The organism is Streptomyces xanthochromogenes, from assembly GCF_014650455.1.
Lineage (GTDB): Bacteria > Actinomycetota > Actinomycetes > Streptomycetales > Streptomycetaceae > Streptomyces > Streptomyces xanthochromogenes.
The window spans coordinates 112,283-225,550 of the sequence record NZ_BMUZ01000009.1; the positions used below are offsets into that span (position 1 = coordinate 112,283).

Genomic DNA, 113,268 nt, shown 5'->3' on the forward strand with positions numbered 1-113,268 from the left:
CATCCGGGCCCTGGTCGCGCGGGGCACCGCGTTGGTCTCGGTGCTGTGGGGCAGGGACGCCCGCAATCTGCGCCCGCTGCTCGGCGACCTCCCGGCGATCGAATCCGCCCACCCCTCCCCCATGTCGGCGGACCGCGGCTTCTTCGGCTCGCGGCCTTTCAGCCGTACGAACGAACTTCTGCGACGCCAGGGTGCCGAGCCGGTCGACTGGCGGCTGCCGTGACCGACCGCGGGGCGCCCTGGGTGCTCGGGGTCGACTCGGGAGGGTCCGGTGTGCGCTTCGCGCTGCGCCGGGCCGAGCCGGGCCCGCCGGCCGGTACGATCACCTCGAAGGAACCGGTACGGACCGGCCCCGCCGGCATCGACGCAGAGCACCTACTGGCCCAACTGCTCCCGGCAGCACAGGAGTTGATGCTGCGCACCGGCGCGGACCGGATCGCGGCCGTGGCGGTCGGCGCGGCCGGAATGGCCACGCTCGGGGACGCGTTGCGGGCCGAACTGCCGGGCGCCCTGGCCGATGCGCTCGGCGTACGGGGGCTCGCCCTGGCCGCCGACGCCGTCACCGCCTACGCGGGGGCGCTCGGGCAGCGGGCCGGGGCGGTGGTGGCCGCCGGGACCGGAATGATCGCGCTCGGCACGGATCTCGCCACGTGGCGACGGGCCGACGGCTGGGGGCATCTGCTCGGCGACAGCGGAGGCGGCGCCTGGATCGGCCGGGCCGGGCTCGATGCGGCCCTGCGCGCGTACGACGGGCGACCGGGCGGCTCCGCGGCGCTGCTGGCCCGCCTGGAGGCGGCGTTCGGCGCCCCCGGCGAACTGCCCGGGCTGCTGTATCCGCGCGGCGACCGGCCGGCCGTGCTCGCCTCGTTCGCGCCGGAGGTCGCCGCCTGTGCCACGGCCGATCCGGTCGCCGCGGGCATCCTGCGGGAGGCGGCCGGGCACATCGCCGCATCCGCTGCCGCCGTCTGCCCGCCGAGCGCCGGCGATCAGCCCCAAGTGGCGCTCACCGGCGGCCTGTTGAAGCTCGGCGAGCCCCTTCTGGCACCCCTGCGCGCGGAGTTCGCGCGTCTGCTGCCGTACGCGCGCGGGATCGAGGCGGCCGGGGATCCGCTCGACGGCTCGCTGCTCATCGCGACGGCGATCGCGGGCGGCGGACTGCGACTGCCGCACGATCCGCGGATGTTGTGGATCGCAAACGGCGTGACGGATCGCGACCGAGTGAGTGGCAAGACAGATCAGGACAGTTGATCTTTATGCCACTCTCCGGGAAAATCGGGGCAGATACCGCTCAGCTGTCCCCTCCCCGAACAGCCGCCCACGCAAAACCAGTAGCATGCGACGCCATGAGCACCCCCACTGGGCCAGCATCCGGCCTGCCCGTACGAATGCCGCGACCCCGCCAGTCCGGCCGGCACCGCCGCCCGGAACCGGTGGTTGCTCCGGAGGGCGCGCCCGCGCTCGTTCTCGCCGTTCCCGGCACTCCCGGCCCCGCTGTGCGCGGCCTGGCCGAAGAAGTCATCAGCATCGCCCGCTCCGAGCTGCCCGGCCTGCACGCCCGCATCGGCTACCTGGACAGCACCGAAGCCGAGGCCGCCGAGTACCCCACGCTTGAGGCCGTTCTCGCCCACACCGCCGCCGAGCGCACCGCGCGCGTCGAGCAGGCGCGCGCGGCGGGCCGCGAGGCCGCCGAGCCCGAGGGCCCGGCCGCCGTGGTGGTCCCGCTGCTCGCGGGCCCCGACAGCGCCCTGATCCGGCGGATACGGCAGGCCGTCACGGACAGCCGTGCCGCCGCCGAGCTGACCGATGTGCTCGGCCCGCACCCGCTGCTCGCCGAGGGCCTGCACGTGCGGCTCTCCGAGGCCGGTCTGGCCCGCGCCGACCGGGCGCGACTGTTCACGGTCGCGACCGCCGCCGACGGAATCATCCTGGCGACGGTCGGTGGCGAGGAGGCCGTGCAGGCAGCCGGGATCACCGGCATGCTGCTCGCCGCTCGGCTCGCCGTGCCGGTGATGGCCGCCGCGCTCGACCAGGAGGGTGCGATCGCGGCAATGGCCGCACAGCTGCGCGGCTCGGGCTCGGCCCAGCTGGCCGTCGCCCCGTACCTGATCGGCCCGGAGGTGGCCGACGGGCTGCTCGACGCGGCCGCCAAGGAAGCCGAGTGCTCGGTCGCCGAGGCGCTCGGCGCCTACCCGGCGATCGGCAAGCTGGTCCTGTCCCAGTACGCGGCCGCGCTCGGCATCACCGCGCAGCCGCAGGGCTCGCCGGTGCACTGACCGTACGTACGCAGCGAAGAGCGGGGCCCGCACCGGACATCCGGTGCGGGCCCCCTCGCGTCGCGGTCACCGTCAGGCGAAGACCAGGCAGGAGGCGGCGGGTGCGTCGAGGGAACCCGCCCGTGCCGGGACGCCGGTGGTCTCGTCGATGTCGAACCAGGTCACATCGCCGGAGCGCTCGTTGGAGGCGTACAGGCGGCGCCCGGAGGGGTCAAGGGTGAGATCGCGCGGCCAGTGTCCGCCGCAGTCCACGGTGGTGACGAGCCGGGCCTGTTCACCGCTCGCGTCGAGGGCGAGCACCGCGATCGAGTCGTGCCCGCGGTTGGCCGCCCACACGAAGCGCCCGTCGTGCGCGACGACGACCTCGGAGGGATACGTGTCCGCGCTCACGCCGTCCTCCACGACGCGTACCTCGTGGAGGGGCTCCAGGACGCCCGCCTCCGCGTCCCAGCGGCACACGGTGAGCGTCGGCGTCAGCTCGTTGAGGACGTAGGCGTGCCGCCCGCCGGGGTGGAAGGCGAGGTGGCGCGGGCCGCTGCCGGGCCGCAGCGCAGTCTCGGCGTGCAGGCGCAACGCGCCGGTGTCGGGGCCGAGTTCACAGACCCGTACCGAGTCGGTGCCGAGGTCGACGGTGACGACCCAGCGCCCGCCGGGAGCCGCCAGCACCTGATGCGCGTGCGGCCCGCGCTGCCGGTCGGGGTCGGGGCCCGACCCGTGGTGCGCGAGGACGGACGTGGCCGGGCCCAGGCCGCCGTCGGGGCGGACGGGCAGCACGGTGACGCTGCCGGAGGTGTAGTTGGCGGTGACCAGGTGTCCCGCGGCGAGGGTGAGATGCGTCGGGCCCGCCGCGCGCACGGGTACGGGATCGCCGAGCAGTCGGGGCGCGTCTCCCCCGATGTCGAAGGCGGCGGCCGTCCCGTCCGCGCTCTCGCCCACGGCGTAGAGCACGGCGCCGTTCTCGGAGACGGCGAGATACGACGGGTCGGCGACGGCGGACGAGGATCCGAGGGGGGTGAGCGCACCGGTTCGGGTGTCCACGGTGACCGCGGTCACCCCGTGTCCGCCCGCCGTGGTGAACGACCCGATGAACGCCCGCGCGGCCCTGTCCCTGGTCACCGTGCTACCCCTCTCCGCCTCAGTCCCCGACGACCCGGGGCCACCCCGCACACCGCTGTGCTGGGGCGACCGTAGCAGGGGGTCTGGACCAATCGGCGGGCCGAGTCGGCTCCGGGGTCAGGCCGCGGCCAGGGGCGCGCGCGGCGCGGACCGCAGCGGCGCCGCGAGTTCGCCCAGGGCGCGCTCCAGGCCGTGCAGATGGGTGAGCGCGGCCTCGGCGCCGGGGTGGTGGTGCGGGGCCGGCAGGGCGGCGAGCGCGGACCAGGCCTTGTGGCCGGGCTCCGGCGAGACCAGGGCCGCCACGGCGGCCTCCACGCGCTGGCAGGCCGCGGTGAGGCGGGCGTCGTGGGAGGCCGCCGGGTCGGCGGCCACCGCGGCCAGGCCCCGCACCTCGCGGGCGCACTCGTCGAGCAGGACCAGGACCTGGTGGGCACGGGCCCGGCGGGCCCGAAGCGGGCTGAGCGGGTGGACCAGCGGGGCGAGCGAGAGGCGCACCCGGATGAGCAGCAGCTCCAGTTCGGCGGCGCGGGGCGCCGGGTCGGCGCTCTCGTCCCCGGCGAGCCGGTGGGCGGCCGCCGCGGTGCACCGGCGGACGCAGTGCAGGGCCCGCTGGATCCACGCGTCGGTGGCGGTGTGCGTCGTGACCGGCAGCACGACGGCGACGCCGATGACCGCGCCGAGCGCACCCACCGCCGTCTCCTGGACGCGGAGCACGAGGAGCCCGGGGTGGAGCACACCGAGGAGCCCGTAGAGCAGGCCGGCCATGACGGTGACGAAGAACATCATCCAGCTGTAGCTCGGCGCGGCCGTGTAGAAGATCCCGAAGACGCACACCGCGACCAGCGCCGCGGTCGGGGCCGGCGCCCCGTGCAGCGGGATCGCGATGAGCAGTCCGGCCACGATGCCGACGACCGTGCCGAGGACCCGGCGGAACCCGCGGACCAGGGTCTCGCCGCGCGAGGCGGTGTTGACGAAGATCCACCAGGCGGCGCCGACGGCCCAGTACCAGCGGTCCTCGGAGAGCACCTGGCCCACACCGAGCGCGAAGCCGCAGGCCACGGTCGCCTGGAAGGCCTGCCGGGTGGTGTGGCGGGCAAGTCCGCGGCCGGCCAGCGGGGCCGGGGCCGCGGGCTGCGTGATGTGGCGCTCGATGCACCACAGACCGAACCTGACCGACGCCGAGGCGGCGATCGCCAGCGCGATGGCGCCGTACAGCTCGGGCAGTTGAGAGGTGACCGCGTGCAGGAACTGGGTCGCGAAGAACATCATGAAGGCGAAGATGCCGAGCGCATGTCCGCGCGGGCCCCAGCGCCTGGCGTACACCCCGGCGAAGATCACCACGAGCCAGGCGGCGTCGCGCGCCATCGGGGTGCCGTGCAGCGCGGCCGCGAGGGCGAGCACCGGGAAGCCGACGGCGGGCAGCAGCGCGGTGGTGGTGATCTGGGCGCGGACGGTGGCGTCGCCAACGGTGAACAGCGCGAGCAGCGCGGCGAGGCCGGCGGTGATCGACGCGGCGAGCGAGAGCCCGCACAGTTCGGCGGCGGTCACCGAGAGGCCCACGCCGAGCACGGCTCGCAGGGACACCCGCAGTCGCAGAAGCCCCGGGTCCGGAGCCACAAACATCCTCTTCACGGCGGTCGCCGCGCCCCCTTACGTGCAATCGGTCTCAGGCATGACAAAGGCGCCGCGGGGCCCGGACCGGCTTCGTCGCCGTCCCGCGCGCTGCGCGGCGCCATCTACCACCAGAGGAAAACACCCGGAGGGACAGTGGCTCAACCGAGCTCCGTGTCGCTGGGCCATTGGTACAGTCGATGGCCCAGTCGCAGGACCAGGAAGGAGCCAACGGGACATGACGGTGGACACACTCGACACCCGCATCCTGCGGTTGCTCATCGAGCAGCCGCGCACCAGCATCCGCGAGTACGCGCGCCTGCTGGGGATTGCCCGCGGCACGCTCCAGGCGCGGCTCGACCGGATGGAGCGGGACGGGGTGATCACCGGCACCGGCCCCATGCTCTCGCCCTCGGCCCTCGGCCACCCGGTGCTGGCCTTCGTCCACATCGAGGTGACCCAGGGGCATCTGGACGAGGTGGGTGACGCCCTCGCGGCGGTTCCCGAGATCATCGAGGCGTTCTCGATCACCGGCGGCGGCGATCTGCTGACCCGGGTCGCGGCCCGCGACAACGCCCATCTCGAAGACGTCATCCAACGCCTGATCCAGCTCCCGGGCGTCGTACGCACCCGGACCGAGGTGGCGCTGCGCGAGCGGGTGGCGCACCGGCTGCTGCCGCTCGTGGAGTCGGTGGGCCGGGCCGCCGCGAAGTGAGCGGCGCGGAACGCCGCCGACCCTTGGCATGCTGGGACACATGAGCACATCGCATAACACTTCGGTCATCTTCGATCTCGACGGCACCCTCGTGGACAGCGAGCCGAACTATTACGAAGCCGCGCGTCAGGTGCTCGCGCGCTACGGCCTGCCCGACTTCAGCTGGGAACAGCACGCCCGCTTCATCGGCATCGGCACCCGCGAGACCCTGGAGATCCTGGACCGGCAGCACACCCTGACCGGCCCGATCGAGGAGGTGCTGGCGGCCAAGAACGCCGCCTATCTGGAGCTGGCCCGGACCTCGACCGAGGTCTTCCCCGAAATGCGGGCCTTCGTGGAGCGGCTGCACGCCGACGGCGTCCGCATGGCGGTGGCCTCCGGCTCCTCGCGGTCCGCGATCGACGCGGTCCTGGCGGGGACCGGGCTCGCCTCCTTCATGGACCTCGTGGTGTCGGCGGAGGAGGTCGAGCACGGCAAGCCCGAGCCCGACGTCTTCCTGGAGGCCGCCCGGCGTCTGGGCGCCGCACCCGCCGACTGCGTGGTCCTGGAGGACGCCCCGCCCGGAGCGGCGGCCGCGCACGCCGCCGGGATGCGCTGCATCGCCGTGCCGTACCTGCCGCAGAGTTCCGGCGACCCGGCGTTCGCCACCGCCGGCCTCCTCTTCCCGGGAGGCCAGCGGGAGTTCAGCACCGAGCGGGCGTACGCGTGGATGGACGCGACCTCGACGGCCTGAGCCCATGAGCCGGATCCGGCTCAACTCCCGCTGTGCGCAAGGGACCTGATGAGCCCGCAGGTCCATGGCCTGGTGTCTCCGGCACGATTGACGGAAGGTCTGGACCAATCTACGGTGTGGGGCGCCACCCCCTCGTACCTCCTCAGGTCCCCCCACGGTCCAGGAGCCGCGCGGCCTCTTCGCGCCCGCTCCCGGAGGCAAGGAGCACAGCATGATCGGTCGTACGTTACGTCTGCTGGGAGCCGGGCTCGTCCTGGCGCTCGCCACCCAGGTCCCGGTGGCCGCGGCGCCGAGCGCACCCCAGGCGGACACCTGCGCGGTGAAGTCGAGGCCCTCGGGCAAGGTGCTCCAGGGGTACTGGGAGAACTGGGACGGCGCGTCCAACGGCGTCCATCCGCCACTGGGCTGGATTCCGATCACCGACGCGCGCATCGCCGCCCACGGCTACAACGTCATCAACGCGGCGTTCCCGGTGATCCGTTCGGACGGCACGGTGCTGTGGCAGGACGGCATGGACGCGACGGTGAAGGTCCCCACCCCCGCCGAGATGTGCCAGGCGAAGGCGTCCGGCCAGACCATTCTGATGTCGATCGGCGGGGCCGCCGCGGGCATCGACCTCAGTTCGAGCGCGGTGGCCGACCGGTTCGTGGCGTCGATCGTGCCGATCCTCAAGCAGTACAACTTCGACGGCATCGACATCGACATCGAGACCGGCCTGGTGGGCAGCGGGAACATCAACACGCTGTCGGCCTCGCAGGCCAACCTGATCCGCATCATCGACGGCGTGCTCGCCCAGATGCCGGCGGGCTTCGGCCTCACGATGGCCCCGGAGACGGCGTACGTCACCGGAGGCAGCGTGACGTACGGGTCGATCTGGGGCGCGTACCTGCCGATCGTGAAGAAGTACGCGGACAACGGCCGCCTGTGGTGGCTGAACATGCAGTACTACAACGGCAGCATGTACGGCTGCTCCGGCGACTCGTACGAGGCCGGTACGGTCGCCGGGTTCACGGCCCAGACCAACTGCCTCAACAAGGGCCTGGTCGTGCAGGGCACCACCATCAAGGTCCCCTACGACAAGCAGGTGCCCGGGCTGCCCGCTCAACCGGGCGCGGGCGGCGGCTACATGACGACAAGTCAGGTGGCGCAGGCGTGGAACACCTACGGGGGCGGGCTCAAGGGTCTGATGACGTGGTCCCTCAACTGGGACGGGTCGAAGAACTGGACGTTCGGCAACAACGTCAAGGCCCTGCAAGGGCGTTGACCGTCCGAGACGGCCACCGTCCGGGCCCCGTCCGCGCTCCAGCGGGCGGGGCTTCCGCCTGTCGGCGGCCCCCTGCGCACGCTCCGTTCATACCGCGCGCGGCCCGTGCGGCAGGAAACGCCCCACCGCCCGCCGCGCCGCGGGCAGGACACCCGGCCTCGGGCCGAGCGTGAGCACCGGCGGATCGGCGACGCGTTGCGGGGGGACGGCCGGGCGGTACCAAGTACAGGGCGCGGCCAGCGCGTTCGGCGGACTGAGCGCCTGCGCCTTCAGCGCCATGCTGACCAGCGTGAGCAGCAGATCCACGTCCGCGCCGCAGTCGAGCAGGACCGTCACCCAGGCCGAGCCGGGCTTCAGGCGGATGGCGGTGCTGTGCCGCAGCTCGGGGCGCAGCCGCTCTATCGCGGGGTGGGTGAGATGCAGGTCCGCCGCGAAGCCGGAGTGGAAGTGCACCACTTCGCACTCCGCGGCGAAGAGCGCTCGTCCGACAGCGCATCGGGGTGGTCCGGTTACCAGGTTCGGCCATGACTCCAACTGATCCATGGCGCGATGAGCCGCGGTCATGGCGCCATCCTCGCGCACACTTCACCGGCAGGACCACCCCCGTCCACCCCCGGGATGCGTCTCGTGGCCGATCCGTGCCCGGGGGTCGGCCGGGACCGTGGCCGACGTGCCCCACAGACAAGCGGAGGGACACCTTCCGAGAATCTGCACAGGGCGTGCGCGGACCCGTCACCGGGGCCGCGAGCCCGCTCCCGCGCCGCCGAAAGCGCGCGGCATTGGTGCGGGAGTGTCCCAGTTGCGAGAAGCGATTCCGGGGCCCGGGGAATTCGTCCCGTGAAGCTCGTGAAGGAAATGCCCCCGAATCATGAACGGGTCTGCACGGGACGGCAATTCAAGGCCGGAAGAAAGCCCTGTCCATCCCCCCGCCGATTGGCTGCCGCCGCCGTCGGCGTGTTTTGATCCTGGCCACTGCGGGAGCCCCGGCAAGGAGTTCCCGATAGGAAATGTCCCCATGAAAGGCAGTACTCACCATGAACAACGCTCCCCAGGTCCAGACCCTCGAGATCTCCGACGCCGACCTGGACAACGTGTCCGGCGGCCTCGTGGGCACCGCTCTCGGTAACGTGACCGGCACCGCCGACTCCGTTCTTCCGGTCTCCGGCATCGTCAACTCGGTCACCGGCCTGGTCGGTTCGACCACCGGTGTGAACACGGGTGCCGTCACGGGCCTGGCCACCGGTCTCGTCGCCGGTCTCTGAGATCGCGCACGAGCCCCGGAACCGCTCGGTTCCGGGGCTCCTTGCGAATGGTTCACGCTTTGCGGAAGTTTCGCGGGCAAGGAACGGGTAAGGAAAGAGTTCCGTGCAGTTTCGTCAGCAGGCCCTTTCCAAACTGCAGTCACCGGAGGAACTCGACCTGCCGGTGCGTTTCGCACGCCCGCAGGGACGACTCGTTCTCTTTGTCACCGTGGTCGTCATGGCCGCCGCCTCTTTCTGGGCCGTGACGGGCTCCGTTTCCTCCACGATCGACGCACCCGGCATCCTCACGCACGCCCAGGGCAGTTACGTCCTGCAGAGCCCGGTCGCGGGCCAGGTCACCGGCGTGCTCGCCAAGGAGGGCGAGAGCCTGGCCGCCGACGCCCCGCTCCTCAAGGTCCGCACCGCGCAGGGCGAGCGGATCGTCCGCGCGATCGCCGCGGGCCGCCTCACCAGCCTCGCCGCCACCATCGGCGCCGTCGTCGCCACCGGCTCGAACGTGGCGAGCGTCGAGCGGACGGGCGGCGCCGACGACCCGTTGACGGTCATGCTGTACGTGCCGGGCGACCGTGCCGCCAGCGTCCCCGTCGGCGCTCCGGTCGACCTCACCGTGCAGTCCGTGCCGGCCGACCGCTACGGAGTGCTGCGCGGCACGGTGGCCGCGGTCGGCAGAACGGCTCAGACCCCGCAGCAGATCGCCGCGTTCCTCGGTGACGGACAGCTCGCCGAGCAGTTCGCGCGGGACGGCAGGCCGGTGGGGGTCGCGGTCCGCCTGGACCGGGCGCCCGGCACGAAGTCCGGCTACCGATGGTCGTCGGCCGACGGCCCGCCCTACGCGGTCGACTCCATGACCCCGGCCACCGGCACCGTCCACCTTGCCGACCGGCGCCCCATCGATTGGCTGCTCCCGTGACCGCACCCCACGCCTCACCCCCCACCCCCCGGCTGCCGGCCGGGCACGGCCGGCGGCGCCCGGCCAACACCCCTTCGGGAGACCGCCGTTCGCGCGCGCGGCAGGCCCCGAAGGCCCGGCCAGCCAAGGTGGTGCGCAGCCCCACGGTCCTCCAGATGGAGGCCCTGGAGTGCGGCGCCGCCTCCCTCGCCATGGTGCTCGCCCACCACGGCCGCCATGTGCCCCTGGAGGAGCTGCGCATCGCCTGCGGCGTCTCGCGCGACGGCTCGCGGGCGAGCAACGTCCTGAAGGCGGCGCGCGGTTACGGGCTCACCGCCAAGGGCATGCAGATGGAGCCGGCCGCCCTCGCCGAAGTCCAGGCACCCGCCATCCTGTTCTGGGAGTTCAACCACTACGTCGTGTACGACGGCACGGGCCGTCGGCTGGGGCGGCGGGGCGTGTACGTCAACGACCCGGACAAGGGCCGCCGTTTCGTCGCGTCGGAGGACTTCGACACGAGCTTCACCGGCGTCGTCCTGGTTCTGGAACCCGGCCCGGACTTCCGGCCCGGCGGCAGGAAGCCCGGTGTCCTCGGTGCGCTGCCCGCCCGGCTGCGCGGCACCACGGGCACGATGCTGGCCGCACTGCTCGCCAGCCTGCTCCTGGTGGCCGTCGGCGCGACGCTCCCCGCGCTGAGCCGCACGTACATCGATATGTTCCTGATAGGTCATCAGACGTCCTTGCTGGGAGTCCTGTTCGCCGCGATGGGCCTGATGGTGGTGCTCACCGTGGTGCTGACCTGGCTCCAGCAGGCCAACCTGCTGCGCGGGCGGATCATCTCCTCCACGCTCACCAGCGCCCGCTTCTTCCGGCATCTGCTGCGGCTGCCGGTCACGTTCTTCGCACAGCGCAGCCCCGCCGACCTCGTGCAGCGGCTGCAGTCCAACGACGCGGTGGCCGAGACACTGGCCCGCGATCTGACGGCGGCGGCCGTGGACGGCGTCGTCGTGCTGCTCTACGCCGTCCTGCTGTGGACCTACGATCCCCAGCTCACCGTCGTCGGGGTGGGCATCGCGCTGCTCAACGTCGTCGCGATGCGCATCGTCGTACGGCTGCGGGCCACCGATACCCAGAAGCTGCGGGCCGACAGCGCCCGGCTCACCAACACCTCGTACACCGGGCTCCAGTTGATCGAGACCATGAAGGCCACCGGCGGCGAGAACGGGTACTTCCGGCGCTGGGCGGGCCAGCACGCGACCACCCTGGAGGTGCAGCAGCGGCTCGGGGTGCCGAGTGCCTGGCTCGGGGTGGTGGCGCCCGCGCTCGCCACCCTCAACAGTGCGCTGATTCTGTGGATCGGCGGGCTGCGGGCGGTGGAGGGGCACCTGTCGATCGGTCTGCTCGTCGCGTTCCAGGCCCTGGTGACGCGCTTCACCGCGCCGGTGACCCGGCTGAACGGGGTGGCAGGCCGGATCCAGGACTTCGCGGCCGATGTCGCCCGGCTCAAGGACGTCGAGAACTTCCCCGTGGACGCGCTGCACAGCCGCCCGGAGCCGCTCGCGAGCACCCGCCGCCTCAAGGGCCATGTGACGCTCGACGACATCACGTTCGGCTACAGCCCGCTCGACAAGCCCCTGCTCACCGGCTTCTCGCTGACCGTCGGGCCGGGTCAGCAGGTGGCTCTGGTCGGTGGCTCGGGAAGCGGCAAGTCGACGGTTTCCAGGCTGATTTCGGGCCTGTACTCCCCCTGGGAGGGCACCATCCGCATCGACGGCCGGCGCCTGGAGGACATCCCGCGCGGGGCGCTCGCCGCCTCCGTCTCCTTCGTCGACCAGGACGTCTTCCTCTTCGAGGGCACGGTGCGGGACAACGTGGCACTGTGGGACCCCTCGATCCCGGACGACGCCGTGGTCCTGGCGTTGCGGGACGCGGAGCTTTACGACGTGGTCGCGCGGCGGCCCGGCGGCATCCACAGCCGGGTCGAGCAGGACGGGCGCAACTTCTCCGGCGGCCAGCGCCAGCGCCTGGAGATCGCGCGGGCGCTGGTGCGCCGTCCCAGCATCCTGGTCCTCGACGAGGTCACCAGTGCCCTGGACGCGGAGACCGAGCACCTCATCATCGACAACCTGCGTCGCCGGGGCTGCGCCTGCGTCGTCATCGCGCACCGGCTGAGCACGGTCCGCGACAGCGACGAGATCGTGGTCCTCGACCACGGCACGGTCGTGGAGCGGGGCCGCCACGAGGATCTCGTCGGCGCAGCCGGGCCGTACGCCCGGCTCGTGAGGGAGCACTGAGATGAGCCCCGTACATCCCCTCGCCCAGCCGGGCACCGCCGGTCAGGACGCCGCGGTCGGCGCGCTCGGCGGCCTGGGGCAGGGCGTCGACTGCACCGGGCTGCGCGGCTTCTCCCTCGAAGGGCCGCAGGTGCTGTGGCTGGTGGTGAGCGGCGCCCTCGACCTGTTCGCGGTGGACGCGGCGGAGCAGGGCCACTGGCACTTCCTCGGCCGGCTCGAACCGGGCACCCTGCTGCTCGGCCCCGTCGAGGGCCCGCAGCACACCCTGGTCGGGCGCCCGCTGCGGGAGTGCGTGCTGCGCCGCATTCCGCTGCGCGAGCTGTACCGGCATCCGCAATCCGGCGGCCCCGAAGGCGGCCACGACGGCGGCCTCAGCCGGTACGACACCGGGGACGCGGCCCTCAGTCTCCTGGAGCACGCCTTCTCGCTCGGCGTCGGGCGGGGCCAACGGGTGTTGTTCGAAGCCCCGTTGGACGGTCGCACCCCGCTGGACGAGTCCGTGGCGGACGACGACATCCTGTGGCTTGCGGTGGCACCGGGCAGCGTGCAGTACGGGGCGGCCTTCAGCGCGGAGGCGGCCGGGGACCTGCTCGTCGACGGTGGCTTGTGGCAGGGCATGGTCAACCAGCAGTACCGGCTGCTCGCCGCGCTCGACCGCTGGATCGAGCGGGTGGAGCGTGCCCACGAGGACCGCGCGGCCGCCGGGATCAAGGCCGGTGAGGCGGTCCGCGAGGAGGCCGACCGGGCGCTGCTCAGCTCCATCGGCCGCCCCGGCAGGGCGAGTTCACGCGCGGCGGCGTCCGACGACTCGACGTACGCCGCCTGCCGCCTGGTCGCGGAGGCGGCCGGGATCACCCTCGGCGACCCGGCCCTCGGCGGCGCGGTCAGCGACCGGATCGACCCGGTCGAGCGGGTCGCCGTCGCCTCGCGCGTCCGCACCCGGCCGGTGCGGCTCGACGGCCGCTGGTGGCGCGAGGACGCCGGGCCGCTCGTCGGCCACCGCACGAGCGGCACCCCGGTCGCCCTGCTGTGGCGGCGCGGCGGCTACGAGGCGGTGCATCCGGTGTCCGGGCGGCGCACCCGGGTGGACGCGGGCAACGCCGAGGAGTTCGAGCGGCGGGCCGTGATGTTCTATCGGCCGCTGCCGGACCGCCCGCTGAGCCGGTGGGGGCTGCTCCGGTTCGGCCTGCGCGGCACCCGCCCCGACGTGCGCAGGCTGCTGCTCGCCGGTCTGGTGACGGTGGGGCTCGGCGCGCTCGTGCCGATCGCGACCGGTCAGGTGCTCGGGGTGTACGTGCCGCGGGCGCAGAACGGCCTCATCGTGCAGGTCTCGCTCGCCGTGATCGTCACCGGCGTGGTGTCGGCGGCGTTCACGCTGCTCCAGAACCTCACTGTGCTGCGCATGGAGGGCCGGATCGAGAGTACCCTTCAACCCGCCGTCTGGGACCGGCTGTTGAGGCTGCCGACCACGTTCTTCGCCGGGCGTTCCACCGGCGAGCTCGCGAGCGCCGCAATGGGCATGAGCGCGATCCGGCGGGTCCTTTCCGGGATCGGCCCGGTCGCGGTGCAGGCGGGCACGGTCGGCGCGATGAACCTGGCTCTGCTGCTGTGCTTCAGCGTGCCGCTGGCGTTGGTCGCGATCGCCCTTCTGGTCGTCATCGCCGCCGTGTTCCTCGCGCTCGGGATGTGGGAGCTGCGCTGGCAGCGCCGCCTCGTGGAGCTGGGCAACAGGCTCAACAACCAGGCGTTCCAGACCCTGCGCGGGCTGCCCAAGCTGCGGGTCGCCGCGGCCGAGAGCTTCGCGTACGGGGCGTGGGCCGGGGAGTTCGCGCGCAGCCGGGAGCTCCAGCAGCGGGCGGGCCGCATCAAGAACCTCACGGCCGTCGTCAACTCGGTCTATCTGCCGCTGTGTTCGCTGCTCCTGTTCGTCCTGCTCGCCGGTCCGGCCCGCGACTCGCTCTCGGCGAGCGCGTTCCTGACCTTCAACACGGCCGTGACGATGCTGCTCACCTCGGTCACCCAGCTGACCGGCGCGTTCATCTCGGCGGCCGCGGTGCTGCCCCTGTTCGAGCAGATCGAGCCGGTGCTCGACGAGGCCCCCGAGGTGCGCGGGACGAGCACCCAGCCCGGTGCGCTCACCGGCGAGATCGAGGCGCGGGACCTGTCGTTCCGCTACGGCGACGACGGGCCGCTCGTCCTGGACGGGGTGTCCCTGAAGGTGGCGCCCGGCGAGTTCGTGGCGATCGTCGGGCCGAGCGGCTGCGGCAAGTCGACCCTGCTGCGGCTGCTCATCGGCTTCGACGACCCGGTCTCGGGCAGCGTCCGCTACGACGGCCAGGACCTGTCGGCCCTGGACCGGGCGGCTGTGCGCCGCCAGTGCGGAGTGGTGCTGCAGAACGCCGCGCCGCTCAGCGGGTCGATCCTGGACTGCATCTGCGGGGCAGAGGTCTTCAGCCAGGAGGAAGTGTGGGAGGCCGCCGCGATGGCGGGCCTGGCCGAGGACATCAAGCGGATGCCGATGGGCCTGCACACGATGATCTCCGGGGGCGGGGCCGTCTCGGGCGGCCAGCGCCAGCGTCTGATGATCGCCCAGGCCCTGGTCCGGCGGCCCCGCGTCCTCTTCTTCGACGAGGCCACCAGCGCTCTCGACAACGAGACCCAGCGCATCGTCATCGAGAGCACCCGTACCCTCGCCGCGACCCGGGTCGTGATCGCCCACCGGCTCTCCACCGTCCTGGACGCGGACCGGGTGATCGTCATGTCGCAGGGCCGCGTGGTCCAGCAGGGCGCGCCCTGCGAACTGCTCGCCGACCCGCACGGGCGCCTGCACGAACTGGTCCGCCGGCAGCTGCGCTGAACGCCCCGCGCGGTGGCATGGTGGAGGGGGAGCACCACTTCACCGGTCCTGGAGAGCGCCATGATCAAGAAGAATGTGCCGTCCCGCCGCCGGCTCCCCGATCCGGCCGAGCGGGCCCGTACCGGCACGGGACGCGCCGCTCCGGGGAGGGTGTGAAAGCCGTGCACAGCCGCTTCGAGCCCGACCGGCAGCTGACCGTTCGCATGCTGGTCACGGTGTTCCTGCTCGGCCTCCTCTACGTGGCGTTCGTCGGGGCCCTGCTCGTCCTGCTCAAGTCGACGCTCGTGGTCGTCGTGGTGGCCGCGGCCGTGCTCGTGTCGCAGTACTGGTTCTCCGACCGGATCGCCCTGTACGCGATGCACGGCCGGGTGGTGACGCGTGAGCAGCAGCCCCAGCTGCACGGCATCGTCGACCGGCTGTGCGCCACCGCGGACATGCCGAGGCCGCAGATCGCCGTCTCGGACACGGACCTGCCCAACGCGTTCGCCACCGGCCGCAACGCCGACCACGCGGTCCTGTGCGTCACCACGGGCCTGATGCGCCGCCTGGAACCCGACGAGCTGGAAGGCGTCCTCGCGCACGAGCTGTCGCACGTGGCCCACCGCGACGTCGCGGTGATCACCGTCGCCTCGTTCCTCGGCGTCATCGCCGGGCTCATCGTCCGCTTCGCGTTCTACTCCCAGCTGTACGGGGGCCGCGGCCGGCGGGACCAGAACACCATGGCCGTGCTCGCGGCCGTCATCACGGTCTCGGCGGTGGTGTACTCGCTGAGCTTCCTCCTCATCCGGGCCCTGTCCCGGTACCGGGAACTGGCCGCCGACCGGGCCGGGGCGCTGCTCACCGGGCATCCGTCCGCCCTCGCCTCGGCCCTGACCAAGCTGGACGGCGACATCGCCCGCATCCCGAGCAAGGACCTGCGGACGGCGAGCGCGTTCAACGCCTTCTACTTCATCCCGGCGCTCGGCGACCACAGCCGCCTGGCCCGGCTCTTCTCCACCCACCCGAGCCTCGAACAGCGGCTCGACGGTTTGGCGAAGATCTCCGCCGAGCTGGGCCGCCCGGCCTGAGCACGTCCGCCGACCCCGACCGAGGACGGAGCGCATGGGCTTCCTGGACATCCTGCTCGGCCGCACCCGGCCCACCGCACCCGACCTGGACCGGCTGTTCGGGCTGCCGTCCGCCGCGGTCACCCTCCGGGCGGCCGCCGGGTTCACGCCGACGGGCCGGGGCTCGGTGTGCTTCACGTCGGTGGAGGGCTCCGCTTTCGCGGGGATGCGTCAGGACATGACGGACCTCCTGAACGCGGACACCGAACGGGCCGCGGATTCGGTGGAGTTCAGCCGTGACGGCTACGGCTATTCGTGGCTGCTGTCCCGGCGGGCCCCCGACGACCTGGCCTCGCTCGTCGGCGATCTGCACGCGGTGAACACGGCGCTGGAGGGCAGCGGCTTCGGGCCCCAACTCCTGTGCTCCCTGGCCGGGTTCGAGCACCCCGACGGTCAGTCGTTCGCCCTGGTGTACCTCTACAAGCGCGGCACCTTCTATCCGTTCGCGCCGCTGGCCGGGGAGAAGCGGGACAACGCGCTGGAGCTGCGCGTCCGGGCGGTCGTCGCGGACGACCTGCGCATCGAGGGCGACCTGTCGCGCTGGTTCCCGGTGTGGGGCGCGCCGGGCCTGTGAGACGGGCATGCCCGAAGGCCGCGATCGGGGGCGCGTTCCCGATGCGGCATGGCGACGCACCCAACAGCGCCTGGTGCGGCGGGAGTTGAACGCCGAGGCGCCGGTGCCCGTACTGGAGGGCGTTCCCGCTCCGCCCCTCCCGCACCCCGAAGGGCCTTCCGTGAGGCACGCACCGAAGCGGCGGGCGGCCCGCTGGGCCGTCTCGCTCGCGGCCGTGAGTACGGTCGTGACCACCGGCGCGGCGCTGCCCGCGAAGGGGCCAGAGCCGATCGTCGCCGCGGTGGACGACTGTGCGCGGGGCGGCGTGGACGTCACCGCGCGCAACGGGGGCGACGCCCCGTTCACCTTCCAACTGGCCGGTGTGTCGGCCTCCGTCGCGCCCGGCGGCTCGCGGACCGTCCTGGTGCCGGTCGCCGACCGGCAGAGCTACCGGTTCACCGTCCTCGGTCCCGGCGGCTTCCGCCAGGACGTCGCCGGGGTGCTGGACTGCGCCTCGCCCGCCCCGGCACCCACGGCCGGTGCGGGCCGGGCGGCGGGCGCCGATCGGGCGCCCGTCGTCCGGCCCGCCGCCCCCGCGCCCCGCGAGAGCGGCGCGGTGGCGGGCGGCCGGCGTCTCGCCTTCGCCGGGGTCACCGACCTGGACGCGCTGATCACGGGGACGGTCCTGGTGCTGCTCGGCGCGATGCTCCTCGTGGTGCGCCGGCTCGCGTGGTGAGCCGGCCCACCGGACAGCGGGGCCGCTGCGGATCAGAAGTCGGCCTGGGCCCTGACGTCGGCGCGCCCGACGGATTCCAGACCGTACATCGAGCAGTACAGCCTGCGGATGTACTCGATGTCGGGGTTGTGCCTGCGGGCCTCGCCGGCCGGATAGAGCACCGTCAGCTCGTAGGAGATCTCCTTGTTGATGCTGCCGGTCTTGTCCCGCCACTGTCCTCGGCCCTGCTGGATGGTCAGGCCGGAGGGGAAGCGCGGGGTGATCACGTCGGCGACGAACTTCATGAACTGATCGTCTGTTATGGGTGGCTCGCCGTTGTGGCGGCCTGTGCCGAAGTAGAGATGGGTCGCCAGGTAGGGGCTTCCCGTGGTGGTGGCGGCCCCTGACGTCTCCGCCTGCGTGACGGTCCTGCCGTAGGCGATCTCGGAGACCTGTCCTCCGGTGGTGAAGAGGAGAGCGACCGCCACGAGAGCGGCGGCCGCGGGCGTGGACACCCTGATGTGCAGCATGTGATCCCTGTCTGTCGGGTTCTGGTGGGGATGGTGAGGTGGTGCTGTCCTGCCGGCCCTAGCGGGCGGGGCAGTCCTGGCCGCCCGGGTGCGGGGGCACGGACTCCAGCAGGAAGGCCGCCGCGGCCCGCAGGTTCGCGGGCGCCTTCGCGCAGGTGCGCAGACGGACGGCGGTCCGGGCGAGGGTCTCGGTGGTCCGTACGGAACCGATGCTCCCGGCGCGCGGGGCGAGTTCCGCGATGAGCTCCTCGGCATCGCGCCAGGCACGGGCGCCGGTCAGCGCCGCGAGTAACTCCGCGGTGAACAGATGGCGGTAGGACGGCCCGGGGGCGGTGGCGGCCTCGTGGAGGAGCGGGATCGCCCGGTCCCAGTCGCCGAGGCGGGCCAGGACCCAGCCGTGATGGCCGATGAGCTCGGCCCGGTCTATCCACCACGCCCACGGCGGGTCCTGGGGCGAGGCGCCGTCGAGGAACCGGCTCCGGGCGCGCGCGATGAGGCGGTCCGCCTCCCGGGGCCGGTCCAGGAGGGCCTCCGCGTGCGCCCGGCGGACGAGGACGAGGGTGGCGACCAGCGTGGGCAGGGGGCGGGGCCCCGCTACGCGGGCCGCGGAGTCCAGGGCGGCCCGGGGGCGCCCGGCCCGGGTGTGCAGCATGCTGTCGTTCAGCAGCACCAAGCGGGCGGTGGCACGGTCGCCGGAGAGCTCCGCGAGGGCCAGGGCCCGGGTGTTCATGCGGTGGGCCGGGCCGTCCAGGCCCGCGTCGAAGAGGATCCAGCCGATCACTTCGCAGAGTTCGGCGAGCGCCGCGAGCGCCTCGGCGTCCCGGTCGTGCAGGGAGCCGGGGGCGGCCGCCAGTTCGGGGATGTTCCGCAGGAGGTCGCGCACGGCGGGCAGGGCCGCCGTCGCCCCGTGGGCCGCGTCCAGGGCCACCAGGTGCTCGACTGCCGTCAGGGCGAGGGGAGTCAGGGCGCCGGATGCCGTGGGGCGGGGACGGGGCGGCCCGGTCATGACGGGATTCTGTCGGGCGCGCGCACCGCCCGGCCCTGGGTGAGGGCGGTGAAGGCCGACGCCACCTGGGTCAGCCATTCCACCTCGTCACGGAAGTCGTCGTACGGCGGCCGGGCGGGGATCTCGGCGGCGTCGGCCTCTTCGTCCCGCTCGTCGGCCGGGCGGTTCAGGACGGCCCGCACTTGGAGTGCCTCGCCGAGCGGCGAGGTGGGGTCCTCGGGGAGGCCGAGCGAGCGGGCCACGCGGGAGAAGTCGGCGAGCGAGAGCGAGGTGCGCAGCATCAGTTGGCCGTCGCGTATCTCGATGACCCGCCGGTAGAGGCTGTAGTGCGGATCGCGCGGCGGGATCAGATCGCGCGCCCAGGAGCGGGGCGGGTCGAGCGCGATGTCCGGCGAGGCCTGGCAGAGCGCCCACCACAGCGGGCGCAGCCGGAGGTAGGAGCGGTAGCTGCGCAGCCAGCCCCCGGCGCGGGTGAGGTGAATGCCCCAGGACGGGATCGTCCAGCCGGTGATCTGGAGCAGGGCGCCGACGGTGCCGCACGACCACTGGATGGGGTCGAGCGCCGAGGCGTCGAAGTGCAGTTGGGTGCCGGCGATCTGGATGCTGCGGGTGACGCAGTAGACCAGGATCAGGCTGGCACCGACGGTGACCGTGCGCATGCCGACCTTGAGCCACTGCCGGTTGGCCATTTTGGTGAAGCGCAGCGACAGGCGGACCGTCTCGAACTGCCCGATGCCGCAGATGACGAGGTAGAACGACATGTACAGCGCGTACCGGGCGTCCTGGATGCTGAGCAGGATCGTGGAGGTGGCCGTCTTGGCGCTGGCGACCGGGCTGACGGCGAGGGAGGCCACGATCAGGACGCACAGCGCGGCCCCGAAGAAGAGCACCCGGCGCCGGGCCCGGCTGCGGGCCTCCTCGGGCGGGGACGACCAGTACACGAGCACGACCTGCTGGGCCGCGGTGAGGACGACGACGGCCACCTGGACGATCAGCGAGGTGATGTTGGGCAGCCCGAAGAGGTTGGAGATGTGCACCCGCAGGGCGTCCAGGTCGACCAGGAAGCTGATGCCGGAGCAGAGGAAGTAGACGCACAGCGCCCACAGCGCGACGTCGTGCTTCCGGCGCAGCAGGTCGGGCAGGCGGTAGCCGAAGGCCGCGATGCCGCCGAGCGCGCAGACCCAGGTGAGGACCCCGTTGACCGCGTTCACGACGGGTCCGCGTGGCCGACGCCGTTCTCGATGCGGGCGACGATCTCGGCTGCCTCTGCCGGGACGCCCCAAGCCGGCTCCAGCCAGCGCTTGGTGGCGCGGGCGAGGATCAGCGAGGCCATCGTCTCGGCCTCCTGCTCCTCGTCGTCGCTGTAGCGGGAACGCATCAACATGCTCTGCACCACCGCCGGTTCGACATCCGTGAACAACTGACTCGTATCACTGTGATCGAATTCCACGGAACCCCGGTGCGCGAAGGCGATATGGGAGAGTTCATGGGCGATGATGTGTTCTTTGTGTGACGCGGAGGCGGCCTTCTCGTAAGCGATGATGTCGAAATCGTCGAGTTTCAGCCACAGCCCGAAGAGATGTCGTTCCGGGAAGGGCATAGGAATCAGATGGATCGGCCGCCGGTTCTGTGCACTGAGATAGCCGTGCAGTTCATCAATGCCGCAGCCGTGCTCCATGCCCCAGTCCGCGAGCAGCGCCTCACAGGTTTGACGAACCTTTTTGAGACGGCGCCTGAGCCGACGGTCCTCCGGCGACGGTAACGCAGAGCCAGACACCTTCATCCTTAGCCTTCCACGCCTTCCACGCTGGAGAAGCAGGCTGTCGCAATGCCGATTCAACTGATTCCCGGGATTCGGGCCGGTGACCCCGGGCGGACAACGCGGCCATGATGCCACACCCTCAACTCACCCACTGTTGATGTGGCTTTCACGTACTCAGCCGAGAAAACTCAGCCGCACCTGACGGTTCGGATTGTCCTTGTTCGTGTCCACCAGGCACACCGACTGCCAGGTTCCGAGCGCGAGCCGGCCGTCGACGACGGGCAGCGTGGCGTGCGGCGGCACCAGCGCGGGCAGGACGTGGTCGCGACCGTGGCCGGGGCTGCCGTGCCGGTGCTGCCAGCGGTCGTCGGCGGGGAGCAGGGTGTGCAGGGCCGCGAGCAGGTCGTCGTCGCTGCCCGCGCCGGTCTCCAGGACGGCGATCCCCGCGGTGGCGTGCGGCACGAAGACGTGGAGCAGGCCCTCGCGGCCCGCGGCGCGCTGCCGCAGGAACTCCTCGCAGTCCCCGGTCAGATCGGTGACCGTCTCGCGGGAGCCGGTCGTGAGGTTCAGGACATGAGTGGTGAAGGTGTCGGACATGCCTCCCATCTTCCCGCCGACCCTCCGGGTACACGCGGCAGCCGCACCGATGAAGTGCCCAACGGGCAAGATCGGTCGTCCGAGGGGCGAGACGGCGTTGACCTCGTCCGGAACGGGTCGCTACGTTCACGCCATGTTGCGTACAGCACTGCTCACCACGCGCGGTCACATCGACCTGCTGCGGGTGGCGTCCGCCGCTTGTTGTTGTCGCGGCTGCTGACGTCCTCTTCCGCCCCTGCGGCGCCCGACGGCCCCTTCCCCGGCCGGTCGTGGTTCTGACGTCCTTCCCAGCACCCTCGTACGCCTCCTTCTCCGCCTGAGCCCCACTGGCCGCCCGCCGACGCGTGCGGCCGGCCGGCCGCGCCCCGCACCACCGCCCCGCACGGCCCCGCTTCGGCGTGGGCCCGCGCCGTGGTGCGGCGGCCGACGCCGCCCGGGGCCCCGGGTCCCCTCTTCTTCCGACCATGGAGCCCCCATGACCGTCGACCATGCCCCACCAGACATATCCGTCCCGTCCGAAAAAGCCGCGCCACCCGCCGGACCCGCCCTCGAACCGGTCCTTCCCGCCGCCTCCCGGCGCGGCCCGCTGCGCTCGGTGCCGCGCTGGCTGCGCCGCACCGTCGGACCGGTGACCCTGCTCGTGCTGTGGCAAGTCCTCAGCGCCACCGGGGTGTTGAGCCCCGACACGCTCGCCTCGCCCGGCACCGTGGCCCGCGCGGGAGCCGATCTGATCTCGGACGGCACCCTGCCGTCGGCGATGGCCATCTCGCTCCAGCGGGTCGCCGTCGGCCTGCTCATCGGCGGCGTGGCCGGAATCGCACTGGCCCTGGTGTCCGGGCTCTCCCGGCTCGGCGAGGACCTGATCGACGCAACCGTGCAGATGCTGCGCACCGTGCCGTGGGTCGGCCTCATCCCCCTGTTCATCATCTGGCTCGGCATCGGCGAGGCGCCGAAGGTCGCCCTGATCGCACTCGGCGTGGCCTTCCACCTCTACTTGAACGTGTACGCCGGCATCCGCGGCGTGGACGCCCAACTCGTCGAAGCAGGACAGGCGTTGGGGCTCGGCCGCTGGGGTCTGGTGCGCCACGTCGTCCTGCCGGGCGCGCTGCCCGGCGCGATGACGGGCCTGCGCTACTCGCTCGCCACCGCCTGGCTGGCCCTGGTGTTCGGTGAGTCGATCAACGCGGACGCCGGCATCGGATTCCTGATGAACCAGGCCCGCGAGTTCTTCCGCACCGATGTGATCGTCGTCTGCCTGGTGGTGTACGCCTTCCTCGGCCTGCTCGCCGACGCCGTCGTCCGCACTCTCGAAAGGCTGCTCCTGCAATGGCGACCGACCTTCACCGGCCAGTGACCACCGAGGCCACCGCCACCGAGGCCGTACGGGTCGCGGGCCTGACCCGCGCCTTCGACGGGCGCCCGGTCATCGACGGGCTCGATCTCACCCTGCGGGCAGGGGAGTTCACCGCGCTGCTCGGGCGCAGCGGCTGCGGCAAGTCCACCCTGCTCCGGGTGCTCGCCGGGCTCGACCGGGAGATCGAAGGCACGGTCCTCGTGCCCAAGCGGCGGGCCGTCGCCTTCCAGGCGCCCCGGCTGATGCCGTGGAAGCGGGTGTGGCGCAACGTCCTGCTCGGGCTGCCGGGCAAGCCCGAACGGGCCGTCGCGGAGAGCGCGTTGGAGGAGGTGGGGCTCGGCCATCGGTCGGGCGCCTGGCCCAAGACGCTGTCCGGCGGTGAGGCCCAGCGCGCCTCCCTCGCCCGGGCCCTGGTGCGCGAGCCCGATCTGCTGCTGCTCGACGAACCGTTCGGCGCCCTCGACGCGCTGACCCGGATCAAGGCACAGCACCTCGTCGCCGAGCTGTGGCAGCGGCGCGGCTGCGCGGTACTGCTCGTCACGCACGACGTGGACGAGGCGCTGCTGCTCGCCGACCGCGTGCTGGTCATGCGGGACGGCGCCATCGCCCACGACACGTCCGTCCCGCTGGACCGGCCCCGCTCGGTCGGCACTCCCGGCTTCGCGGCGCTGCGCTCCCGCCTCCTGGGCGAACTGGGCGTGGAGCAGCCCGCCGCCGCTCCTGCCTCTGCCTCTGCCTCTGCCTCTGCCTCCTGATCGCAGCACCGGAATCCACCCGCCGAACACCGGCGACCTCCGCACACGCCGCGCACACCGCACCCCTGCGAACACCGCGAAGGAAAGAACGTACTCATGCGACGCCACACCCTGCCCGTCCTGCTGCTCCTGCCGCTCACCGTGCTCCTGGCCGCGTGCGGCGGGAACTCGGCCGCCGACTCCAAGACCGGGTCCGGCTCGGGCTCCGGCTCGGTCACGCTCAACGTCGGTGACCAGAAAGGCGGTTCGGAGGCCATCTTGAAGGCGGCCGGTGAGCTCGACCACCTCGACTACAAGATCAAGTGGTCCACCTTCACCTCCGGTCCCCCGCTGCTCGAAGCGGTCAACGCCAAGGCCGTCGACATCGGCGCGGTCGGCAACACTCCCCCGGTGTTCGCCGCGGGCGCCAACTCCAAGATCAAGGTCGTGGCGGCAAGTCACGGCTCGTCCGCGGGCGAGGCGATCCTCGTTCCCTACGACTCGCCGCTGAAGAAGCCGTCCGATCTGCGCGGCAAGTCGATCGCCGTGGCCCAGGGCAGCTCCGCCCACTACCAGTTGCTCGCCTCGCTCAAGAACGCCGGGCTCGGCATCGGCGACGTCAAGCTCAACTACCTCCAGCCGGCCGACGCACTGGCCGCCTTCAACCGCGGCAAGGTCGACGCCTGGGCGGTGTGGGACCCCTACACCTCGCAGGTCCTCGGCTCGAAGAAGGGGCGCGTCCTGACCACCGGCGAGGGCCAGGTCAACGGCCTCAGCTTCCAGGTCGCCGCACCCGACGCGCTGGGCGACCCGGTCAAGGCGAAGGCGATCGGGGACTACCTCCAGCGCCTCAACCGCGCCCAGGACTGGGTGTTCAAGCACCCGGAGGCCTGGGCGAAGGTCTGGGCGAAGGAGACCGGGCTGCCCTATTCGGTGGCGCTCGACTCGGTGAAGCGCAGCAACGGCACCCGGGTCCCGGTCGCCGTGGACGCCGCCGCCATCACCTCCGAGCAGCAGATCGCCGACACCTTCGCCCAACTCAAGCTGATCCCGCGACGCTTCACGTTCAAGGACTACGTCGACACCCGCTTCAACGGCTCCCTGCCCGCCTCCACCACCGCACCCCGCTCGTACGGAAAGGCCTCCTCCTGATGACCGTCCATCTGCACTGGTTCCTGCCCACCGGCGGTGACGGCCGGACCCTGGTCGACCGGCACGCCTACACCGACGGCGGCATCAAGCGCTCGCGCATCACCCCGGTGACCGGGGTGCGGGCGCCCGACATCGAGTACCTGATCCAGATAGCCAAGGCAGCCGAGCAGTTGGGCTTCGAGGCGGTCCTCACGCCGACGGGCACCTGGTGCGAGGACGCCTGGCTGACGACGGTCGCGCTCGCCCAGCACACCGAGCGGCTGAAGTTCCTGGTCGCCTTCCGGCCCGGCGTCATCTCCCCCACGCTCGCGGCCCAGATGGCGGCGACGTACCAGCGCATCACCCGCGGCCGGCTGCTGCTCAACGTGGTGACCGGCGGCGACTCGACCGAGCAGCGGCGCTTCGGCGACCACCTCGACCACGACCGGCGCTACGCACGGACCTCGGAGTTCCTGTCCGTGGTCCGCGGAGTGTGGAGCGGGCTGCCGTACGACTTCCACGGCGAGCACTACCAGGTGGAGGGCGGTCTCACCGCGCTGCCGCCGGACCCGCGGCCGGAGATCTTCTTCGGCGGCTCCTCGCCCGCCGCCGGGCCGGTGGCCGCCGATCACGCCGATGTGTATCTGACCTGGGGCGAGCCGCCCGCCCAGGTGAAGCAGAAGATCGACTGGATCCGGGGCCTCGCGGAGGAGCGCGGGCGCACGGTGCGGTTCGGCATCCGGCTGCACACCATCTCCCGGGACTCCTCGCGCGAGGCGTGGGCCACGGCCGACCGGCTGCTCGGCGACCTCGACGCGGAGACGATCGCGGCGGCCCAGCAGGCGCTCGGCAAGAGCGAGTCGGTGGGCCAGCAGCGGATGCTCGCCCTGCACAACGGCTCGCGGGACGGCCTGGAGATCTCGCCGAACCTGTGGGCGGGCGTGGGTCTGGTGCGGGGCGGGGCGGGCACGGCACTCGTCGGCAGTCACGCGGAGGTGGCCGACCGGATCGAGGAGTACCACGACCTCGGGGTCGAGCACTTCGTCCTGTCCGGCTATCCGCACCTGGAGGAGGCGTACTGGTTCGGCGAGGGCGTGACGCCGGACCTCGCCGCGCGGGGACTGCTTCCGACCGTCCCGGCCTCCCCGCTGCTGGGGGTGCCCGCGGTCAACGGGCGGCCCGCTTCCGCGCCCGGCGGCGCCCCCCTGCTCGTGGGCGGCGGCCGCTGAGCGGACCCGGGAAGATCCCCGCACCCCGCATGGTTGGTAGAACCGTGAACGACTTCGGGGTGCGAGACGTGGACGTGGTGGTCATAGGCGCCGGGCAGGCGGGTCTGTCCGGCGCCTACCACCTGCGGCGGGCGGGCCTGGAGCCCGGCCGCGACTTCGTGGTGCTCGACCACGCGCCACGGCCGGGCGGCGCCTGGCAGTTCCGCTGGCCCTCGCTCACCTACGGCAAGGTGCACGGGATGCACGCCCTGCCGGGGATGGAACTGACGGGCGCCGACGCCGATCGCCCGTCCGCGGAGGTCATCGGCGCGTACTTCGCCGCGTACGAGGACGCCTTCGGCCTGCGGGTGCACCGGCCCGTCGACGTGCGTGCCGTACGGGAGGGCGATGCCGGCCGGCTGCTCGTCGAGACGTCGGAGGGCGACTACGCCACCCGCGCCCTGATCAACGCCACCGGCACCTGGGACCGGCCGTTCTGGCCGCGCTATCCGGGTCAAGAGACCTTCCGCGGGCGGCAGTTGCACACCGTGGACTATCCGGGCCCCGGGGAGTTCACCGGGCAGCGGGTGATCGTGGTGGGCGGCGGCGCCTCGGGCACCCAGCACCTGATGGAGATCGCCGAGGTCGCGGCGGACACGACCTGGGTGACGCGCCGGCCGCCGGTCTTCCGCGAGGGCCCCTTCGACGAGGACGCCGGGCGCGAGGCCGTCGCGATGGTCGAGGAGCGGGTGCGGCTCGGGCTGCCGCCGAGGAGCGTGGTCTCGGTGACGGGACTGCCGTTGAACGACGCGGTCCGGGCGGCGCGCGCCCGGGGCGTCCTGGACCGGCTGCCGATGTTCGACCGGATCACCGAGCGCGGGGTGGTCTGGAACGACGGGCGGAGCGTCGAGGCCGACGTCATCCTGTGGGCCACCGGGTTCCGCCCGGTCATCGATCACCTGGCCCCGCTGCGGCTGCGCGAGCCGGGCGGCGGCATCCGGATCGAGGGCACGCGGGCGGTGAAGGACGAGCGCGTCCACCTGGTCGGCTACGGCCCCTCGGCGTCGACGATCGGCGCGAACCGGGCCGGCCGGTCGGCGGTCCGGGAGATCGAGCGGCTGCTCGAACGCGGGGCGAGCCCCGAGCCGCGCCCCACGCTCAGCCCGCGCCGGCTGTCGACTTCTTCTGATTCTCGTTGAACTCCCTTACGTTCAAACGCTGTTGGGCATAGCTGTCGGTGAACCGGGTGTCTCCGGGGGCCACCGTCACGAAGTACAGCCAGTTGCCCGGGGTGGGGTTGATGGCTGCCTCGACGGCCTCCTGGCCGGGGTTGGCGATGGGGGTGGGCGGCAGGCCCTTGTGCTCGTAGGTGTTGTACGGGCTGTCGGTCCTGGTGTCGCCCGTGGTGGTGGCAAGGGTGGAGCGGTTGAGCGCGTAGTTGAGCGTCGAGTCCATCTGGAGCGGCATGCCGTGGGCCAGCCGGTTGCGGATGACCCGGGACACCTTGCCCATGTCGGCCGTGGTGTCCGCCTCGGCCTGCACGATTCCGGCGATGGTCACGATCTGATAGACCGTCAGCGCTCCGCGCCGGGCGCCCGCGGTGATCCGGTCCTGCCCGAAGCGCTTGTTGGCGGTCTCGACCATGTAGGCGAGCAGGCCGGCCGGAGTCGTGTCGTCCGTGACCGGATAGGTCGCCGGGAACAGATAGCCCTCGGGATTGCCCTTGGCCTCCGCCGGAAGCTTGAGGTCGGCGCCCGCCACGGCCTGCTTGGTGGTGCCGGGCGGCACTTCGAGGCGCTTGTCGACGGCCGCGTACACCTGGCTCGCCCGCCAGCCCTCGGGCACCAGGAGGGTGCGGGCCGGGGCGCCGGTCTCGCGCAGCACCAGGACGAGCACCACGGCGATCACCAGGAGCAGCGCGAACAGCAGCAGAAGCAGCCGACCGCGGCGGGTCGGTCGGGGGCGTCGTCGGTAAGCGGTCTCGCTCATGGCGGCACGCTACCCCCACAGATCGGACAAACAGGACATCCGACAGGCGCCGACACGCTCAGCCCCGCCCCTTGGGGAACACACGAACAGGGGATCGGGTGTTCGCCGGTACGCGTGATCGCCACCGGATTCGTTGCTCAACTCCCTTGTGGCGACGGATGCTTGTAGGGCGCAAGCGACGGGCTGCAGACCGGAGTTGCGCGGTTCCACAGCGGCGTTGTCCCGATGCCGCATCGCCTGTACAAGGAGAAAGCACCACCATGAACCTCATCACCGACCTGCTCGCCGGCGTCCTCCACTTCATCGGCTGGCTCGTCTGACGATCGTCACGCCCGGCGCCGTCGTTCCCCGTCCCACGGGAGCGGCGGCGTCGCCGTGTGTCCGAAGGCTCAGCTTCGGACGGGGGCGAGCTGGGCGTCCCTGCGGACCAGCGCCGCGTATCGGCCGTCCTGTTCGAGCAGTTCCTCGTGCGTGCCGCGCTCGGCGATCACTCCACCGTCGAGGACGACGATCTGGTCCGCGTCCCGCACGGTGGACAGGCGGTGGGCGATCGTGATGGTCGTGCGGCCTTCGGACAGCGCGTCGATGGCCTGCTGGACCGCCTGTTCGGTACGGGTGTCGAGCGCGCTGGTCGCCTCGTCGAGGATGAGGACCGGCGGGTCGCGCAGGATCGTCCGGGCGATGGCCAGGCGCTGCTTCTCGCCACCCGAGAACCGGTAGCCGCGCTCGCCGACGAGGGTGTCGTAGCCGTCCGGCAGCGAGGCGATGTGGTCGTGGATCTGGGCCGCGCGGGCGGCCGCCTCCAGCTCCTCGTCGGTGGCTTCGGGCTTGGCGAAGCGCAGGTTCTCGGCGACCGAGGCGTGGAAGAGGTACGTCTCCTGCGAGACCACGCCGACCGAGCGGGCGAGGCTGTCGAAGTCGAGCTCGCGCACATCGACGCCGTCCAGCGTCACGCGGCCGCCGGTCACGTCGTACAGACGCGGTACCAGATAGCTGAGCGTGGACTTGCCCGAGCCGGTGGGGCCGACGACCGCGAGGCTTCCGCCGGCGGGCACGGTCAGGTCGATGCCGGAGAGGGTGGGCCGCTCCTGCTTGTCGTCGTAGTGGAAGTCGACGCCCTCGAAGCGGACCGCGCCCCGCGCCTGGGGCAGGCGCACGGGCTCGGCGGGCTCGGTGATGTCCACCGGCAGGTCGAGGTACTCGAAGATCCGCTGGAAGAGGGCGAGCGAGGTCTGCATCTGGACGCCGGTGGACAGCAGGCTCACGGCGGGCCGGAACAGGCCCTGCTGCAGCGAGACGAAGGCGACCAGGGTGCCGATGGAGACGGAGGGGCCACCGGTCTGCAGGGCGAGCCCGGCCGCCCAGTAGATGACGGCGGGCATGGCGGCCATGACGATGCCGATGGTGGACATGCGCCAGCGCCCGGCCATGTTGGAGCGCACTTCGAGGTCCACCAGGCGCTCGGACTCGTCGGCGAAGTTCCGGGTCAGCGAGTCGGCGCGGCCCATGGTGCGGCCGAGCAGGATGCCGCTGACCGAGAGCGATTCGGTCACCTCGGCGGCCATCGCGGCCATCTGCTTCTGGCGCTGGGTGGTGATCTTCTTGCGTTCGCGGCCCACTCTTCGGCTGATCCACACGAAGACGGGGAGCAGGAGCAGCGAGACGCAGGTCAGGCGCCAGTCGAGCGCGAGCATCGCGACGACGGAGGCGACCACGGCGGTGAGGTTGGAGACCAGCGAGGTGGCGGTGGAGGTCACGGTCGCCTGCATGCCGCCGATGTCGTTGGCGATCCGGGACTGCACCTCACCGGTGCGCGTACGCGTGAAGAACGCGAGCGGCATCCGCTGGAGCTGGGCGTAGACGCCGGTGCGCAGGTCGTGCATGACGCGCTGGCCGACGGTGGTGCTGATGAGCGTCTGGAGCACGCCGAAGACGCTGTTGACGACCGCGGTGGCGATCATGCCGAGGGCGAGCAGGCTCAGCAGGCCCGTGCGGTTCTGCGGGATGGCCACGTCGAGGATCTCGCGCAGCAGGAACGGCGAGGCGACCGAGACGAGCGAGGAGGCGGCGACGAGCAGCCCGACCACGGCCAGCCTGCCGCGATAGGGGCGGAAGAGGCCGAGGATGCGGCGGATCTGCGCCGGCTCCTGCGGCTCGGAGCCGCGGGGCGGGGGTGTCCAGGTGGATTGTTCGGGGCGCATGGGCTCCTTCGACAGGTGTGAGGGCGTCCGCCCGGGGGCGGCGCGACGACGACTTCGAGAGCATAGCTCATTGTTACCTATACTCACAATGAACCAGGTCCTGTTATTGTTCCCGTATGCAGCCACACATTTCCCGGGCCCCCGACGCCGACGGCCTCCTGGCCGAGCAGTTGCTGCGGCTGACCCGCCGACTGCACCGGATCCAGAAGCAGCACCTGGAGCCGGTGGGCATCACGCCCGCGCAGTCCCGGCTGCTGCGCACCCTCGCGCACTGGAGCGAGCCGCCGCGCATGGCCGACCTGGCCGCGCGCCTGGAGGTCGTGCCGCGCGCCGTGACCACCCTGGTCGACGCCCTGGAGGAGAGCGGTGACGTGCGGCGGGTGCCCGATCCCACCAACCGCCGGGTCATCCGCATCGAGCTCACGGAGGCGGGGCGCGCCACGCTGCGCGCGCTGCGCAGCGCGCGCCGGGGCGCCGCGGAGGAGATCCTGGCTCCATTGGACGCCGACCAGCGCGAGGTGCTCGGCGGACTGCTGACGGCTCTGGTGGACGGATCGCCGGAGCGCCGCTGCTGACGGACCCGAGGAGGCCGTGGTCATGCCGCTGCTGGAGCCCGATCCGCGAAGCCTGCGCCCGACGGGGCGCCGCGCCCCCTCATCCGACCGGGTCCCCGACGCCCTCGCGGCCGGTACCCCGGAGCCGCTGCGCTCGGAGCTGATCGCGCTGCTCGGCGCGGACAAGGTGTGCTGGAAGGTCTCCGACCTGGTGCGCTACGCCTCGGACGCCAGCCCGTACCGCTTCGTGCCGCGGGCGGTCGTCGTCGCCGAGAACATCGACGACATCTCCGCGATCCTGTCGTACGCCCACGGCAAGGGCCGCGAGGTCGTCTTCCGGGCGGCGGGCACCAGCCTGAACGGACAGGCACAGGGCGAGGACATCCTGGTCGACGTGCGCCGGCACTGGGCGGGCATCGAGGTGCTCGACGACGGGCTGCGGGCCCGGGTGCTCCCGGGGACCACCGTCGTCCGCGCCAATGCCGCCCTCGCCCGGCACGGCCGCGTGCTCGGGCCCGACCCGGCCAGTGCCATCGCCTGCACGGTCGGCGGTGTCGTCGCCAACAACGCCTCGGGCATGACGGCCGGCACCACCCGCAACTCCTACCGCACGGTCTCCTCGCTCACCTTCGTCCTGCCGAGCGGCACGGTCGTCGACACCGGGGACCCGAGGGCCGACGAGGACCTCGCGCATGCCGAACCCCGGCTCTGCGCGGGCCTGTTGGAGCTCAAGGAGGAGATCGAGGCGGACCGGGAGCTGACCGCCCGTATCCGCGCCAAGTACACGATCAAGAACACCAACGGCTACCGTCTGGACGCCTTCCTCGACGGGGCGACGCCGGTCGAGATCCTGCGGGGGCTGATGGTCGGTTCCGAGGGCACCTTCGGCTTCATCTCGGAGGTCGTCTTCGACACGCTGCCGCTCGATCGCCTGGTCTCCACCGCGCTGCTCTTCTTCCCCTCGCTGCCCGCCGCGGCGGGGGCCGTGCCGCTGTTCAACGAGGCGGGCGCGATCGCCGTCGAGCTGATGGACGGCAATACGCTGCGGGCCTCCGTCAGCGTCAAGGGGGTGCCCGCCGACTGGGCCGACCTGCCCAAGGACACCACGGCGCTCCTGGTGGAGTTCCGGGCGCCGTCGGCGGCGGCCCAGGAGGCGTACGAGCGGGCCGCGGGCGAGGTGCTCTCGGGGCTCGAACTGGTCGCGCCCGTCGCCTCGGTGACCAATGCGTTCACCCGGGACCCGTGGACGATCGCCGGTTACTGGAAGGCCCGCAAGGCGTTCGTGACGGCGGTCGGCGGGACGCGCCCCTCCGGTACGACGCTGATCACCGAGGACTTCGCGGTGCCGCCGTCGAGCCTGTCCGAGGCGTGCGCGGCCCTGCTCGAACTCCAGGCGCGGCACGGCTTCGACGCCGCGGTCGCCGGTCACGCCGCGCACGGCAACCTGCACTTCCTGCTGGCCTTCGACGCCTCCCGGCCGTCCGACGTGGACCGCTACGCCGCGTTCATGGACGAGTTCTGCCGCCTCACCGTGGAGCGCTTCGACGGATCGCTCAAGGCCGAGCACGCCACGGGCCGCAACATCGCCCCGTTCCTGGAGCTGGAGTGGGGCCCGAAGGCGACCGGGCTGATGTGGCGCACCAAGCAGGTCATCGACCCGGACGGGGTGCTCGCGCCGCGCATCGTGCTGGACCGTGACCCGCGGGCCCACCTGCGCGGCCTGAAGACCATCCCGAAGGTGGAGCTGGTGGCCGACCCCTGCATCGAGTGCGGCTTCTGCGAGCCGACGTGCCCGAGCAAGGACCTGACCACCACTCCGCGCCAACGGATCGTGCTGCGCCGGGAGATGATGCGCCAGCCGGATGCCTCGCCCGTGGAGTCCGCGCTGCTCGACTCGTACGGCTACGACGCGGTCGACACCTGCGCCGGGGACTCGACGTGCGCCCTCGACTGCCCGGTCGGCATCGACACCGGCGCCCTGATGAAGGACTTCCGGCACCAGCGGCACAGCGCGCGCGAGGAACGCGCCGCGGCGCTCGCCGCCCGGAACTTCAAGGCCGTCGAGGTGTCCGCGCGGCTCGCGGTCGCGGCGGCCGACAAGATCGGCGACCGGCTCCTGGAGCGCGTCACCGGCCTCGCCCGCAAGGCCGTGCGCCCCGATCTCGTTCCGGAGTGGCTGCCGCAGATTCCCGGCGCGGCGAGCGCCACGCTCCCGCGCACCGCGCGGGTCGGCGCCGCGGCGGTCTACTTCCCGGCGTGCGTCAACCGCATCTTCGGCGAGCCCGACGGCTTTCGCGGGCCCTCGCTGCCCGAGGCCCTGGTGGCGGTCTCCGAACGGGCCGGGCGGCCGGTGTGGATCCCGGACGATGTGGCGGGCACCTGCTGCGCCACGATCTGGCACTCCAAGGGGTACACCGAGGGCAACGCGGTGATGGCCAACCGCATCGTCGAGGCCGCCTGGGGCTGGACCGCCGGCGGGCGGCTCCCGCTGGTGGTCGACGCCTCGTCGTGCACGCTCGGCATCGCGCACGAGGTGGTGCCCCATCTCAGCGACGACAACCGGGAGCTGCACCGCGAGCTGACGGTCCTCGACTCGGTCGTCTGGGCCGCCGAGGAACTCCTCCCCCGGCTCACCGTCCTGCGCACCGCGCGCTCGGCCGTCCTCCATCCCACCTGTTCCATGCGGCACTTGGGGGACGAGGCACAGCTGCGGGCCGTCGCGGCGGCCTGTGCGGACGAGGTCGTCGTTCCGGACGACGCGGGATGCTGCGCGTTCGCCGGAGACCGCGGGATGCTGCATCCGGAGCTGACGGCGTCGGCCACCGCCCGCGAGGCCACGGAGGTGCGGGCGCGGCCCTACGAGGCACATCTGTCGGCGAACCGGATGTGCGAAGTGGGTCTCGAACGCGGTACCGGCCGCCGGTACTACTCCGTGATCCTGGAGCTCGAACGGGCCACGCGCCCCGGGCCGGAGTACCTCCGCCGGAGCTGAGCACCGGCACACGGGACGGGCTCCGGCGGCGACACGCGCGCCCCCGTCCCCTGATGGAACGTCACCAAGCCTTCCTGGGCCGGTATCAAGAGACCGGCGGGGCTCTTGCGCACAGCCGGACCTTCCTTCAAGGTCGCTACCTAGGTTCGGCAAAGGTCGCGCAAATCTCCGCCCATGGAAATCCTGTCGATCACCAGGAGGCTCGATGAACGACGCAGTACCGGAGCACCAGGACGTCAGCCGGCGCTCCGTTCTGTGGACCGCGGGGGCGGCCGGCGCCGGGCTCGGGCTCGGGGCGTTCGGCGGCACCGCCGAGGCGGCGCAGCAGCCGGAGGAACGGGCGGCGGGGGGAACCGCCGCCAAGGAACCCCCGCGTCAGGGCAGAACCATGATCGGGGTGCCGTTCCAGCGGCGCTCGACCGTGCGGGTCGCGCTGATCGGCCTCGGCAATCGCGGGGCCGCGATGGCCGAGCTGTATCTCGCCGTGCCGGGCGTCCAGGTGGTGGCGCTCTGCGATCCCGTGAAGGCGAAGGCCGAGCGGGTGGCCGCCAAGGTGACCGCCGCCGGGCAGCCCGCGCCGGCCGTCTACGTCCACGGCGACCACGACTACGAGCAGCTCCTGCGGCGCGGCGACGTGGACTTCGCCCATGTGGCGACGCCTTGGGACTCGCACTTCGAGATCGCCAAGTCGGCCCTCCTGAACGGGGTTCACGTCGGCGTCGAGTGTCCGGCCGCGCTCCAGCTGGACCAGCTGTGGGCCCTGGTGGACCTCTCCGAGCGGACCCGCAGACACTGCATGCAGTTGGAGAACTGCTGCTACGGGCGCAACGAGATGCGGGTGCTGCGCATGGCGCACGCGGGCAAGTTCGGGGACCTGCTGCACGGCGCGGGCGCCTACAACCACGACCTGCGCTCGCTGATGTTCGACCCCGCCTACTACGAGGGCCCCTGGCGCAGGCTCTGGCACACCCGCCTGCGCGGCGACCTGTACCCCAACCACGGCTTCGGCCCGGTCGCCAACTACATGGACCTCAACCGGGGCGACCGCGCGGTGAGCATCGTCAGTGTCGGCTCCCCCTCGCTCGGCCTTTCCCGCTACCGGGAGGCGAACATGCCTGCCGGTGACCCGAGTTGGAAGGAGTCGTACATCGGGAGCGATCGCACCATCAGCCTGGTGCAGACCGCCAGGGGCCGGGTGATCCGGCTGGAGCACGATGTGTCGACGCCCCATCCCTACAGCCGGATCAACAGCCTCGGTGGCACCAAGGGCCTCTTCGAGGACTACCCGGAGCGGATCTACATCGAGCCGGACCACAAGAACGACGAGTGGGGTGACTTCTCGGCGTACGCGGAGTGGGACCACTGGCTCTGGAAGGAGCACGCCAACCCGCCCGGCGCGCACGGGGGAATGGACTACATGCTGGTGTTCCGCCTGATGCAGTGCATGCGCCTGGGCCTCGTGCCGGACTTCGACGTGTACGACGCGGCGACCTGGACCTCGCCGGTCCCGCTGAGCCATCTGTCGATCAAGCAGCGCGGACTGCCGCAGCAGATCCCGGACTTCACCCGGGGCGAGTGGCGCACGTCGCGTCCCGGCATGGACTCCGAGAAGCCCGCCGACGCGTGAGGGCCGGTGCTCCCGGCCTCGTGCGGCCGGGAGCACCGGGGGGGGTTCAACAGTGCCGGACGTCTTCGGTCAGGGTGCCCTGGACGGTCTTCAGGCTGCGGTCGTAGCAGCCGTCCGAGCCGTACAGGCGGTAGCGCTCGGCGGAGGTGCCGGTCGCGTGCCGCTGCTCGCGCGGCACGTTCATCGTCCAGGAAGCGTCGCCCCGGTAGGTGTCGTCGAGGTGCGAGAACGCGGTGGGCCGGGCGCCGCGCAGGGTGATCGAGTCCGCGCGGTCGCCGAGCGTGATGGCGGTGCGCAGCCGGCCGTCCGCGCCGATGGTCGTGGTGCCGTCCATCGTGTACGTACGGTTGTCGCGCGCCGTCACCGAGGGGCCGCGTCCGGACGTCGTCACGCTTTGGTCGTCGCGCCAACTCCCCTTCAGCGCATCGTTGTTCTCGCCCTCGGTCCAGCGGTGCACCGAGTCGGCCGACACGGAGCGGGTCACGGTGGTGGTGACGCGGCCGTGCGAGGTGTCGAGGTACCCGGCGGTCGTGAGGCGGTGCTCACTCCTGGCGTCGAGCCGCAGCTCGGGTGAACCCGGCTGGTACGTGGTGGAGTCGACCGGGGTCGACTCCTCGTGCCGGGTCAGCCCGCCGGTGACGACCTTGCTCCCCCGGTCCTGCCAGATGAGGAGATTGGTGGGCGTGGACCAGCCGTCCTGGCCCGCGGGCACCCCGGCGACGGCCACCTCGACCTGGTGCGGGCGGCCGTCGTTGAGCAACGCGGCGTACGGCGTCAGGTCGTACTCGACGGGCTTGACGTCGAAGGCGCGGGGCGCGGGCACGACGTACCAGAGAGACGGGTTAGCTGAAAGCATGGGAGCACGTATGACCTGCGGTTTCACAGTGACCTCTCGGGAAATCACCACACCTGGTGTGCCCGGAGTAGCCCCAGGTCACCCCGTGGGCTCCCCCATCTCGCGCACCGCCAGGTGCCCGGGAGTGCCCGGAATCCGACGGTGCGTCAGAACCAAGGGGGGCGCCCTCATACAGCCCTGATGCGACCTCGGCCCCCGGACGATGCGGGGCTGATCGACCTCGACAGCAGCCTTGGCGACAGCGGCGCCCACGGGGAGACGGAGGCGGACCGCCTGTTCCTTCACGTCCGCCCACTGCAACTCCCCTATGGCCGGGTGCACCCGGGTTGAGCGCGACGGGGAGCTCTCGCTCCCCGTCGAGGTACGCCATCGGGCGCGGAGCTCCGCGGCCATTGTGGATGCGGGCCCGGGACCATCTGCGCTCGATCCGAGCGTGGGCCAGCGGGGCCGGGCAGGATCCGGTCATGCCTCCAGAGTGCGGGCGCGGGCCCCTGGCCGCCGCGTACTCTCGACTCACGTAGTCCGGACCGGTCGAAACGGTACAGCACCGCTTGGGGCGCAAGGCGATCCTCGCAACCAGCGAACTGCCCGAGCGGCTGAAATCGGCCCAGCACGCGCTGCGTTGAGTCGGCCTCCAACAGGAAGGCAGACCGGGTGCCCCCCCTCCGCCCCTCATCGTGATCGATGTGCAGAACGGCTTCGTGATCGAGCACAGCCGGCACGTGGTACCCGTCATCGGCCGCCTCATCGAGCAGTGGGAGGCGGCCGGGGCGCCGGTGCTGTTCTCCCGCTACTTCAACCACCCCGGTTCAGACGAGCCTCATCCAGCGGGACGCCTGCGGGCCAACCGCCCTCTTCCCCAAGCCCCCACCACTACACGCCGACTGCAAGGCCATCTCGGGCAGCTGGACCTCCCGCTATGACCACCTCACGCTCACGAGCGCGGCACCGTGACGATTGCTCGCGCGCAGCTAGTGCTCTGACCGCATAGGTTCACCGGGTGGGGGCGTCTGCGGCTGGAGGGATCGAGTCGGGACTGTGTTACTGCGGGGTGTTCTCCACCGCCCACCCGCGGAAGAGGGTGAGTGCCTCAGTGAGGTTGCCTGGCCCGCATGCAGCATGGAAGGTCATGCCCGAGGTCCAGGCCAAGACCCAGTCGTCCTTGCTGCGTCGGAGGTCCTGGCGGAGGAAGTCGTGCCCTTCGAGGTCGGTGTCCTCCAAGTCAATGCGCACTTACCAGCCAGGGTTGTCGAGCGTGTCGATCTTGATACCCCACTCATGCTCCCAGTCCCCGTTGCACTGTGCGGAGTACCAACTCTGCAGCCGGTCCAAAACGTTCTCGGCTTCGCTCATGGCACGGGATGCTAGGTCAGCCGCGGGTCCAGACCGGACGCGGTTGGTTCAACGTGCCCTGGGAGTCGCGATGGCCGAGCCGGTGCGCGTGCGAAGACTGACCGATCAGGAGGGGCAGCGGCTGCAGCAGATCGTGCGGCGAGGCAGCACCAGTTCGGTGCGCTACCGGCGCGCGATGATGCTGCTGGCCTCGGCCGGCGGGAACCGGGTCCCAGTGATTGCCCAACTGGTGCGGGCCGACGAGGACACCGTCCGCGACGTAATCCACCGGTTCAACGAGATCGGACTGGCCTGCCTTAACCCTCGGTGGGCGGGAGGCCGTCCCCGCCTGCTCAGTCCTGACGACGAGGACTTCGTCGTCCAGACGGCCACCACCCGCCCGACCAAGCTCGGCCAGCCCTTTACCCGTTGGTCCCTCCGCAAACTCGCCGCCTACCTGCGCCGCGTCCACGGACGCGTGATCCGGATCGGCCGCGAGGCGTTACGGTGCCTGCTCGTCCGCCGCGGCGTCACTTTCCAGCGGACCAAGACCTGGAAGGAGTCGCCAGACCCCGCCCGCGACACGAAGCTGGACCGGATCGAGCACGTCCTGGAGCACTTCCCAAACCGCGTGTTCGCGTTCGACGAATTCGGCCCGCTCGGCATCCGGCCCACCCGCGGATCATGCTGGGCCGCGCAGGGCCGACCCGAGCGGCACCCCGCGACTTACCACCGCACCCACGGTGTTCGCTACTTCCACGGCTGCTACTCCGTCGGCGACGACACCCTGTGGGGTGTCAACCGCCGTAAAAAGGGCGCTTCGAACACTCTGGCCGCGCTCCGATCGATCCGCGCGGCTCGCCCGGACGGCGCCCCGATCTACGTCATCCTGGACAACGTGTCCGCCCACAAGGGCGAGATGATCCGGCAATGGGCGATAAAGAACCGCGTCGAACTGTGCTTCACCCCAACCTACGCCTCCTGGGCCAACCCGATCGAGGCCCATTTCGGGCCGCTGCGGCAGTTCACCGTCGCCAACTCGAACACCCCAACCACACCGTCCAGACACGCGAGCTGCACCGCTACCTGCGCTGGCGCAACGCCAACGCCCGCCATCGCGACGTCCTCGCCGCCGAACGCAAGGAACGCGCCCGCATCCGCAGCGAGAAAGGCATTCGGTGGGGCGGCCGCTCACTCGTCGACGCAGCCTGACCCCAAGCCGGTGAACCTATGCGGTCAGGGCACTAGCGGGGGTGAAGGTTGCGACAATGGGTTCGATGGCCGGGTACAACAGGGAGAAGTCCCCACACTGGGCCTCCCAGGGCGGCAGGTGCGACACCCGCGAGATCGTCCTTGGGCGTGACGGCACCGACGTGAAGAGGGAAGCATGCTCCCGGCAGCTCCTTCACACCCCCCGGGCGCGCCCGGGTCCCGGCCCCGGCGGACTGCGGGCACGGCCGCCGACGGGGACGGCTTCCCGTCACCCGCGGTGGGGCCGCCCACCGATGCGGAGCACCGGACGCTCCGAAAATGATCGCGGCTGCCAAACAGCCTGCGCCCCAGCTGAACTGACGGCCCACCATCACCCCGTTTCCAACGAGCTGATACCCCGAACCCCGGGCAATCCGCCCGGGAGTCCACCCAGCCAGCCGACAGATCCATGTGCATGGCGTGGTGCCGCGCCATCCCCGCGGACATCAAGCACCCCCATCGCAGCCTCCCGGGCGGGGCCAGCACGGGTGCGCAGCTTCGGGTCGCAGACGGTGCCACTTGCGTAGCCCGGCTTGCTCGTTCTCGACGCGCGGTCTGTCGGTCGGCGTGAAGTGCGCCGTCACTCGCAGCTGCAGCGCCGGTATTCAAGGCGCGCTTGCCCATTGATGGGCATGACGCGGCCCCGCCGCGGTGTAGACGTCCGGGCGGGGCCGTGGCACTGATTGGTGGATCTAGTTGTAGGGCCTGAGGATGGTGTTGGCTTCGTAGTGCCAATTGGCTGGGGTGTTGAACGTGTAGCCGGGGGCGGCGCCGTTGAGGGTGCCGTCGGGCTTGGTGGTCCAGGTGAACATGCGGCTGATGCCGTCGCTGTAGCCGTACATGGCGCCGACGTCGTCGCGGCCGTCGCCGTTGAAGTCGCCGGTGGTGATCATCATGTGGTTGTGGTCCCAGTTGCCGGGGGCGGACTTCCAGGCCTGGGTGGGGGTGTTGAACTTGCCGTCGCGGGTGCTGGTGGCGACCAGGGTGTGCATGGCGTCGCTGCCGTCGGAGTAGTCGTACCAGGTGATGATGTCGTCGATGCCGTCGCCGTTGAAGTCGCCGGCCTGGAGGTAGGTGCGGTTCCAGTCGCCCCAGGAGGTGATGGTGCTGCCCCAGGAGGTGAGGTCCGGCTGGAAGGCTCCGGTGGGGCCGGCGAGGAAGGTGTGCATCTTGAGGGTGCCGTCGTCGTATCCGTAGAGGGCGGCGATGTCGTCGCGGCCGTCGCCGTTGAAGTCTCCTGTGACGACCTTGCTGTGTTTCACGTCCCACCAGCCGGCGGGCAGTGCGGTGCCTTCGAAGGGCGGGTTGAAGCCGCCGCGGACGTCGGCGGTGAGGGTGAACAGGCGGTCGGATCCGTCGGCGTAGGAGTACCAGATGGCGAGGTCGTCGCGGCCGTCGCCGTTGAAGTCGCCCGACTGGAGGCTCATGCTCTCGGAGTACCAGCTGCCCTTGGCGGAGGTGTAGGAGACGACGGGGGCCTCGAAGCCACCGTCGGGCTTACCGAAGGCGGTGAAGACCCGCATCAGGCCGTCGCCGTAGTCGTAGGTCATCGCCGCGTCCCCGCGGCCGTCTCCGTTGTAGTCGCCGGTCGCGAACCGCATCTTGTTCACGTTCCAGCTGCCGATGCCCGAACTGTAGGAACCGAACGGGGCGTTGAAGGTGCCGTCCGAGTTCGTCAGGAACGACTGGAACGCGGCGTGCCCGTCACTGTAGGTGTACCAGGACGCCATGTCGCTGCGCCCGTCGCCGTTGTAGTCGTGGCGGATCGCGGTGCCGCTGGACCACAGGGCCTGGCCCTTGGCGTTGTCGATGATGAGGTTGCCGCGGTCCTGGAGCATGACGTAGCCGTCGGCCAGGTGCTCGGGCTTGCCGATGGTGGCCTGGTTGGTGCTCCACAGAGAGGTGGAGTCGTCGGCGGCCTTGTTGACGGTGATGTTGCCGTCGTTCTGGACGAGGGCGGTGGCGCCCGGGTTTCCGCCGGTGTTGGACGCCCAGATCACCGTGTTGGCGTTCGAGGTGATGACCAGGTTACCGTCGGCCTGCATGGTCAACTTCGCCGAGTTCGAGGCGACGGACTGGCCGGAGGTGAGGCGGGTACCGGGGGTGATGCGACGGCCGCCGATGGAGCCGTCGATGGTGAACGGCTGCCCGAAGCCGGTGAGAGCGTTGCCGGTGACCTGGCCGGGCCAGCCGGTCACGGTGTTGTCGGCCTTGCGGCCCCACAGATCGGCGATGCCGTCGCCATCGAAGTCGCCGGAGGAGCCGAGGGTCGGATAGGCAGCTTGCGGTAGTGCCAGGTTACCGATCTTCGTGCGGTGCCCGTCAACACCCCATGTCGCATAGTTCACGACGGCGTTGGGGTCGAGAGGATCGGCTTCGCCGTAGGCGCGGTAGAGCTCTCCGCTGCTGTTCTTGCGCATCAGCAGGTCGGGGCGGCCGTCTTTGTTGAGGTCGCCTGGTGCGACGAGGGTGTACTGGTCCCAGTCGTTTCCGCCAACAGGAATGGGGTGGGTGCGGACGGTGTCGAGGTTCTGGGTTCGGTTGCCGTAGTACACCCAGAGTTGCTTGCCCTGCTTGACGAGCAGGTCGGGCATGAGGTCCTTGTTGAAGTCACCGCTCAGGACCTGCTCGGCGTCCGACCAGTGGTCATCGCCTGTCCAGCCGGGAGTCTGGCGGCACTTGGGCGGGATCACGCCTGGTTTGGGGCAGGCGACCTTGAGGGTTCTGACGTCCTCGTCCTGGGGGTTGATGACCCCGCGGCCGTTGTTCGGGTACATCCGCAGGGTGTTCTTGCCGGACTCGCTGTTGCGCTCCAGGGCGATGAGGTCGTTCTTGTCGTCCTCGTTCCAGTCGTCGCTGGCGGTCACTTGCTGCCCGGGGAAAGCTCCGCCCCCGTTGGCGGCGACGGAGAATTCCTTGTTGCCGTGGCCGGCGTACGTCAGGAGGGTGCCGTTGGAGTCGACGCTCCAGATGTCCTTGAACGTGTCTCCGTTGAGGTCGCCGGGCTGGTCCCGCGCCTGGTTGCGGTCGGCGTAGTACAGGTAGCTGGCGGTGTCGGAGCGATTGCCCGCCTTGTCGACACTGAAGGCATAGACGAGGTGGGGCCCGGCATTCGGCGGTGAGGCCTCGGTGGTCCAGGCGCTGCCGACCTGGGCGACGTTGACACGAGGGTCGGTGTCGGTCCACCAGTGGTAGGCCACCACGTCCTTCACGCCGTTGGGGCCGAAGGTGAAGTGACCGTCGTCGTTCACATTGCCGTTGGGCTCGTCAGGCCAACCGGCGTCACCGTTGGGGAACACGGTCGAGGTGATCGTGGGGGGCTGGCTGGGGCGTTCTCGGTCCACGGAGAACTTGCAGGTTTTGGTCCAGTCCGAGGTCGCGTTGTCCTGGTCTCGGGTCTGCACCTTCCAGGTGTAGGTGCCACTGGGAACGGCCTCGCCGGGAAGGACCACGGAGGCGTAGCGGTTGTTGAGCGCAGGGATCTCGGTGTCGACCACCGCCTTCGTTACGCCCTGTTTGAAGACCTGGAAGTGCGCCTTGAGGTTGCCCTTGTCCTTGTCCTTGACCTGCGCGGACAGGCTGATGGGGGTGTTGCCAATGGTGCCACCTGCGTCGCAGCTGGTCGCCGGGCTGGTGGTGAGGTTGTAGGGCGTCTGGGGCGGGTTGTTGTACTGCACCTCCAGTACGGCTGTCTTCTGGTCGAATTTTTTCCACTGGTACTCGTCGGTCTCGCTCTCCGGGAACAGGCCCAAGGTGAGGCTTGTCTCGTTGGCTGCCGCACTGGCTCGCATCGCGGATGTGGCGTCGTACTCCAGGTTGCCTGCCGGGCACCGCGTGGAGTTCCAGCCCTTGGATTCCTTGGACCGGGACAGCTCACCGCCGATCTTCTTCGGCTCGTTGTTCCAGGTCGTAGCGGGCGAGATGTCTCCGGTACGGAACAACAGGGCCGGCGCGTCATCGCAGGACCAGGACCACACATTGCGCAGCCGGAAGGTGGCCTTCTGGATCTGCGCGCCGCTCACGTAGGTGGTGTCGACGCGGAAGTATGAGTGTGAGGTGCCGTTGGTGTCGCTCTCATGACCGACGCGCACGACTTCATTGGCGTTCCAGTACGAGGTGTTGGGGTAGCGGTCGTAGACGCGGGTCCAGCTCCACTTCTGCCGGTCTCCCCAGCCCCAGGTCGGGTCGATGTACACCGGGTAGGTGGTGTCGGATCCGGTGAGCAGCTTCTGGTCCGGCGTGATGTCCAGCTTGCCACCGCTGATCTCGGTACCCATCTGGGCGTCCTTGGCTCCGGCGCCGGGTTCGAAGCTGTCGGCGGGTGCGCTGGCGGCCTCCCCTGCGGCCAGCGCACGCTTGGCCAGCGGGGCCGCAGCGGGAGTCGGGGGGTTCTTCGGGGTGCTGGAGTCCCACATCAGCGGGGCGGGGCTCGTGAACACCGTCTGCCCGGACGGGTCCGTTGCGACCAGCGACTTGGTCTCGTCGTCCTTGGCGATGTCCAGGCCGACGGTGTTCGTGGCGAACTGCAGCTGGGCCAGTTCCGGGTTCTTCGCCGCCTCTGCCGTCTTGACCACCAGCAGCTGCGAGAATCCCTCGATGTCGGCCTTCAGTTGCAGGTCCACCCCGGCCAACACCTCCGGGTAGGTTGCCACGTTGCCGTTCAGGGTGGGCTTGGGCAGCGGCTTGGCCCAGGACAGCGTCAGCGTTCGGCCGTCCTTGGCGCCCGAGAGCATCGGCCCGGTGCCGCCACCGGAGAACTTCACCGCGACCGTCGAGGCCTTCGGCACCACGGATCCGTCCGACGCGAACACGAGCGTGGGGTCCGTCGCCACCCACGCCCCGTCCCGCCACACCCGCACCGCCTGGCCGTACTGGCGCACCATGAACGAACCATCGGGCTGGGCCCACGTGTCCGTGGCCTCGGTACGCGCCGACGTCAGCTCATAAGGCTGGCCGGACGACTTGGCCTGTTGCAGCGCGTACTCCTCCCTGGTCACAACACCACGTGCCACCGGATCCGGTTCTGCCGCTGCAAGGGGCGCGACCGTGTGCGGGGCCGCTGCTGCCGGCAGCGCCACCACAGCGGGGGCAACGACCGCCGCAGCGAGGAGCGCGGACGCGGCACGTATACGCGAGTGGTATCTCGGCCAGATTCTGGCTTGTCGCCTGTACACCTCATCCATCCTTTCCGAGGAGAGCAAATTGAAGGCGACTCTATAGGGCCGGAATCAACTGCCGAGACGGGCCACCAACTTCCGATCTCGCCACATTGCCTCCACATCAACAAACGCCCACACTTGTGACTGTTCACCTCAAATTGGACGCACAGGTATCTCTTAGGTTTCAAACCATCAACCCTCTTGACCTGCACCATCATCGAGATGTAAAGATGATGTAAGCGGGCGGGCATGGGCTCCAGCGGCGCTACCCTATTCTTTTTCCTCTGCCCGTAAAAACGGTAAGTTGACAGCTTATTTACACGGCTTGGTACGCTCCGGCGATCATTTTTAGGATGCGCAAGGGGTGGGACGTGAGCCGTTTCGGCATGCGCGCACTGGCCGTTTCTGCGGCCGCTGCAATCATGGTGGGGGTGCTGCCGACAATGTCGGTAGCACAAGGGAAGGATCCCGGTCTACCGGGGCTCAAACAGCCGAGAGCTGTGCCAGTGGAGAGGGCGCAGCCGGGCGGGATGAAGCGGAAGGACGCCGCGGCCACGCCGTGGAAGAAGCCCGAGGTGACCTGGCCGTCTGCTGGCACCGCCGAGGTTGATCTCGCCCCCGGGGGTGCGGATGCGAAGCGTGATCTCCGGTCTGCCGAACGGCCAACGGCCAAGAAGAGAGCAGGCTCTCTGCCGGTTTCCGTCACGACCGGTACGGGCAGCCAAGGCTTCAACCAGACAGACCCAGCCAAGGTGCAGGTCCGGATCGCAGACCGTGCGGCGGCGCAAAAGGCCGGTGTCAATGGGCTGCTTCTGTCCGTCAGCCGGACTGACAACAGCACCAGGCCCGGCTCGACGCAGGTCGAGGTGGACTACACGGCTTTCAAGGGCGCATACGGGGGCGACTGGGCGTCCCGCCTTCGCCTGGTCGAGCTCCCGGCCTGTGCTCTCACCACGCCCGACGAGGCCAAGTGCCGCGTCGGCACGCCGCTGGTGACGACTAACAACACCAAGGCCAACACACTCTCCGCCAACGTCGGTTTGGCAGGCGCCGCACCGATGTTCGCCCGCAGCGCGGCCAGCGGTGCGACAGTGCTCGCTGCCACCGCGGGCAGCTCTGGCGGCTCCGGCGACTACAAAGCCACTCCGCTGGCGGCTTCCGGGGCCTGGAGCGCCGGTGGGTCGGGCGGAGCCTTCAACTGGTCCTACCCGATCAGCGTGCCGTCGGTCCCTGGGAGCCTCCTGCCCGCACTGGGTCTGAACTACAGCTCCCAGGCCGTCGACGGTAAGACCGCCGCGTCAAACAGTCAGTCCGGCTGGCTCGGTGACGGCTGGTCGATGGAACCCGGCTTCATCGAGCGTCGCTACAAGCCGTGCGTCGATGACAAGACCGGCAGCACCAACACCAGCAAGGTCGGCGACCAGTGCTGGTACAACGACAACGCCACGCTGTCACTCAACGGCAAGAACACCGAGCTGGTCTACGACAAGACCACCGGCTGGCATCCCGCTGACGACTCGGGCGAGAAGGTCGAGAAGCTCACCGGCGCCGACAACGGCGACAAGGGCACGGCCGGAGCCAACGGCGAAGGAGGGGCGGGCGAGCACTGGAAGATCACCACGCCCGACGGCACCCAGTACTTCTTCGGCCTGAACAAGCTCCCCGGCTGGCGGGCTGACAATCCCGATACCAAGGACAAGGTCGACCCCGATCCGGTCACCAACTCCACCTGGACGGTGCCTGTCTTCGGCAACCAGTCCGGTGAACCCTGCTACAACGCTTCCTTCGCCTCCGCCTGGTGCCAGCAGGCATGGCGCTGGCAGCTCGACTACGTCGTCGACCTGCACGGCAATGCCATGTCCTACTACTGGAACACCGAGACCAACAACTACGGCCGCAACGTCACCGAGAGTACCGGCAAGGCCACGCGCACCTCGTACGTACGGGGCGGATGGCTCGACCACATCGACTACGGCCTGCGCTCCGACAGCGTCTACACGGCCAAAGCCATGGGCCAGGTCAAGTTTGATGTCGACGAACGCTGCCTCACCACATGCGGCTCCTTTGACGAGGCCAATCGGCTGAACTGGCCGGACGTCCCCTTCGACCTGTACTGCAAGGACGGTGCCACTGAGTGCGAGGGCCAGTTCTCGCCGACATTCTGGACACGTAAGCGGCTCACCAACATCACCACACGGGTTCTGAGCGGGGGCGCCTACAGCGATGTCGACTCCTGGGCCCTTGATCAGAACTTTGCCACTGATGCCGGAGACGGCATCTCGTATCCGATGTGGCTGAAGTCCATCAAACGAACGGGCAAGGCCGGCGGCAACACCACGCCTGTGCCGCCCGTGACCTTCATCGGTCAAGGCAAGCCCAACCGGGTCGACAAGACCGGTGACGGCCTGGCCCCGTACATCCGGCTGCGCATGTCGCAGATCACCACGGAGTCGGGTGCCACCATCGGCGTCGACTACCTCGACTCCGACTGCACCGCTGCCACTCTTCCGCCCGCAGACGGCACGAACACCACCCGCTGCTTCCCCGTGAAGTGGCACTTCGAAAACGAGAACGCCAAGCAGGACTGGTTCAACTCCTACGTCGTCCAGCGCGTCATCGAAGGCGACAACCTGGCGACCACCCCGGACACGGTGACCGAGTACAGCTATCTCGGTGGCGCCAAGTGGGCCAAGAGCACGGACGAGTTCACCAAACCGGAGGACCGCACGTTCTCGGTCGCCCGCGGCTACGAGCGGGTCCAGACCCGCAAGGGCGCCGGCAAGGAACAGCGGACGCTCACCGAGACCCGCTACTTCCGGGGTATCGACGGCGCCGCGGTGAAGGACTCCGCCGATGTCAGCGTGACCGACCGCGAGCAGTTCGCCGGCATGAAACGAGAGACCGCCACCTACAACGGCGACGGCGGGGACCTCGTCTCCGCCACCTCCTACACTCCCTGGCGCTCCGGCAGCACCACCAGCCGTACCCGCACCGGGCTGCCGGACCTGCAGGCTTTCCACACCGGGACCGAGAAGGAATCCACCCGCACCACCGTCAGTGACGGCACTCGCACGACGGAGCTGATCCGTCACTACGACAGCTACGGAATGCCGGACACCGTCTCCCAAAGCGGCGATACCGGGAAGTCGGGTGACGAGCAGTGCACCACCACGACCTACGTGCGCAACACCGCAATATGGCTGCTGGACACCGTCTCACAGACCAAGACGGTCGCTCTGCCGTGCGACAAGGCGGTCGGTGCAGCCAGCGACACCACCATCGACGACACCCGCACGTACTACGACAACCACACCGACGTGACCACAGCCCCAACCAAGGGCGACGTCAGCAAGACCGAAAAGATCAAGGGTAGCGGCCAGGGCTACGACACGGTCAGCTCCGTCCCCAGCACCTGCGGCCCGCTCAAGACCGCGCTCTGCTATGACCAGTACGGCAGGACACTGGCATCGTCGGACGCCTACGGGAAGATCACGACCACAGCCTTCACCCCGGCTGCCGGTGAACCCGCCACAAAGAAGTTGGACACCAACCCCCTGGGCCATACCGTGACCACTCTGCTGGATCCGCAGCGAGGGCAGCCGACGCAGGTCACCGACGCCAACGGCAAGGTCACCACCAACGCCTACGACGGCCTCGGCCGTGTCACCAAGACCTGGATCCCCACGCGTTCAGCGAGCGAGTACCGCAACTCGCCCAACTACACGTTCGACTACCTGATCCGCAACGACGCCCCCAACGTCGTCACCAGCACGAAGCTCACGCACGACGACGCACGAGAAACCACCTACACCTTCTACGACGGCCTCCTGCGCCCCCGGGAGACCCAGACAGAGTCCCCCGACCGCTCCGGCCGACTCATCACCGAGATGTTCTACAACACCCGTGGTGAGACCAACCGATCCTCCGGGACCTACTACGCGACGGGCAAGGCCGAACCCGTACTGGTGACCGGCGCCGAGTCCTCGGACTACCCGGCCTCCGCCGAGACCATCTTCGACGGCGCCGGCCGCACCGTGGCCTCGATCAGCAAGCGATTCGGCGACGAGATAACCCGCAGCACCACGCGCTATACGGGTGACACCACCACCATCGTCCCGCCCAGGGGCGGCACCACCACCACAACCGTCGTGGACGCTCTGGGCCGCACCATCGAGCAGAGGCAGTACACCGACGCGGACAGCAAGAACTTCCAGTCCACGCTGTATACGTACAACAGCCTCGGACGCCTGGAACAGCTCACCGACCCGTCCGGCGCCAAGTGGACCTACCGGTATGACACACGCGGCCGCCAGACACACGTCGTGGATCCCGACAAGGGCGCGTCCGACACCGTCTATGACCAGGGCGACCGTGCCACCGACGTCACCGACGCCCGCGGCATCACCCTGCACACCGACTACGACGCTCTCGGACGGCCCACCGCGCGGAAGAAGGACACGGCCACGCTGGCCACCTGGACCTACGACACCGCGGCCAAGGGCAAACCCGCGAAGACAACTCGGTACGACGGCACCAATGCCTTCACCTCCGAGGTCAAAAGCTACGACGACCTCTACAACCCCAATGACACCGCCGTGACGGTGCCTGCCAGCGAAGGCAAGCTGGCCGGCACCTACGAGTGGTACGCCCAGTACAACGCCAACAGCAACCAGCTCACCGATCTCTACCAGCCCGCCCTCGCCGACCTGCCTGAGGAGACCGTCAACACCAGCTACACGGCCGTTCACGGACTGCCCAACACGGCGCACGCCGGCAACGACCCGCTGCTCTCGGACGTCACCTACGACCACTACGGCCGCGCCACCCGCCTGGAGTACGGCGCCTTCGGCCAGCACGTATGGTCCACGACCGAGTACGACGACCACACGGGCCGCCCCAACCGCGTCATCACCGACAAGGACACCGCACCCAAGCGCGTCGACGACACCAAATACACCTACGACCCGGCCGGCAACATCACCTCGATAGCCACCGCCATCGGCCAGGACGCAGCCCGCACCACCGACACCCAGTGCTTCACCACCGATGCCCTCCAGCGCATCACAGAAGCCTGGACCAACACCGGCGAACAGTGCGCCAGCGCACCATCAGCCGCCGCGGTCGGCGGCCAGGACGCCTACTGGACCAGCTACAGCTACGACCCCGTAGGCAACCGCAAGACCGAGAGTCAACACGCGACTGCTTCAGGACCGTCCTCTGAGATCACGCGCACATACGCAACCTCCGACGTCGGGAAGCACAACCTGACCAAGGTCACGCAATCAGGCCCCAGGGCCCACGACGAGACCTTCACGTATGACGCAGACGGCAACACCACAACCCGCTCCATCGGGCCGGGCACGCAAACCCTGACCTGGGATGACGAAGGACACCTCAGGACCCTCACAGACGGCAGCAACACCAGCAGCTACCTGTACGACAGCGACGGACAGCGCCTCATCCGACGCGACTCCACTGGCGTCACCCTCTACCTCCCCGGCGGAAACGAACTCCACGCCGACCAAGGCGGCCGCGTCACGGGCACGCGCTACTACAGCGCCGCAGGAGAGACCGTCGCCATGCGCACCGGCGGCAAACTCACCTACCTCCTCGACGACCACCAAGGCACCGTCAACAGCCAGATCTCAGCCGACGCCGCCCAGAGCGTCACTCGCCGTAAAGCCACCATCTTCGGTGCAACCCGGGGCGACCAGCCCACGAACTGGACCGGAGACAAGGGATTCGTCGGGGGCACCAAGGACGCCGACAGTGGCCTCACCCATCTTGGCGCACGGGAGTACGACCCAATGACGGGTCGCTTCATCTCCGTCGACCCAGTCCTCGTACCGGAAAAACCGCAATCCCTAAACGGATACAACTACGCCGAGAACAATCCCGTAACCCAGAAGGACCCCACGGGCCTAAACGCAATGCGCAAGTGCTCCGACGACTGCGGAGCGCAAGACATATTCGAAGATGAATATGTGGCGCCGAACATTGTACAGGGAGAAACATGGAGCGGGAAATACGGGAAGAAGTGGCCGAAGGATAATAGACCCCCCAGGGGGGGAAGAAAGTCCATACTGGGCGAACTAGTGACGACCACACCAGTACGGCCCATATTCGGTGGAATTCTTGGAATCCTGAGCCAACTCGACAAGACTATTAATATCGATTGGTGGAAGTTTATAAACCTCAGCAAGCCTGACCGACTCTCCGAGGACGAATACAAGAACCTGGTAGCGAACTGCCAGTCGTCGTACGGCCTAGCAATCACTGACTGCGCTAACCTCCCGGTACTTATCGTGGACGGAAAAAGCACTCCAGAGATTGCCATCAATGACCAGTCGGCAATTGACGCCGGACACCCATTCATGCTCCATCGGAATAGGGGAGGTAAGGAGATCGACCGCAATCGCGAGTTGGCCGGTTGCATGGCCGCCTGGAAGTCACCCGGCAGCTGCGATGAGTACCCGTTCGCCAGTAGTATGGAAGGTGGGATCGGCGCCCAAACTAGAGGCGTACCCGAGTGGGAGCAGAGACAGCAAGGAACAGAACTCTCAGCCTTCCTCACCTCAAACAAGGTCAAGGCAGGGGATCCCTACCTTGTCGCCGTAATCAACGTTCGTCGAGTAAAGGGCGGCTACGCCGCACCGTAGAAGGAGACCCCTATGGGCAAGCTGGTATTGAAACGCCATCTTTCGACGCAGCACGGACTGGTGGCGTTCCAGGACTACGAAACCGAAGATAACCCCGTCGCCGAAACCGGCAACGAGGTGACCATTTCCCTTCCTGGCAAAATCTTTGTCGCAACACAGAATGACTCGGCTGGAGATGTCGAAGCGCGCGTCTATGTAGGCGAACCCAACATGCCGAACGGGCGACTCGTGCTAGAACATGCCATGGTTTTCCGCTCATCTTTTCTGTCGATCACCCGCATCGGGGATTTCGAAGAAGAGGATCTCTTCATGCCCCGCACAGGCAAGTGGAACGTGCGGGTTTTTGTGGAAGGTAAGCCTCATCCGCATACGGTAGCTCTTTGCCTCGACGAAGCGGAATGGCTTGCCGCAGGCGGAGAGATCAAAACAGTCTCCGTAGAGTAACTGCTCTTACATCGAACGGCCGCCGGTTTTTCTGGGCTGACCTCCGATCGGAAATAGAGTCGGCGTTCGAGTAGGGGGGCCACCGAGGCGGGTGGCCCCCCGTTACCTTCTTCGTGGCTCCGCAAATGGGGCTACGTGCCGGCTACCTTGAGTTGTCGTCACACCACGAGCTGGTTTCAGGTGGCGAGTGAGCCACGCAGAAAGCTCGGCCGGGTAATCCCAGCCGAGCCTTCTAATTGAGCGCCATTTGAATTATTGGGCGTTGTAAGATTCTGGGTGCCCACGCGCAGCGCCGACCAGTTAGAGGTCTCCCTCAGGTACTACCGGTGAGGATCAGTTTGTGCTCTTCCGGCGGTCATAGTCAGACGCGGGGCAGCGGATACGGTGCCGCCTCGTACTTCGGCGGCCGCGTATAGCCAAGAAGCCAGCCGAAGCGCGCAGACAGGTGCTCCTCGGCGAAACGGAAGACCGCGTAGTAGGCGAAGGAAGCCACGGGCGTGAGGACTCCGGTCACGGCCGTCTCATCGAGGTCGATGCCATGCCGTAGAGCCACGGCGATGAGCCAGCCGACTGCGACCGGCACCCCCGTGCGCAGCAGTGAGGCGTACACGTTCATGTGGTGGTGCTCCTTGTTCTGGGGGTGGGGTCAGCTGAAGAGTCGGCGCCAGGTTTCCGGGCCGGGGTAGCCGTCGGCGTCGGAGCCGGTCCAGCCCTGGGCGCGCTGGAAGTCCTCGGTGTTCTGGCGGTCGGCCTCACCCCAGTCCCGGGAGGGGCCGACCTTGTAGTGGCGGCCGTATCCCTTGCGTACGAGCTGCTGGCCGGGAAGAAGAATCGAGTCGTTGACCTTGCCGTTCCCGAACGCCGAGGCGCCGGGGAACGCAGGAAGGCTCGGGGTCGGCTTTCCGCCGGAGGAGCCGCCGTTGAGGTAGCGCGCGACGCGGGCGCGGAAGTCGTTCATGAAGAAGGAGGGGTCGGGCTTGCCCGGCTGCCATTCCTTGTGGCCGATCACGGACCGCTGACTCCAGCCACGCGCCCGGCACAGCGCGGCGGCCCAGCGCGCGGCCGCGTCCACCTGGGCCTCGGGCCACGTGTCCCTGCCGTCACCCGTGTTGATCAGCTCGGTGCCGTAGAAACGGCTGTTGCCGTCGGTGTTCACCTCGTTGTCGGCGGGCAGGGCCCGTTCGTCGATGACGGCCTGGAGGACGTCGTCGTCGCCAAGGCCGGCATGGTTCGCCCGGCCCCAGCCGACCATGTTGCAGGTGCCTGCCTTGTCGATCACGGTGTGGCACAGCGGGCCCGGCAGGCCGGAGTAGCCGGCGTAGCAGAGGTCGACCATCTGAGCCTGGCTGGAGTAGTCGCCGGTGTGATGGATCACGACACCGTTCATCGGACCCCAGGAGCCGTGGCCCGCTCGGGCTGACGACTCAGCCGACCCGCTTCGGCCCTGCAAGTATCACGTCGGCGGGCACCCGGTACGCCCATGTGCCCGAGCAGTGCCCGACTGCACGTGCTGCGAGCCTTTCACCTGCGGGAACTCGTCCCCAACCCCTGCCAGAGAAAGGGGTTGGACCAGCCGCCCGTCCATACGGTGGGGAACGGAGCCGCTAGCCCTGCGAGTTGGCCGTCCACCTTGATCCGCACCTCGCGGTTGGGCCCGGCCGCGGCCTTGCAGGAGTACGGGGCGGGTTCGGGCACGGCCAGGTACCAGAACTCCTCGCAGCCGCCGCCCGAGCCGGTCGCGTAGACCTCGGCCACGACGCGTTCCGTGTTGCGCGACGTGGTGACCTGCGCGGCATCCAGCGGGAGCACGGTGTCGGGGGTCGCGGCGGCGGGAGTGCGGCGGTCGGCGGCGTAGAAGGTGAGGGTCACCTTGACGTCGATGACGCCGGTGTAGGTGTCGTCGACGGTGTTGCCGATGAGCATCTCCACGGGCTGGGCGGAGCGGAGGACGGGGCTGTAGCGGGTGACGTCCTTCTCGACGTTCCAGGCAATGCCGTCCACCGAGGGCTCCGGCGTGGAGGTGCGCAGCACCTCGGTGCCGCCCACGTGGAGGTAGCCGAGCCGGTCGTACTGACGACCCTTGACCTTGCCGTCGAGGCGGAGCACCACCTTGCTCCAGCGGTCGCCGCAGCCCCTGGGCGGGGTGTAACTCCCCCGGTACGGCGTGAAGTCGCGGAACTGGGCCTCGGCCAGGGTGACTTGGCAGGACTTGGTGTGCGGCTTCGCCACCGGCGGCGCCGCGGTCAGCGGGTCGTGCCAGTCGGTGCCGAACTCGGCGGGCGGGGCGTCGGCCGCGTGGGCCGGGCCCGCGCCGAGCAGCAGTCCGGCGGCCAGCGTGAGGCCGCCGAGCATGGACATGATCCTTCGTCGTCTCATGGGTCAGGAGTGAAGCGCGAGCGCGGCCGGGGCGCCAGACCCGGAGCCCGGGCCATGGCGGGTTCCGGGCCCCAACGCGGAAAAATCGATTGAAATCAGCAACAGGAAAGAGCGAACCTTGCACGGCTTCCACCCCTCGATGCAAGGAACCCCGGGACGCCATGCAGATTCGCGATCTCCCCTACACGGATCCAGGCGAACCGGATGTCCGCTCGGGTCCCCGCTTCCTTTACTGGCTGGGCCGCAACCAGCTCGGCGGGCAGCTCAAGGCCCTCGGCTGGGGTCTGCTCCAGCAGTGCGGCATCGCCGGGCTGCCGCTGACCGTCGGCTTCGCCGTACAGGCCGCCATCGACCGCTCCGGCAACCGGCTGGCGCTCGCCGCGGGCCTGAACGTGCTGCTCGGCTGTGCCATCGCGCTCGGCGAGATGATGCTGCACCGCACGGCGGTCACCAACTGGATCACCGCGGCCGCCCGGGTGCAGCAGCTCCTCGCCCGCAAGACGGCCGAGCTCGGCTCGGTGCTCACGCGCCGGGTCGCGGCGGGCGAGGTGGTGGCCGTGTCGACCGGTGACGTGGAAAAGATCGGCTGGTTCGTGGAGGCGCTCTCGCGCTTCGCCGCGGCCGCCGCCGCACTGGTGATCATCTGTGTCGGGCTGCTGGTCTACGCGCCCGCGCTCGGCATCGTCGTCGCGATCGGCGTACCCGTACTCGCCCTGGCCGTCCTGCCGTTGCTGCCGCGCGCCACCAGACGCGCCGACGCCCAGCGCGAAAAGGCGGGCCGGGCAACGGAGTTGGCGTCCGACACGGTCGCCGGCCTGCGGGTCCTGCGCGGCATCGGCGGCGAGGAGCTGTTCCTCGGCCGCTATCGCGAGGCCTCGCAGGAGGTCCGCAGGGCAGCCGTGCGCAGCGCCCGCATGTGGTCGCTGATCTCGGCGGTCCAGGTGCTGCTGCCCGGACTGCTGCTCATCACGGTCGTCCTGTACGGCGCCCACCTGGCGCTCGCGGGACGGATCTCGGTGGGCGAACTGGTCACCGTGTACAGCGCGGTGACGCTGATGATGTACCCGCTGCAGCACTTCGAGGAGATCGCGATGGCGTACTCGTTCTCGCGCCCCTCCGCGAAGCGGGCCGCACGGGTGCTCGCGATCCAGCGGGTCACCGACCCGGCCGGGACGGACACGGGGGTGCCGTCCGGGCCGTCCGCGGTTCCGCCGTCGGGCGACCTGCACGACCCGGTGACCGGGCTGCTGGCACCCGAGGGCCGGCTCACGGCCGTGGTCTGCGGCGACCCGGACGCGGCCGGACGGCTCGCGGACCGGCTCGGCGGGCATCCCGCCGAATCGGCCGGGGAGTCCTCGGTGCTGCTCGGCGGGGTGGCCCTCGACGGGCTGCCGCTGGAGAGCGCCCGCACCGCGGTCCTCGTCCAGGACAAGGACCCGGTGCTGCTCTCGGGCACGCTCCGCGAGCTGCTCGACGTGCCGTCGTCCGGACAGGTCCAGGCGGCGGACGCGCTGGCGGCTGCGCAGTGCGGCGACGTACTGGAGGCCCTCGCGCAGGCGTCGGTGGACCCCGGGCAGGACCCGATGGCCACCCGGATCACCGAGCGCGGGCGCTCGCTCTCGGGCGGTCAGCGTCAACGCCTGGCGTTGGCACGGTCGTTGGTGACCGACCCGGAGGTCCTCGTCCTGGACGAGCCGACCTCGGCGGTCGACTCGCACACCGAGGCGCGGGTCGCGGCGGGCATCCGGCGGCTGCGGGCCGGGCGCACCACGGTCGTGTTCACGTCGTCGCCGCTCCTGCTCGACCTGGCCGAGCGGATCGTGTTCGTGCACGACGGCGAGGTCGCTTCGGTCGGTGTGCACCGCGAGCTGGTGCACACCGACGCCCGCTACCGGGCGGTGGTCACACGTGAGACGGACGAGGACGGGCCGAAGGCGATGCGGCGGCAGACCGCCCCGGCCATGGAGAAAGTGGAGGAGACGGCATGATCGGCGTGGCAGCACCGGAGTACGACCCGGCGGCCCCGCAGTCGGCCACCACCCTGCCGGTGGGCACCCCGGCGACGGTCCGCGCGTACGTGCGCGAACTCATGCGGCGCCACCGCAGGGCGTTCACGATCCTGGTCGCGGTCAACGCCGTCGCCGTCGTCGCGTCGATGGTCGGCCCCTACCTGCTCGGCGGCGTCGTGGAAGACCTGTCGAACGGGTCGCGCGACCTTCAACTGGGCCGAGTGGCGGCCCTGTTCGCGGCCGCGCTGATCATCCAGACGGTGTTCGTACGGATGGTGCGGCTGCGCGGCGGGATGCTGGGCGAGGAGATGCTGGCCGATCTGCGCGAGGACTTCCTGGTGCGGTCGGTGGGGCTGCCGCCGAGCGTCCTGGAACGGGCCGGTACGGGCGATCTGCTGTCCCGGATCACCACGGACATCGACCGCCTGGCCAACGCGATGCGCGAGGCCGTGCCGCAGCTCGCCATCGGCGTCGTGTGGGCGGCGCTGCTGCTCGGCGCGCTCGGCGTCACGGCTCCGCCCCTCGCACTCGCGGTACTGATCGCGCTGCCGGTGCTCGTGACCGGGTGCCGCTGGTACTTCCGGCGGGCCCCTGCGGCCTACCGCTCGGAGGCCGCAGGGTACGCGGCGGTCGCCTCCGCGCTGACCGAGACGGTGGACGCGGGGCGCACGGTCGAGGCGCACCGTCTGGGCGCGCGCCGGATCGCCCTGTCCGACCAGCGGGTCAAGGAGTGGACCGCGTGGGAGCGGTACACGCTGTGGCTGCGGTCGGTGCTCTTCCCCGTGGTCAGCATCACGCATATGACGATCATGGTGTCGGTGATCACGATCGGCGGGGTCTTCGTCCTCAAGGGCTGGATCACGGTCGGCCAGCTCACCACGGGCGCGCTGCTCGCCCAGATGCTGGTCGAGCCGGTCGGGCTCATCCTGCGCTGGTACGACGAGCTCCAGGTCGCCCAGGTGTCGATCGGGCGGCTGGTCGGCGTCCGGGACATCGAGCCGGACACGGGGGACGCGGGGGTGCGTCCCGAGGGACGCCACGTCGCGGCGGACGAGGTCCGCTTCGGCTACCGCGAGGGCGTGGACGTGCTGCACGAGGTGTCGCTCTCGGTGGCTCCGGGCACCCGGGTCGCCCTGGTGGGCCCCTCGGGCGCCGGCAAGTCGACCCTGGGGCGGCTCCTTGCGGGGATCTACTCACCGCGTGAGGGGCGGGTCACGCTGGGCGAGGCCGAGCTGTCGCGGATGCCGGCGGAGCGGGTGCGCGAGCACGTCGCCCTGGTCAACCAGGAGCACCACGTGTTCGTGGGCTCGCTGCGGGACAACCTCCTGCTCGCCCGCACGTGCGCGCAGGACGCCGAGCTGTGGGCGGCGCTCGGGGCGGTCGACGCGGACGGATGGGCGCGGGCCCTCGCCGACGGGCTCGCCACGGAGGTCGGCTCGGGCGGACTGTCCCTCACCCCGGCCCAGGCCCAGCAGATCGCGCTGGCCCGGCTGGTCCTCGCGGACCCGCACACGCTGGTCCTGGACGAGGCGACCTCGCTCCTGGACCCGCGCGCGGCCCGCCATCTGGAGCGCTCGCTGGCCCGCGTCCTGGACGGCCGCACGGTGGTGGCGATCGCGCACCGGCTGCACACCGCGCACGACGCGGACGTCATCGCGGTGGTGGAGGCCGGCCGGATCGTGGAGCTGGGGAGCCATGAGGAGTTGGTGGCGGCGGGTGGCGCGTATGCGGCGCTCTGGCGCTCCTGGCACGGATAGCCTGCGGCGCGCGGCAGGGGGCTCGGCACCCGGTACCGGGCCCCCTCCCCTCCCCGGCCCACCGGGGCTGGGCCCCGGGCCCCCGTTCGCTGTCCCTGGCGGACTTGTTCGCTATTCCTGGCGGACTTGTTCGCTATTCCTGGCGGACTTGTTCGCTGTCCCTGCGGACCGTGCGGGGCTGGTCGCGCAGTTCCCCGCGCCCCTCAAGGGGCACCTCATCGCCGGCGCCCGCACACCCAAGCCTCGCTTCACGCTCATTCCGCGGACCGCGCCGGGCTCGTCGCGCAGTTCCCCGCGCCCCTCAAAGGGCACCTCATCGCCGGCGCCCGCACACCCAAGCCCCGCTTCACGCTCATTCCGCGGACCGCGCCGGGCTCGTCGCGCAGTTCCCCGCGCCCCTCAAAGGGCACCTCATCGCCGGCGCCCGCACAACCGAAGACCCCTCCGCCCTTTTCCGCGCCCCTGGCGGGGCCCGGTGGGCCTTCAGGGGCGCGGGGAACTGCGCGAGCGGCCACGCACGGTCTGCTGTGGTCGGCGGCGCGCCACCCATGCCCCCGGAGGGTTTCGGGAAGGGGTGGGGCGGGGCGATCCCCGCCGGAGGCGGCCCTCGGAGGCGGCCCCCCGAGGCGGGCCCGGCCTCAGATGAAGTTCAGGGCCCCCGCCGCGCCCACCCCGCCCAGCACCATGAACGCCGGCATCAGAATCTTCAGCTCGACCCAGCTGCCCGCACGGAAGCGCATGGCCTTGGGCGGCCCGAGCGGCGCCCAGCGCTTGCGACCGAGCGGGATCGGCCACAGGATCGGGCAGCCCGAGACGGTCAGCGCGTCACCGATGTCGTGCACCAGGGCGCCGAGAATGATCGGCAGGCCCAGCCAGAGGTACTCCTGGCCGGGGCCGGTGAACAGCCAGTCCGAGCCGTTGCCGGGCTTGTCGAGGACGCCGGCCAGGATCCACGCGCTGGTCGCCCCGAGCAGCCACACCAGGACGTCGCTGGAGACGCGGGCGGCCCGCCACAGCAGGCCTTCCACCGCGAGGACCAGATGGACGAAGAGGATGGTCAGGACCGCCCAGCGCCCGCCGAACACCGCCGCCGCCGAGGCACCCGCCCCTATCAGGACGGCCCACAGCCAGGTGTGGGTCAGCGTGCGGTGACCGCCGTTGCGGCGCGGGTCGCCGGGGCCCCGGGTCGCCTTGTAGACCGCGTGCGAGAGGTCGTCGACGATGCCGCACAGCGCCTTGGACACCGGCCCGAAGGCGCGCGAGATCGTCGCCGACTTGTGGTCGAGGTCGGGCGCGAGCGCCGCCCCCGCCGTGATCAGGGCTCCCACGACCAGTACCGGCCACGGCATGGCGTACCCGGTGGCGGCCGCGGCCGCGCCCACCCCTAGCCAGGCCGCGGCCCCCGACAGTGAGTGCGCTGGTCCCATCATGGCCGTGCCCCGCCCCATTCCTCTTGCTCAGCAACCCAGTTGACGGCCCGTCCGCGGACGGGCCGAGCTGGCAGCCTACCTGCGATGATCTTCGCGCCGGTGGCCGGTTCCCGCTTCGGGCCCCGCGCCAGGCAAGATGGGGGCGTGACCCTTATCGATCAGCTGCCGCCGAGTGCCGACCCCGATGCCCTCTTCGAGGCTTTCTCCACCTGGGCCGAGGGCCAGGGCATCACCTTGTACCCGGCCCAGGAGGAGGCGCTGATCGAGGTCGTGTCCGGGGCCAACGTGATCCTCTCCACCCCCACGGGATCGGGAAAGAGCCTGGTCGCGGCGGGTGCGCACTTCGCGGCGCTGGCCCGGGACGAGGTCACCTTCTACACCGCGCCGATCAAGGCGCTGGTCTCGGAGAAGTTCTTCGACCTGTGCAAGCTCTTCGGCACCGAGAACGTCGGCATGCTGACCGGTGACGCCTCCGTCAACGCGGACGCCCCCGTCATCTGCTGTACCGCCGAGGTCCTCGCCTCGATCGCGCTGCGCGACGGCAAGCACGCCGACGTCGGCCAGGTCGTCATGGACGAGTTCCACTTCTATGCCGAGGGCGACCGCGGCTGGGCCTGGCAGATCCCGATCCTGGAACTCCCGCAGGCCCAGTTCGTCCTGATGTCCGCCACGCTCGGCGACGTCTCGATGTTCGAGAAGGACCTGACGCGCCGCACCGGCCGCGAGACCGCGGTCGTCCGCTCGGCCAGCCGGCCCGTGCCGCTCTCGTACGAGTACGTGACGACGCCCATCACCGAGACGCTGACCGAGTTGCTCGAAACCCGGCAGGCGCCGGTCTACATCGTGCACTTCACGCAGGCCCAGGCGGTCGAGCGAGCGCAGTCGCTGATGTCGATCAACATGTGTACGCGCGAGGAGAAGGACAAGATCGCCGATCTGATCGGCAACTTCCGCTTCACCACCAAGTTCGGCCAGAACCTGTCCCGTTACGTCCGGCACGGCATCGGCGTGCACCACGCGGGGATGCTGCCCAAGTACCGCCGTCTGGTCGAAAAGCTGGCGCAGGCAGGCCTGTTGAAGGTCATCTGCGGCACCGACACCCTCGGCGTCGGCGTCAACGTCCCCATCCGCACGGTGCTGTTCACGGCCCTGACGAAGTACGACGGCACCCGCGTACGCACCCTCCGGGCCCGCGAGTTCCACCAGATCGCGGGGCGCGCGGGCCGGGCCGGCTTCGACACCGCGGGCTATGTCGTGGCGCAGGCGCCCGAGCACGTCATCGAGAACGAGAAGGCGCTCGCCAAGGCCGGCGACGACCCGAAGAAGCGCCGCAAGGTGGTCCGCAAGAAGGCCCCCGAGGGCTTCGTGGGCTGGTCGGACACCACCTTCGAGAAGCTGATCGGCTCCGAGCCGGAACCGCTGACCTCCCGCTTCCGGGTCACCAACATCATGCTGCTCTCGGTGATCGCCCGGCCGGGCAACGCCTTCGAGGCGATGCGCCACCTCCTGGAGGACAACCACGAGCCGCGCAAGGCGCAGCTGCGGCACATCCGCCGGGCCATCGCGATCTACCGCTCGCTGCTCGACGGCGGCGTGGTGGAGCAGTTGGACACGCCGGACGCCGAGGGCCGCACGATCCGGCTCACCGTCGACCTCCAGCAGGACTTCGCGCTGAACCAGCCCCTGTCGACGTTCGCGCTCGCCGCCTTCGACCTCCTGGACCCCGAGTCGCCGTCGTACGCGCTCGACATGGTCTCGGTCGTCGAGTCGACCCTGGACGACCCGCGCCAGATCCTCGCCGCGATGCAGAACAAGGCGCGCGGCGAGGCCGTCGGACAGATGAAGGCGGACGGGGTCGAGTACGAGGAGCGCATGGAGCGGCTCCAGGACATCTCGTACCCGAAGCCGCTGGAGGAGCTCCTGTGGCACGCGTACAACGTCTACAAGAAGTCGCACCCGTGGGTCGGTGACCACCCGGTGTCGCCGAAGTCCGTCATCCGTGACATGTACGAACGGGCGCTCACCTTCACGGAGTTCACGTCCTGGTACGAGCTGGCGCGCACCGAGGGCATCGTCCTGCGCTATCTGGCGAGCGCGTACAAGGCGCTCGACCACACCATCCCGGACGATCTGAAGACCGAGGACCTGGAGGACCTGATCGCCTGGCTCGGCGAGATGGTCCGCCAGGTCGACTCCTCGCTCCTCGACGAGTGGGAGCAGCTCGCCAACCCCGAGGTGCAGACCGCCGAGGAGGCCCAGGAGAAGGCCGACGAGGTCAAGCCGGTCACGGCCAACGCCCGCGCCTTCCGGGTGCTCGTGCGCAACGCGATGTTCCGCCGGGTGGAGCTGGCGGCCCTGGACAACCTCACGGCGCTCGGCGAGCTGGACGCGGAGTCCGGCTGGGACGCGGACGCGTGGGGCGAGGCGATGGACAAGTACTGGGACGAGTACGACGACCTCGGTACCGGCCCCGACGCGCGCGGACCCAAGCTGCTCTCCATCGAGGAGGACGCGGCGCACGGGCTCTGGCGCGTCCGTCAGGCGTTCGCCGACCCGAACGGCGACCATGGCTGGGGCATCAGCGCGGAGGTCGATCTGGCGGCCTCCGACGAAGAGGGCCGTGCGGTGCTGCGCGTCACCGACGTCGGCGAACTGTGACCCACACCCCCTGTTCCGGAAGGACCGCGACGACATGACCAACCCGGCGGAGAGACTCGTCGATCTGCTCGACCTGGAGCAGATCGAGGTCAACATCTTCCGCGGCCGCAGCCCCGAGGAGTCCCTCCAGCGGGTCTTCGGCGGCCAGGTCGCGGGCCAGGCCCTCGTCGCGGCCGGGCGCACCACGGACGGCGAGCGCCCGGTGCACTCGCTGCACGCCTACTTCCTGCGTCCGGGCCGGCCGGGCGTGCCGATCGTCTACCAGGTGGAGCGGGTCCGCGACGGTCGCTCCTTCACCACGCGGCGGGTCACGGCGGTGCAGCAGGGCCGCACGATCTTCAATCTGACGGCCTCCTTCCACCGCCCGGAGCCCGGCAGCATCGAGCACCAGCTGCCGCCGCGTCTGGACTTCCCCGAGCCGGAGTCGCTGCCCACGGTCACCGAGGAGATCCGCGAGCACCTGGGCGCGCTGCCGGAGGCCCTGGAGCGGATGGCGCGCCGCCAGCCGTTCGACATCCGGTACGTGGACCGGCTGCGCTGGACGCCCGAGGAGATCAAGGGCGCCGATCCGCGCAGCGCGGTGTGGATGCGTGCGGTGGGCCCGCTCGGCGACGACCCGCTGGTGCACACCTGCGCGCTGACGTACGCGAGCGACATGACGCTCCTGGACGCGGTGCGCATCCCGGTCGAGCCGCTGTGGGGGCCGCGCGGCTTCGACATGGCCTCGCTCGACCACGCGATGTGGTTCCACCGCCCCTTCCGGGCCGACGAGTGGTTCCTGTACGACCAGGAGTCCCCGGTCTCCACGGGCGGCCGGGGCCTGGCCCGCGGCCGGATCTACGACCGCGAGGGCCACTTGCTCGTGTCGGTGGTCCAGGAGGGGCTCTTCCGCCCCCTCACCCCGGCCACCGACTGATCAACTCACCTTTTTCCAGAAGGAGTTACCGATGAGCCTGTACGACATCCCGCTGCGCACCCTGACCGGCGAGCCGACCTCGCTCGCCGACTTCAAGGGCCGGGCGGTGCTCGTGGTGAACGTGGCGTCCAAGTGCGGCCTGACCCCGCAGTACGCGGGGCTTGAGCGGCTCCAGCAGCAGTACGGCGAGCGCGGCCTGACCGTGCTCGGCGTTCCCTGCAACCAGTTCGGCGGCCAGGAGCCCGGCACGGCCGAGGAGATCGGCACGTTCTGCTCGGCGACGTACGGCGTGACCTTCCCGCTCCTGGAGAAGACCGACGTGAACGGCGAGGGCCGCCACCCGCTCTACACCGAGCTGACGAAGACCGCGGACGCCGAGGGCGAGGCCGGCGACATCCAGTGGAACTTCGAGAAGTTCCTGATCTCCCCCACCGGTGAGGTGGCGGCCCGCATCCGTCCCCGTACCGAGCCCGAGGCCCCCGAGGTCGTCGCGCTGGTCGAGGCGAACCTGCCCGCCTGACCCCCTGCGCGCGAAGGCGCCCCGCCCTCGTCCGAGGGTGGGGCGCCTGGGCCTCGACCGGATCTTGGGGCCGCGCTCCGCGCGTTAGCGGATCGGCATGCCCGCCAGGGTGCGGGCGATGACGAGCCGCTGTATCTCGCTGGTGCCCTCGAAGATGGTGTAGATGGCGGCGTCCCTGTGCATGCGCTCCACCGGGTACTCGCGGGTGAAGCCGTTGCCGCCGAGGATCTGGATCGCCTGGCCGGTGACCTTCTTCGCGGTCTCGCTCGCGTACAGCTTGGACATCGAGCCCTCGGCCGACTCGAACTTCTTGCCCGTGGTCGCCATCCAGGACGCGCGCCACACCAGCAGGCGGGCCGCGTCGATCTGGGTGCGCATGTCGGCGAGCTGGAAGGCGATGCCCTGGTTGTCGATGATCGGGCGGCCGAACTGCTCGCGGGTCTTGGCGTATTCGAGCGCGTAGTCGTACGCGGCCCGGGCGGTGCCGACCGCCATCGCGCCGACCGCCGGGCGGGAGGCCTCGAAGGTGGCCATCGCGGCGTTCTTCACGCGCTCGCCGCCGCCCGCCTTGGCCTTCTCACGGGAGCGGGCGAGCCGCTCGTCGAGCTTCTCCTTGCCGCCGAGCAGGCAGCTGCCCGGGACGCGGACGTCTTCGAGGACGACCTCGGCGGTGTGTGAGGCGCGGATGCCGTGCTTCTTGAACTTCTGCCCCTGCGTCAGGCCCGGGGTGTTCGGCGGCACGATGAAGGAGGCGTGGCCCTTGGAGCCGAGCTCGGGGTCGACGACCGCGACGACGACGTGCACGGCCGCGATGCCGCCGTTGGTCGCCCAGGTCTTGGTGCCGTTGAGGACCCACTCGTCCTTGGCCTCGTCGTACACGGCCCGGGTGCGCATCGAGGCGACGTCGGAGCCGGCGTCCGGCTCGGAGGAGCAGAAGGCGGCGACCTTGACGTCGTTCACGTCGCCGTACATCTGGGGTATCCAGGTGCCGATCTGCTCCTCGGTGCCGTTGGCGAGGACGCCGACGGCGGCCAGGCCGGTGCCGACGATGGAGAGCGCTATGCCCGCATCGCCCCAGAACAGCTCCTCCATGGCGACCGGGATGCCGAGGCCGGTCGGGTCGAAGAACTGCTGAGCATAGAAGTCGAGGGAGTAGATTCCGACCTTGGCGGCTTCCTGGATCACCGGCCAGGGGGTCTCCTCGCGCTCGTCCCACTCGGCGGCGGCGGGGCGGATCACGTCCTTGGCGAAGCCGTGCAGCCAGTCCCGGACCTGCTTCTGGTCGTCGTTGAGATCCATCGTGAACTCGGCCATGTCCCCTCCACCACTCCAAGCGTTACTTGCGGTAACCGCAGTCTGTTACCGGCGGGTAGCCGCTGTCAACCGAGCATCGGCCCCGCAGCACCGCGGGCGGGCGGAGTGTTACGTTGCGCAAGGCTTCCGAGACCAGGAAACCCACGGAAGACGCAAGTGCGGGACGCGCAGTACGGGCGGGGAGAAGAGACCCATGGAGACCACACAGCAGGCCGAACAGCAGCGCACGGCGGCGGAGCGCCGGCGGCGCGAGCTGCTGGAGGCGGCGGACCGGGTGGTGCTCCGGGACGGCCCACAGGCCTCGATGAACGCGATCGCGGCGGAGGCGGGCATCACCAAGCCCATCCTCTACCGGCACTTCGGCGACAAGGGCGGCCTCTACCGGGCGCTCGCCAAGCGGCACACCGACGCGCTGCTCTCCGCGCTGCGGGCCGCGCTCGACGCACCGGCCGAGCGGCGCGAGCGGGTCGAGGCGACGCTGGAGACCTATCTCGCGGCGATCGAGGCGCGCCCCCAGGTGTACCGGTTCCTGATGCACCCCGCCGAGGACGCACCGGCGCCCGAGTCCGAGCAGGGCTTCGACGTGGGCCGGCACTCGGCGCCGCTGCTGCGCCGCATGGGCGAGGACCTGGGCGTGGTCATCGCGGAGCGGATCGACCTCGGGCCGGGCAGCGAAGTGCTCGCGCGGGTCTGGGGGCACGGGATCGTCGGCATGATGCATGCGGCGGGCGACTGGTGGCTGGGTGAACGCCCCTGCTCCCGCGCCGAGTTGGTCCAGGCGCTGGCCGACCTGCTGTGGGGACGCCTGGCGGCGGCGGGCGACCGGGCGGGCGGCCCGGGGTTCTGACCCCCACCCCGCGCGTTCGGGGCGGGCGCCCTGAGGGCGCGGCACGGGGTCCGCGGCGTGGCCCCAGGAGGTCAGCTCCACCCCGCCTTGCGGATCGCCCGCCGCAAGCGAGCGTGGTGACGGCCCGTTACGCGGTCGGCGTACACCACACCCTCCAGGTGGTCGCACTCGTGCTGGAGGCAGCGCGCGAAGAACCCCGTACCCTCCACCCGAACCGGCGCGCCCAGGAGGTCCACCCCTTCCACGACCGCGCGGTCGAAGCGCGAGGTCGGCGCCTCAAGGCCCGGCAGCGACAGACAGCCCTCGGGACCGCGCACCTCGACGCCGTCCGCCTCCACCAGACGGGGGTTGACGACGTGGCCCAGATGCCGGACGTCCTCGTCGTCGGGGCAGTCGTACACGAACACCCGCTGGGCGACGCCGATCTGGTTCGCCGCCAGGCCGACACCGTCGGCCGCGTACATCGTGGCGAACATGTCCTCGACGAGCCGGTGCAGGGCGGACCCGAACTCCGTGACGGGTTCACAGGGCGCGTGGAGCAACCCGTCACCGAGGAGACTCATCTCTCGTACGGAGCCGGAACTGCCGGGAATGGGACGGTGGCGCATGGGCGCAAGCGTACGTTCCGGTGACCTGGCGGCATTCCGGATGGTGGCGCGGTTCGGGCCGCTGACCGGATCTCGATAGGCTGACACCCGACCCAGGCGCAAGGAGGATCAAGGACGATGTCAGGACACGATGGAGGTGCCGGGCCCCTGTCACCGCGAGCCAAGCTGGCCGTGACCGCGGGCAAGGCCGCCGCGGCCGTGTCGCGCGCGGCGGGGCGGGGCAGTGGATCGGTGATCGGCGGGCGCGTCGCGCTCAAGCTCGACCCCGATCTGCTCGGGCGGCTCGCCACTCATCTGGACGTCGTCCTGGTGTCGGCGACCAACGGCAAGACGACCACGACCCGGCTGATCGCCGAGGCGCTGCGGGCCAGCGGCCCGGTGGTGTCGAACGCGCTCGGCGCCAACATGCCGGCCGGCATCACGTCGGCGCTCGCGGGCGGTTCGGACGCGAAGTACGGCGTGATCGAGGTCGACGAGAAGTACCTGGCGGGAGTCGCGCGCGATGTGACGCCGAAGGCGATCGCGCTCCTCAACCTCTCCCGCGACCAGCTCGACCGCGCCGCCGAGACCCGGATGCTCGCCGAGAAGTGGCGCGAGGGGCTTTCGGGCTCCAAGGCCGTGGTGATCGCCAATGCTGACGACCCGCTGGTCGTGTGGGCGGCGTCGTCCTCCCCCAACGTGGTGTGGGTGGCGGCCGGTCAGGAGTGGAAGGACGACGCCTGGTCGTGCCCCGCCTGCGGCGGTGTGATGCAGCGTCCGGGCGACGACTGGTTCTGCGGTGAGTGCGGTTTCCGCCGCCCGGCGCCCAGTTGGGTCCTCAACGGCGACTACGTCCTCGACCCGCACGGCTCGGCCTGGCCGATCCACCTCCAGCTGCCCGGCCGCGCCAACAAGGCGAACGCCGCCACCTCCGCCGCGGTCGCCGCGGTGTTCGGGGTGCCGCCGCAGGTCGCCCTGGAGCGCATGTACCAGGTGCAGGCGGTCGCGGGGCGCTATGACGTGGTCAGCTTCCAGGGCCGTGAGCTGCGGCTGCTGCTCGCGAAGAACCCGGCGGGCTGGCTCGAAACGTTTTCCCTCATCGACCCGCCGCCGACCCCGGTCGTCCTGTCCGTCAACGCCCGTGGCGCGGACGGCACGGACACCTCGTGGCTGTGGGACGTCGACTACACCCGGCTCGCCGGTCACCCGATCTTCGTGATCGGCGACCGCAAGCTGGACCTGGCGGTACGCCTGGAGGTCGCGAACCTGGACTTCCGGGTCTGCGAGAACCTGGAGGAGTGCGCGCAGCTGGCACCGCCCGGGCGGATCGAACTCATCGCCAACTACACCGCGTTCCAGGACGTCCGCCGCGTCGTCGGCAACTGAGCAAGGCAGGAGCAAACTAGCGACATGGCAGACAACAGCCTGCGCCTCGTGTGGGTCTACCCCGACCTGCTGAGCACCTACGGCGACCAGGGCAACGCCCTGGTCGTGGAGCGGCGGGCGCGCCAGCGCGGCCTGGACGTGCACCGCCTCGACGTGCGCAGCGACCAGCCGATCCCGACCTCCGGTGACATCTACCTCATCGGCGGCGGCGAGGACCGCCCGCAGCGGCTCGCGGCCGAGCGGCTGCGCCGCGACACCGGTCTGAGCCGCGCCGCGTCCAACGGCGCGATCATCTTCTCGGTCTGTGCCGGATACCAGATCCTCGGCCACGAGTTCATCAACGACCTCGGCGAGCGCGAGCCGGGTCTCGGCCTGCTCGACGTGGTCTCGACCCGCGGCGAGGGCGAGCGCTGCGTCGGCGACGTGCTCGGCGACATCGACGAGCGGCTCGGCCTGCCCCAGCTGACCGGCTTCGAGAACCACCAGGGCGTCACCCACCTCGGCCCGACGGCCCGCCCGTTCGCCCGGGTGCGCCTGGGCAAGGGCAACGGCACCGGCGACGGCACCGAGGGCGCGTACAACGACACCGTGTTCGGTACGTACATGCACGGCCCGGTCCTCGCACGCAACCCGCAGATCGCGGACCTGCTGCTCAAGCTGGCGCTCGACGTGAACGCGCTGCCGCCGACCGACGACCGCTGGTACGAGGCGCTGCGCGCGGAGCGCATCGCCTCGGCGACGCAGCCCGCCTGACGCGCGGCGCCGCCCACCCGGGTCGGGCCGCGCGACGCGTCGACCGGGCGCCACCGGCCCCGGGCGGCCCGGCCGACGTTTCGTACGTTCGTACTACGTCCATCAGTCGGACCTCCGATTCGGCCCCCGTCACCCTGCGCCGGTAGGGTGACGGGGATCCAACCGGACGACGTGGTCCGGTCGTCGGCCCACGTTGCAAAGGTTCTCCGGGCAATGCGAATTGGTGTGCTCACCTCCGGCGGCGACTGCCCCGGCCTGAACGCCGTCATCCGATCCGTCGTGCACCGCGCGGTCGTCGACCACGGCGACGAGGTCATCGGCTTCCACGACGGCTGGAAGGGCCTGCTCGAAGCCGACTACCGCAAGCTGGACCTCGACGCGGTCGGCGGCATCCTCGCCCGTGGCGGCACCATCCTCGGCTCCTCCCGCGTCCAGCCCGCGCATCTGCGCGACGGCGTGGAGCGCGCCAAGGGCCATGTCGCCGACCTGGGTCTCGACGCGATCATTCCGATCGGCGGCGAGGGCACCCTGAAGGCCGCGACGCTGCTGTCGGACGCGGGACTGCCCATCGTCGGTGTGCCCAAGACCATCGACAACGACATCGCCTCGACCGATGTCACCTTCGGCTTCGACACCGCCGTGGGCGTGGCGACCGACGCGCTCGACCGCCTGAAGACCACCGCCGAATCGCACCAGCGGGTGCTGATCGTCGAGGTCATGGGCCGGCACACCGGCTGGATCGCCCTGCACTCGGGCATGGCCGCCGGCGCGCACGCCATCGTCGTGCCCGAGCGCCCCTTCGACATCGACGAGCTGACCGAACTGGTCGGCCGGCGCTTCTCGGCGGGCAAGAAGTTCGCGATCGTGGTCGTCGCCGAGGGCGCCAAGCCGCGTGAGGGCTCGATGCAGTTCGACGTGGGCGGCACCGACGTCTACGGCCACGAGCGCTTCGCCGGCGTCGCCCGCCAGCTCTCCATCGAGTTGGAGCAGCGCCTGGACAAGGAGGCGCGCCCGGTCATCCTCGGCCACGTCCAGCGCGGCGGCACGCCCACCGCCTACGACCGGGTGCTCGCCACCCGCTTCGGCTGGCACGCGGTGGAGGCCGCCCACCGCGGCGAGTTCGGGATGCTGACCGCGCTGCGCGGCACCGACATCGTCATGGTCCCGCTCGCCGAGGCGACGGCCACCTTGAAGACCGTCCCGGCCGAGCGGTACGCCGAAGCGGAGTGCGTGCTCTAGCCTCCGCCGCCGCGGTCGCTTCCGGATTGTTTTGTACGCAATGAACCGCCCCCGCCCGCATCGTCGGCCGGGGGCGGTTCTAGTCTGGTGCGGGACAACCGGTACGAATCAGGAGTCAGCGGATGGATCACAGCGGGCACGGCATGGACATGAACATGGACCTGCCGCCGTTCACGCTGGCGCGGGGCCTCGAATGGTCGGCGGACTCCTTCTTCCTCATCGGCTGCCTGCTCGGGCTCGCCCTGTACGCCTGGGGCGTGGTCCGGCTCCGGCGGCGCGGTGACAACTGGCCGGTCAGCCGGATGATCTTCTGGACCGTGGGCGTCCTGACCATCGCGTTCGTCATGTGCACCAAGCTCAACGACTACGGCATGGTCATGTTCAGCGTGCACATGGTGCAGCACATGGTGATCAGCATGCTGTCGCCCATCCTGCTGCTGCTCGGCGCCCCGGTCACCCTCGCGCTGCGCGCGCTGCCGGTGAGCGCGACGCGCGGCCGCAAGGGCCCGCGCGAGCTGCTCCTGATGCTGCTGCACAGCCGGTACATGAAGGTCGTCACGCATCCGGCGTTCACCATCCCGCTGTTCATCGCGAGCCTGTACGGGCTCTACTTCACGCCGATCTTCGACTTCCTGATGGAGTCGAGGACCGGGCACATCGCGATGATGGTCCACTTCCTCGCGGTCGGCCTGGTCTTCTTCTGGCCGATCATGGGCGTGGACCCGGGGCCGCACCGGCCCGGCTACGTGATGCGGATGCTGGAGCTCTTCGCCGGCATGCCCTTCCACGCGTTCTTCGGCATCGCCCTGATGATGGCCAGCGAGCCCATGATCGGCACGTACAAGAACCCGCCCTCCTCCCTGGGCATCGACGCGCTCACCGACCAGCAGGCGGCCGGCGGCATCGCCTGGGCGTTCAGCGAGATCCCCTCGGTGCTCGTGCTGATCGCGCTGGTCTTCCAGTGGTACGCCACCGAGAAGCGCCAGGCGCGCCGCACCGACCGTGCCGCCGAGCGGGACGGCGACCGGGAGCTTCAGGCCTACAACGCCTATCTCGCCTCGCTGAACACGCGCGGCCAGTAGCGCCGGGACCCTCCGCGGGGGGACCATGGTCCTCACGGCACCCGCCGGGAGGAAGGGGACGCGATGCCCCGCTCGACGAAGTCGATGATGGTGCTCACCCTGGCCATGCTGGTGGTGATCACGGCATACACGGTGGCGCTCGGCAGCAACGGCTGGCTGTGGTTCGGCTGGGTGGTGCTCGGACTCACCACGCTCGGGACGGCCGCGACGTCCCGCAGCACCTAGGGCGGCCCGCGGCGCCCGGACCGGTCAGCCGAGCCGCACCACGGTCTGCTGGGTCGCTCCCCCGGTGCCGCTGAGGTCGCCGAAGGCGAGGGTCAGGGATGCGCCGGTGGTGGCGCCCGTGAGCGTGGCCGGGCGTGCGGTGACCGATGCGACGGCCCGGCGCCAGGTCAGGGTGAGCGAGGTCTGGGCGCGCATGGGGTCGCTGACGCAGATCACGGCGGTGCCGTCGCCGCGCTCGCTGATCATCACGGAGCAGGGTGCGCTGGCGGTGAGCGCACCGGCGGTGCCGCCGAACCAGAAGTTGACCCCGGTGAAGCCGAGCGCGGGCACCGCGACGCCCTGCTGGTCGTCGGTGTTGGCCAGGACGGTCGGCCAGCCACCGGCGGCGGCGCGGGCCGCGGTCTGGGCCGCGGAGGCGCCCGGCATCAGGACGTATGCGTATCCGGCGCCGGACGGGTCGGTGCCGTGGTCGGCCCACAGGGTGAGGTAACGGCGACTGACCGGTGTCGTCGCGCTGCCCTTGTTGAGGTCGCTCCAGCGTCCGGTGCGCTCCTCGCGCCGGGCCCGTACGGTCGCGCGGCCGGGGAAGACATAGCCCGCGTGGCCCGCGAGGTGGGCCCAGGAGGCGCCGGTCAGGGTCGCCGACCAGGGGTAGGCGGAGGGCTGGACGACTCCGTCGACGGTCAGGGCGGAGGCGCCGGTCGGCCCGAGGTTGCGGTTGTCGACGGTCGACTCGACGACGGCGCCGTCCCGGCAGGTGATGCCGGCGCCCAGACACACGATCGCGTCGTCGAGGCAGAACCAGGACTTCTTGGCGACGAGGGTGCTCCCCAGCCCCTTGAGGTACTGCCCGATCGAGGCGCGCTGCCCGTCGGTGGCTCCGCCCACCCAGTTCACATCGGGCCGGGACGCTCCCCAGTCGCCGCCCGCGGCGTCCGCGAGGACCTTGCGGGACGCGGTGGTGCCGGGCAGCCGGTAGGGGTCCACGGTGGGCCAGAAGGCGTCGCTGTACTGGCCGTTGGCGTAGGTGTCGCCCCACCAGTAGAGCATTCCGGAGCCGGTGTGCCAGCCGTGCAGGTTCTCGCCGTTGCCGGTCTCGTAGTACGTGATCCGCTTGTCGGCCATGCTGATCGAGGCGGCCCAGGCGGGGCGCCGGTGGGTGGCCCGGGACATGTGGGGGAAGAGCCGGTGTCCGACGGGTTCGGCGATCGCGGCGAGCGCGCTGTCGGCGTCGACTCCCTGGAGGAGGGCGAGGCCGGGAACCGTGAGGAAGCCGTCGCTCAGCGGCGGGCTGTAGTAGTCGCGCCGCATCCAGCCCTTCACGAGCCCGCGCCAGCGGAGGTTCTCGGCGCTGGAGGCACCCTGGCCGAGCAGGACGATCGAGGCGAGGATCGCGTGGCCGCGCACATGGTCGTCCTGCCGGCGGCCGGCCGGATCGCCCGCCGAGACGCCCCGGCTGATGGCGCGACCGGCCACGCCGTCCATCGCGAGGCCGTTGTAGAGGAAGGGCGCCCAGGCGTTCTCGACGGCGTCGAAGACGATCTGCCGGGCCGGGTCCGACACCGCCCAGGCGGAGCCCGCCAGCAGGGCGAACAGCATGCCGAGACCGCCGAGCATCACCGACCCGTAGGAGGCGGTGTAGGGCACGTAGGTGTGCTGGACGAAGGAGCCGTCCGCGTAGAGGCCGTCGCCCCCGCTCACGTACGGGAAGACCGGTGAGAGCGCGCTCGCGGCCAGGGAGAGCTTCGCGGAGCTCTTGCCGAGGACGCCGCGCAGGGCGAGCACCCGGCAGAGGTCGACGCGGTTGGCGCCGGTGCTGGTGCCGGCGTAGACGGCGACCGCACTGTCCGGCACGAAATGGTCAACCGCCTTGAGAAAGCTGGCCACTTGGGCCGAGGAGAGGTGGTCGTACAGCAGGACGCAGGTGTCGAGCAGCGCCTGCGGTGCACCGATCTGCCAGTTGTACCAGTTGCCGAAGCTGGAGCGGCCTTCGCCGTAGACGTCGTCGTGGAGGTGGTCGAGGCCGGTGACGACGGCCGCGGCGAGGCCGCTGTCGCCGGTGAGGCCGGTGCCCGGCTGACTGTAGGCCTCGGCCATGGTGCGGAGCCGGTTGTAGCTGTCGTTCATCCTGGCCGAGTAGCCGAACGACTCCTGGTCGGTGTCGGGATCGGGGTCGGCGTACCCGGCGTCGGGCCACAGCGATCCGCTCGCCGGTGCCATGGTGGCGAGCAGGGACGCGGCCGAGGTGCCGAGGTCGGCGAGCCTGGACTTGAACGGCTCGGCGGTGGGCGCGAAGCCGGACCCGAGGATCAGGGTGCGCCAGGTGGCGCGCAGCGCGTCATAGGCGTCGGCGGCGCTCGCCCGCGGGGCGCCGACGGTCCCCAGAGCGAGGGCCGAGGCGCCGGTCGCGTACAGAAAGCCACGACGGGACCAGGGAGCGGTCATGGGGACTCCAGCCCGGAACGGGGAAGGCGAGGGAGGGGTGCACACGCTGACGTGAACGGTTTGTACACGCCGTGCTTCGTCCGCTCAAGAACTCGCGCACAAATGATCGATTGATCGATCCGCCGCCGGGCCGGCCGCCGGTGGTTACAGCGGCCCGGGCCTCGCCCTACACTGGCCACCCTTCTGCATGGTGAGGAGCTCGCGGGTGCTCTATTACATCCTCAAGTACGCAGTTCTGGGGCCCCTGTTGAGACTGCTGTTCCGACCCCGGCTCGAAGGCCTCGAACACATCCCCGACGAGGGCGCGGCGATCGTCGCCGGCAACCACCTGTCCTTCTCGGACCACTTCCTGATGCCGGTGATGCTGAAGCGGCGCATCACCTTCCTCGCCAAGCAGGAGTACTTCACCGGGCCCGGCATCAAGGGCCGGCTGACCGCCGCGTTCTTCCGGGCGGTCGGGCAGATCCCGGTGGACCGGTCCGGCAAGGAGGCGGGGAAGGCCGCGATCCGGGAGGGGCTCGGGGTGCTCGCCAAGGACGAGCTGCTCGGCATCTACCCGGAGGGCACCCGCTCGCCCGACGGCAAGCTGTACAAGGGCAAGGTCGGCGTCGCGGTGATGGCCATCAGGGGCGGGGCTCCGGTGATCCCGTGCGCCATGGTCGGCACCTTCGAGATCCAGCCGCCCGGCCAGGTCGTCCCGAAGATCAAGCGGGTGTCGATCCGCTTCGGCGAGCCGCTCGACTTCTCCCGGTACGAGGGGATGGAGAACGAGAAGGCCGTCCTGCGGGCGGTGACCGACGAGATCATGTACAAGGTCATGGAGCTGTCGGGCCAGGAGTACGTCGACCGGTACGCGGCCGATGTGAAGGCGGAGGAGTCCCGGCGCTTTCGGGGCCTCATCGGCTGAGGGGTCCTCATGGACCGGGGCCGGGAGCCCCGCGCACGGCTGGGCGCCACGCCCTGACAAAGGGGGGCGGCCGGAGAATTCCCGGCCGCCCCCTTCCGTCACTGCCTTGGCTCAACTACCGCCTACGGAACGGGCGTTGCGTGGGGGGTGCACGTGTAGTCGGCCTTGTCGGTCTTGCCGGTGAGCAGGTAGTCGTCCACGCGCGAGTTGATGCACGGGTTGACGAGACCGGTCACACCGTGGGAACCGGCGCCCTTCTCGATGACGAGGCGCGAGTTCTTGAAGGCCTTGTGCAGCTCGACGGCGCCCTGGAACGGGGTGGCGGCGTCATTGGTGGACTGCACGATCAGGACCTGCGGGAGACCCTTGCCGGTCTTGACCTCGATCGGGTTCTGCTGCTTCGTGGACCAGGTGGCGCACGGCAGGTTCATCCAGGCGTTGGACCAGGTCAGGAACGGGTAGTCCTTGTTGAGCCGGGTGTTGTCCCGGTCCCACTTGCGCCAGCTGGTCGGCCACTTGGCGTCCGCGCACTCGACGGCCGTGTAGACCGCGTTGCCGTTCTCCGAGGCGATGTTGCCCGCGATGTCCGTCATGTCGGACGCGGCTGCCGCGACGACCGGCTTGCTGTCGCCCGCCGCGTAGGCGCTGAGCGCCTTGGCGACCGGGACCCAGTACGAGTCGTAGTACGGGGCCTTCTGGAAGAACCCGAGCAGCTCGGCCGGGCCGACCTTGCCGTCGAGCGGGTTCCTCTTGGCGTCGGCGCGCAGCTTCAGCCACTGCGCCTCGACCTGCGCCCGGGTGGTGCCGAGGTGGAACTTGGAGTCGTACTTGGCGACCCAGTCCTCCCACTCGTTCCAGCGGGCCTGGAAGGCGACGTCCTGCTCCAGGTTGGCCTGGTACCAGATGTTGTCCTGGTCCGGGTTGACCACGCTGTCCACGATCATGCGGCGGACGTGCGAGGGGAACAGCGTGCCGTAGACCGCGCCCAGGTAGGTGCCGTAGGAGACGCCCAGGTAGTTGAGCTTCTTCTCGCCGAGGGCAGCCCGGATGACGTCCAGGTCGCGCGCGGTGTTCGGCGTGGTCAGGTACGGCAGCATCCAGCCGCTGCGCTCGGCGCAGCCGTCCGCGTACTCGGCGGCGAGCTTGCGCTGCGCGCGCTTGTCGGCCTCGCTGCTCGGCACCGGGTCGGCCTTCGGACCCTTGGCGTACTCCTGCGGGTCCACGCACGAGATCGGCGTGGAGTGGCCCACGCCGCGCGGGTCGAAGCCCACGAAGTCGTAGGCCTTGGAGGTGTTGGTCCAGAGCGGGTTCTTCTTGGTCACCCGGGTCGGGAACTGCATGCCCGAGCCGCCGGGGCCGCCGGGGTTGTAGATGAGGGCACCCTGGCGCTCGGCCTTGGTGCCGGTGTTGCCGATGCGGTCGACGGCGAGCTTGATCTGCTTGCCGTTGGGCCGGGCGTAGTCCAGCGGAACGCTGACGTAGCCGCACTGGATGGGCTTGGCGATCGCCCAGTCCGTGGGACAGTCCGTCCAGTTGATGCCCTGCCTGGCCGCCCGGTCGGCGGCGACCTGTACGCCACGCGCCTCGGACCGACCGTGGTCGCGGTTGTCGGCGTTGGCGACCGGAGCCGCTATCGCGCCCACCATCAGCGTGCCCGCGATCAGTGTGCCGGCCGAGCCGAGCACTGCGGTGCGTCTCAAGTGGTACCTCCCCCTGCTGAAGTGCGCTGTCAGTCTCAGCGCTCCATTTGGGCCTGTCGGGCGATCCTTTCGTCTGTGAGCCCACTGTGCACAGGCCGTACAGGTGTTTTTTTACCGAACCGATAGCCGGTGCGCGGTGTTCCGCTGAGCGGTCAGCGTGTCGTGAGGTGGCTTCGCAGGGCGTCGTCGAGGACGTGACGCAGCAGCCGGGCGTCCGGCGCGACGGCCGTGACGAGCAGGGCGGGTCCGGCCAGCGGGGTGAGCACGGCGTTGTCGCCGAGCATCCTGGGCTCGGCCGGACGGTCCGTGAACTCGGGCCCCACGACGAGCAGTTGGCCCGCGGCCCGGTGCCCGCCGAGCACCGCCGCACCGTCCCAGCCGCCGCTTGCCCCCGGACCGTATGCCAGCTCCTGGTCGAGGAGCGGGCGCCCGGCGCGGTACACGGTGAGGCGGGTGGCGAGGGTGCCGGGCTGCTCGCCGTGCCGGCCGAGCACCTGCTCCTCGCGGTACACGAGGCGGGCGCCGGGGGCGAGGTCGATCCGGGTGCGCATGGCGAGGTCGCTGCCGGCCGCCGAGATGAGCTGCTCGGGCAGCCAGCGCAGCTCGGCGTCCGCACCGACGGTGAGGCGTACGTCGTAGTGGGCGCGCTCGCCGTCGCGGCCGGGCAGGGCGATGGTGGCGGCCGCCGAGTCGACGTGCAGCCTCGCCCCGTCGCGCACTTCGGCCTCGACGGCGATCCGGTCGCCGCCGAGCGGGGCGCTCATCGCGCCGACGACGGTGACCCGGTGGTAGGGGCCGCGGGCCCGGGTGCGCCGCAGCGCGAGCGGGCCCTCGCCCTCAAGGACGGGCAGGCCTTCGGGGGTGGCGACGATACGGGCGGTGGCGCGCACCCCGCGCGCGCCGAGGGTCAGGCCGCCCATGCCGCGAGCTGCTCCCGCACCCAGCCGGCGACCCGAGCGACACCCTCGTCGGACCTCAACGACTGGAAGACGACGGGGAGTTCGCCCCGCTGCTCCTTGGCGTCCCCGGCCATCCGCGCCAGGTCGGACCCGACGTAGGGCGCGAGGTCGGTCTTGTTGACCACCAGCAGATCGGCGGTGGTGACGCCCGGGCCCCCCTTGCGCGGGATGTCGTCACCGCCGGCCACGTCGATGACGAAGATCTGGGCGTCGACGAGGCCCTTGGAGAAGGTGGCGGTGAGGTTGTCGCCGCCGGACTCGACGAGGATCAGGTCGAGCGGCCCGACCGTGTCCTCCAGGTCCTCGACGGCTTCGAGGTTGGCGGAGATGTCGTCGCGGATGGCGGTGTGCGGGCAGGCCCCGGTCTCCACGGCCTGGATGCGCTCGGGCGGCAGCACGGCGTTGCGCAACAGGAAGGCGGCGTCCTCGCGGGTGTAGATGTCGTTGGTGACGACGGCGATGGACAGCTGGTCGCGCAGGGCCCGGCAGAGCGCGGCGACGGTGGCGGTCTTCCCGGACCCGACGGGTCCCCCGAGTCCGACGCGCAACGCCCTGCGCCGGCCGTCGGGCCGGTGGGCGTCGGCGCTGACGGGTGCGGGGCCGTCGTGGGAGTGGTCGAGGTGCATGGGGTCTCCAGGGTGGGTGTAGGACGATTCGGGGTGCGGCCGGCTACGAGGCGAACAGCCGCACCGGCCAGGCCGCGTGCGCCTCGGCCATGACGTCGAGCAGCGGAGCCGATGCGGCGGGCAGCACGGCGGCCCCCTCGACCACCGCCTCCGCCGCGGCGACGGCCGCCCGCCGGGCCACGGCGTCCAGCTCCGGCGCGAGCCGGGCGAGGACGCCCGTCGCGTCGAACGGGTCGAGGCCCAGCAGCCGCACGACCGCTGTGGCCGGGCCGCTCACCGCCTCGTACGCCACGCAGTGCGCCGCGTCCTCGGGCCCGAGTGAGGCCGCACGGGCGGCGAGTCCGAGCACGACGGGCTGGTGGGCGCCGCGCGGCCGGGCCGCGGCCAGCGCGTCGAGTTCAGCCGACGGCCAGGTGGCCCGGGCCGCGCGCATCATCTGGCGGCCCAGCTTGCGGGCGGTGGCCCGCAGGGCGGGCGAGGGGGTGCGGGCGTCGGCGGCCTCGTCCAGGAGGAGCGGGTCGAGGCCGGCGGCCGCCGCCGCGGCGAGGGCCGCGGCGGTGAGGCCGGCGGTGTGCAGCCGGCCGCGGCAGAACTCCGCCAGGTCGGCGGCGGTACGGATGCGGCCCGCCTTGACGGCCGCCTCGGCCCCGCCGGAGTGGGCATGGCCCCCGGCGGGGAAGCGGCCGTCGGCGAGGACGAGCAGGGCAGCGCGACTCATGTGATGACAGCCCGTCAGAAGAGGAAGTACCGCTGGGCCATGGGCAGTTCGGCGGCCGGCGCGGGCTCGACCACGTCTCCGTCGATGGTCACGGTGAACGTGTCCGGATCGACCCGGACGTCCGGAGTTGCGTCGTTCTCGCGCATGTCCGCCTTGCCGACCCGACGGGTGTTCTCGATGGCCACGAACCGCTTGTCCAGGCCGAGCCGGTCGGGCAGGCCGTCATCGAGTGCCGCCCGGGACACGAAGTTGAGCGAGTTGGCGGCGGGCGCCCTGCCGAGCGCGCCGAACATGGGGCGCGGCAGGATCGGCTGCGGGGTGGGGATCGACGCGTTGGCGTCGCCCATCTGCGCGTACGCGATCTGGCCGCCCTTGATGACCAGTTGCGGCTTGACGCCGAAGAAGGCGGGCTCCCACAGCACCAGGTCGGCGAGCTTGCCGGACTCGACGGAGCCGATCTCACGGTCCAGGCCCTGGGCGACCGCCGGATTGATCGTGTACTTGGCGACGTAACGGCGCACCCGGTGGTTGTCGGCCCGGCCGTCACCGGCGAGCGCGCCCCGGCGCACCTTCATGACGTGCGCGGTCTGCCAGGTCCGCAGCACGACCTCGCCGATGCGGCCCATCGCCTGGGAGTCGGAGGAGATGATCGAGATGGCGCCGAGGTCGTGCAGGAAGTCCTCGGCGGCGATGGTGGAGGGACGGATGCGGGACTCGGCGAACGCCAGGTCCTCCGGCACGGCCGGGTTGAGATGGTGACAGACCATCAGCATGTCGAGGTGTTCCTCGATGGTGTTGACGGTGTGCGGCCGGGTCGGATTGGTGGAGCTCGGCAGCACGTTGGGCTGCGAGACCACGGTGATGATGTCGGGCGCGTGCCCGCCGCCCGCGCCTTCGGTGTGGTAGGCGTGGATCGAGCGGCCCGCGATCGCGGCGAGGGTGTCGCCGACGAAGCCCGCCTCGTTCAACGTGTCGGTGTGGATGGCGAGTTGGGCGCCGGTCTCGTCGCACACACCGAGGCAGGCGTCGATGACGGCGGGGGTCGCGCCCCAGTCCTCGTGGATCTTGAACCCGAGCGCGCCGCCGCGCAGTTGGGAGTGCATCGCCTCGCGCGACATGGTGTTGCCCTTGCCGAGGAGGCCGATGTTGACGGGCGAGTTCTCCAGGGCGGCGAACATCCGGGCCAGGTGCCAGGAGCCCGGGGTGACGGTGGTGGCCTTGCTGCCCTCGGCGGGTCCGGTGCCGCCGCCGACCAGGGTGGTGATGCCGGAGGACAGCGCCTGGTCGATGAGGGTGGGCGAGATGAAGTGGACGTGCGTGTCGACGGCCCCGGCGGTCAGGATCTTCCCGTTGCCCGCGATGATCTCGGTCTCGGGGCCGATGACGAGGTCGGGGTGGACCCCGTCCATGGTGTCCGGGTTGCCGGCCTTGCCGATGCCGGTGATCCGGCCGTCGCGGATGCCGATGTCCGCCTTGACGATGCCCCAGTGGTCGATGATCACGGCGCCGGTGACAACGGTGTCGGGGGCGCCTTCGGCGCGGGTGGTGCGCGCCTGCCCCATCGATTCGCGGATCACCTTGCCGCCGCCGAACACGGCCTCGTCGCCCGAGCGTCCGGGCCCGCCGGAGCGGTCCTCCTCGATCTCGACCAGGAGTGCGGTGTCGGCGAGCCGGATGCGGTCGCCGGTGGTGGGGCCGAACAGGTCGGCGTACCCGGCGCGGTCGAGGTCAGTCATCGAGGGAGCCTCCGGTCTCGCCGCGCAGCCCGGGCACGATGCGCCGGCCGGCCAGGGGGACGAGTTCTACGTCTACGGGGATACCGGGTTCGAAGCGGACGGCGGTGCCCGCGGCGATGTTCAGTCGCTTGCCCCGGGCAACCGTACGGTCGAAGTCGAGGCCGGGGTTGGCCTCAACGAAGTGGTAGTGGGAGCCGACCTGGACGGGCCGGTCGGCGGCGTTGAGTACGGTCATCCGCACGACGGGACGGCCCTCGTTGAGGACGATGGGGTCCTCGGCGAAGAGGATCTCTCCGGGAATCACGGCGGCGCTCCCGTCAGGCGATCGGTTCGTGGACGGTGACGAGCTTGGTGCCGTCCGAGAAGGTCGCCTCGACCTGGACGTCGTGGATCATCTCCGGGATGCCCGGCATGACCTCGTCGCGGGAGAGCAGTTTCCGTCCGGACGCCATGAGTTCGGCGACGGTGCGGCCGTCGCGGGCGCCTTCCAGGATGTGCGAGGTGATGAGGGCGACGGATTCGGGGTGGTTGAGCTTCACCCCGCGGGCCCTGCGCTTCTCCGCTACGTCCGCGGCCACATGGATGAGCAGCCGTTCCTGCTCGTGCGGCGTCAGTTGCACGCTTCCCACCTCACACTCGTGCCCTCCCCGTCACGGACAGCCGTGGACGGGCCCAGCGAGCGTCCGGGGCGAAGACGGATCGGACCGGCAGCTTCCGCCCGAACGCAGCGGAACCGTATCCGACTTCAACAGGTTGTTGAGGACCATCTCCCGGCCCCTTGGCCAGCCATTGCACGTTAAGGCGGAAGTTTTTCCGGCGCGTTAACTGACACTTTAGAAAGGCATGATCATCCCGAGGGTGCGGTAGCGGGGCAGGTGCGTGTATAGAGCACCCACAGCTGCCCGCATCCCCCTCGGCGACCCGGCGAACCGCGCTCCGCGTTCAGTCCCCGGTGCGCGGATCGCGGTGTTCGGCGGCGATCCCGAAGCGCCGGGGCTCGGCGGGCGCGGCGGCGGGCAGATGGCGCACCGAGGACAGGGACGTGATCACCTGCTCCTCCTCCTGCCGCGCGGCCTCCAGCTTCTCCAGGTCGGCGGCGGAGACCAGGGCGACGAGCGGCTTCCCGTGGCGCGTCACCACGACCCGCTCCCCGCCGTACACCACGCGGTTGATCAGCTCCGCGAGCTCTGCGCGGGCTTGCGTCACCGGAATCTCGTAGGCCATGACGTCCAGCTTAGACGCCGCTCACCGAACCCACCGATATCCGAACGGGCCGACAAATACGCAGGTCAGGGGCGCACTGACCAACTTCCGCGGAAACAGTGCGGTCCGGCGGGTCCCCCGATTGGGGCCCGCCGGACCGCGCGCGGCCGTCACGCCGCCGCGGCGGCCGCCTCCTCCGCGGTCCTGGCCTCGACCGCGTACACGTCCACGTACTCCTGCTGGGAGAGCTTCTGCACGGCGTACATGATCTCGTCCGTCACGGCCCGCAGGACCAGGCGCTCGTCCTCCATCCCCGCATAGCGGGAGAAGTCCAGGGGTTCACCGAAGCGGAGGGTGACCGGTACCCGCCGGGGCAGCCTGCGCCCCTTCGGCTGCGCCTCGAACGTGCCGATGATCGCGACCGGAACCACCGGGGCGCCGGAGCGCAACGCCATCGCGGCGACCCCGACCTTGCCCTTGTAGAGCCGTCCGTCGTGCGAGCGCGTCCCCTCCGGGAAGACCCCCAACGCCCCTTCGCCGTCGAGGACTTGGAGCGCGGCGTCGATCGCCGCCCGGGCCGCGTCCCTGCCGGAGCGGTCGACGGGGATCTGGCCGAGCGCGCGGAAGAAGGCGGCCGTCGCCCGGCCGGTGAGGCCCGGCGCGGTGAAGTACTCCTGCTTGGCCAGGAAGGTGAGCCGGCGCCGCAGCGTCACGCCGAGCAGGAACTGGTCGGTGAACGACTGGTGATTCCCCGCGAGGATCACCGCACCTGCCTCGGGCACCCGCCCGGCCCCCTCGACGCTCGGGCGGAACAGCCACCGCAACAGCGGCAGCAGCACGAGACGGAATGCGAAATAGAACACTTCAGTGAGCCCTCTCCCCAGGTGACCCCCGCCGACGCACGCTAGCCACGGGCGAGGGGCTCCCGGGAGAGCGCCTAATGAGCCAGCCCGGGTCGCGGGACGGGCACCATAACGGCCCAAATCTCCTGCTCGCTCAGGGCGAAACGTCCTCCCACCTGCACCTTCCTGCGGAGCGCCATGACGTCCATGTTCCTGTGTTCTGTACGTCCTGTACGTTTCTGACAGAGGCCTTCGGGCTCCGGTCGAGGAGAGGTACGCCATGAACCACCGCCCTGCCGCCCGCCATGTGCTCCCCCAGTTCGAGGAGCGCACCGCCACCGGCATCCGCACGCTCGATCCGTACTCCAAGCTCTTCGAGGAGCGGATCGTCTTTCTCGGCACCCCGGTCGACGACGCGTCCGCCAACGACGTGATGGCCCAGTTCATGCACCTGGAACACGCGGACCCGGACCGGGACATCTCGCTGTACATCAACTCCCCCGGCGGCTCGCTCACCGCGATGACCGCGATCCACGACACGATGCGGTTCGTCACGTGTGACGTGCAGACGTTCTGCCTGGGCCAGGTGAGCTCGGTGGCCGCGGTGCTGCTCGCGGCCGGCACCCCCGGCAAGCGCGCCGTGCAGCCCGCCTCCCGGGTGCTTCTGCAACAGCCGTCCATCGAGGAGCCGATGCGGGGCCAGCCCTCCGACCTGGAGATCCACGCGGCCGAAATCCTGCGCGGGCGGGCCCTGTTGACCGAGCTGCTCGCGCGCTACACCGGCAAGGACGCGGAGCGGGTGGCCGCCGACATCGACCGGGACCTGGTCTTCGACGCCGAGGGTGCCGTGGCGTACGGGCTCGCCGATCATGTGCTCCAGAGCCGCAAGACGTCCCTGCGCGGCAGGTGAGGGCCCGTGCTGCCACCGGAGCTTCCGCCGCTGCCGGCGCTCACGCGCGCCGAGTCCGAGTTCATCGACTCCTATCTCGCGGTGGTCGACCTGCTCGGCCGGATCAACCCGGCGCACGGCCATGACACGTATGCGGCCCTGCGGGCGGCGCAGGCACTGGTCGGCCGGGCCGCCGCGCTCAAGGACGCCCTCACGTTGATGCACGCGCGCGGCGAGGCACAGGTGCACGCTCAGACGCTGACGCGGGCACTGCGGGTGCTGGACGGCGAACGACGCGCGGGGAGGCTGACGGTCCCGCCGCAGTCGACGGTGTGAGTGGATCAGGGGTACGCGACGCGCTCGGGGAACGCGCGAAACGAACCAAACGGGCTACCCCCGTTCGGCCCACCGGCGGATCTTTTCACTGAGCCTTATGAGCCGCTTACGGCCCGTGGCCACAGTGCTGAAACGATCCTTCTTTGCAGGTACGAGGCTCGCCAACCCCGTTCGGAGCAGCGTCCATTCGCCCTTGTCCACCCGAATGGGGCACTCGTGAGGAGCCTCACAGAAAGCCGTTTCGGGCCGTAAATCCGACAGTCGGTGCGTGAAGATCCCTGAGACGACAAGCCCCCGCCACCGCGGCGGGGCGGTCCGGGCGGACGCCGAGTCCTGCCGCCGTTCCGGACGTCTGGTCGACAGGAGTGGACCGGCAGGAGTGGAGGACCCGATTTCTTCGGGGCGGCCGAGCCTTGGCCGTCCCTCGGGGTGAAGCCGTTCGCGCGGCCGGGCATCTTCGCCAGTCCGAACCCGACAGGTCATCCTTCGCAGGCGGTTTGACGAAGGGTTGCGCATGACCGCGCAGACACACGTCCCGTCCCTGACGGTCCGGCTCGGCACCGTCTGTGCCCTCGCTCTCGCCGTCACGGGCGGCACCACGCTGGCCCCGGGCGGCACGTCCGAGGCGAACGCCGCGGCCGTCGCCGCCCGGGCGCTCCACGTGGCCGCGTCGAAGAAGGGAGCGCCCTACCAGTACGGCGCCTCGGGCCCCTCCCGCTTCGACTGCTCGGGGCTCACGCTGTACTCGTTCAAGCAGGCGGGCCGCAGGCTCCCACGCTCGGCGCAGCAGCAGTACAACAGCTCCCGGCACGTCACCGCGGGCTCCCGCAAAGCGGGGGACCTGGTCTTCTTCCACTCCGGAGGCAGCGTGTACCACGTGGGGATCTACGCGGGGAACGGCCGGATCTGGCACTCCCCCAAGACCGGTGCCGTGGTCCGTCTGGAGCGGATCTGGAGCAGCGCGGTCTGGTACGGGCGGGTGGGCTGACGCCCCGTCGGCCGGGGCCCGGTGCGCGCCGCGCGCACCAGGGGCTCCCCGAGGCGCCTCGGGGACCCAACGTGCCTCGGGGCCCGACGCGCCTTGGGGGCCGGGCGTACCTCGGGGGCCGGGCGCGCTCGCGGGTCCCCTAGCCGCTCTGGACCGGCGCCGTCCACGGCAGGGCGATCCAGACCGTCTTGCCGCCGTCCGCGGTGGGGGCGACCGAGAGCCGGCCGCCGGACTCGGCCGCGAGCCAGCGGATGATCACCATGCCGCGACCGTTGTCCTGCTGGACGGCGGCGGGCAGCCGCTTCGGCCAGCGCGGGTGGCTGTCGGTGACGCCGATCCGCAGCTCTTCCTCGCGCTCCAGGTGGATGTCGACGGTGAAGGTGGGCGACTGGCCGAAGGTGTGCTGGACCGCGTTGGTGGCGAGTTCCGAGACGATGAGCCGGACCGTGTCGGCGGCCTCGGCTCCGGAGGGCAGGCCCCATTCGGTGAGGACCCCGGCGACGTACCGCCGTGCCGCGGAGACCGAGGCGGGAGCGCTCGGCAGAGTAACGGTTGCTTCGAGGTGGTCTGCCATGGCGACGCAATCCCTTTCCCACCCGGGCCGGCTGTTGCCTCGTGGCGGATGAGCGCTCGCGAAGACGACTACGGCCTCGGATTGTGCTTCGCGCCAGAGTGCCACTCATCGTGCCGGTCTCGGGTGCGATCCACCAAGATATGCATATATCTGTCGCTCAAAGCGGTGAACTCTCCGACGGCAGAGCGTATTTGGGCCCACACTTACCCATCGCCGGAGGCGAAGGAGGCGGCCATGGGGCATGGACCGGCAGTGCGCAGACGCAAGCTGGGCGAGGAACTGCGCAAACTGCGCGACGGCACGGGACTCACGAGCGGGGCGGCCGCCTCCCTGGTCGGCTGGCACCAGTCGAAGGTGAGCCGGATCGAGACCGGACGCAGCGGTGCCAAGCCGGCCGACGTGGCGCGCCTGCTCGACGCGTACGGAATCGACGACCCCCAACTCCGCTCCCTGTTGCAGGCGTTGGCGGACTCGGCGGGCAGCGGCGGGGTGGACTGGGCGCAGGCCTACCGGAGCCTGCTGCCGCCGCAGTACCGCGACTTCATCAGCCTGGAGTCGCAGGCGCGTTCGGCGCGCACCCTGGAAACCTCGGTGGTACCCGGCCTGTTGCAGACCGCGGCGTATGCGCGGGCGGTGACGCGGGCCGCGCTCGGGGGGCTTCCGCCGGACAAGGTGGACTCGCTCGTGGAAGTCCGGATCGCGCGCCAGGAGGTCCTGCGCGGCGATCCGCCGCTGATGCTCAGCGCGGTCCTGGACGAGGCGGTGATCCGCCGCAGCGTGGGCGGCCCGTCGGTCATGCGCGAGCAGTTACGGCATTTACTGGACGTCGCCTCGCTGCCGCACGTGCGGCTGCACGTCATTCCTTTCCAGCACGGAGGCTATGTCGGCCTCACCGGCCCTTTCATTATGTTTTCGTTTCCGGCCATTTCTGATCTGGATGTGGTTGTTATCGACCACTTGACGAGTAGCCTCTACCTTGAGCGGAGAGAAGACCTTGAGGCGTACAGTGCCGCGTTCGACGCCGTCCAGGCACTCGCGCTTCCCTCCACGGAATCGTTGAATCTCATCGCCAGAACAGCCCGGGAAGGACCGGGTTAGTTCACGGCGGGTGGGGAGGCATGATGTCCGCACATCCTGCGCACGTTCCTTCCAGCACATCCCTCACCGGTGCCACCTGGCGGCGCAGCAGCCGCAGCGTGGGCATGAACAACTGTGTCGAGACGGCCCGGCTCAATGGCGAGCTGCTTGCCGTCCGCGACTCCCAACGGATCGACGGGCCCGCGCTGCTCTTCGGCGCACCCGCCTGGCAACGCTTCATCTCCACCGTCACGCACGTGGGTTGACGGTTCGTCACACCGTGGGCGCGGTCCTCAGGATCGCGCCCACCGCCATGTCGATCTGGCGTTCCGTCAGGTCCGCCCGCGCGGTCAGCCGGATGCGCGAGATGCCGTCCGGCACCGAGGGGGGACGGAAACAGCCCACCACGAGCCCGGCGGCCCGGCAGTCCGCGGCCCAGGCGACCGCCGCCTCGGGCGAGGGCGCGCGTACGGAGACCACCGCGGCGTCGGGGCGTACCGCGAGGTGTCCGGCGGCGGTGATCCTGGCGTGCAGCTCGGCCGCGACGGCGCGGGCCCGGGCCGCCAACTCCGGTTCCGTACGCAGCAGTCGAAGGGCCGCGAGGGCCCCGCCGACGGCCGCCGGGGCGAGCCCGGTGTCGAAGATGAAGGTGCGCGCCGCGTTCACCAGGTGGCGGACGACCCGGGCCGGGCCGAGGACCGCGCCGCCCTGGCTGCCGAGGGACTTCGACAGGGTGACGGTGGCGACCGTGTCGCCCGCGCCCGCGAGCCCGGCCGCGTGCAGCGCGCCGCGTCCGCCCTCGCCGAGCACCCCGAGCCCGTGCGCGTCGTCCACGACCAGCGCGGCCCCGAACTCCCGGCAGAGTGATGCCAGTTGGGCCAGCGGTGCGGCGTCCCCGTCCACCGAGAACACCGAGTCGGACACGACGAGCCCGGGTCCGCCGTGGGCGTCCAGGGCCTTGCGGACGGCCTCCGGTTCGGCGTGCGGCACGACTTCGGTGCGGGCCCGGGCGAGGCGGCAGCCGTCCACGATGGAGGCGTGGTTGCCCGCGTCGGACACGATCAGCGAGCCGTGCGGGCCGAGCGCGGTGAGGGCCGCCAGGTTCGCCGCGTACCCGGAGGAGAAGACCAGGGCGGCCTCGAAGCCGCAGAATTCGGCCAGCTCGCGCTCCAGTTCGGCGTGCAGCTCGGTGGTGCCGGTCACCAGGCGCGAGCCGGTGGCGCCCGCGCCCCAGCGGCGGGCCGCCTCGGCCGCGCCCGCGGTGACCGCGGGGTGCCGGGTGAGGCCCAGGTAGTCGTTGCTCGCCAGGTCCAGGAGGTCCTGGCCGGCGGCGCGCGGCCGCAGCGTGCGGACCAGACCGGCGCGCTCGCGGCGCTCCGATTCTGCGTCGATCCAGTCGAACGGCGCTCGCGGCATGGTGGAGTCCCTTTTTGTAGGCTGCCGACAGACCCTAGCCGGTGCCGTGCCCGGTCATGGTGTGGCGATACACACACCTCAAACGGGCTGTGTTGTGGGATCCCTACCTTGGCCGCAGGCGGTGCCGTGCGCGAAGATCGGCGCCATGGACCTGCTGAACACGCTGGTGGACAAGGGGTTGCGGCGCGAACTGCCGACCCGCGAAGAGGCACTCGCCGTACTGGCGACCTCCGACGACGAACTGCTCGATGTGGTGGCCGCGGCCGGCAAGGTGCGCCGCCAGTGGTTCGGCCGCCGGGTGAAGCTGAACTATCTGGTCAACCTGAAGTCGGGTCTGTGCCCCGAGGACTGTTCGTACTGCTCCCAGCGGCTCGGCTCCAAGGCCGACATCCTCAAGTACACCTGGCTCAAGCCGGACGAGGCCTCCAAGGCGGCGGCCGCGGGCGTGGCCGGCGGCGCGAAGCGGGTCTGCCTGGTGGCCAGCGGCCGCGGCCCCACGGACCGCGACATCGCCCGGGTCTCCGAGACCATCGAGGCGATCAAGGAGCAGAACGAGGGCGTCGAGGTCTGCGCCTGCCTCGGGCTGCTCTCCGACGGTCAGGCCGAGCGGCTGCGGGCGGCCGGCGCGGACGCGTACAACCACAACCTCAACACGTCCGAGGCCACGTACGGGGACATCACGTCCACGCACACCTACCAGGACCGCGTGGACACCGTGACCAAGGCGCACGACGCGGGTCTTTCGGCCTGCTCGGGTCTGATCGCGGGCATGGGCGAGTCCGACGAGGACCTGGTCGACGTCGTCTTCTCGCTGCGCGAGCTCGACCCGGACTCGGTGCCGGTGAACTTCCTGATCCCGTTCGAGGGCACCCCGCTCGGCAAGGAGTGGAACCTCACCCCGCAGCGCTGCCTGCGCATCCTCGCCATGACCCGGTTCGTGTGCCCGGACGTCGAGGTGCGGCTCGCCGGCGGCCGCGAGGTGCATCTGCGTTCGATGCAGCCGCTCGCCCTGAACCTGGTCAACTCGATCTTCCTGGGCGACTACCTGACCAGTGAGGGCCAGGCCGGACAGGCCGACCTCGACATGATCGCGGACGCCGGGTTCGAGGTGGAGGGCGCGGGCACCACGACGCTGCCGCGCCACCGCGCCGACGCGCTCGCCGCCGCGGGCTGCGGCACCGGCCCCGCGGGCTGCGGCTCGCACGAGGACGGCGCCTGCGGCACGCACGAGGGCGGCGGCTGCGGTCCCTGCGGCGGCCACGGCGCCCCCGAGGTGCCCGAGCAGGTGCCCGCCGACCAGGCGCGCACGGATCTGGTGGCGGTGCGCCGCCGGGGCGCCGGAACGGATCTCGCGCCCAATGCCTGAGCACTCCCCCGCGGATCTGCTCGACCTGGACCGCAGGCACGTCTGGCATCCGTACGGCCCGATGCCCAACCGGCAGGAGCAGCTCCTGGTCGAGTCGGCCTCGGGCGTACGGCTCCGGCTCGCCGAACCCGCGCACGGGCAGCGCGAGTTGATCGACGGCATGGCGTCCTGGTGGTCGGCCGTGCACGGCTACAACCACCCGGTGCTCAACGAGGCGGTGCGGGACCAGCTGGGCCGGATGAGCCACGTCATGTTCGGCGGGCTCACCCACGAGCCCGCCGTGCGGCTCGCCGCCCGGCTCGTGGAGATCACCCCCGGGCCGCTCCAGCACGTCTTCCTCAGTGACTCGGGGTCGGTCTCGGTCGAGGTCGCCGTGAAGATGTGCCTGCAGTACTGGCGCTCGGTCGGGCAGCCGCGCAAGCAGCGCCTGCTCACCTGGCGCGGCGGCTACCACGGCGACACCTGGCAGCCGATGTCGGTGTGCGACCCCGAGGGCGGGATGCACGAGCTGTGGCAGGGCGCGCTGCCCAAGCAGGTGTTCGTGGACGCCCCTCCGGCCCGCTTCGACGAGGCGTACGCGCGGGAGCTGCGCGAGGCGATCGCCCGCCATGCCGACGAGGTCGCCGCGGTGATCGTGGAGCCGGTGGTGCAGGGCGCGGGCGGCATGCGCTTCCACGCGCCGGAGTACCTGCGGGTGCTGCGCGAGGCCTGTGACGAGCACGGCGTGCTGCTCGTGTTCGACGAGATCGCCTCGGGCTTCGGCCGCACCGGCACCCTGTTCGCGGCGGACCACGCGGGCGTCTCACCCGACGTCATGTGCGTCGGCAAGGCCTTGACCGGCGGCTATCTGTCGATGGCGGCGACGCTGTGCACCACCCGGGTCGCCGAGGGCATCTCCTCGGGCGAGGTCCCGGTGCTCGCGCACGGGCCGACGTTCATGGGCAACCCGCTGGCCGCCTCGGTGGCGCTGGCCTCGATCGACCTGCTGCTCGGCCAGGACTGGCGGGGCGAGGTCAAGCGCATCGAGGCCGGTCTGCTGGACGGGCTCGGCGCGGCCCGTTCGATCGAGGGCGTACGGGAGGTGCGGGTGCTCGGCGCCATCGGCGTGGTCCAGCTGGACCACGAGGTGGACGTGCGGGCGGCGACCGCGGCGGCCGTGCGCGAGGGCGTGTGGCTGCGCCCCTTCCGGGATCTGATCTACACGATGCCGCCCTATGTGACGGGCGACGACGATCTGGCGCGCGTCTGCCGTGCGGTGTGCGCGGCGGCGCGGGAGGGCTGAGATGACGATTCTGGTGGTGAGCGGTACGGGCACCGAGATCGGCAAGACGATCACCACGGCGGCGGTCGCCGCCCTGGCACTCGCCGGCGGGCGTTCGGTGGCCGTCCTGAAACCGGCCCAGACGGGGGTCGCGCCGGGCGAGCCCGGGGACGTCGCCGAGGTGCGGCGGCTCGCGGGCGAGGCGGTGACCGGGGCCGAACTGGCCCGGTTCCCCGAGCCGTTGGCACCCAACACCTCGGCCCGCCGGGCGGGCATGACCCCCGTCGGGCCCGCGGAGGTCGCCGAGGCGGCGGCCAAGCTGGCCACCGAGCACGACCTGGTCCTGGTCGAGGGCGCGGGCGGTCTGCTGGTCCGCTTCGACGACGAGGGCGGCACTCTCGCGGACGCGGCCCGGCTGCTCGGTGCCCCCGTTCTGGTGGTGACGCCCGCCGGACTGGGCACACTCAACTCGACGGCGCTGACCGGCGAGGCCCTGCGGGCCCGGGACATCGAGTTCGCCGGGGTCGTGGTGGGCAGCTGGCCCGCCGAGCCGGATCTGGCCTCGCGATGCAATCTCGCGGACCTTCCGGAGTCGGCCGGTGCGCCCTTGCTCGGCACCGTGCCCGAGGGCGCCGGACGGCTGGCGCCCGCCGACTTCCGTACCCGAGCGGCCGGCTGGCTCGCCCCGGCGCTCGGCGGCGTTTGGAGTATCTGATGGCTGTGTTACGGGCCCGCCTCGGGCAGCTCGTCGTGGACTGCGCCGACCCGGGGCGGCTCGCCCGCTTCTGGGCCGGACTGCTCGGCGGGCGCCCCGTGGTGCGGGACGCCTCGTGGGCGTACGTCGATCCGCCGGGCGCTCCGCGCCTCGCCTTCCAGAAGGTGCCGGAGTCGAAGGCGGCCAAGAACCGGCTGCACCTCGACCTCACGGTCGAGGACGTGCGCCGGGCGCGGGCGGCGGCCGTACGGCGCGGGGCGACACCGGTGGGCGCGACGGTCATCGACCCACAGGGCGCCTTCCAGGTGATGCACGACCCCGAGGGCAACGAGTTCTGCTTCGTGGCGGCCGCCGACGGGTGAGCGGCCGGGAGGCGGGGACAATGCCGTTGGGGCCCGTCCGCCGGAGCCTGTCCGGGACGCGGGGCCCGACCGGCTGTCCAGGCTCAGGAGGTCCGACATGGCGCAGCGCACCAAGATCGCTCCGGATGCCGTGCACCACCCCCTCTTCGCCCGCTTCTACGCGCGCTACAGCGAGGCCGTCGATCTGCGGGCCGGGATCTCCGCGTACCGCCGCGAACTGCTCGACGGACTCTCGGGGCGCGTCATCGAGATCGGCGCCGGCAACGGCCTCAACTTCGCGCACTATCCGACGGCGGTCTCCGAGGTGGTGGCCATCGAACCCGAACGCACGCTGCGGCAGTCGGCGGTCCGTGCGGCGCTGCGGGCGGAGGTTCCGGTGGACGTGGTGCCCGGCTCCGCCGAGGCCCTTCCGGTCAAGAGCGAGGCCTTCGACGCGGCGGTCGCCTCGCTTGTGCTGTGCTCGGTGCGGGATCTGCCGCGGGCGCTCGCCGAGATCCGGCGCGTGCTGCGCCCGGGCGGCGAGCTGCGGTTCTTCGAGCACGGCCGGGCCGATGGCCGGGCGCTCGGGGCGGTGCAGCGGGGCCTGGACCGCACGGTGTGGCCGAGGCTTTTCGGCGGCTGTCACACGGCGCGCGATCCGCTGGGCGCGATCGAGGCGGCGGGCTTCGAGATCGTGGGCCACCGCCGGCTGAGGGTGCCCGAGAAGGGCATCGCGATGCCGTCCTCCCCTTGTGTCCTCGGGGCGGCGCGGCGCCCGGCGCTCGGCCCGGACGAATGAACTCCGCTTCCGCATGCGGGACATGAGCTCTGCTCCCGCGTGCGGTGCACGACCTCTACTGCCGTGCGCGGCAAGGGACAAGGGAGTTGGGGCTCGACGAAACGGAGGTGCCGGTGATCCGCGACCCGGGCGCGGCGGGTCGTGCCGATCGGGCGCTCTTCCCCGCGGACGGCCCGATCGTGGACCGGATGGAGCGGCCCGCCGCGGCGGCCGCACTGGAGCGGACGGCCCCCGCGGTGACCGTCGTCCCGGAGGGGATGCGGCTCTTCCTTCGCCCCGTGGGCCAAAACGGCTCGCCGCGCGCCGGAGGACGGTGGTGGGATGGCCCCATGACCGAGTTGCGCATCCGGGCCGCCGGACCCGAGGACCTGGACGCCGTGCTGGCGTTCTGGAAGACCGCCGCCGAGGGGACCAGCATCAGCGACGACCGGGCGGGGACCGAGCGCCTCGTCGCCCGCGACCCCGAGGCCCTGATCCTCGCGGAGCGGGACGGCCACCTGGCCGGCACGGTGATCGCCGGGTTCGACGGCTGGCGCTGTCATCTGTACCGGCTCGCGGTCCACCCGGACCAGCGCCGCAACGGCATCGGCCGGGCGCTCCTTGCGGCAGCCGAGGACCGGTTCGTCGCGCTCGGCGGACGCCGGGCGGACGCGATGGTGCTGGTGCGCAACGAGCTCGCGCGGCAGGCCTGGGCGGCCGCGGGGTACGAAGCCGAGGAGCAGTGGCGCCGCTGGGTGAAGCCGCTGGTCTGAACGACCGACCCCAGCTTCCCTTTGCCAGTGCTTTACCATGGGTGGACCCCCCACCCGCCGACTGAAAGGTGTGAGCGTCCGCCCATGGGCGAGCCTCCCAGTACCAGTACCGCCGCGCGACACCGCGCGCACCGCCTCCCTCTGCCCGATCATGGGACGGAGGTGAACCGATGACCGAAGTGCTCCTGCTCCTCGCGGCCGTACTGCTCTCGCTGGTCTGCGCGGTCTTCGTGGCGGCCGAGTTCTCTCTCACCACCGCCGAGCGCAGTGACCTGGAACGGGCCGTCGAGCGCGGCGAACGGGGCGCCTCCAGCGCCCTCAAGGCCGTCCGCAGCCTCACCTTCCAGCTGTCCGGCGCCCAGCTCGGCATCACCGTCACCGGACTCGTCATCGGCATGATCGCCAAGCCGTCGATCGCCAAGCTGCTCACCGGTCCGCTCGAATCGATCGGCCTGTCCGGCTCGACCGCGAGCTCGGTGGCCCTGGTGCTCGGCATGGTGCTCTCCACGGTGTTCCTGATGGTCGTCGGCGAGCTGGTCCCGAAGAACTGGGCCATCTCCTCGCCGGTCGCCGTGGCGAAGGTCGTCTCGGCTCCGCAGCGCGCCTTCAGCGCGGCCTTCCGCCCGCTGATCAGTCACCTCAACACCTCGGCCAACCACTTGGTGCGCCGCTTCGGCCTGGAGCCCGCCGAGGAGCTGGCCTCCGCGCGCAGCCCCCAGGAACTGGTCGCCCTCGCCCGCCACTCCGCCAAGGAGGGCGCTCTGGAGGCGGACACCGCCGAGCTGTTCGTCCGCACCCTCAGCCTCGCCGAACTCAACGCCGAGAACGTGATGACGCCCCGGGTCCAGGTCACCGCGCTCGACATCCAGGCCACCGCCGAGGACGTCGCGAACGCGACCCGCGCCACCGGCCTGTCCCGCTTCCCCGTCTACCGGGGCAGCCTCGATTCGGTCGTCGGCATCGCGCACATCAAGGACGTCCTCGCCGTGCCGGCCGAGCGTCGGCGGCTGCACCCGGTGACCGCGCTGCTGCGTGAGCCGCTGCTGGTCCCCGAGACGCTCACCGTGGACCGGCTCCTGGACCAGCTGTACGGCAGGCGGACCATGGCCGTCGTCATCGACGAGTACGGCGGCACCGCCGGCGTCGTGACTCTTGAGGACATCGTGGAGGAGGTCGTCGGCGAGGTCCGCGACGAGCACGATCCCCACGAGACCCCCGACCTCGCGCCCGCCGGCCAGGACGCGGACGGCCGCACCCTGTACTCCGCCGACGGCGCGGCCCGCGACGACCAGCTCGCCGTCATCGGGCTGCGCGTCCCGGACGGCCCCTACGAGACCCTGGCCGGCCTGGTCGCCACTCAGCTCGGCCGGATTCCCCGGGTCGGCGACCGGGTGGACCTGGCCGGCTGGCGCATGGACGTGGTCGACGCCGCCGGGCGGCGCGCGGCCCGCGTGCTGCTGCACGCGCCGCTGCACACCGACGACGAGGAGGCCGGCCGATGACCGTGATCCAGATTCTGATCGGCCTCGCCACCCTGGTCGTCAACGCCTTCTTCGTCGGTGCCGAGTTCGCCCTGATCTCGGTGCGCCGCAGCCAGATCGAGCCGCTCGCCGAGGACGGCAACCGCCGTGCCCGCAGCGTCATTTGGGGCCTGGAACACGTCTCGGCCCTGATGGCCGCGGCGCAGCTCGGCATCACGCTGTGCACACTGGTGCTCGGTGTGGTCGCCGAGCCCGCCATCGCGCACCTGGTGGCGCCGGTCTTCGAGGCGGTGGGCGTGCCGGACGGGCTCATCCACCCGGTCTCGTTCGTGATCGCCCTGGCGGTCGCGACGTATCTGCACATGCTGCTCGGCGAGATGGTGCCGAAGAACATCGCGCTGGCGGAGCCCGCGCGCACCGCTCTGCTGCTCGGTCCGCCGCTGGTGACGCTCGCCCGGGCACTGCGCCCGGTGATCTTCGCGATCAACGCGTTCGCCAACACCATCCTGAAACTGCTCAGGGTGGACGCCAAGGACCATGTCGCGGCGACCTTCTCGGACGACGAGCTGGCCCGCCTGGTGACGGACGCGGGCGACGCGGGACTGCTGGACGACCGGGCGGCCGAGCGCCTGCACGACGCCCTGGAACTCGGGCGCCGGCCGGTGCGGGACGTGGTGGTGCCGCTGGACAAGGTGGTGCGGGCCGCGGTCGGCACCACCCCGGAGGAGCTGGAGCGGCTCGCCGCGAGCTCCGGGTACTCGCGCTTCCCGGTCGTCGACGAGGACAGCCGCATCCTGGGCTATCTGCACGTCAAGGACGCCCTGGACGCGGCGCCGCGCGAGGTGGCCTTCCCGGTCGCGGCGCTGCGGCCGATCGCGCGGGTCCGCGCGGCGAGCCCGCTGGACGACGTGCTGACCGCGATGCGCCGCAGCCGCACGCACCTGGCCGCCGTGCTCGACGAGGACGGCAAGCTGGCCGGCCTGGTCACCATGGAGGACGTACTGCGCGAGCTCGTGGGGCGGCCGCCGGCGCCCGCGGCCTGACCGCTCAGACGGTCGGCCGGGCGGGGCCTGCCGGGTTCGTGGTCTCGGTGAGACCCGGGCCCGGCCGGCCCAGCTGCGAGGAGCCGACCGCCATCAGGACAGCGAGCAGCGCGGCCATGCCGGCGGTCGCGAAGGCGGCCGTCCAGTGGACGTCGAGCAGGTTCGTCGCGCCGGCCGTCAGGACGGCGGCGAGCGCCTGGGCGAAGGTGCGGATCGCACGCTCGGCGGTGGCCTTCCAGAAGGCCGCGGTGAACAACATCGCACGCTCGCTCTCTCACCGGCCACGCTCCGGCCGGGATCGTAAAAGTTGATGTGCTCCTGGCATACCGCGTAATCGGCCCGGCCGACAGGGCCTGACCGGCCTCTTTGTGATCACGGTCCCGGCCAGGGCTCCGACCGCCCCGGGCGGGGTGGCTACCGCGCGGTAGGATCGGCTCCGCCATGGAGATGAATGCCTCATACACCAGCTTTGCCGCGATCGGGGACTCCTTCACGGAGGGCATGTCCGACCGGCTTCCCGACGGGTCCTACCGCGGCTGGGCCGATCTGCTCGCCACCCGTCTCGCGAACCGCACCCCGGGCTTCCGCTACGCGAACCTCGCGGTGCGCGGCAAGCTCATCGGGCAGATCGTCGAGGAGCAGGTGGCCGCGGCGGCCGCCCTGCGCCCGGACGTCATCACCCTGGTCGGCGGCCTCAACGACACGTTGCGGCCCAAGTGCGACATGGGGCGGGTCCGGGGGCTCCTGACGGAGGCGGTCGAGCAGCTCGCCCCGTCCTGCAAGCAGCTGGTCCTGATGCGCAGCCCGGGCCGCAACGGCCCGGTCCTCGACCGTTTCCGGCCGCGCATGGAAGAACTGTTCGCGCACGTCGACGAACTCGCCGAGCGGCACGGGGCGTTGGTGGTGGACCTCTACGGCGCTCCGGCGCTCGCCGAGCAGCACATGTGGGACTTCGACCGGCTGCACCTGACGGCGGAGGGCCACCGCAGGGTGGCCGAGGCCGTCTGGCAGACGCTGGGCCTGGACGCCGAGGACGACTGGCGCTCGCCGCTGCCGCCCCCCGCCCGTCCGGGCTGGGCCGCGAGCCGCGGCGCCGATCTGCGCTTCGCCCGGCAGCACCTGGGGCCGTGGATCGGGCGCCGCCTCACCGGCCGCTCGACCGGCGACGGCCGTCACGGCGCGCACTACAGCGTCGCCGAGGGGCGGGCGTTCTGGGTCACGCCGGCGGAGGGCAAGCCGGTGGGCCCGGTGTCCGCATGGGTGCGGGTGGACGACTGAGGGTGCGGGGCCCGAGACCCCGCGCCGCCGGACACTCCCTCGACTCGGCCTCGAAACAAGGGAGTTGAGGGGTCTCGGGGCCGCCCGCGGGCGGCCCTGCCGTCATGCCGCGGCAGCCCGTTCCGGCACCCGGGCGCCGACGAAGCGTGCATCGCGGCGAATCCTGAAGCCCAGGGACTCGTACAGCCTGATGGCGCCGGTGTTGGCGGCCGCGGTGTGCAGGAACGGGGTCTCGCCCCGCTCCCGGATGCCGGCCGCGACCGCGCGGATCAGACGGGTGCCCAGACCCTGGCCGCGGAAGGCCTCGTCCGTGCAGACCGCGCTGATCTCGGTCCAGCCCGGAGGGCGCAGCCGCTCCCCCGCCATGGCGATCAGCCGACCCTCGCGGCGGATGCCCAGATAGGTGCCGAGCTCCACCGTGCGGGGCAGGAACGGGCCCGGCCGGGTGCGCTCCACGAGTGCCAGCATCTCGGGCACGTCGGCCGCGCCGAGCGGGACCGCCTCCTCGTCGTGGCGCGCGTCGAGGGACTCGTCCACGAGCTGGACGCCCGGCACGTCGAAGGTGATCTCCCAGCTCTCGGGCAGGGTGGCCCGCACTCCGGGCAGCGCCACCTCGGCGCCGGGGCCGGCGAGGGCCGCCAGGTCAGCCCAGTCGGAGGCGTCCGGCTCCGCCGGCAGCCCGAGCCAGGGCGAGACGTCGGTCTCGTAGCGCAGCACCCTGCCGCGCCCCTCGGCGAACCGCTTGTGCGGACCGGCCAGCGCGGCATAGGCGGGGTTGTCCAGTGGATGCGCCGGAATCCCGGTGCGGACGGACGTGTGCGGCATGATCTCCTCGCTCGGTGTTCGGGGTCTCGGGTGCTCAGTCTCGAGTGCCACGTGGGGCGGGCGCGCGGCAGCCGGGGCCGCGCCCACAGATGCGCACTCCCGTGTACGCACTCCCGTGTCCGTGCACCCCTAGAGGAAAGATCCGGGGCTGCTCGCGCATTCCCGCGAGGTCGGATCGTTCACGCAACCGACATGGACCCGGGCGGACCCGGGCGCTCGCGGGGTGATCGTTCTTGGCATGCTGTGCGCATGCCCTCCTCCTCGCTCACGGATCTCGTCGACGAACTCCTCGCCGGTTCCGGCCCACTGCCGATCGTCTCCGCAGGCGCCCCCGTTCTCCGGCGGCCCACCGAGCCGCTGGACGGCCGCCTCGACAGCAGGCGTCTGGACCGGCTGATCGAGGCGATGCGCGAGACGATGCGTGCCGCCCCGGGCGTCGGTCTCGCCGCCCCCCAGGTGGGCCTGCCGCTGCGACTCGCCGTCATCGAGGACGCGGCGGAGGCCTCCGAGGAGATCCGGCAGGTCCGGGGGCGGGTGCCGCAGCCCTTCCGTGTCCTGATCGATCCGTCGTACGAGCCCGCGGGGAGCGGCCGGGCCGCCTTCTTCGAGGGGTGCCTGAGCGTGCCGGGCTGGGGCGCGGTCGTCGCCCGGCACGAGAGCGTGCGCCTGCGCGCCCTCGACGAGCGGGGCCGCACCGTGGACGAGGTGTTCACGGGCTGGCCGGCCCGTATCGTCCAGCACGAGACGGACCACCTCGACGGCGTGCTGTACCTGGACCGCGCCGAGTTGCGCTCGCTGTCCTCGCGGGAGGCGATGTCGGAGCTCTGGGCCCAGCCCACCCCGGCCGCCGCGGCCGAGGCCCTCGGCTTCGAGCTGCGCACCGAGAGCGAGGCGTGAGCCCGTCCGTCACCGGGAGCCGAAGGCCCGTCGCAGTCCGTACACAGCGCCCCCTCTCGTAGCAAGGCACAAACCGGGGTGGGGCGCTGGCCTGCAGAAATCGCCAGTAGACTCTCGACACGTGACTGCTGTGTCTGCGAAGCCTCGCATCCCGAACGTTCTGGCCGGCCGCTACGCCTCCGCGGAGCTCGCCGTCCTCTGGTCCCCCGAGCAGAAGGTCAAGCTGGAGCGCCAGCTGTGGCTCGCCGTGCTGCGTGCCCAGAAGGACCTGGGGATCGAGGTGCCCGAGGCAGCGCTCGCCGACTACGAGCGCGTCGTCGACCAGGTCGACCTCGCCTCCATCGCCGAGCGCGAGAAGGTCACCCGGCACGATGTGAAGGCCCGCATCGAGGAGTTCAACGCGCTCGCCGGGCACGAGCAGGTCCACAAGGGCATGACCTCGCGCGACCTGACCGAGAACGTCGAGCAGCTCCAGATCCGGCTCTCCCTCGAACTGATGCGGGACCGCACGGTCGCCGTCCTTGCCCGCCTCGGCAAGCTGTCCGGCGAGTACGCCGAGTTGGTCATGGCCGGGCGCTCGCACAACGTGGCCGCGCAGGCCACGACGCTGGGCAAGCGCTTCGCGACCGCGGCCGACGAGCTGCTCGTGGCCTACGGCCGCCTCGAGGACCTGCTGGCCCGCTACCCGCTGCGCGGCATCAAGGGACCCGTCGGTACCGCCCAGGACATGCTGGACCTCCTCGGCGGCGACGCCTCGAAGCTGGCCGACCTGGAGCAGCGCATCGCGGGCCACCTCGGCTTCGCCCACGCGTTCACCTCCGTCGGTCAGGTCTACCCGCGCTCGCTCGACTACGACGTGGTCACCGCGCTCGTACAGCTGGCCGCGGCGCCGTCCTCGGTCGCCAAGACGATCCGGCTGATGGCCGGGCACGAGCTGGTCACCGAGGGCTTCAAGCCCGGCCAGGTCGGCTCTTCCGCGATGCCGCACAAGATGAACACCCGCTCCTGCGAGCGTGTGAACGGCCTGATGGTGATCCTGCGCGGCTACGCCTCGATGACCGGCGAGCTGGCCGGCGACCAGTGGAACGAGGGCGACGTCTCCTGCTCCGTGGTCCGCCGGGTCGCGCTGCCCGACGCGTTCTTCGCCTTCGACGGCCTCCTCGAGACGTTCCTCACGGTGCTCGACGAGTTCGGCGCGTTCCCGGCCGTCGTCGCCCGCGAGCTGGACCGCTACCTGCCGTTCCTCGCGACGACGAAGGTCCTGATGTCCGCCGTCCGCGCCGGAGTCGGCCGCGAGGCCGCGCACGAGGTCATCAAGGAGCACGCGGTCGCCTCCGCCCTCGCCATGCGCGAGCAGGGCGCCGAACGCAACGAACTCCTCGACAAGCTGGCCGCCGACGAGCGCATGCCGCTCGACCGGGCCCAGTTGGACGCCCTGATGGCCGACAAGCTGTCCTTCACCGGCGCCGCCGGTGACCAGGTGGGCACCGTTGTCTCCCGCATCGAGGAGATCGTCAAGCAGCACCCCGCGGCCGCCGGTTACGCCCCGGGCTCGATCCTGTGAGCCTGCCCCCGTGCTGACTCCCGAGGAGCTCCAGGCCGCTCGCGACACCGTCATTCCCGACGTGATCGCGGACGGTCTGTCCGTACTGTTCTGCGGCATCAACCCCGGCCTCATGTCGGGCGCCACGGGCCACCACTTCGCCCGCCCCGGCAACCGGTTCTGGCCGGTACTGCATCTGTCCGGCTTCACCCCACGGCAGTTGAAGCCCGCCGAGCAGGACGAGCTGCTCTCCTACGTCGGCATCACCAATGTGGTGTCCCGCGCCACCGCACGGGCCGACGAGATCGACGCCGAGGAGTTCCGCGAGGGCGGGTGCCTCCTCACGGCGAAGGTGGAGCGCCTGCGGCCCACGTGGCTGGCCGTCGTCGGGGTGACCGCCTACCGCACCGCCTTCGGCGACCGCAAGGCCCGGATCGGCCCGCAGGAGCACACCATCGGCACGACCCGGGTGTGGGCCCTGCCCAACCCCAGCGGCCTCAACGCCCATTGGACCGCCCAGACCATGGCCGAGGAGTACGCCCGGCTGCGCCTCGCGGCGGAGTCCGGCCGCGGGTAGTTCCCGCCGCGGGGCCCAGCCTCAGGCAGGCACCGGCCAGCGGTTCTGCCAGCTTTCCCGAGCGCCGGTCCGGGCTATGACCGGGCATTGGTCCGGTGTCCGAACTACGCCCGGGCCGGGTTGGCTGGTCCCGTCCCGGACCGGGTATTGGTCCGGGCGCCGGACCGGGCGCTCCGCGCTACGGAGGGTCGACCTCTGTCACCGTGACGCTCAGGTCCCAGCCCGGGCCCTCCGCCTCCAGGTCGAGGCCTATCGCGATCCAGCGGCCGTCCATCCGCCACAGGTGAAGGAAGTCGAACCCCACGGCGAACTCCGCCCAGGGCTCCGGTATCGACTCGCCCGCGACCATGCGGGCCTGGGCGCTCCAGAGGCTGATCCACTGCGGCTCCTCCCAGCGTCGCGTGAGCTCCGCCACCAGGGCGTCGTGGTCGGCAACGCACTGGGCGCGCTTCGCGAGGCGTTCCGTCAGGTCTTCCCATTCCTCCTCGTCGGCGCTCAGGCATGAGCAGTGATATCCCGGCCCGCTCACATCCGAGCCGCTTCGGCTGCGCTCCGCGGGGAAATCCCGGGAGCGCAACCAGTCGATGTGCTGGAGATACAGGGCGGTGGTCATGCCGTCAGTAAACCGCCAGGCACTGACAATTGGCGCGCCGTCAGGCCGGGTTGCGACGCCATTCGGTCAGGCGTCGCGCCGGCGCAACGCCCACCACCCGGCACCCACCGCGAGCGCCGTCCAGGCCACCAGGACCGCCATCCCGCTCCACGGCCCGAGAGCTCCCGAGGGGTGCTGGAGGAGAATCCGCTGCCCTGCCCGGTCGGGCAGGAAATCGGCCGCGCCACCCCCCTGCGACACGTCCCCCACGACGAACGAGATGATCAGGACCAGCGGCACGAGCACGCTGAGGGAACCGGTGACGCTGCGCAGCACGGCGGCGACTCCGGCGGCGAGCAGGCTGATCAGGGCCAGGTAGAAGGCGCAGCCGATGACCGCACGCAGCGCGCCCGGATCGGCGATGCCTATGCCGAAGCCCCGGTCCATCAGGGCCTGGCCGCCGAGGAAGCTGATCAGGCTGGCCACCAGGCCGACGACGAGAACAGCGCCGCCGACCACCGCGAGCTTGGCCGCGTAGAACAGCGTCCTGTTGGGCACCGCCGCCAGGGATATCCGGATCCCGGCGTTCTTGTATTCGCCCGCCATCGCGATGACTCCGAAGACGATCGCGGCCAACTGCCCGAAGCTCAGGCCGTAGTAGGAGAACAGCACCGGGTCGAAATCCGTGCTGTCCGGCACCGGGCGGCCCAGTGTGCCGCAGATGAGCAGGGACAGGCCCGCCATGGCCAAGGGCACGGCCAGCAGGGACCCCACCAGGGAGCGCAGCGAGCGTATTTTGATCCACTCGGTGTGAAGGGCCGCGGGGAACGACATGGTCAGGCCTCCTGGTTCAAGGGAGTGGAGGCAGAGGCGAACTCCGCCTCGCCGGCGGTCAGGTCGAGGTATGCCTGCTCCAATGTGGCTTCCTCCTGGGCGAGTTCGAGGATCGGGATGCCGTCCCGGGCGGCGATCGGGCCGATGTCCTCGACCCGTGCGCCCTCCACCTCCCAGAGCCCGCCCTCCCGTGGGACCGGGTCGAAGCCCTTGCCGAGCAGGAGGGCCCGAAGCCGGCCGCCCTCGGTGGTGCGCAGCCGGACCCTGGGCCGGATGCGGGAGTCGATGAAGTCACGCATCGCGGTGTCGGCGAGCAGCCGGCCGCGGCCGAGGACGATCAGATGGTCAGCGAAGGACGCGGTCTCGTTCATGAGGTGGCTGGAGACGAGCACCGTTCTTCCCTCCCGGGCCAGCGAGCGCATCAACTCCCTTGTCCAGATGATCCCTTCGGGGTCGAGGCCGTTGGACGGCTCGTCCAGGACGACCACGGACGGGTCGCCGAGCAGGGCGGCTGCTATGCCCAGGCGCTGCCTCATTCCGAGGGAGAACGTCTTGATCCGGTGCCCCGCGACCGCCGTGAGCCCCGCCTCCTCAAGCACCTCGTCCACGCGCCGCACCGGTATGCGGTTGCTCGCCGCGAGGGCCCGTAGATGGGCTCGGGCCGTGCGGGAGCCGTGTGCGGCCTGGGCGTCGAGGAGCGCCCCCACTTCGCGCAGCGGCTCCACCAGGTCCGCGTAGCGGCGGCCGCCGATCAGCGCGGTGCCGGACGTCGGCCGGTCGAGGCCGAGCAGTATGCGCATCGTGGTGGACTTGCCCGCGCCGTTGGGGCCGAGGAAGCCGGTCACCCGGCCCGGCTCGACCGCGAACGTGAGCCGGTCCACCGCTCGGGTGCTGCCGTACTCCTTGCGGAGGTCTTGGACGTCGATCCGTGTCATGCCCCAAGCGTGGCCGTCCCCGCAGGTCGGATGCCTCCCCCGGCGGAGGGGAGCTTCTCCCCCACGCGGGGGAGCCGCGAGGATCACCGCGCTGCGACGATGGGCGCATGCACCGCTTCTTCCGCCTGCTGGCCCGCCCGGTCACCTACACACGATGGCTGCATCTGCTCATCCCCATGGCGTTCGTGGCCATTTGGCTGTTCATCGACATGGATCACATCTGGGCCGTCGGGCTGCTCGTCGTGCCGATCGGGCTGATACCCGCGGTGCGGCTAGAAGAGGGCGTTCAGGCACAGCTTCTGCTCACGCCCCGCGAGCGCGGCAGGCCGGACGCGTCGATCGCGGTCGCGCCGTCGGCCACGTGGCGCGACCGCTGGCGGACCGTGCTCTGGCTGGAGGCGCGGCTCGCGCTGTCCGCCGTGACGATTGCGGGGACCGTCTGGCTTCCGTCGCTGTCCGTGGACCTGGTCGCGCGCGGGGCGGGCAGCGCGCCGTTGGTCTTCGGATGGCTGGCCCCCTGGCTGCCGTCCCATGCCTGGCTCATACCGCTGGCCCTGGTGCCGCTCGCGGTGATGCTGCTCTGCCTGGTGCTGGCCGGACACCTCGTCACCTTCCTCGCCCGCAAGCTGCTCGGGCCCTCGGCCACCGAGCGGCTCACCGCCCTGGAGGAGCGGACCGAGCTGCTTCTGGAGCGCAACCGCATCGCCCGCGAGATCCACGACTCCATCGGCCATGCGCTGACCGTCGCCGTGGTGCAGGCGGGTGCGGCCCGCGCGGCCGGGGATCCGGCGTTCACCGACCGGGCTCTCGCGGCGATCGAGGAGACCGGCCGGGCCGCCCTGGAGGATCTGGAGCGGGTGCTGCTCGTGCTGCGCGAGACGAGCCTGCCGGCCAGCCAGCGCCCCACGCTCCTGGAGGCCGACCGGCTCATCGAGTCGGCCCGGGGCTCGGGCGCCGAAGTGGACGCGGAGTTCTCCGGCCCGCTGGAGCTGATCCCCGGACCGGTGTCGCGGGAGGGGTACCGCATCCTCCAGGAGGCGCTCACCAATGTGCTGCGACACTCGGGGCCGGTGCCCGTGCGGATCCGAATGGCCGTGCTGGGCAGGCGACTTGAGATGGACGTGACCAATCCGCTGACCGGAGCTGCCCCCGGCGGAAAGGGTGGTAGCGGTCTGCGCGGGATGCGGGAGCGGGCCGCGCTGCTCGGTGGGGAGGCGGAGACGGGGGCGCACGAAGGCGAGTGGCGGGTGCGGGTGCGGCTGCCGCTGGACACTCTGATCTGACCTGACCTGACCTGACCGCCCGGCCATGGACCCGACGCCCGCCCCGACACGGCTCCCGGGACCACGGCCACCCACCGCCGGCACCGGGCCCGGTCGCCGTCGCGTTCGCGGCAACGACGGTCCCGGCCCTGGTTGTCCACAGGCCGTCCGGCCGCCTTCGGGTCTGCCACTAGGCTGGCCGGATGCCGGTAACCGTACTTCTGGTCGACGACGAACCCCTGGTCCGCGCGGGTCTGCGGGCCGTTCTTGAGGCGCAGCCCGACATCGAGGTGGTGGGTGAGGCGGCCGACGGCGCGGCCGTGATCCCGCTGGTGCGGCAACTGCGGCCGGACGTGGTCGCGATGGATGTACGGATGCCGCTCCTGGACGGCATAGAGGCAACCCGGGCGGTGCTGCGTACGGTTGCGGATCCGCCGAAGATCCTGGTCGTGACGACCTTCGAGAACGATGAGTACGTGTACGAGGCGCTGCGGGCCGGGGCCGACGGCTTTCTGCTCAAGCGGGCCCGGCCCGCGGAGATCGTCAACGCCGTCCGCCTTGTCGCGGAGGGCGACTCGCTGCTGTTCCCCGCCGCAGTGCGGGCGCTCGCGTCCTCGTACGGGAAGGGATCCGCACGGACCGCCCTGGCCGAGGCGGCACTCACCGAGCGGGAGGCCGCGGTGCTCCGCCTGATGGCGCGCGGGCTTTCCAACGCGGAGATCGCCGGCCGTCTGATCGTCGGCACGGAGACCGTGAAGACGCATGTCAGCGCGGTACTCGCGAAGTTGGGCGCCCGGGACCGCACCCAGGCGGTCATCGCCGCGTACGAGTCCGGATTCGTGGCTCCGAGCTGATGCGCCTCCGTTACCGGCTGCCGCTCGCGGTACACCTGACCAGCGAGTACGATCCGGCAGACACGCGCACGAGCTGGGAGGACACACGTTGGGGCGGCTGACCGGCGGGGACCCCTCTCTGCTGCGGAGGATCAATTCCGCGGTGGTGCTGCACGCCCTCAGGGGCGCGGAATCTCCCACACTGACCGATCTGACCCGGATCACCGGGCTGTCCCGGCCCACCGTCGAAGGCGTGGTCGACGGCCTGATGGAGGCGGGGCTCGTCGTCGAGTCCGCGCCCTCCGCGCCCGAGGAGGGTGAGGCCCGGCGGCAGGGGCGGCCCGCGCGGCGCTTCCGGTTCCGCGCCGAGGCCGGGCATCTGCTCGGCATAGAGATCGGCCCGCACCGGGTGGCCGCGCTGCTCTCCGGTCTGGACGGCCGGATCTTCGGCGCGGGTTCGCGCGAGGTGCCCGAGTCCGCCTCGGCCGACGAGCGCCTCGAACGGGTCCGGATGACCGTCGCCGATGTGCTGCGCCGGGCCGGGGTGGCCCGCAGTTCGCTGCGCGCGGTCGGCGTCGGGAGCCCCGGAATCGTCGAGGCCGACGGCACCGTGCGTCTGGGCACCGCGCTCCCGGAGTGGACGGGGCTCGCGCTCGGCGAGCGGCTGCGGCGTTCCTTCCGCTGCCCGGTCCTGGTCGAGAACGACGCCAATGCCGCGGCCGTGGCCGAGCACTGGAAGGGCGCGGCGGCCGACTCCGACGACATCGTCTTCGTGATGGCCGGCCTGAGCCCGGGGGCGGGATCGCTGATCGGCGGCCGACTGCACCGCGGTTTCGGCGGCGCGGCGGGTGAGATCGGTGCGCTGCATCTGCTCGGCCGCGACGTCACCCCGGAGAAGCTGCTCTCGACGACGGGCGAGCCGTTGCATCCGCTGGACGAGCAGGCCGTCGCCGATGTGTTCGCGCTGGCCCGGCAGGGCGACGGGCGGGCGCAGGCCGCGGTGGAGCGGTTCCTTCAGCGTCTGGTGCACGATGTGGCCGCCCTGGTGCTCGCCCTCGATCCGGAGCTCGTCGTGGTCGGCGGCTGGGCGGCCGGAATCGACGGCGTACTGGAGCCGCTGCGCAGGGAGTTGGCGCGCTACTGTCTGCGGCCGCCCCGTGTGGTGCTCTCCATGCTGGGCGAGGCGGTGGTGGCGACGGGTGCGCTGCGGCTCGCCCTGGACCATGTCGAGGAGGAGCTGTTCGCCGTCGAGGGAACGGTGACGGCCCGGCGCTGAACCGCCCCGTGTACGGGCCCTCGGCCCCGGGGCCCCGGTAGCGCTGCGGCCCTGGCAGCACCACAGCCCTTCCCCCGAAGCCCTGGCAGTACCTGGGCCTTCGCCTCCCGGGGCCCCTTGGCAGCCCGACGGCCCGCCGCTCCCGAAGAGCTGCGGGCCGTAGGGTTTTCCGGCGGTGGATCGCGGGTCAGGAGGCCCGGCGCTGCTGCCCCGGGTGGCTGATCTCCAGGTCGCCCGAGTCGCCGAAGGTCAGGCGGCAGGTGTCCGCGCGGTAGGTCGCGACGGAGACGGCCATGGTGCGGCCCTCGACGAAGTAGCGCGTGGTCACGACGAGGACGGGAGCTCCGGGGAGGCGGTCGAGTTCCTTGGCGTCGTCCGCGCGGGCCGAGCCCAGTTCGACGGCGCGGTCCTGGCCTTCGAGGTCGAGGCGCTGGAGTTCGCGCAGTACGGCACGGCCGCGGGCCGGGCTCGGGGGCACGTCGATCGCGGACAGTTCGGGCACCGATGCCGCCGGGACGTACAGGAGCTCGGCGGCGACGGCCTGGCCGTGCGCCACTCGGGTCCGGCGGACGATGTGCATCTCCTCGCCCTCGGCCGCGTCGAACAGGCTCCGCACGGCGGCGGGCGGTACGGCGGCCGTCGCGTCGGCGGTCTGCCAGTCGTCGCCGGGCGCTCCGGGCCAGTCGTGCCGGGCGGTGGACACCGAGACGGCCGTGCGCGGCGGGGCGACCGTGGTGCCCACCCCACGGCGGCGCTGGAGCCTGCCTTCGAGTTCGAGTTGCTCCAGGGCCTGACGGAGCGTGGCGCGTGCGACGCCGAACCGGGCCGCGAGGTCACGCTCGTTGGGCAGGATCTCGCCCACCGCGAAGTCCGAGTCGAGCGCCTCGCTGAGTACCGTCTTGAGGTGCCAGTACTTCGGTTCCGGCACCGATTCCAGCTGCGTGGTCCCCACCCTGATCCTCCGCAATCGCCGTGTCCGCGGCGGCTTTCCGTGCCCTTGTTTATTAAAGGTTCCTGCACTAACTCTGCGACCATAGGGCGGCCCACCCCCTTGGTCAAGACCAATCCTCGTTCCGTTACGGAGCGCACACGAGGGTTGCCACAGGGTGTTCACACGACGTTCGTGCCGCCGTGAGGGCCGTGCGACAAAGGGCCCACTTCGGGAACTGCCGGGGCCCGGGCCGCGAACGGGGAAAACCGGCGGGCCGCCCCTGCGCCCGATATGTCTCTTGAACTCCAAGCTACCGAGCGGTAGTTGTTGCTGACAGGACGTCTAACCGCGGACCGCAGGACAGGGAGCACCCCATGAGCGCAGAGGTCTCGTTCACGATCGACACTCCCCTGGGGAGCCGCTCCACCTCGGTGACCTACCGGCGGGAGGGCAGCGGCGAGCCGCTCCTCCTGCTCCACGGCATCGGCCACCACCATCAGGCCTGGGACCCGGTCTTCGACCTGCTCGCCGCCGACCGCGATGTGATCGCGATCGATCTGCCGGGCTTCGGCGCCTCGCCCGCACTGCCGGACGGCGTCTCCTACGGCCTCGCCACCGTGGTGCCGGTCCTCGGGGCGCTGTGCGAGGCCCTCGGCGTCGACCGGCCGCACGTGGCGGGCAATTCGCTGGGCGGTCTGCTCGCCCTGGAACTGGGCCGCGAGAAGCTCGTACGGTCCGTGACGGCGCTTTCGCCCGCGGGTTTCTGGACGCCTTCCGAGCGGCAGTACGCGTTCGCCATGCTGCGCACCATGCGGCGTGCGGCGGCGGCGCTGCCGCTCCCCGTCATCGAGCGGATGTCCCGTACCGCTGCCGGGCGCACCGCGCTGACCAGCACGATCTACGCCCGGCCCGCACGGCGCTCCCCCGCGGCGGTGGTGGCCGAGACGCTGGCCCTGCGCAATGCACCGGGCTTCGAGCAGACCCTGCTCGCCGGGCAGGGTGTCCGGTTCACCGACGATGTGCCCGGCCTGCCCGTGACCGTCGCCTGGGGCAGCAAGGACCGGCTGCTGCTGCGCCGTCAGGGAGTGCGCGCCAAGCTCACCGTCCCGGACGCCCGGCTCGTACGGCTGCCGGGCTGTGGCCATGTGCCGATGAACGACGACCCCGCCCTGGTCACCCGCGTCATCCTGGACGGAAGCCGTCCGGTCGCCGCCGTCCCGGTCCGTCCGACGATCCAGCTCGCCTGACCCGAGCCTCCCGAGCCTTCCGCCCGGCCCGGCCCCCAGGGCCCGGGCCGGTTGTTCACCCGGTGTTCGCACCCGCGCCGCAGGCGCCCACTAGGCATGGCAGGGCAGCCAGCGACCACCCTCCCCAGGAGGCGACACCGATGCCCAACCGCCGTTCCGTACTGAAGGGTTCCCTCGCCGCGTCGGCGGGCCTCGCCCTGCCGACCGGGCTCGCCGCGGCCCCCGCGTTCGCCCGCTCCGGCCGCCCGAGCGCCTCCTGGGGCGTACAGGCCGGCGACATCAGCGCCTCTTCCGGACTCATCTGGACACGCTCGGACCGTCCGGCCCGGATGCTCGTGGAGACGTCCGCGACCGAGTCCTTCCGGCGCGCCCGCAGATGGCGGGGCCCGCTGCTCGGCCCGGGCACGGACTTCACCGGCACGACCCCGCTGCACGGCCTGCCGGCCGGGGAGCAGATCCACTACCGGGTCACCCTGGCCGACCCCGACGATCCGGGCCGTACGAGCCGCCCAGTGACCGGCACCTTCCGTACCGCGCCCGACGGCCGGCGCGACGACGTGCGGTTCCTGTGGTCCGGGGACATCGCGGGGCAGGGCTGGGGCATCAACCCGGACCTCGGCGGCTACCGCGTCTACGACGAAATGCGGCGCCTGGACCCGGACTTCTTCCTGAGCAGCGGCGACAACATCTACGCGGACGGCGTGATCCTGCCGAGCGTCACGCTGCCGGACGGACGGGTCTGGCGCAATGTCACCACCGAGGAGAAGTCGAAGGTCGCCGAAACCCTCGCCGAGTACCGGGGCAACTTCCGCTACAACCTGCTCGACGAGAACGTCCGCGCGTTCAACGCCCAGGTGCCGTCCATCGTGCAGTGGGACGACCACGAGGTGCGGAACAACTGGTATCTGATCAACTCACCACCTGGCAGACCTGCACCGAGTCCATCAAATGGACGCTTGGCCTGCGTAAATGACCCACCTCCCTGGACATGAGTGGACACAGCTCCCCCGCCGTTACCCATGATCGTTTCCCACTGGTTTCCCACTTTTTCCACCCGAGACGCAAAACCGGGGCCGAGCCGCTACGCCCTTGGAGGCGACTGGAGCGGCTCGGCCCCGGCATCTTGACCAACGAGCACCTCGCAGCCGCAGTACGGCATGCGGTTCACTCATCGGAGTGAAACGCCCGTCCCGTCATGACGGGCCTGGAGCGAGGCCGCCGACGGATGCCAAGGGGGTACGTAGCCCCGTCGGCGGCCTCTCGGCGAAGAGGAGACCTGAACTCCTCGACACCGAGCTTTTCTGTTTTGTGGTTGCCGCTGGCATACCCGGAGGCGTACTGGGGCTCTGGATATATCCAGCAGCAGGGCGGACTCTTACGTTGCAGGACTCAGGTCATGATCGACAGGGGTCCGGATGCCAGCCGACGCGCGGTACCGCCGCATTGCCGCCGACATCCGCCGCCGCATCAAGGCCGGAGAGTGGCAGATCGGCGAGGCGCTCCCGTCGCGAACTGAGATGGCCGCCCGGTACGGGGTCCACCCGCAAACATTGCGGCTCACCTACGACCTGCTGCGTCGCACCGGCGTGCTGGATGGCGAGGAGCGGCAGCACGTCACCGTGGCGCATCCTCCTGCTATGCGCACCCTGACGGACGCTGACGCCGAGTGGCCGTATACCACGGAGACCACCGACACCCGGCCACGGACTGCAACAGCCGAACTCGCGCAGCGCCTCGGCGTGCGAGCAGGCGTGATGCTCCAGCACGAGACCGTGGAGTGCCTGGATCCGGGCGGCCATTCCGCGATGATCGTGTCGTCTTGGTGGCGTGGGCGCCGGCGTCCGCATGCCAGGTGCGTCGTCGAGCTGGGGACGGTGCCGCTCGGCGTGGACGAGGCGCACGCCCTGGGCCTGCTGGTGGACACGCTGGCCTACCGCCTGGTGCGCACTCGACTGGATGCGTCTGGAGTACCTCTCGAGACCGCTGATCTTGTCCTCCCCGTTGACCGCTGGCTCGTGCGGCTTGCCGCAGGGTGAGCCAGTCTCCCGTAGTCCGGCGGGGTCTGGGCCGGGCATCGAACTGTTGAGCGAGTAAATCAACTTCTCCCGCCGAGCGGAAGCAGATTGCGCATACACGCACATCACGTTTCCCAGGAGCTAAGCCCCCGAGCGTTCCTTACATCGGACATCCACCCTGCCTCGCGGATGCCGGTACCGGAAGTGTGAACGCATATATCTACACAACCTGTGGGTGCGCTTCCATCACACCCCGTGCGTAACAGTGACCGGTCGTCAATCCCTGGCCTGAGCTGGGCGGTTACCGTCGCGGAGCGCGACAGGCCGGGTCGCCGTTCAGGTGCTTCCAGTTGTCGGGGCGGGCCCCGCTCGCCGAGGCCCACGCTCCCGCTTGGCCGGCAGGAACAGCGGCGCCCACGATGGGCCGGTCGCAGTAGACGCAGAACTTGGTACCGCTCACGCCCAGGGTCATGACACCTGCTCCGTCCGTTCGATCGTCTGATACAGCGGGAGATGCCGCGGGCAGGAGTAGATGACCGCGCCGACTCCGGCCGGCGTGTGAACTTCGCCGACCTTGACGGGCTCATCGGTGAGCGCGCCGTCGTGACAGCAGCGCTGAAGCACTTCGATCTGTTGCGGGCACATCCCTGTTCTCCTTGCGGCTGACTACGACGCGTGCTCAGGAGTAGCGTTTCCGATACAGACCGTGAGTCACAGGAGTTGCGTGTCCGCACCCGTCCGCAGCACTGCGGACACCGCGGACAGGGGGGCTTCCATGAGCGAATCGTTCGGGCAGGCGCTGCGCCGGCTGCGGGGATCCCGATCCCTGCGCGATGTTGCCGCGCTCGCCGCCTGCGGGAAGAGCTACATCGCCGACCTTGAAAACGGCCGGCGCTTCCCGAGCCGCGAGATCGCCGCAGCCCTGGACCAAGCGCTCGGCGCGCGAGGCGAGTTGATTACCCTTGCGGACACCCGGCCGGGTGCAGATCCGCTGGAGCAGGCGGACGCCCTCCAGCGCGGCTTGCACGAGACGCTCACCGCGGGGCCTTTGTCGGACTACTCGCTCGACGAGGTCGAATACACCGTCGCGCGCCACGGCCGAGCCACGCGATACAGGGCAGAGACCGAGCTGCTGCCCGAGCTCCTGGCCGACTTCGCCGACTTACGCCTGATGCTGTCCGCCCGGCAGCCGCAGCCAGTCCGCAAGCGGCTGACGATCGCCGTGGCCCGCATGTCAGGGCTTATGGCGCTGACCCTCCTCAAGCTCGGTGATGGCCGGTCGCGGGGCTGGTGGCGCACCGGCCGCTCCGCCGCGGCAGCAGCCGAAGACCGGGCGACTCTGTCCTGGATGTACGCCCAGGAGGCGTATCAGCTGTACTACAGCAGCGATCTGGAGGGCGCTGTCGAGCTCGCCAGCCGCGCACAGCAACTGGCGGGCGGCCTCCCCTGCGTCGGGCCGGCGCTGGCGGCGCCCCTGGAGGCGCGGGCCCACGCGCTGCTCGGCCGCCGGTACGAGACGAGTGCAGCCTTGGCCGAGGCCGAGTCGGCTCTGGGTCGTCTGGCACCTGCGGATACGGTCGCCTCCGCGTTCGGCTACTCGGAGTCGCAGCTGCGTTTCCACAGTGGGAACGCCTTGACGCACCTGGGGCAGACAGTCCTGGCGGCCGAGCAGCAGGAACGCGCCCTGGAGTTGTATCCGCCGTCTGATCATATGGATCGCGCGCTGGTGCGGCTGGATCAGGCGATCTGTCTTGCTGTCGCCGGGGATGCGGCGGGAGCGGCCGCGCATGCGACGGAGACGATCGTGGATTTGCCGGTGGAGCATCGATCAGCACTGATCGTCTACCGTGCCGCGGATCTGATCGCTAAGGTGCCCGAGGCACGGACCGTGCCAGAGGTACGGGTGTTGCGCGAGGTGTTGGCGCTGCCCGCGGGCGAGAGGGTCACCAGTGGTGCAGATCAGCGCGGCGACGGAGCACGACCTTGACGTGGTGGCCGAGATCCTCGGCGAGATCGAGGCCTACTACGGCGGCGACAGCACACCCGGCGACACCACTCAGATCCGCAGCGCTCTCTTCGGCGACCGTCCGGCTGCCAGCGTGCTCCTTGCCCGCGACGGCGAAGACGTCCTCGGCTTCGCCTCCTACACCTTCCTGTGGCCTGCGGCGGGCGCCGAGACGAGCCTGTATCTGAAGGAGCTGTACGTCCGCGAGCCGGCCCGGCGCCGCGGTGTGGCCGGCGCGTTCATGGAGGCCCTCAAGGCTGCGGCTTCCGAGGCTGGTTGCTCCAGGATCGAGTGGACGGCCGACCGGGACAATCCCCCGGCGCTTGAGTTCTACGCCGCCTACGGCGCCGTGCCGCGAGACGGCAAGGTCTTCTATCGTCTTGAGCCGTAAAGGGCCCATTGTCAGTGCCTCGCAGTAGCCTTGATCCATGCCCACTACACCTGCCACTTCTGGCTCCGCGCGCCCTGCTGCGGTGATCAACGCACAGATTCGCGGGCTCGTCGAGGGCGGCGGGCTCGGGTCGGATGAGTACCTGCAGCTGCTCGTCGAGTGGGAGGCGGCGGTGCGCTCGGAGGGCCTGCGCGGGGACGTGACCAAGGCGGCATAAGATCCAGCCTCGTGGCTGAGACTGATACCCCTGAGACCCCTGAGCAGGCGCGCGAGAAGGCACAGGCGGCCGACCATGCGCGGCTCGTCGAGCTGAAACGATCCGCCGAAGCCGCCCGCGCCGAAGTGCTGGCTGGCCCCTACGCCGAGGGTGCGTGGGATCCGTGGCGGAAGCTCGCCGAGGAGTATCAGCTGGCACTGTCCGCGCACGTCAAGGAGTACGGCGGCAACCGGTACGAGGTGGAGAAGGGGATCTGGTCCGCCCTCCACACGGCCGAGGCGGCCTGAGCTACGGCCGCCATTCGTCGCGGTAGTCCGGGTGGTCGGCGTGCGGCAGGGCGAGCAGGCGGAGCACTTGCTCCATCGCGGCGCCGAACCCGCTCGTGAAGGTCTCGAAGTAGTCGTGAGCTGCGGCAGCAACTCGTAGAACTTCCCGCTTGGCCTCGACGTCGGCGAGGACGCGGGGCGGATTGTGGCGGGCGATGTGCTCGGCGCTGTTGGTGTAGCTGACGATCTCGTCGGTGGGGTGGGTGGCGTACACGCTCCCGCCGTCGGCGTGCCACGGGCCGGGTTTTGCAGCCACGGCCGCTACCTCGTCCTCGTCGAGCCGGTCGCGCAGGAACTGCACGAGGTCGTCGGTCATGAGGGCTCCTACAGCGAGGACTGGAACGCGGACGCGCTCGGCACGTTGTCGGCGGCTGTGGTGACGCGGTCGAGGGCGGCCGGTGCGCGTCCGGCGTGTTGGGCTGCGGCGCGGGCGGCGAGCGGGATACGGCGGGCCTGCGGGGCGGCGGGCTGTGCGGCGGCCGAGACGAGCGTGGTGGTCATGGCTCATTGTGCACCGGCAGTGCCCCGTCGCGAGCGCTGTCCCGCGACGGAGCCACCAGCAGCAATCCCCGGCTTTGTAGATGCCGTTGATGCGATCCAGGGTACCGGCGGGCACTGACAACGTCGGGTCAGCGGCGGCCGTCGCGGATCTGGTAGATGCGGGCGCGGCTGAGGCTGGCTGCGTTGGCGATGGCGATGACGGAGTGGCCTGCGGCGAGGGCGTCGCGGATCGCCTGATCGCGCGTCACTTCAGCCTCGCCGATCCGGCTGACGGCGATGGCGATCCTCGAAAGGTCATCGGCAGGGGCGGCAGGGCGTACTGGCAGCGCCTCGGTGGGCTGCCATTCCACCTGCGGGTACCCGGCGCGGATGCGTGCCTCGTTGGGGACGGCCTCCCAGCCGTTGCGGCGGAGCCAGTCGATCGCGTCGTGGATGACTGCGGGGTTGGCGAGACCGCGGGGATAGTCCCCGAGTTGCCCCCAGGTGGCGATGGACCCCATGTCGGGGTCCTCTCCGGCGGTCAGGTCGTGGACGGCGACGGAGATGCAGTCGTGGTGGTCCTCCAGCACTGCTTCATACGGTGCTGCGGTGACCTCTCGCAGGGCGCTTGATGCGGCGGCGACTGTAGCGAGTTCGGTGACGTTGCTGGGGTCGGGTGCGTCAAGGACGTCGGCGAGGATCTGCCACTGGCTGTCGAGCGGGGTGCCGTCGTCGTCGGTGTCGATGTCGCAGGCCT

Annotated in this window: 101 protein-coding genes and 5 pseudogenes (2 of these 106 only partly in view); 65 read left to right on the forward strand and 41 right to left on the reverse strand. The window is 70.8% G+C overall.

Translation table 11 applies throughout. From position 1 onward, the window contains the following. The 3 genes from IE267_RS23285 to IE267_RS23295 form a co-directional block, all read left to right on the forward strand. Positions 1–223, forward strand: partial view of a uracil-DNA glycosylase gene (locus IE267_RS23285; RefSeq protein ID WP_167155496.1) — the 3' portion only. 455 nt of this gene lie to the left of the window's left edge; only the last 223 of its 678 coding nucleotides appear in the window; the start codon falls outside the window, past its left edge; its stop codon occupies positions 221–223. Then, on the forward strand, positions 220–1,248 hold the full coding sequence (locus IE267_RS23290; RefSeq protein WP_229861385.1) for an N-acetylglucosamine kinase: 1,029 nt from the start codon (positions 220–222) through the stop codon (positions 1,246–1,248). The genes IE267_RS23285 and IE267_RS23290 overlap by 4 nt, the downstream gene beginning before the upstream one ends. Before the next feature lie 95 nt (positions 1,249–1,343). Next, positions 1,344–2,273, forward strand: coding sequence for a sirohydrochlorin chelatase (locus tag IE267_RS23295; RefSeq protein ID WP_189764560.1), 930 nt, complete (start codon positions 1,344–1,346; stop codon positions 2,271–2,273). A gap of 72 nt (positions 2,274–2,345) precedes the next feature. On the opposite strand, the gene IE267_RS23300 is transcribed toward IE267_RS23295, so the two are convergent. Together IE267_RS23300 and IE267_RS23305 are read right to left on the reverse strand one after the other, a co-directional pair. Further along, the gene (locus tag IE267_RS23300; protein ID WP_189764561.1) at positions 2,346–3,389 is read right to left on the reverse strand and encodes a lactonase family protein; all 1,044 of its coding nucleotides are present in this window, start codon (positions 3,387–3,389) and stop codon (positions 2,346–2,348) included. 117 nt (positions 3,390–3,506) lie between these two features. After that, the gene (locus IE267_RS23305; RefSeq protein ID WP_167156456.1) at positions 3,507–5,012 is read right to left on the reverse strand and encodes an FUSC family protein; all 1,506 of its coding nucleotides are present in this window, start codon (positions 5,010–5,012) and stop codon (positions 3,507–3,509) included. 226 nt (positions 5,013–5,238) lie between these two features. Here IE267_RS23305 and IE267_RS23310 point away from each other — a divergent pair, with 226 nt between their 5' ends. From IE267_RS23310 to IE267_RS23320, 3 genes are all read left to right on the forward strand, one after another. Continuing rightward, on the forward strand, positions 5,239–5,715 hold the full coding sequence (locus IE267_RS23310; RefSeq protein WP_189764562.1) for an Lrp/AsnC family transcriptional regulator: 477 nt from the start codon (positions 5,239–5,241) through the stop codon (positions 5,713–5,715). A gap of 40 nt (positions 5,716–5,755) precedes the next feature. Next, a complete protein-coding gene (locus IE267_RS23315) occupies positions 5,756–6,448 on the forward strand; it encodes an HAD family hydrolase (protein WP_229861386.1) in 693 nt (230 codons plus the stop codon). Between the two features lie 211 nt (positions 6,449–6,659). Then, on the forward strand, positions 6,660–7,712 hold the full coding sequence (locus IE267_RS23320) for a chitinase (protein WP_189764564.1): 1,053 nt from the start codon (positions 6,660–6,662) through the stop codon (positions 7,710–7,712). An 87-nt stretch (positions 7,713–7,799) separates the two neighbouring features. On the opposite strand, the gene IE267_RS40295 is transcribed toward IE267_RS23320, so the two are convergent. Beyond that, complete coding sequence (locus tag IE267_RS40295) at positions 7,800–8,168, reverse strand: luciferase domain-containing protein (protein ID WP_444545460.1); 369 nt, start codon at positions 8,166–8,168, stop codon at positions 7,800–7,802. Positions 8,169–8,746: 578 nt separating this feature from the next. Between IE267_RS40295 and IE267_RS23330 the strand changes: the two genes are divergently transcribed. The 7 genes from IE267_RS23330 (at position 8,747) to IE267_RS23360 (ending at position 17,409) form a co-directional block, all read left to right on the forward strand. After that, positions 8,747–8,974: a type A2 lantipeptide gene (locus tag IE267_RS23330; RefSeq protein ID WP_167155475.1), complete on the forward strand. Its 228-nt coding sequence runs from the start codon at positions 8,747–8,749 to the stop codon at positions 8,972–8,974. A gap of 103 nt (positions 8,975–9,077) precedes the next feature. Beyond that, positions 9,078–9,884, forward strand: coding sequence for an HlyD family efflux transporter periplasmic adaptor subunit (locus IE267_RS23335; protein WP_167155472.1), 807 nt, complete (start codon positions 9,078–9,080; stop codon positions 9,882–9,884). Continuing rightward, on the forward strand, positions 9,881–12,157 hold the full coding sequence (locus IE267_RS23340) for an NHLP family bacteriocin export ABC transporter peptidase/permease/ATPase subunit (RefSeq protein WP_189764565.1): 2,277 nt from the start codon (positions 9,881–9,883) through the stop codon (positions 12,155–12,157). Before IE267_RS23335 ends, IE267_RS23340 begins: the two co-directional genes overlap by 4 nt. Position 12,158: 1 nt before the next feature. Further along, a complete protein-coding gene (locus tag IE267_RS23345) occupies positions 12,159–15,014 on the forward strand; it encodes an NHLP bacteriocin export ABC transporter permease/ATPase subunit (RefSeq protein WP_189764566.1) in 2,856 nt (951 codons plus the stop codon). A 161-nt stretch (positions 15,015–15,175) separates the two neighbouring features. Further along, positions 15,176–16,081, forward strand: coding sequence for a zinc metalloprotease HtpX (htpX, locus tag IE267_RS23350; RefSeq protein WP_189764567.1), 906 nt, complete (start codon positions 15,176–15,178; stop codon positions 16,079–16,081). A 34-nt stretch (positions 16,082–16,115) separates the two neighbouring features. After that, positions 16,116–16,694: a PspA-associated protein PspAB gene (gene pspAB, locus IE267_RS23355; RefSeq protein ID WP_167155459.1), complete on the forward strand. Its 579-nt coding sequence runs from the start codon at positions 16,116–16,118 to the stop codon at positions 16,692–16,694. 160 nt (positions 16,695–16,854) lie between these two features. After that, positions 16,855–17,409, forward strand: a complete 555-nt coding sequence (locus tag IE267_RS23360; protein WP_167155456.1) for a phospholipase domain-containing protein — start codon at positions 16,855–16,857, stop codon at positions 17,407–17,409. Between the two features lie 32 nt (positions 17,410–17,441). Here the strand turns inward: IE267_RS23360 and IE267_RS23365 are convergent, their stop codons facing one another. From IE267_RS23365 to IE267_RS23385, 5 genes are all read right to left on the reverse strand, one after another. Then, positions 17,442–17,918, reverse strand: coding sequence for a DUF3574 domain-containing protein (locus tag IE267_RS23365; protein WP_189764568.1), 477 nt, complete (start codon positions 17,916–17,918; stop codon positions 17,442–17,444). A 58-nt stretch (positions 17,919–17,976) separates the two neighbouring features. Further along, positions 17,977–18,924, reverse strand: a complete 948-nt coding sequence (locus IE267_RS23370; protein WP_167155449.1) for an NsdA family TPR-like regulatory protein — start codon at positions 18,922–18,924, stop codon at positions 17,977–17,979. Beyond that, positions 18,921–20,135 (reverse strand): MAB_1171c family putative transporter, encoded by a 1,215-nt coding sequence (locus IE267_RS23375; RefSeq protein WP_167155446.1) that lies wholly within the window; start codon positions 20,133–20,135, stop codon positions 18,921–18,923. Before IE267_RS23375 ends, IE267_RS23370 begins: the two co-directional genes overlap by 4 nt. Next, on the reverse strand, positions 20,132–20,707 hold the full coding sequence (locus IE267_RS23380) for a hypothetical protein (RefSeq protein WP_161247001.1): 576 nt from the start codon (positions 20,705–20,707) through the stop codon (positions 20,132–20,134). Before IE267_RS23380 ends, IE267_RS23375 begins: the two co-directional genes overlap by 4 nt. Before the next feature lie 153 nt (positions 20,708–20,860). Beyond that, on the reverse strand, positions 20,861–21,283 hold the full coding sequence (locus IE267_RS23385; RefSeq protein ID WP_167155440.1) for a secondary thiamine-phosphate synthase enzyme YjbQ: 423 nt from the start codon (positions 21,281–21,283) through the stop codon (positions 20,861–20,863). A gap of 133 nt (positions 21,284–21,416) precedes the next feature. On the opposite strand from IE267_RS23385, the gene IE267_RS40465 reads away from it, so the two are divergent. From IE267_RS40465 to IE267_RS23410, 6 genes are all read left to right on the forward strand, one after another. Beyond that, a complete protein-coding gene (locus tag IE267_RS40465) occupies positions 21,417–21,503 on the forward strand; it encodes a hypothetical protein (protein ID WP_364130558.1) in 87 nt (28 codons plus the stop codon). Between the two features lie 255 nt (positions 21,504–21,758). Continuing rightward, positions 21,759–22,637 (forward strand): ABC transporter permease, encoded by an 879-nt coding sequence (locus IE267_RS23390; protein ID WP_167155437.1) that lies wholly within the window; start codon positions 21,759–21,761, stop codon positions 22,635–22,637. Beyond that, complete coding sequence (locus tag IE267_RS23395; protein WP_189764569.1) at positions 22,610–23,392, forward strand: ABC transporter ATP-binding protein; 783 nt, start codon at positions 22,610–22,612, stop codon at positions 23,390–23,392. The genes IE267_RS23390 and IE267_RS23395 overlap by 28 nt, the downstream gene beginning before the upstream one ends. A 96-nt stretch (positions 23,393–23,488) precedes the next feature. Further along, the gene (locus tag IE267_RS23400) at positions 23,489–24,523 is read left to right on the forward strand and encodes an ABC transporter substrate-binding protein (RefSeq protein ID WP_189764570.1); all 1,035 of its coding nucleotides are present in this window, start codon (positions 23,489–23,491) and stop codon (positions 24,521–24,523) included. After that, positions 24,523–25,731 (forward strand): LLM class flavin-dependent oxidoreductase, encoded by a 1,209-nt coding sequence (locus tag IE267_RS23405; RefSeq protein ID WP_167155428.1) that lies wholly within the window; start codon positions 24,523–24,525, stop codon positions 25,729–25,731. The genes IE267_RS23400 and IE267_RS23405 overlap by 1 nt, the downstream gene beginning before the upstream one ends. A 29-nt stretch (positions 25,732–25,760) precedes the next feature. Beyond that, positions 25,761–26,909 (forward strand): NAD(P)-binding domain-containing protein, encoded by a 1,149-nt coding sequence (locus IE267_RS23410; RefSeq protein ID WP_229861387.1) that lies wholly within the window; start codon positions 25,761–25,763, stop codon positions 26,907–26,909. On the opposite strand, the gene mltG is transcribed toward IE267_RS23410, so the two are convergent. Beyond that, positions 26,869–27,699, reverse strand: a complete 831-nt coding sequence (mltG, locus tag IE267_RS23415; RefSeq protein ID WP_167155425.1) for an endolytic transglycosylase MltG — start codon at positions 27,697–27,699, stop codon at positions 26,869–26,871. The genes IE267_RS23410 and mltG overlap by 41 nt on opposite strands. Before the next feature lie 389 nt (positions 27,700–28,088). Further along, positions 28,089–29,900 carry an ABC transporter ATP-binding protein gene (locus IE267_RS23420; protein ID WP_189764571.1) on the reverse strand — a complete coding sequence of 604 codons (1,812 nt, stop codon included), beginning with the start codon at positions 29,898–29,900 and terminating at the stop codon, positions 28,089–28,091. Between the two features lie 116 nt (positions 29,901–30,016). Here IE267_RS23420 and IE267_RS23425 point away from each other — a divergent pair, with 116 nt between their 5' ends. The 3 genes from IE267_RS23425 to IE267_RS23435 all read left to right on the forward strand — a co-directional run bounded on the left by IE267_RS23425 (position 30,017) and on the right by IE267_RS23435 (position 35,073). Next, entirely contained in the window at positions 30,017–30,475 is a 459-nt protein-coding gene (locus IE267_RS23425) for a MarR family winged helix-turn-helix transcriptional regulator (RefSeq protein WP_161247969.1), read from the forward strand. Positions 30,476–30,497: 22 nt separating this feature from the next. Continuing rightward, a complete protein-coding gene (locus IE267_RS23430; RefSeq protein ID WP_189764572.1) occupies positions 30,498–33,446 on the forward strand; it encodes an FAD-binding and (Fe-S)-binding domain-containing protein in 2,949 nt (982 codons plus the stop codon). Between the two features lie 205 nt (positions 33,447–33,651). Next, positions 33,652–35,073 carry a Gfo/Idh/MocA family protein gene (locus tag IE267_RS23435; RefSeq protein WP_167155416.1) on the forward strand — a complete coding sequence of 474 codons (1,422 nt, stop codon included), beginning with the start codon at positions 33,652–33,654 and terminating at the stop codon, positions 35,071–35,073. A 46-nt stretch (positions 35,074–35,119) separates the two neighbouring features. Here the strand turns inward: IE267_RS23435 and IE267_RS23440 are convergent. Continuing rightward, positions 35,120–35,920, reverse strand: a pseudogene (locus IE267_RS23440) (peptide-N4-asparagine amidase); the annotation flags it as partial. 686 nt (positions 35,921–36,606) lie between these two features. On the opposite strand from IE267_RS23440, the gene IE267_RS23445 reads away from it, so the two are divergent. Then, positions 36,607–36,852 (forward strand): isochorismatase family protein, encoded by a 246-nt coding sequence (locus IE267_RS23445; protein ID WP_229861388.1) that lies wholly within the window; start codon positions 36,607–36,609, stop codon positions 36,850–36,852. A gap of 118 nt (positions 36,853–36,970) precedes the next feature. On the opposite strand, the pseudogene IE267_RS39715 reads toward IE267_RS23445, so the two are convergent. Further along, positions 36,971–37,282 (reverse strand): annotated as a pseudogene (locus IE267_RS39715) (immunity 53 family protein). Between the two features lie 70 nt (positions 37,283–37,352). Between IE267_RS39715 and IE267_RS23460 the strand changes: the two are divergent. Then, positions 37,353–38,473 (forward strand): annotated as a pseudogene (locus IE267_RS23460) (IS630 family transposase). Between the two features lie 731 nt (positions 38,474–39,204). Here IE267_RS23460 and IE267_RS23465 read toward each other — a convergent pair. Then, a complete protein-coding gene (locus IE267_RS23465; protein WP_189764576.1) occupies positions 39,205–43,509 on the reverse strand; it encodes an FG-GAP-like repeat-containing protein in 4,305 nt (1,434 codons plus the stop codon). A 533-nt stretch (positions 43,510–44,042) separates the two neighbouring features. Here IE267_RS23465 and IE267_RS23470 point away from each other — a divergent pair. Both IE267_RS23470 and IE267_RS23475 read left to right on the forward strand, forming a co-directional pair. Then, the gene (locus IE267_RS23470) at positions 44,043–50,330 is read left to right on the forward strand and encodes a NucA/NucB deoxyribonuclease domain-containing protein (protein WP_189764577.1); all 6,288 of its coding nucleotides are present in this window, start codon (positions 44,043–44,045) and stop codon (positions 50,328–50,330) included. A 12-nt stretch (positions 50,331–50,342) separates the two neighbouring features. After that, the gene (locus IE267_RS23475; protein WP_189764578.1) at positions 50,343–50,774 is read left to right on the forward strand and encodes a hypothetical protein; all 432 of its coding nucleotides are present in this window, start codon (positions 50,343–50,345) and stop codon (positions 50,772–50,774) included. A 361-nt stretch (positions 50,775–51,135) separates the two neighbouring features. Here IE267_RS23475 and IE267_RS23480 read toward each other — a convergent pair whose 3' ends face one another. The 3 genes and pseudogenes from IE267_RS23480 to IE267_RS23490 all read right to left on the reverse strand — a co-directional run. Continuing rightward, the gene (locus IE267_RS23480) at positions 51,136–51,390 is read right to left on the reverse strand and encodes a hypothetical protein (protein ID WP_189764579.1); all 255 of its coding nucleotides are present in this window, start codon (positions 51,388–51,390) and stop codon (positions 51,136–51,138) included. Positions 51,391–51,420: 30 nt separating this feature from the next. Further along, a complete protein-coding gene (locus IE267_RS23485; protein ID WP_268251570.1) occupies positions 51,421–52,161 on the reverse strand; it encodes a peptidoglycan-binding protein in 741 nt (246 codons plus the stop codon). A gap of 164 nt (positions 52,162–52,325) precedes the next feature. Further along, a pseudogene (locus IE267_RS23490) lies at positions 52,326–53,150 on the reverse strand (peptide-N4-asparagine amidase); the annotation flags it as partial. A 161-nt stretch (positions 53,151–53,311) separates the two neighbouring features. On the opposite strand from IE267_RS23490, the gene IE267_RS23495 reads away from it, so the two are divergent. Together IE267_RS23495 and IE267_RS23500 are read left to right on the forward strand one after the other, a co-directional pair. Further along, positions 53,312–55,138: an ABC transporter transmembrane domain-containing protein gene (locus IE267_RS23495; protein WP_189764581.1), complete on the forward strand. Its 1,827-nt coding sequence runs from the start codon at positions 53,312–53,314 to the stop codon at positions 55,136–55,138. Next, positions 55,135–56,916 carry an ABC transporter ATP-binding protein gene (locus IE267_RS23500; RefSeq protein ID WP_189764582.1) on the forward strand — a complete coding sequence of 594 codons (1,782 nt, stop codon included), beginning with the start codon at positions 55,135–55,137 and terminating at the stop codon, positions 56,914–56,916. The genes IE267_RS23495 and IE267_RS23500 overlap by 4 nt, the downstream gene beginning before the upstream one ends. Before the next feature lie 638 nt (positions 56,917–57,554). Here the strand turns inward: IE267_RS23500 and IE267_RS23505 are convergent. After that, positions 57,555–58,346: a metal-dependent hydrolase gene (locus IE267_RS23505; RefSeq protein WP_100572880.1), complete on the reverse strand. Its 792-nt coding sequence runs from the start codon at positions 58,344–58,346 to the stop codon at positions 57,555–57,557. 84 nt (positions 58,347–58,430) lie between these two features. On the opposite strand from IE267_RS23505, the gene IE267_RS23510 reads away from it, so the two are divergent. From IE267_RS23510 to IE267_RS23520, 3 genes are read left to right on the forward strand one after another with little or no spacing between them, the layout of a single operon-like run. Continuing rightward, positions 58,431–61,004: a DEAD/DEAH box helicase gene (locus tag IE267_RS23510; RefSeq protein WP_167155405.1), complete on the forward strand. Its 2,574-nt coding sequence runs from the start codon at positions 58,431–58,433 to the stop codon at positions 61,002–61,004. A gap of 34 nt (positions 61,005–61,038) precedes the next feature. Further along, positions 61,039–61,920 (forward strand): acyl-CoA thioesterase, encoded by an 882-nt coding sequence (locus IE267_RS23515; RefSeq protein WP_167155401.1) that lies wholly within the window; start codon positions 61,039–61,041, stop codon positions 61,918–61,920. 31 nt (positions 61,921–61,951) lie between these two features. After that, the gene (locus IE267_RS23520; RefSeq protein ID WP_161256411.1) at positions 61,952–62,440 is read left to right on the forward strand and encodes a glutathione peroxidase; all 489 of its coding nucleotides are present in this window, start codon (positions 61,952–61,954) and stop codon (positions 62,438–62,440) included. A gap of 84 nt (positions 62,441–62,524) precedes the next feature. Here IE267_RS23520 and IE267_RS23525 read toward each other — a convergent pair whose 3' ends face one another. Continuing rightward, complete coding sequence (locus tag IE267_RS23525; protein ID WP_161256414.1) at positions 62,525–63,754, reverse strand: acyl-CoA dehydrogenase family protein; 1,230 nt, start codon at positions 63,752–63,754, stop codon at positions 62,525–62,527. 193 nt (positions 63,755–63,947) lie between these two features. Between IE267_RS23525 and IE267_RS23530 the strand changes: the two genes are divergently transcribed. Further along, positions 63,948–64,601 carry a TetR/AcrR family transcriptional regulator gene (locus IE267_RS23530; protein WP_167155393.1) on the forward strand — a complete coding sequence of 218 codons (654 nt, stop codon included), beginning with the start codon at positions 63,948–63,950 and terminating at the stop codon, positions 64,599–64,601. Between the two features lie 71 nt (positions 64,602–64,672). On the opposite strand, the gene def is transcribed toward IE267_RS23530, so the two are convergent. Then, complete coding sequence (gene def / locus IE267_RS23535; protein ID WP_189764583.1) at positions 64,673–65,209, reverse strand: peptide deformylase; 537 nt, start codon at positions 65,207–65,209, stop codon at positions 64,673–64,675. Between the two features lie 117 nt (positions 65,210–65,326). Between def and IE267_RS23540 the strand changes: the two genes are divergently transcribed. The 5 genes from IE267_RS23540 (at position 65,327) to IE267_RS23560 (ending at position 69,873) form a co-directional block, all read left to right on the forward strand. Further along, positions 65,327–66,574: a Mur ligase family protein gene (locus IE267_RS23540; protein WP_161256422.1), complete on the forward strand. Its 1,248-nt coding sequence runs from the start codon at positions 65,327–65,329 to the stop codon at positions 66,572–66,574. A gap of 24 nt (positions 66,575–66,598) precedes the next feature. Continuing rightward, positions 66,599–67,327, forward strand: coding sequence for a type 1 glutamine amidotransferase (locus IE267_RS23545; protein ID WP_100572871.1), 729 nt, complete (start codon positions 66,599–66,601; stop codon positions 67,325–67,327). 213 nt (positions 67,328–67,540) lie between these two features. Continuing rightward, positions 67,541–68,566: a 6-phosphofructokinase gene (locus tag IE267_RS23550; protein ID WP_167155390.1), complete on the forward strand. Its 1,026-nt coding sequence runs from the start codon at positions 67,541–67,543 to the stop codon at positions 68,564–68,566. A 122-nt stretch (positions 68,567–68,688) separates the two neighbouring features. Continuing rightward, positions 68,689–69,648: a cytochrome c oxidase assembly protein gene (locus IE267_RS23555; protein WP_167155387.1), complete on the forward strand. Its 960-nt coding sequence runs from the start codon at positions 68,689–68,691 to the stop codon at positions 69,646–69,648. 63 nt (positions 69,649–69,711) lie between these two features. After that, a complete protein-coding gene (locus tag IE267_RS23560) occupies positions 69,712–69,873 on the forward strand; it encodes a hypothetical protein (RefSeq protein ID WP_167155384.1) in 162 nt (53 codons plus the stop codon). Between the two features lie 24 nt (positions 69,874–69,897). Here the strand turns inward: IE267_RS23560 and IE267_RS23565 are convergent, their stop codons facing one another. Continuing rightward, on the reverse strand, positions 69,898–72,318 hold the full coding sequence (locus IE267_RS23565; protein ID WP_189764584.1) for a polysaccharide lyase 8 family protein: 2,421 nt from the start codon (positions 72,316–72,318) through the stop codon (positions 69,898–69,900). Positions 72,319–72,523: 205 nt separating this feature from the next. Here IE267_RS23565 and IE267_RS23570 point away from each other — a divergent pair, with 205 nt between their 5' ends. Next, positions 72,524–73,225, forward strand: coding sequence for a lysophospholipid acyltransferase family protein (locus IE267_RS23570; protein ID WP_167156450.1), 702 nt, complete (start codon positions 72,524–72,526; stop codon positions 73,223–73,225). A 122-nt stretch (positions 73,226–73,347) separates the two neighbouring features. Here the strand turns inward: IE267_RS23570 and IE267_RS23575 are convergent, their stop codons facing one another. From IE267_RS23575 to IE267_RS23615, 9 genes are all read right to left on the reverse strand, one after another. Further along, entirely contained in the window at positions 73,348–74,871 is a 1,524-nt protein-coding gene (locus tag IE267_RS23575; RefSeq protein WP_189764769.1) for an alpha/beta hydrolase, read from the reverse strand. Positions 74,872–75,077: 206 nt separating this feature from the next. After that, positions 75,078–75,845 (reverse strand): urease accessory protein UreD, encoded by a 768-nt coding sequence (locus tag IE267_RS23580; protein WP_189764585.1) that lies wholly within the window; start codon positions 75,843–75,845, stop codon positions 75,078–75,080. Then, positions 75,833–76,510, reverse strand: a complete 678-nt coding sequence (ureG, locus tag IE267_RS23585) for an urease accessory protein UreG (protein WP_189764586.1) — start codon at positions 76,508–76,510, stop codon at positions 75,833–75,835. The genes IE267_RS23580 and ureG overlap by 13 nt, the downstream gene beginning before the upstream one ends. Positions 76,511–76,553: 43 nt before the next feature. After that, positions 76,554–77,228, reverse strand: coding sequence for an urease accessory protein UreF (locus IE267_RS23590; protein WP_189764587.1), 675 nt, complete (start codon positions 77,226–77,228; stop codon positions 76,554–76,556). A 14-nt stretch (positions 77,229–77,242) separates the two neighbouring features. Next, a complete protein-coding gene (locus IE267_RS23595) occupies positions 77,243–78,964 on the reverse strand; it encodes an urease subunit alpha (RefSeq protein ID WP_167155368.1) in 1,722 nt (573 codons plus the stop codon). Next, complete coding sequence (locus tag IE267_RS23600; RefSeq protein WP_189764588.1) at positions 78,957–79,268, reverse strand: urease subunit beta; 312 nt, start codon at positions 79,266–79,268, stop codon at positions 78,957–78,959. The genes IE267_RS23595 and IE267_RS23600 overlap by 8 nt, the downstream gene beginning before the upstream one ends. A 13-nt stretch (positions 79,269–79,281) precedes the next feature. After that, positions 79,282–79,584 (reverse strand): urease subunit gamma, encoded by a 303-nt coding sequence (locus IE267_RS23605; RefSeq protein WP_189764589.1) that lies wholly within the window; start codon positions 79,582–79,584, stop codon positions 79,282–79,284. A 322-nt stretch (positions 79,585–79,906) separates the two neighbouring features. Beyond that, entirely contained in the window at positions 79,907–80,188 is a 282-nt protein-coding gene (locus IE267_RS23610) for a type II toxin-antitoxin system Phd/YefM family antitoxin (protein WP_167155365.1), read from the reverse strand. Between the two features lie 149 nt (positions 80,189–80,337). Next, positions 80,338–81,030 carry a lysophospholipid acyltransferase family protein gene (locus IE267_RS23615; protein WP_167155362.1) on the reverse strand — a complete coding sequence of 231 codons (693 nt, stop codon included), beginning with the start codon at positions 81,028–81,030 and terminating at the stop codon, positions 80,338–80,340. A 259-nt stretch (positions 81,031–81,289) separates the two neighbouring features. Between IE267_RS23615 and IE267_RS23620 the strand changes: the two genes are divergently transcribed. From IE267_RS23620 to IE267_RS23630, 3 genes are all read left to right on the forward strand, one after another. Next, complete coding sequence (locus IE267_RS23620) at positions 81,290–81,919, forward strand: ATP-dependent Clp protease proteolytic subunit (protein ID WP_167155359.1); 630 nt, start codon at positions 81,290–81,292, stop codon at positions 81,917–81,919. A gap of 6 nt (positions 81,920–81,925) precedes the next feature. Then, on the forward strand, positions 81,926–82,234 hold the full coding sequence (locus tag IE267_RS23625) for a hypothetical protein (RefSeq protein WP_161247367.1): 309 nt from the start codon (positions 81,926–81,928) through the stop codon (positions 82,232–82,234). Positions 82,235–82,748: 514 nt separating this feature from the next. Continuing rightward, positions 82,749–83,222, forward strand: coding sequence for a C40 family peptidase (locus IE267_RS23630; RefSeq protein WP_161247365.1), 474 nt, complete (start codon positions 82,749–82,751; stop codon positions 83,220–83,222). A gap of 139 nt (positions 83,223–83,361) precedes the next feature. Here the strand turns inward: IE267_RS23630 and IE267_RS23635 are convergent, their stop codons facing one another. Continuing rightward, positions 83,362–83,796 carry an ATP-binding protein gene (locus IE267_RS23635; protein ID WP_161251084.1) on the reverse strand — a complete coding sequence of 145 codons (435 nt, stop codon included), beginning with the start codon at positions 83,794–83,796 and terminating at the stop codon, positions 83,362–83,364. Positions 83,797–84,030: 234 nt separating this feature from the next. Between IE267_RS23635 and IE267_RS23640 the strand changes: the two genes are divergently transcribed. Together IE267_RS23640 and IE267_RS23645 are read left to right on the forward strand one after the other, a co-directional pair. Then, positions 84,031–84,894, forward strand: a complete 864-nt coding sequence (locus IE267_RS23640; protein ID WP_189764590.1) for a helix-turn-helix domain-containing protein — start codon at positions 84,031–84,033, stop codon at positions 84,892–84,894. Between the two features lie 23 nt (positions 84,895–84,917). Then, positions 84,918–85,139 carry a DUF397 domain-containing protein gene (locus tag IE267_RS23645; RefSeq protein ID WP_161251088.1) on the forward strand — a complete coding sequence of 74 codons (222 nt, stop codon included), beginning with the start codon at positions 84,918–84,920 and terminating at the stop codon, positions 85,137–85,139. A gap of 7 nt (positions 85,140–85,146) precedes the next feature. Here the strand turns inward: IE267_RS23645 and IE267_RS23650 are convergent, their stop codons facing one another. Beyond that, a complete protein-coding gene (locus tag IE267_RS23650; RefSeq protein ID WP_189764591.1) occupies positions 85,147–86,289 on the reverse strand; it encodes an 8-amino-7-oxononanoate synthase in 1,143 nt (380 codons plus the stop codon). 145 nt (positions 86,290–86,434) lie between these two features. Between IE267_RS23650 and bioB the strand changes: the two genes are divergently transcribed. The 8 genes from bioB (at position 86,435) to IE267_RS23690 (ending at position 94,047) form a co-directional block, all read left to right on the forward strand. Next, positions 86,435–87,655 (forward strand): biotin synthase BioB, encoded by a 1,221-nt coding sequence (bioB, locus tag IE267_RS23655; RefSeq protein WP_167155350.1) that lies wholly within the window; start codon positions 86,435–86,437, stop codon positions 87,653–87,655. Then, positions 87,648–88,937, forward strand: a complete 1,290-nt coding sequence (locus IE267_RS23660) for an adenosylmethionine--8-amino-7-oxononanoate transaminase (RefSeq protein ID WP_161249227.1) — start codon at positions 87,648–87,650, stop codon at positions 88,935–88,937. The genes bioB and IE267_RS23660 overlap by 8 nt, the downstream gene beginning before the upstream one ends. A gap of 1 nt (position 88,938) precedes the next feature. Beyond that, a complete protein-coding gene (bioD, locus tag IE267_RS23665; protein ID WP_161249230.1) occupies positions 88,939–89,631 on the forward strand; it encodes a dethiobiotin synthase in 693 nt (230 codons plus the stop codon). Continuing rightward, positions 89,631–89,993 carry a VOC family protein gene (locus IE267_RS23670; RefSeq protein WP_189764592.1) on the forward strand — a complete coding sequence of 121 codons (363 nt, stop codon included), beginning with the start codon at positions 89,631–89,633 and terminating at the stop codon, positions 89,991–89,993. The genes bioD and IE267_RS23670 overlap by 1 nt, the downstream gene beginning before the upstream one ends. A gap of 97 nt (positions 89,994–90,090) precedes the next feature. After that, the gene (locus IE267_RS23675) at positions 90,091–90,771 is read left to right on the forward strand and encodes a class I SAM-dependent methyltransferase (RefSeq protein WP_167155340.1); all 681 of its coding nucleotides are present in this window, start codon (positions 90,091–90,093) and stop codon (positions 90,769–90,771) included. Positions 90,772–91,100: 329 nt separating this feature from the next. Further along, positions 91,101–91,523, forward strand: coding sequence for a GNAT family N-acetyltransferase (locus IE267_RS23680; RefSeq protein ID WP_189764770.1), 423 nt, complete (start codon positions 91,101–91,103; stop codon positions 91,521–91,523). A gap of 170 nt (positions 91,524–91,693) precedes the next feature. Then, positions 91,694–93,025: a hemolysin family protein gene (locus IE267_RS23685; protein ID WP_189764593.1), complete on the forward strand. Its 1,332-nt coding sequence runs from the start codon at positions 91,694–91,696 to the stop codon at positions 93,023–93,025. Next, positions 93,022–94,047 (forward strand): hemolysin family protein, encoded by a 1,026-nt coding sequence (locus tag IE267_RS23690; protein WP_167155333.1) that lies wholly within the window; start codon positions 93,022–93,024, stop codon positions 94,045–94,047. The genes IE267_RS23685 and IE267_RS23690 overlap by 4 nt, the downstream gene beginning before the upstream one ends. A 4-nt stretch (positions 94,048–94,051) precedes the next feature. On the opposite strand, the gene IE267_RS23695 is transcribed toward IE267_RS23690, so the two are convergent. Continuing rightward, the gene (locus IE267_RS23695) at positions 94,052–94,306 is read right to left on the reverse strand and encodes a holin (RefSeq protein ID WP_202519387.1); all 255 of its coding nucleotides are present in this window, start codon (positions 94,304–94,306) and stop codon (positions 94,052–94,054) included. A gap of 182 nt (positions 94,307–94,488) precedes the next feature. On the opposite strand from IE267_RS23695, the gene IE267_RS23700 reads away from it, so the two are divergent. Then, complete coding sequence (locus IE267_RS23700) at positions 94,489–95,325, forward strand: SGNH/GDSL hydrolase family protein (protein WP_167155330.1); 837 nt, start codon at positions 94,489–94,491, stop codon at positions 95,323–95,325. Between the two features lie 102 nt (positions 95,326–95,427). Here IE267_RS23700 and IE267_RS23705 read toward each other — a convergent pair whose 3' ends face one another. Further along, positions 95,428–96,150, reverse strand: coding sequence for a GNAT family N-acetyltransferase (locus IE267_RS23705; RefSeq protein WP_189764594.1), 723 nt, complete (start codon positions 96,148–96,150; stop codon positions 95,428–95,430). 249 nt (positions 96,151–96,399) lie between these two features. Between IE267_RS23705 and IE267_RS23710 the strand changes: the two genes are divergently transcribed. The 3 genes from IE267_RS23710 to mug all read left to right on the forward strand — a co-directional run bounded on the left by IE267_RS23710 (position 96,400) and on the right by mug (position 99,167). After that, positions 96,400–97,047: a peptide deformylase gene (locus IE267_RS23710; protein WP_189764595.1), complete on the forward strand. Its 648-nt coding sequence runs from the start codon at positions 96,400–96,402 to the stop codon at positions 97,045–97,047. Between the two features lie 121 nt (positions 97,048–97,168). Continuing rightward, positions 97,169–98,611, forward strand: a complete 1,443-nt coding sequence (purB, locus tag IE267_RS23715; protein ID WP_189764596.1) for an adenylosuccinate lyase — start codon at positions 97,169–97,171, stop codon at positions 98,609–98,611. A 13-nt stretch (positions 98,612–98,624) separates the two neighbouring features. Then, the gene (gene mug / locus IE267_RS23720) at positions 98,625–99,167 is read left to right on the forward strand and encodes a G/U mismatch-specific DNA glycosylase (protein ID WP_189764771.1); all 543 of its coding nucleotides are present in this window, start codon (positions 98,625–98,627) and stop codon (positions 99,165–99,167) included. Positions 99,168–99,345: 178 nt separating this feature from the next. Here mug and IE267_RS23725 read toward each other — a convergent pair whose 3' ends face one another. The 3 genes from IE267_RS23725 to IE267_RS23735 all read right to left on the reverse strand — a co-directional run bounded on the left by IE267_RS23725 (position 99,346) and on the right by IE267_RS23735 (position 101,528). Continuing rightward, positions 99,346–99,780: a hypothetical protein gene (locus IE267_RS23725; RefSeq protein ID WP_161251040.1), complete on the reverse strand. Its 435-nt coding sequence runs from the start codon at positions 99,778–99,780 to the stop codon at positions 99,346–99,348. Between the two features lie 66 nt (positions 99,781–99,846). Further along, entirely contained in the window at positions 99,847–100,593 is a 747-nt protein-coding gene (locus IE267_RS23730; protein ID WP_167155321.1) for an ABC transporter permease, read from the reverse strand. 2 nt (positions 100,594–100,595) lie between these two features. Beyond that, the gene (locus IE267_RS23735) at positions 100,596–101,528 is read right to left on the reverse strand and encodes an ABC transporter ATP-binding protein (protein WP_189764597.1); all 933 of its coding nucleotides are present in this window, start codon (positions 101,526–101,528) and stop codon (positions 100,596–100,598) included. 107 nt (positions 101,529–101,635) lie between these two features. On the opposite strand from IE267_RS23735, the gene IE267_RS23740 reads away from it, so the two are divergent. From IE267_RS23740 to IE267_RS23750, 3 genes are all read left to right on the forward strand, one after another. Then, the gene (locus tag IE267_RS23740; protein ID WP_167155314.1) at positions 101,636–102,811 is read left to right on the forward strand and encodes a sensor histidine kinase; all 1,176 of its coding nucleotides are present in this window, start codon (positions 101,636–101,638) and stop codon (positions 102,809–102,811) included. 182 nt (positions 102,812–102,993) lie between these two features. After that, positions 102,994–103,644 carry a response regulator gene (locus tag IE267_RS23745; protein WP_161251034.1) on the forward strand — a complete coding sequence of 217 codons (651 nt, stop codon included), beginning with the start codon at positions 102,994–102,996 and terminating at the stop codon, positions 103,642–103,644. A gap of 88 nt (positions 103,645–103,732) precedes the next feature. Further along, the gene (locus IE267_RS23750; protein ID WP_161251032.1) at positions 103,733–104,899 is read left to right on the forward strand and encodes an ROK family transcriptional regulator; all 1,167 of its coding nucleotides are present in this window, start codon (positions 103,733–103,735) and stop codon (positions 104,897–104,899) included. 187 nt (positions 104,900–105,086) lie between these two features. Here the strand turns inward: IE267_RS23750 and IE267_RS23755 are convergent, their stop codons facing one another. Continuing rightward, positions 105,087–105,851, reverse strand: coding sequence for a GntR family transcriptional regulator (locus tag IE267_RS23755; protein ID WP_161251030.1), 765 nt, complete (start codon positions 105,849–105,851; stop codon positions 105,087–105,089). 353 nt (positions 105,852–106,204) lie between these two features. On the opposite strand from IE267_RS23755, the gene IE267_RS23760 reads away from it, so the two are divergent. From IE267_RS23760 to IE267_RS23770, 3 genes and pseudogenes are all read left to right on the forward strand, one after another. Continuing rightward, complete coding sequence (locus IE267_RS23760) at positions 106,205–107,077, forward strand: alpha/beta fold hydrolase (protein WP_167155308.1); 873 nt, start codon at positions 106,205–106,207, stop codon at positions 107,075–107,077. A 140-nt stretch (positions 107,078–107,217) separates the two neighbouring features. Next, positions 107,218–107,982 (forward strand): annotated as a pseudogene (locus tag IE267_RS23765) (alkaline phosphatase D family protein); the annotation flags it as partial. A 510-nt stretch (positions 107,983–108,492) separates the two neighbouring features. Further along, positions 108,493–109,113: a GntR family transcriptional regulator gene (locus tag IE267_RS23770; RefSeq protein WP_189764598.1), complete on the forward strand. Its 621-nt coding sequence runs from the start codon at positions 108,493–108,495 to the stop codon at positions 109,111–109,113. 447 nt (positions 109,114–109,560) lie between these two features. Here IE267_RS23770 and IE267_RS23775 read toward each other — a convergent pair whose 3' ends face one another. After that, positions 109,561–109,737 (reverse strand): hypothetical protein, encoded by a 177-nt coding sequence (locus tag IE267_RS23775; protein WP_189764599.1) that lies wholly within the window; start codon positions 109,735–109,737, stop codon positions 109,561–109,563. 130 nt (positions 109,738–109,867) lie between these two features. On the opposite strand from IE267_RS23775, the gene IE267_RS23780 reads away from it, so the two are divergent. The 4 genes from IE267_RS23780 to IE267_RS23795 are packed head-to-tail and all read left to right on the forward strand — an operon-like array spanning position 109,868 to position 111,992. Continuing rightward, a complete protein-coding gene (locus tag IE267_RS23780) occupies positions 109,868–111,079 on the forward strand; it encodes a helix-turn-helix domain-containing protein (protein ID WP_229861389.1) in 1,212 nt (403 codons plus the stop codon). Beyond that, positions 111,042–111,488 carry a GNAT family N-acetyltransferase gene (locus IE267_RS23785; RefSeq protein ID WP_229861390.1) on the forward strand — a complete coding sequence of 149 codons (447 nt, stop codon included), beginning with the start codon at positions 111,042–111,044 and terminating at the stop codon, positions 111,486–111,488. Before IE267_RS23780 ends, IE267_RS23785 begins: the two co-directional genes overlap by 38 nt. 37 nt (positions 111,489–111,525) lie before the next feature. Next, complete coding sequence (locus IE267_RS23790) at positions 111,526–111,705, forward strand: hypothetical protein (protein WP_189764601.1); 180 nt, start codon at positions 111,526–111,528, stop codon at positions 111,703–111,705. 11 nt (positions 111,706–111,716) lie between these two features. After that, positions 111,717–111,992, forward strand: coding sequence for a hypothetical protein (locus IE267_RS23795; protein ID WP_189764602.1), 276 nt, complete (start codon positions 111,717–111,719; stop codon positions 111,990–111,992). Between the two features lies 1 nt (position 111,993). Here the strand turns inward: IE267_RS23795 and IE267_RS23800 are convergent, their stop codons facing one another. The 3 genes from IE267_RS23800 to IE267_RS23810 form a co-directional block, all read right to left on the reverse strand. After that, positions 111,994–112,347, reverse strand: a complete 354-nt coding sequence (locus IE267_RS23800; protein WP_189764603.1) for a DUF6221 family protein — start codon at positions 112,345–112,347, stop codon at positions 111,994–111,996. Positions 112,348–112,355: 8 nt separating this feature from the next. Beyond that, on the reverse strand, positions 112,356–112,532 hold the full coding sequence (locus IE267_RS23805) for a hypothetical protein (protein ID WP_189764604.1): 177 nt from the start codon (positions 112,530–112,532) through the stop codon (positions 112,356–112,358). Between the two features lie 128 nt (positions 112,533–112,660). Continuing rightward, positions 112,661–113,268 carry the 3' portion of a hypothetical protein gene (locus IE267_RS23810; RefSeq protein WP_189764605.1) on the reverse strand. Its footprint extends 106 nt past the window's final position, so only the last 608 of its 714 coding nucleotides appear in the window; the start codon falls outside the window, past its right edge; its stop codon occupies positions 112,661–112,663.

Coding starts and splice junctions, on each gene's coding strand:
- IE267_RS23480 (WP_189764579.1), bottom strand. CDS start 51,390: ATGAACGTGTACGCCTCACTGCTGCGCACGGGGGTGCCGGTCGCAGTC.
- IE267_RS23370 (WP_167155449.1), bottom strand. CDS start 18,924: ATGACCGGGCCGCCCCGTCCCCGCCCCACGGCATCCGGCGCCCTGACT.
- IE267_RS23320 (WP_189764564.1), top strand. CDS start 6,660: ATGATCGGTCGTACGTTACGTCTGCTGGGAGCCGGGCTCGTCCTGGCG.
- IE267_RS23295 (WP_189764560.1), top strand. CDS start 1,344: ATGAGCACCCCCACTGGGCCAGCATCCGGCCTGCCCGTACGAATGCCG.
- IE267_RS23545 (WP_100572871.1), top strand. CDS start 66,599: ATGGCAGACAACAGCCTGCGCCTCGTGTGGGTCTACCCCGACCTGCTG.
- IE267_RS23420 (WP_189764571.1), bottom strand. CDS start 29,900: ATGCGCCCCGAACAATCCACCTGGACACCCCCGCCCCGCGGCTCCGAG.
- IE267_RS23640 (WP_189764590.1), top strand. CDS start 84,031: ATGGGGCATGGACCGGCAGTGCGCAGACGCAAGCTGGGCGAGGAACTG.
- pspAB (WP_167155459.1), top strand. CDS start 16,116: ATGGGCTTCCTGGACATCCTGCTCGGCCGCACCCGGCCCACCGCACCC.
- IE267_RS23800 (WP_189764603.1), bottom strand. CDS start 112,347: ATGACCGACGACCTCGTGCAGTTCCTGCGCGACCGGCTCGACGAGGAC.
- IE267_RS23555 (WP_167155387.1), top strand. CDS start 68,689: ATGGATCACAGCGGGCACGGCATGGACATGAACATGGACCTGCCGCCG.
- IE267_RS23550 (WP_167155390.1), top strand. CDS start 67,541: ATGCGAATTGGTGTGCTCACCTCCGGCGGCGACTGCCCCGGCCTGAAC.
- IE267_RS23685 (WP_189764593.1), top strand. CDS start 91,694: ATGACCGAAGTGCTCCTGCTCCTCGCGGCCGTACTGCTCTCGCTGGTC.
- IE267_RS23495 (WP_189764581.1), top strand. CDS start 53,312: ATGCAGATTCGCGATCTCCCCTACACGGATCCAGGCGAACCGGATGTC.
- IE267_RS23530 (WP_167155393.1), top strand. CDS start 63,948: ATGGAGACCACACAGCAGGCCGAACAGCAGCGCACGGCGGCGGAGCGC.
- IE267_RS23575 (WP_189764769.1), bottom strand. CDS start 74,871: ATGGTGGGCGCGATAGCGGCTCCGGTCGCCAACGCCGACAACCGCGAC.
- IE267_RS23630 (WP_161247365.1), top strand. CDS start 82,749: ATGACCGCGCAGACACACGTCCCGTCCCTGACGGTCCGGCTCGGCACC.
- IE267_RS23610 (WP_167155365.1), bottom strand. CDS start 80,188: ATGGCCTACGAGATTCCGGTGACGCAAGCCCGCGCAGAGCTCGCGGAG.
- IE267_RS23760 (WP_167155308.1), top strand. CDS start 106,205: ATGAGCGCAGAGGTCTCGTTCACGATCGACACTCCCCTGGGGAGCCGC.
- IE267_RS23365 (WP_189764568.1), bottom strand. CDS start 17,918: ATGCTGCACATCAGGGTGTCCACGCCCGCGGCCGCCGCTCTCGTGGCG.
- bioD (WP_161249230.1), top strand. CDS start 88,939: ATGACGATTCTGGTGGTGAGCGGTACGGGCACCGAGATCGGCAAGACG.
- IE267_RS23385 (WP_167155440.1), bottom strand. CDS start 21,283: ATGTCCGACACCTTCACCACTCATGTCCTGAACCTCACGACCGGCTCC.
- IE267_RS23410 (WP_229861387.1), top strand. CDS start 25,761: ATGGTTGGTAGAACCGTGAACGACTTCGGGGTGCGAGACGTGGACGTG.
- IE267_RS23500 (WP_189764582.1), top strand. CDS start 55,135: ATGATCGGCGTGGCAGCACCGGAGTACGACCCGGCGGCCCCGCAGTCG.
- IE267_RS23380 (WP_161247001.1), bottom strand. CDS start 20,707: ATGAAGGTGTCTGGCTCTGCGTTACCGTCGCCGGAGGACCGTCGGCTC.
- IE267_RS23690 (WP_167155333.1), top strand. CDS start 93,022: ATGACCGTGATCCAGATTCTGATCGGCCTCGCCACCCTGGTCGTCAAC.
- IE267_RS23730 (WP_167155321.1), bottom strand. CDS start 100,593: ATGTCGTTCCCCGCGGCCCTTCACACCGAGTGGATCAAAATACGCTCG.
- IE267_RS23395 (WP_189764569.1), top strand. CDS start 22,610: ATGGCGACCGACCTTCACCGGCCAGTGACCACCGAGGCCACCGCCACC.
- mltG (WP_167155425.1), bottom strand. CDS start 27,699: ATGAGCGAGACCGCTTACCGACGACGCCCCCGACCGACCCGCCGCGGT.
- IE267_RS23675 (WP_167155340.1), top strand. CDS start 90,091: ATGGCGCAGCGCACCAAGATCGCTCCGGATGCCGTGCACCACCCCCTC.
- IE267_RS23540 (WP_161256422.1), top strand. CDS start 65,327: ATGTCAGGACACGATGGAGGTGCCGGGCCCCTGTCACCGCGAGCCAAG.
- bioB (WP_167155350.1), top strand. CDS start 86,435: ATGGACCTGCTGAACACGCTGGTGGACAAGGGGTTGCGGCGCGAACTG.
- IE267_RS23725 (WP_161251040.1), bottom strand. CDS start 99,780: ATGACCACCGCCCTGTATCTCCAGCACATCGACTGGTTGCGCTCCCGG.
- IE267_RS23315 (WP_229861386.1), top strand. CDS start 5,756: ATGAGCACATCGCATAACACTTCGGTCATCTTCGATCTCGACGGCACC.
- IE267_RS23310 (WP_189764562.1), top strand. CDS start 5,239: ATGACGGTGGACACACTCGACACCCGCATCCTGCGGTTGCTCATCGAG.
- IE267_RS23805 (WP_189764604.1), bottom strand. CDS start 112,532: ATGACCACCACGCTCGTCTCGGCCGCCGCACAGCCCGCCGCCCCGCAG.
- IE267_RS23510 (WP_167155405.1), top strand. CDS start 58,431: ATGATCTTCGCGCCGGTGGCCGGTTCCCGCTTCGGGCCCCGCGCCAGG.
- IE267_RS23635 (WP_161251084.1), bottom strand. CDS start 83,796: ATGGCAGACCACCTCGAAGCAACCGTTACTCTGCCGAGCGCTCCCGCC.
- IE267_RS23580 (WP_189764585.1), bottom strand. CDS start 75,845: ATGGGCGGCCTGACCCTCGGCGCGCGCGGGGTGCGCGCCACCGCCCGT.
- IE267_RS23790 (WP_189764601.1), top strand. CDS start 111,526: ATGCCCACTACACCTGCCACTTCTGGCTCCGCGCGCCCTGCTGCGGTG.
- IE267_RS23425 (WP_161247969.1), top strand. CDS start 30,017: ATGCAGCCACACATTTCCCGGGCCCCCGACGCCGACGGCCTCCTGGCC.
- IE267_RS23330 (WP_167155475.1), top strand. CDS start 8,747: ATGAACAACGCTCCCCAGGTCCAGACCCTCGAGATCTCCGACGCCGAC.
- IE267_RS23645 (WP_161251088.1), top strand. CDS start 84,918: ATGTCCGCACATCCTGCGCACGTTCCTTCCAGCACATCCCTCACCGGT.
- IE267_RS23595 (WP_167155368.1), bottom strand. CDS start 78,964: ATGACTGACCTCGACCGCGCCGGGTACGCCGACCTGTTCGGCCCCACC.
- IE267_RS23590 (WP_189764587.1), bottom strand. CDS start 77,228: ATGAGTCGCGCTGCCCTGCTCGTCCTCGCCGACGGCCGCTTCCCCGCC.
- IE267_RS23390 (WP_167155437.1), top strand. CDS start 21,759: ATGACCGTCGACCATGCCCCACCAGACATATCCGTCCCGTCCGAAAAA.
- IE267_RS23650 (WP_189764591.1), bottom strand. CDS start 86,289: ATGCCGCGAGCGCCGTTCGACTGGATCGACGCAGAATCGGAGCGCCGC.
- IE267_RS23660 (WP_161249227.1), top strand. CDS start 87,648: ATGCCTGAGCACTCCCCCGCGGATCTGCTCGACCTGGACCGCAGGCAC.
- IE267_RS23735 (WP_189764597.1), bottom strand. CDS start 101,528: ATGACACGGATCGACGTCCAAGACCTCCGCAAGGAGTACGGCAGCACC.
- IE267_RS23345 (WP_189764566.1), top strand. CDS start 12,159: ATGAGCCCCGTACATCCCCTCGCCCAGCCGGGCACCGCCGGTCAGGAC.
- IE267_RS23485 (WP_268251570.1), bottom strand. CDS start 52,161: ATGAACGGTGTCGTGATCCATCACACCGGCGACTACTCCAGCCAGGCT.
- IE267_RS23670 (WP_189764592.1), top strand. CDS start 89,631: ATGGCTGTGTTACGGGCCCGCCTCGGGCAGCTCGTCGTGGACTGCGCC.
- def (WP_189764583.1), bottom strand. CDS start 65,209: ATGCGCCACCGTCCCATTCCCGGCAGTTCCGGCTCCGTACGAGAGATG.
- IE267_RS23430 (WP_189764572.1), top strand. CDS start 30,498: ATGCCGCTGCTGGAGCCCGATCCGCGAAGCCTGCGCCCGACGGGGCGC.
- IE267_RS23475 (WP_189764578.1), top strand. CDS start 50,343: ATGGGCAAGCTGGTATTGAAACGCCATCTTTCGACGCAGCACGGACTG.
- IE267_RS23775 (WP_189764599.1), bottom strand. CDS start 109,737: ATGTGCCCGCAACAGATCGAAGTGCTTCAGCGCTGCTGTCACGACGGC.
- IE267_RS23620 (WP_167155359.1), top strand. CDS start 81,290: ATGAACCACCGCCCTGCCGCCCGCCATGTGCTCCCCCAGTTCGAGGAG.
- IE267_RS23515 (WP_167155401.1), top strand. CDS start 61,039: ATGACCAACCCGGCGGAGAGACTCGTCGATCTGCTCGACCTGGAGCAG.
- IE267_RS23435 (WP_167155416.1), top strand. CDS start 33,652: ATGAACGACGCAGTACCGGAGCACCAGGACGTCAGCCGGCGCTCCGTT.
- ureG (WP_189764586.1), bottom strand. CDS start 76,510: ATGCACCTCGACCACTCCCACGACGGCCCCGCACCCGTCAGCGCCGAC.
- IE267_RS23560 (WP_167155384.1), top strand. CDS start 69,712: ATGCCCCGCTCGACGAAGTCGATGATGGTGCTCACCCTGGCCATGCTG.
- IE267_RS23770 (WP_189764598.1), top strand. CDS start 108,493: ATGCCAGCCGACGCGCGGTACCGCCGCATTGCCGCCGACATCCGCCGC.
- IE267_RS23565 (WP_189764584.1), bottom strand. CDS start 72,318: ATGACCGCTCCCTGGTCCCGTCGTGGCTTTCTGTACGCGACCGGCGCC.
- IE267_RS23505 (WP_100572880.1), bottom strand. CDS start 58,346: ATGATGGGACCAGCGCACTCACTGTCGGGGGCCGCGGCCTGGCTAGGG.
- IE267_RS23525 (WP_161256414.1), bottom strand. CDS start 63,754: ATGGCCGAGTTCACGATGGATCTCAACGACGACCAGAAGCAGGTCCGG.
- IE267_RS23695 (WP_202519387.1), bottom strand. CDS start 94,306: ATGTTGTTCACCGCGGCCTTCTGGAAGGCCACCGCCGAGCGTGCGATC.
- IE267_RS23680 (WP_189764770.1), top strand. CDS start 91,101: ATGACCGAGTTGCGCATCCGGGCCGCCGGACCCGAGGACCTGGACGCC.
- IE267_RS23405 (WP_167155428.1), top strand. CDS start 24,523: ATGACCGTCCATCTGCACTGGTTCCTGCCCACCGGCGGTGACGGCCGG.
- IE267_RS23745 (WP_161251034.1), top strand. CDS start 102,994: ATGCCGGTAACCGTACTTCTGGTCGACGACGAACCCCTGGTCCGCGCG.
- IE267_RS23520 (WP_161256411.1), top strand. CDS start 61,952: ATGAGCCTGTACGACATCCCGCTGCGCACCCTGACCGGCGAGCCGACC.
- IE267_RS23780 (WP_229861389.1), top strand. CDS start 109,868: ATGAGCGAATCGTTCGGGCAGGCGCTGCGCCGGCTGCGGGGATCCCGA.
- IE267_RS40465 (WP_364130558.1), top strand. CDS start 21,417: ATGTTGCGTACAGCACTGCTCACCACGCGCGGTCACATCGACCTGCTG.
- IE267_RS23740 (WP_167155314.1), top strand. CDS start 101,636: ATGCACCGCTTCTTCCGCCTGCTGGCCCGCCCGGTCACCTACACACGA.
- IE267_RS23700 (WP_167155330.1), top strand. CDS start 94,489: ATGGAGATGAATGCCTCATACACCAGCTTTGCCGCGATCGGGGACTCC.
- IE267_RS23705 (WP_189764594.1), bottom strand. CDS start 96,150: ATGCCGCACACGTCCGTCCGCACCGGGATTCCGGCGCATCCACTGGAC.
- IE267_RS23400 (WP_189764570.1), top strand. CDS start 23,489: ATGCGACGCCACACCCTGCCCGTCCTGCTGCTCCTGCCGCTCACCGTG.
- IE267_RS23710 (WP_189764595.1), top strand. CDS start 96,400: ATGCCCTCCTCCTCGCTCACGGATCTCGTCGACGAACTCCTCGCCGGT.
- IE267_RS23305 (WP_167156456.1), bottom strand. CDS start 5,012: ATGTTTGTGGCTCCGGACCCGGGGCTTCTGCGACTGCGGGTGTCCCTG.